The organism is Stenotrophomonas sp. K-6, assembly GCF_056861555.1.
This window is the reverse complement of record NZ_JBSPUC010000006.1, coordinates 1-114,699: the sequence shown is the minus strand read 5'-3', so window position 1 is coordinate 114,699 and position 114,699 is coordinate 1. Positions and strand designations below refer to the sequence as shown.

99 protein-coding genes and 2 pseudogenes (1 of these 101 only partly in view) are annotated in these 114,699 nt (G+C 66.2%); 49 read left to right on the top strand and 52 right to left on the bottom strand.

All coding sequences use genetic code 11. The features are described from left to right. The 3 genes in view from AC13F7_RS17465 to AC13F7_RS17455 are tightly spaced (each overlapping or abutting the next) and all read left to right on the top strand, a layout consistent with a single transcriptional unit that may run on beyond the window. Positions 1 to 162, top strand: the final stretch of a protein-coding gene (locus AC13F7_RS17465) for an HlyD family secretion protein (RefSeq protein ID WP_483002461.1). Its footprint begins 855 nt before the window's first position; only the last 162 of its 1,017 coding nucleotides appear in the window; its start codon lies off the left edge, out of view; its stop codon occupies positions 160 to 162. After that, complete coding sequence (locus AC13F7_RS17460) at positions 159 to 1,346, top strand: ABC transporter permease (protein WP_483002460.1); 1,188 nt, start codon at positions 159 to 161, stop codon at positions 1,344 to 1,346. The genes AC13F7_RS17465 and AC13F7_RS17460 overlap by 4 nt, the downstream gene beginning before the upstream one ends. After that, the gene (locus AC13F7_RS17455) at positions 1,343 to 2,455 is read left to right on the top strand and encodes an ABC transporter permease (protein WP_483002459.1); all 1,113 of its coding nucleotides are present in this window, start codon (positions 1,343 to 1,345) and stop codon (positions 2,453 to 2,455) included. Before AC13F7_RS17460 ends, AC13F7_RS17455 begins: the two co-directional genes overlap by 4 nt. A gap of 27 nt (positions 2,456 to 2,482) precedes the next feature. Here AC13F7_RS17455 and AC13F7_RS17450 read toward each other — a convergent pair whose 3' ends face one another. Further along, positions 2,483 to 2,839, bottom strand: coding sequence for a YkgJ family cysteine cluster protein (locus AC13F7_RS17450; protein ID WP_481467451.1), 357 nt, complete (start codon positions 2,837 to 2,839; stop codon positions 2,483 to 2,485). A 183-nt stretch (positions 2,840 to 3,022) separates the two neighbouring features. Between AC13F7_RS17450 and AC13F7_RS17445 the strand changes: the two genes are divergently transcribed. The 3 genes from AC13F7_RS17445 to AC13F7_RS17435 all read left to right on the top strand — a co-directional run bounded on the left by AC13F7_RS17445 (position 3,023) and on the right by AC13F7_RS17435 (position 6,184). After that, positions 3,023 to 3,493 (top strand): hypothetical protein, encoded by a 471-nt coding sequence (locus AC13F7_RS17445; protein ID WP_483002458.1) that lies wholly within the window; start codon positions 3,023 to 3,025, stop codon positions 3,491 to 3,493. A 176-nt stretch (positions 3,494 to 3,669) separates the two neighbouring features. Next, a complete protein-coding gene (locus AC13F7_RS17440; protein ID WP_483002457.1) occupies positions 3,670 to 4,905 on the top strand; it encodes an MFS transporter in 1,236 nt (411 codons plus the stop codon). A gap of 31 nt (positions 4,906 to 4,936) precedes the next feature. Beyond that, on the top strand, positions 4,937 to 6,184 hold the full coding sequence (locus tag AC13F7_RS17435) for an arsenic transporter (RefSeq protein WP_483002456.1): 1,248 nt from the start codon (positions 4,937 to 4,939) through the stop codon (positions 6,182 to 6,184). A 44-nt stretch (positions 6,185 to 6,228) separates the two neighbouring features. Here the strand turns inward: AC13F7_RS17435 and AC13F7_RS17430 are convergent, their stop codons facing one another. From AC13F7_RS17430 to AC13F7_RS17410, 5 genes are all read right to left on the bottom strand, one after another. Continuing rightward, a complete protein-coding gene (locus AC13F7_RS17430) occupies positions 6,229 to 6,519 on the bottom strand; it encodes a hypothetical protein (RefSeq protein ID WP_483002455.1) in 291 nt (96 codons plus the stop codon). Between the two features lie 82 nt (positions 6,520 to 6,601). Continuing rightward, positions 6,602 to 7,837 carry a carbohydrate porin gene (locus tag AC13F7_RS17425; RefSeq protein WP_483002454.1) on the bottom strand — a complete coding sequence of 412 codons (1,236 nt, stop codon included), beginning with the start codon at positions 7,835 to 7,837 and terminating at the stop codon, positions 6,602 to 6,604. Positions 7,838 to 7,869: 32 nt separating this feature from the next. Next, the gene (locus AC13F7_RS17420; protein ID WP_483002453.1) at positions 7,870 to 9,267 is read right to left on the bottom strand and encodes a c-type cytochrome; all 1,398 of its coding nucleotides are present in this window, start codon (positions 9,265 to 9,267) and stop codon (positions 7,870 to 7,872) included. Beyond that, on the bottom strand, positions 9,264 to 10,904 hold the full coding sequence (locus AC13F7_RS17415) for a GMC family oxidoreductase (protein ID WP_353085582.1): 1,641 nt from the start codon (positions 10,902 to 10,904) through the stop codon (positions 9,264 to 9,266). Before AC13F7_RS17415 ends, AC13F7_RS17420 begins: the two co-directional genes overlap by 4 nt. Positions 10,905 to 10,949: 45 nt before the next feature. Then, positions 10,950 to 11,498, bottom strand: a complete 549-nt coding sequence (locus AC13F7_RS17410) for a sugar dehydrogenase complex small subunit (protein WP_483002452.1) — start codon at positions 11,496 to 11,498, stop codon at positions 10,950 to 10,952. 180 nt (positions 11,499 to 11,678) lie between these two features. On the opposite strand from AC13F7_RS17410, the gene AC13F7_RS17405 reads away from it, so the two are divergent. The 4 genes from AC13F7_RS17405 to AC13F7_RS17390 all read left to right on the top strand — a co-directional run bounded on the left by AC13F7_RS17405 (position 11,679) and on the right by AC13F7_RS17390 (position 15,773). Continuing rightward, entirely contained in the window at positions 11,679 to 11,930 is a 252-nt protein-coding gene (locus AC13F7_RS17405; RefSeq protein WP_481467465.1) for a hypothetical protein, read from the top strand. A gap of 6 nt (positions 11,931 to 11,936) precedes the next feature. Further along, the gene (locus AC13F7_RS17400; RefSeq protein WP_481467467.1) at positions 11,937 to 12,128 is read left to right on the top strand and encodes a hypothetical protein; all 192 of its coding nucleotides are present in this window, start codon (positions 11,937 to 11,939) and stop codon (positions 12,126 to 12,128) included. 128 nt (positions 12,129 to 12,256) lie between these two features. After that, complete coding sequence (locus tag AC13F7_RS17395; protein WP_483002451.1) at positions 12,257 to 13,876, top strand: SDR family NAD(P)-dependent oxidoreductase; 1,620 nt, start codon at positions 12,257 to 12,259, stop codon at positions 13,874 to 13,876. Positions 13,877 to 14,000: 124 nt separating this feature from the next. Next, a complete protein-coding gene (locus tag AC13F7_RS17390; protein WP_483002450.1) occupies positions 14,001 to 15,773 on the top strand; it encodes an EAL domain-containing protein in 1,773 nt (590 codons plus the stop codon). A gap of 65 nt (positions 15,774 to 15,838) precedes the next feature. Here AC13F7_RS17390 and AC13F7_RS17385 read toward each other — a convergent pair whose 3' ends face one another. After that, entirely contained in the window at positions 15,839 to 16,513 is a 675-nt protein-coding gene (locus tag AC13F7_RS17385; protein WP_483002449.1) for a ChrR family anti-sigma-E factor, read from the bottom strand. Then, entirely contained in the window at positions 16,510 to 17,136 is a 627-nt protein-coding gene (locus tag AC13F7_RS17380) for a sigma-70 family RNA polymerase sigma factor (RefSeq protein WP_483002448.1), read from the bottom strand. Before AC13F7_RS17380 ends, AC13F7_RS17385 begins: the two co-directional genes overlap by 4 nt. 273 nt (positions 17,137 to 17,409) lie before the next feature. Here AC13F7_RS17380 and AC13F7_RS17375 point away from each other — a divergent pair, with 273 nt between their 5' ends. The 9 genes from AC13F7_RS17375 (at position 17,410) to AC13F7_RS17335 (ending at position 24,666) form a co-directional block, all read left to right on the top strand. Then, entirely contained in the window at positions 17,410 to 17,991 is a 582-nt protein-coding gene (locus AC13F7_RS17375; protein ID WP_483002447.1) for a TetR/AcrR family transcriptional regulator, read from the top strand. Positions 17,992 to 18,044: 53 nt separating this feature from the next. Beyond that, positions 18,045 to 19,148 carry an alkene reductase gene (locus tag AC13F7_RS17370; RefSeq protein ID WP_483002446.1) on the top strand — a complete coding sequence of 368 codons (1,104 nt, stop codon included), beginning with the start codon at positions 18,045 to 18,047 and terminating at the stop codon, positions 19,146 to 19,148. A 49-nt stretch (positions 19,149 to 19,197) separates the two neighbouring features. After that, a complete protein-coding gene (locus AC13F7_RS17365) occupies positions 19,198 to 19,581 on the top strand; it encodes a nuclear transport factor 2 family protein (protein WP_483002445.1) in 384 nt (127 codons plus the stop codon). Positions 19,582 to 19,711: 130 nt separating this feature from the next. Next, a complete protein-coding gene (locus AC13F7_RS17360; RefSeq protein ID WP_481467477.1) occupies positions 19,712 to 19,990 on the top strand; it encodes a hypothetical protein in 279 nt (92 codons plus the stop codon). Between the two features lie 125 nt (positions 19,991 to 20,115). After that, positions 20,116 to 21,255, top strand: a complete 1,140-nt coding sequence (locus AC13F7_RS17355) for an SPFH domain-containing protein (protein WP_483002444.1) — start codon at positions 20,116 to 20,118, stop codon at positions 21,253 to 21,255. A 21-nt stretch (positions 21,256 to 21,276) separates the two neighbouring features. Beyond that, complete coding sequence (locus AC13F7_RS17350) at positions 21,277 to 22,623, top strand: TFIIB-type zinc ribbon-containing protein (RefSeq protein WP_483002443.1); 1,347 nt, start codon at positions 21,277 to 21,279, stop codon at positions 22,621 to 22,623. Then, complete coding sequence (locus AC13F7_RS17345) at positions 22,620 to 22,886, top strand: hypothetical protein (protein ID WP_346467039.1); 267 nt, start codon at positions 22,620 to 22,622, stop codon at positions 22,884 to 22,886. Before AC13F7_RS17350 ends, AC13F7_RS17345 begins: the two co-directional genes overlap by 4 nt. Positions 22,887 to 22,956: 70 nt before the next feature. After that, positions 22,957 to 23,904 carry a prolyl aminopeptidase gene (gene pip, locus AC13F7_RS17340; protein ID WP_483002442.1) on the top strand — a complete coding sequence of 316 codons (948 nt, stop codon included), beginning with the start codon at positions 22,957 to 22,959 and terminating at the stop codon, positions 23,902 to 23,904. 9 nt (positions 23,905 to 23,913) lie between these two features. Beyond that, positions 23,914 to 24,666, top strand: coding sequence for a sulfite exporter TauE/SafE family protein (locus AC13F7_RS17335; protein ID WP_483002441.1), 753 nt, complete (start codon positions 23,914 to 23,916; stop codon positions 24,664 to 24,666). Here AC13F7_RS17335 and AC13F7_RS17330 read toward each other — a convergent pair. Then, on the bottom strand, positions 24,605 to 26,056 hold the full coding sequence (locus AC13F7_RS17330) for a serine hydrolase domain-containing protein (protein WP_483002440.1): 1,452 nt from the start codon (positions 26,054 to 26,056) through the stop codon (positions 24,605 to 24,607). The genes AC13F7_RS17335 and AC13F7_RS17330 overlap by 62 nt on opposite strands. 213 nt (positions 26,057 to 26,269) lie before the next feature. Beyond that, positions 26,270 to 29,665: an autotransporter family protein gene (locus tag AC13F7_RS17325; protein WP_483002439.1), complete on the bottom strand. Its 3,396-nt coding sequence runs from the start codon at positions 29,663 to 29,665 to the stop codon at positions 26,270 to 26,272. A 229-nt stretch (positions 29,666 to 29,894) separates the two neighbouring features. On the opposite strand from AC13F7_RS17325, the gene AC13F7_RS17320 reads away from it, so the two are divergent. Then, complete coding sequence (locus tag AC13F7_RS17320; RefSeq protein ID WP_481467489.1) at positions 29,895 to 31,118, top strand: MFS transporter; 1,224 nt, start codon at positions 29,895 to 29,897, stop codon at positions 31,116 to 31,118. A 10-nt stretch (positions 31,119 to 31,128) separates the two neighbouring features. Here the strand turns inward: AC13F7_RS17320 and AC13F7_RS17315 are convergent, their stop codons facing one another. After that, positions 31,129 to 31,926 carry an AraC family transcriptional regulator gene (locus AC13F7_RS17315; protein ID WP_481467490.1) on the bottom strand — a complete coding sequence of 266 codons (798 nt, stop codon included), beginning with the start codon at positions 31,924 to 31,926 and terminating at the stop codon, positions 31,129 to 31,131. A gap of 89 nt (positions 31,927 to 32,015) precedes the next feature. Continuing rightward, positions 32,016 to 32,807 (bottom strand): annotated as a pseudogene (xth, locus tag AC13F7_RS17310) (exodeoxyribonuclease III); the annotation flags it as partial. A gap of 179 nt (positions 32,808 to 32,986) precedes the next feature. Here xth and AC13F7_RS17305 point away from each other — a divergent pair. From AC13F7_RS17305 to AC13F7_RS17290, 4 genes are all read left to right on the top strand, one after another. After that, positions 32,987 to 33,607, top strand: a complete 621-nt coding sequence (locus tag AC13F7_RS17305; RefSeq protein WP_481467491.1) for a DNA-3-methyladenine glycosylase — start codon at positions 32,987 to 32,989, stop codon at positions 33,605 to 33,607. After that, on the top strand, positions 33,601 to 34,182 hold the full coding sequence (locus tag AC13F7_RS17300) for a M23 family metallopeptidase (RefSeq protein ID WP_483002539.1): 582 nt from the start codon (positions 33,601 to 33,603) through the stop codon (positions 34,180 to 34,182). The genes AC13F7_RS17305 and AC13F7_RS17300 overlap by 7 nt, the downstream gene beginning before the upstream one ends. 90 nt (positions 34,183 to 34,272) lie before the next feature. Beyond that, on the top strand, positions 34,273 to 34,770 hold the full coding sequence (locus AC13F7_RS17295; protein WP_265308037.1) for a YciE/YciF ferroxidase family protein: 498 nt from the start codon (positions 34,273 to 34,275) through the stop codon (positions 34,768 to 34,770). Between the two features lie 83 nt (positions 34,771 to 34,853). Next, positions 34,854 to 35,933, top strand: a complete 1,080-nt coding sequence (locus AC13F7_RS17290; RefSeq protein ID WP_483002438.1) for a catalase family protein — start codon at positions 34,854 to 34,856, stop codon at positions 35,931 to 35,933. Positions 35,934 to 35,966: 33 nt separating this feature from the next. Here the strand turns inward: AC13F7_RS17290 and AC13F7_RS17285 are convergent, their stop codons facing one another. From AC13F7_RS17285 to AC13F7_RS17275, 3 genes are all read right to left on the bottom strand, one after another. After that, the gene (locus AC13F7_RS17285) at positions 35,967 to 36,590 is read right to left on the bottom strand and encodes an ATPase (protein WP_483002437.1); all 624 of its coding nucleotides are present in this window, start codon (positions 36,588 to 36,590) and stop codon (positions 35,967 to 35,969) included. Positions 36,591 to 36,593: 3 nt separating this feature from the next. Further along, positions 36,594 to 36,935 carry a type II toxin-antitoxin system prevent-host-death family antitoxin gene (locus AC13F7_RS17280; protein ID WP_179458839.1) on the bottom strand — a complete coding sequence of 114 codons (342 nt, stop codon included), beginning with the start codon at positions 36,933 to 36,935 and terminating at the stop codon, positions 36,594 to 36,596. A gap of 93 nt (positions 36,936 to 37,028) precedes the next feature. Continuing rightward, positions 37,029 to 39,371 (bottom strand): GH92 family glycosyl hydrolase, encoded by a 2,343-nt coding sequence (locus AC13F7_RS17275; RefSeq protein ID WP_483002436.1) that lies wholly within the window; start codon positions 39,369 to 39,371, stop codon positions 37,029 to 37,031. 137 nt (positions 39,372 to 39,508) lie between these two features. Here AC13F7_RS17275 and AC13F7_RS17270 point away from each other — a divergent pair, with 137 nt between their 5' ends. Further along, positions 39,509 to 40,558 carry a Kelch repeat-containing protein gene (locus tag AC13F7_RS17270; RefSeq protein WP_483002435.1) on the top strand — a complete coding sequence of 350 codons (1,050 nt, stop codon included), beginning with the start codon at positions 39,509 to 39,511 and terminating at the stop codon, positions 40,556 to 40,558. A 32-nt stretch (positions 40,559 to 40,590) separates the two neighbouring features. On the opposite strand, the gene proP is transcribed toward AC13F7_RS17270, so the two are convergent. The 4 genes from proP to AC13F7_RS17250 form a co-directional block, all read right to left on the bottom strand. Further along, positions 40,591 to 42,078 (bottom strand): glycine betaine/L-proline transporter ProP, encoded by a 1,488-nt coding sequence (proP, locus tag AC13F7_RS17265; protein WP_123729357.1) that lies wholly within the window; start codon positions 42,076 to 42,078, stop codon positions 40,591 to 40,593. Between the two features lie 384 nt (positions 42,079 to 42,462). Further along, positions 42,463 to 42,792: a thioredoxin family protein gene (locus AC13F7_RS17260; protein WP_346467026.1), complete on the bottom strand. Its 330-nt coding sequence runs from the start codon at positions 42,790 to 42,792 to the stop codon at positions 42,463 to 42,465. Between the two features lie 9 nt (positions 42,793 to 42,801). Next, positions 42,802 to 43,215: a host attachment family protein gene (locus AC13F7_RS17255; RefSeq protein ID WP_123729359.1), complete on the bottom strand. Its 414-nt coding sequence runs from the start codon at positions 43,213 to 43,215 to the stop codon at positions 42,802 to 42,804. A 116-nt stretch (positions 43,216 to 43,331) separates the two neighbouring features. Further along, on the bottom strand, positions 43,332 to 44,444 hold the full coding sequence (locus AC13F7_RS17250) for an alpha/beta hydrolase fold domain-containing protein (protein WP_483002434.1): 1,113 nt from the start codon (positions 44,442 to 44,444) through the stop codon (positions 43,332 to 43,334). Positions 44,445 to 44,523: 79 nt separating this feature from the next. On the opposite strand from AC13F7_RS17250, the gene AC13F7_RS17245 reads away from it, so the two are divergent. The 5 genes from AC13F7_RS17245 to AC13F7_RS17225 all read left to right on the top strand — a co-directional run bounded on the left by AC13F7_RS17245 (position 44,524) and on the right by AC13F7_RS17225 (position 50,212). Beyond that, positions 44,524 to 45,804, top strand: a complete 1,281-nt coding sequence (locus AC13F7_RS17245) for a hypothetical protein (RefSeq protein ID WP_483002433.1) — start codon at positions 44,524 to 44,526, stop codon at positions 45,802 to 45,804. Between the two features lie 78 nt (positions 45,805 to 45,882). After that, positions 45,883 to 46,557, top strand: coding sequence for a DUF3348 domain-containing protein (locus AC13F7_RS17240; RefSeq protein ID WP_483002432.1), 675 nt, complete (start codon positions 45,883 to 45,885; stop codon positions 46,555 to 46,557). A 10-nt stretch (positions 46,558 to 46,567) separates the two neighbouring features. Further along, the gene (locus AC13F7_RS17235) at positions 46,568 to 48,973 is read left to right on the top strand and encodes a DUF802 domain-containing protein (protein WP_483002431.1); all 2,406 of its coding nucleotides are present in this window, start codon (positions 46,568 to 46,570) and stop codon (positions 48,971 to 48,973) included. Beyond that, positions 48,970 to 49,617, top strand: coding sequence for an OmpA family protein (locus tag AC13F7_RS17230; protein WP_483002430.1), 648 nt, complete (start codon positions 48,970 to 48,972; stop codon positions 49,615 to 49,617). Before AC13F7_RS17235 ends, AC13F7_RS17230 begins: the two co-directional genes overlap by 4 nt. Then, a complete protein-coding gene (locus AC13F7_RS17225; RefSeq protein ID WP_483002429.1) occupies positions 49,607 to 50,212 on the top strand; it encodes a DUF2894 domain-containing protein in 606 nt (201 codons plus the stop codon). The genes AC13F7_RS17230 and AC13F7_RS17225 overlap by 11 nt, the downstream gene beginning before the upstream one ends. A gap of 9 nt (positions 50,213 to 50,221) precedes the next feature. Here the strand turns inward: AC13F7_RS17225 and AC13F7_RS17220 are convergent, their stop codons facing one another. Together AC13F7_RS17220 and AC13F7_RS17215 are read right to left on the bottom strand one after the other, a co-directional pair. Then, on the bottom strand, positions 50,222 to 50,659 hold the full coding sequence (locus AC13F7_RS17220; RefSeq protein WP_481467516.1) for a hypothetical protein: 438 nt from the start codon (positions 50,657 to 50,659) through the stop codon (positions 50,222 to 50,224). A gap of 66 nt (positions 50,660 to 50,725) precedes the next feature. After that, entirely contained in the window at positions 50,726 to 51,121 is a 396-nt protein-coding gene (locus AC13F7_RS17215; protein ID WP_481467517.1) for a hypothetical protein, read from the bottom strand. 143 nt (positions 51,122 to 51,264) lie between these two features. Between AC13F7_RS17215 and mdcA the strand changes: the two genes are divergently transcribed. The 9 genes from mdcA (at position 51,265) to AC13F7_RS17170 (ending at position 59,473) form a co-directional block, all read left to right on the top strand. Next, positions 51,265 to 52,908, top strand: coding sequence for a malonate decarboxylase subunit alpha (gene mdcA, locus AC13F7_RS17210; protein ID WP_483002426.1), 1,644 nt, complete (start codon positions 51,265 to 51,267; stop codon positions 52,906 to 52,908). A gap of 10 nt (positions 52,909 to 52,918) precedes the next feature. Beyond that, the gene (gene mdcC / locus AC13F7_RS17205; protein ID WP_483002424.1) at positions 52,919 to 53,239 is read left to right on the top strand and encodes a malonate decarboxylase acyl carrier protein; all 321 of its coding nucleotides are present in this window, start codon (positions 52,919 to 52,921) and stop codon (positions 53,237 to 53,239) included. Next, positions 53,236 to 54,132, top strand: coding sequence for a biotin-independent malonate decarboxylase subunit beta (locus AC13F7_RS17200; protein WP_483002422.1), 897 nt, complete (start codon positions 53,236 to 53,238; stop codon positions 54,130 to 54,132). Before mdcC ends, AC13F7_RS17200 begins: the two co-directional genes overlap by 4 nt. Then, a complete protein-coding gene (gene mdcE, locus AC13F7_RS17195; protein ID WP_483002420.1) occupies positions 54,123 to 54,827 on the top strand; it encodes a biotin-independent malonate decarboxylase subunit gamma in 705 nt (234 codons plus the stop codon). Before AC13F7_RS17200 ends, mdcE begins: the two co-directional genes overlap by 10 nt. Before the next feature lie 3 nt (positions 54,828 to 54,830). Then, positions 54,831 to 55,469: a malonate decarboxylase holo-[acyl-carrier-protein] synthase gene (gene mdcG, locus AC13F7_RS17190; protein ID WP_483002418.1), complete on the top strand. Its 639-nt coding sequence runs from the start codon at positions 54,831 to 54,833 to the stop codon at positions 55,467 to 55,469. Continuing rightward, entirely contained in the window at positions 55,466 to 56,332 is an 867-nt protein-coding gene (gene mdcB, locus AC13F7_RS17185; protein ID WP_483002416.1) for a triphosphoribosyl-dephospho-CoA synthase MdcB, read from the top strand. Before mdcG ends, mdcB begins: the two co-directional genes overlap by 4 nt. After that, positions 56,329 to 57,246 carry a malonate decarboxylase subunit epsilon gene (gene mdcH, locus AC13F7_RS17180; RefSeq protein ID WP_483002414.1) on the top strand — a complete coding sequence of 306 codons (918 nt, stop codon included), beginning with the start codon at positions 56,329 to 56,331 and terminating at the stop codon, positions 57,244 to 57,246. Before mdcB ends, mdcH begins: the two co-directional genes overlap by 4 nt. An 88-nt stretch (positions 57,247 to 57,334) precedes the next feature. Continuing rightward, positions 57,335 to 58,678 (top strand): SLC13 family permease, encoded by a 1,344-nt coding sequence (locus tag AC13F7_RS17175; protein ID WP_265308056.1) that lies wholly within the window; start codon positions 57,335 to 57,337, stop codon positions 58,676 to 58,678. 75 nt (positions 58,679 to 58,753) lie between these two features. Next, positions 58,754 to 59,473, top strand: a complete 720-nt coding sequence (locus AC13F7_RS17170; RefSeq protein ID WP_265308057.1) for a GntR family transcriptional regulator — start codon at positions 58,754 to 58,756, stop codon at positions 59,471 to 59,473. A 21-nt stretch (positions 59,474 to 59,494) separates the two neighbouring features. Here AC13F7_RS17170 and AC13F7_RS17165 read toward each other — a convergent pair whose 3' ends face one another. Together AC13F7_RS17165 and AC13F7_RS17160 are read right to left on the bottom strand one after the other, a co-directional pair. Further along, entirely contained in the window at positions 59,495 to 59,740 is a 246-nt protein-coding gene (locus tag AC13F7_RS17165) for a hypothetical protein (RefSeq protein ID WP_265308058.1), read from the bottom strand. 103 nt (positions 59,741 to 59,843) lie between these two features. Then, complete coding sequence (locus AC13F7_RS17160) at positions 59,844 to 61,400, bottom strand: EAL domain-containing protein (protein WP_483002411.1); 1,557 nt, start codon at positions 61,398 to 61,400, stop codon at positions 59,844 to 59,846. 628 nt (positions 61,401 to 62,028) lie between these two features. On the opposite strand from AC13F7_RS17160, the gene AC13F7_RS17155 reads away from it, so the two are divergent. Next, positions 62,029 to 64,356: an ATP-binding protein gene (locus tag AC13F7_RS17155; RefSeq protein ID WP_483002409.1), complete on the top strand. Its 2,328-nt coding sequence runs from the start codon at positions 62,029 to 62,031 to the stop codon at positions 64,354 to 64,356. 126 nt (positions 64,357 to 64,482) lie between these two features. Here the strand turns inward: AC13F7_RS17155 and AC13F7_RS17150 are convergent, their stop codons facing one another. From AC13F7_RS17150 to AC13F7_RS17075, 16 genes are all read right to left on the bottom strand, one after another. Beyond that, positions 64,483 to 64,938, bottom strand: coding sequence for a hypothetical protein (locus AC13F7_RS17150; RefSeq protein WP_483002407.1), 456 nt, complete (start codon positions 64,936 to 64,938; stop codon positions 64,483 to 64,485). Positions 64,939 to 64,958: 20 nt separating this feature from the next. Then, entirely contained in the window at positions 64,959 to 65,258 is a 300-nt protein-coding gene (locus tag AC13F7_RS17145; protein ID WP_483002405.1) for a hypothetical protein, read from the bottom strand. 13 nt (positions 65,259 to 65,271) lie between these two features. Then, the gene (locus AC13F7_RS17140; protein WP_483002403.1) at positions 65,272 to 66,054 is read right to left on the bottom strand and encodes a hypothetical protein; all 783 of its coding nucleotides are present in this window, start codon (positions 66,052 to 66,054) and stop codon (positions 65,272 to 65,274) included. Positions 66,055 to 66,176: 122 nt separating this feature from the next. Beyond that, positions 66,177 to 70,886, bottom strand: coding sequence for an ESPR-type extended signal peptide-containing protein (locus AC13F7_RS17135; protein WP_483002401.1), 4,710 nt, complete (start codon positions 70,884 to 70,886; stop codon positions 66,177 to 66,179). A 135-nt stretch (positions 70,887 to 71,021) separates the two neighbouring features. Then, positions 71,022 to 71,735 carry a pilus assembly protein gene (locus tag AC13F7_RS17130; protein ID WP_483002399.1) on the bottom strand — a complete coding sequence of 238 codons (714 nt, stop codon included), beginning with the start codon at positions 71,733 to 71,735 and terminating at the stop codon, positions 71,022 to 71,024. A 22-nt stretch (positions 71,736 to 71,757) separates the two neighbouring features. Then, complete coding sequence (locus tag AC13F7_RS17125) at positions 71,758 to 72,894, bottom strand: CfaE/CblD family pilus tip adhesin (RefSeq protein WP_483002397.1); 1,137 nt, start codon at positions 72,892 to 72,894, stop codon at positions 71,758 to 71,760. After that, on the bottom strand, positions 72,891 to 75,611 hold the full coding sequence (locus AC13F7_RS17120; RefSeq protein WP_483002395.1) for a TcfC E-set like domain-containing protein: 2,721 nt from the start codon (positions 75,609 to 75,611) through the stop codon (positions 72,891 to 72,893). The genes AC13F7_RS17125 and AC13F7_RS17120 overlap by 4 nt, the downstream gene beginning before the upstream one ends. 58 nt (positions 75,612 to 75,669) lie before the next feature. Next, positions 75,670 to 76,188, bottom strand: coding sequence for a CS1 type fimbrial major subunit (locus AC13F7_RS17115; protein WP_483002393.1), 519 nt, complete (start codon positions 76,186 to 76,188; stop codon positions 75,670 to 75,672). Positions 76,189 to 76,354: 166 nt separating this feature from the next. Continuing rightward, positions 76,355 to 76,984 carry a response regulator gene (locus AC13F7_RS17110; protein WP_483002391.1) on the bottom strand — a complete coding sequence of 210 codons (630 nt, stop codon included), beginning with the start codon at positions 76,982 to 76,984 and terminating at the stop codon, positions 76,355 to 76,357. A 243-nt stretch (positions 76,985 to 77,227) separates the two neighbouring features. Next, the gene (locus AC13F7_RS17105) at positions 77,228 to 77,998 is read right to left on the bottom strand and encodes a 2,3-dihydro-2,3-dihydroxybenzoate dehydrogenase (protein ID WP_483002389.1); all 771 of its coding nucleotides are present in this window, start codon (positions 77,996 to 77,998) and stop codon (positions 77,228 to 77,230) included. Next, on the bottom strand, positions 77,995 to 81,909 hold the full coding sequence (locus AC13F7_RS17100) for an amino acid adenylation domain-containing protein (RefSeq protein WP_483002387.1): 3,915 nt from the start codon (positions 81,907 to 81,909) through the stop codon (positions 77,995 to 77,997). Before AC13F7_RS17100 ends, AC13F7_RS17105 begins: the two co-directional genes overlap by 4 nt. Then, positions 81,906 to 82,157, bottom strand: coding sequence for a phosphopantetheine-binding protein (locus tag AC13F7_RS17095; RefSeq protein ID WP_483002385.1), 252 nt, complete (start codon positions 82,155 to 82,157; stop codon positions 81,906 to 81,908). Before AC13F7_RS17095 ends, AC13F7_RS17100 begins: the two co-directional genes overlap by 4 nt. After that, a complete protein-coding gene (locus tag AC13F7_RS17090) occupies positions 82,154 to 82,789 on the bottom strand; it encodes an isochorismatase family protein (protein WP_483002383.1) in 636 nt (211 codons plus the stop codon). Before AC13F7_RS17090 ends, AC13F7_RS17095 begins: the two co-directional genes overlap by 4 nt. Continuing rightward, positions 82,789 to 84,441, bottom strand: coding sequence for a (2,3-dihydroxybenzoyl)adenylate synthase (locus AC13F7_RS17085; RefSeq protein WP_483002381.1), 1,653 nt, complete (start codon positions 84,439 to 84,441; stop codon positions 82,789 to 82,791). The genes AC13F7_RS17090 and AC13F7_RS17085 overlap by 1 nt, the downstream gene beginning before the upstream one ends. 16 nt (positions 84,442 to 84,457) lie before the next feature. Further along, a complete protein-coding gene (locus AC13F7_RS17080) occupies positions 84,458 to 85,636 on the bottom strand; it encodes an isochorismate synthase (RefSeq protein ID WP_483002379.1) in 1,179 nt (392 codons plus the stop codon). After that, complete coding sequence (locus tag AC13F7_RS17075) at positions 85,633 to 86,832, bottom strand: MFS transporter (RefSeq protein ID WP_483002377.1); 1,200 nt, start codon at positions 86,830 to 86,832, stop codon at positions 85,633 to 85,635. The genes AC13F7_RS17080 and AC13F7_RS17075 overlap by 4 nt, the downstream gene beginning before the upstream one ends. Positions 86,833 to 87,301: 469 nt before the next feature. Here AC13F7_RS17075 and AC13F7_RS17070 point away from each other — a divergent pair, with 469 nt between their 5' ends. The 4 genes from AC13F7_RS17070 to AC13F7_RS17055 all read left to right on the top strand — a co-directional run bounded on the left by AC13F7_RS17070 (position 87,302) and on the right by AC13F7_RS17055 (position 91,625). Continuing rightward, positions 87,302 to 89,683, top strand: coding sequence for a ribonucleoside-diphosphate reductase subunit alpha (locus AC13F7_RS17070; protein ID WP_483002375.1), 2,382 nt, complete (start codon positions 87,302 to 87,304; stop codon positions 89,681 to 89,683). 107 nt (positions 89,684 to 89,790) lie between these two features. Then, positions 89,791 to 90,831, top strand: coding sequence for a ribonucleotide-diphosphate reductase subunit beta (locus AC13F7_RS17065; protein WP_346492958.1), 1,041 nt, complete (start codon positions 89,791 to 89,793; stop codon positions 90,829 to 90,831). A 12-nt stretch (positions 90,832 to 90,843) separates the two neighbouring features. Continuing rightward, on the top strand, positions 90,844 to 91,308 hold the full coding sequence (locus AC13F7_RS17060; protein WP_483002373.1) for a flavodoxin: 465 nt from the start codon (positions 90,844 to 90,846) through the stop codon (positions 91,306 to 91,308). Next, entirely contained in the window at positions 91,302 to 91,625 is a 324-nt protein-coding gene (locus AC13F7_RS17055; RefSeq protein WP_483002371.1) for a thioredoxin family protein, read from the top strand. The genes AC13F7_RS17060 and AC13F7_RS17055 overlap by 7 nt, the downstream gene beginning before the upstream one ends. A gap of 51 nt (positions 91,626 to 91,676) precedes the next feature. Here AC13F7_RS17055 and AC13F7_RS17050 read toward each other — a convergent pair whose 3' ends face one another. Then, positions 91,677 to 92,006: a DUF3817 domain-containing protein gene (locus AC13F7_RS17050; RefSeq protein ID WP_483002369.1), complete on the bottom strand. Its 330-nt coding sequence runs from the start codon at positions 92,004 to 92,006 to the stop codon at positions 91,677 to 91,679. A gap of 111 nt (positions 92,007 to 92,117) precedes the next feature. Continuing rightward, on the bottom strand, positions 92,118 to 92,879 hold the full coding sequence (locus AC13F7_RS17045) for an SDR family NAD(P)-dependent oxidoreductase (protein ID WP_483002367.1): 762 nt from the start codon (positions 92,877 to 92,879) through the stop codon (positions 92,118 to 92,120). 104 nt (positions 92,880 to 92,983) lie between these two features. On the opposite strand from AC13F7_RS17045, the gene AC13F7_RS17040 reads away from it, so the two are divergent. Continuing rightward, on the top strand, positions 92,984 to 93,892 hold the full coding sequence (locus AC13F7_RS17040) for a LysR family transcriptional regulator (RefSeq protein ID WP_483002365.1): 909 nt from the start codon (positions 92,984 to 92,986) through the stop codon (positions 93,890 to 93,892). Positions 93,893 to 94,021: 129 nt separating this feature from the next. On the opposite strand, the pseudogene glgX reads toward AC13F7_RS17040, so the two are convergent. The 7 genes and pseudogenes from glgX to glgA all read right to left on the bottom strand — a co-directional run. Further along, a pseudogene (glgX, locus tag AC13F7_RS17035) lies at positions 94,022 to 96,076 on the bottom strand (glycogen debranching protein GlgX); the annotation flags it as partial. Further along, complete coding sequence (locus AC13F7_RS17030) at positions 96,073 to 96,237, bottom strand: DUF2934 domain-containing protein (protein WP_481467563.1); 165 nt, start codon at positions 96,235 to 96,237, stop codon at positions 96,073 to 96,075. The gene AC13F7_RS17030 and the pseudogene glgX, both read right to left, overlap by 4 nt. A 10-nt stretch (positions 96,238 to 96,247) precedes the next feature. Then, positions 96,248 to 98,794: a malto-oligosyltrehalose synthase gene (gene treY / locus AC13F7_RS17025; RefSeq protein WP_483002363.1), complete on the bottom strand. Its 2,547-nt coding sequence runs from the start codon at positions 98,792 to 98,794 to the stop codon at positions 96,248 to 96,250. A gap of 1 nt (position 98,795) precedes the next feature. After that, positions 98,796 to 100,685, bottom strand: a complete 1,890-nt coding sequence (locus AC13F7_RS17020; protein ID WP_483002361.1) for a 4-alpha-glucanotransferase — start codon at positions 100,683 to 100,685, stop codon at positions 98,796 to 98,798. Next, positions 100,682 to 102,418, bottom strand: coding sequence for a malto-oligosyltrehalose trehalohydrolase (gene treZ / locus AC13F7_RS17015; RefSeq protein WP_483002359.1), 1,737 nt, complete (start codon positions 102,416 to 102,418; stop codon positions 100,682 to 100,684). Before treZ ends, AC13F7_RS17020 begins: the two co-directional genes overlap by 4 nt. Further along, on the bottom strand, positions 102,415 to 104,655 hold the full coding sequence (gene glgB / locus AC13F7_RS17010) for a 1,4-alpha-glucan branching protein GlgB (RefSeq protein ID WP_483002357.1): 2,241 nt from the start codon (positions 104,653 to 104,655) through the stop codon (positions 102,415 to 102,417). The genes treZ and glgB overlap by 4 nt, the downstream gene beginning before the upstream one ends. Continuing rightward, complete coding sequence (gene glgA / locus AC13F7_RS17005; protein WP_483002355.1) at positions 104,652 to 106,211, bottom strand: glycogen synthase GlgA; 1,560 nt, start codon at positions 106,209 to 106,211, stop codon at positions 104,652 to 104,654. The genes glgB and glgA overlap by 4 nt, the downstream gene beginning before the upstream one ends. Positions 106,212 to 106,713: 502 nt before the next feature. Here glgA and AC13F7_RS17000 point away from each other — a divergent pair. Beyond that, positions 106,714 to 107,496 (top strand): DeoR/GlpR family DNA-binding transcription regulator, encoded by a 783-nt coding sequence (locus AC13F7_RS17000; protein WP_483002353.1) that lies wholly within the window; start codon positions 106,714 to 106,716, stop codon positions 107,494 to 107,496. 25 nt (positions 107,497 to 107,521) lie between these two features. Beyond that, positions 107,522 to 108,661 (top strand): MFS transporter, encoded by a 1,140-nt coding sequence (locus tag AC13F7_RS16995; RefSeq protein WP_483002351.1) that lies wholly within the window; start codon positions 107,522 to 107,524, stop codon positions 108,659 to 108,661. A 32-nt stretch (positions 108,662 to 108,693) separates the two neighbouring features. Here the strand turns inward: AC13F7_RS16995 and AC13F7_RS16990 are convergent, their stop codons facing one another. Next, on the bottom strand, positions 108,694 to 109,014 hold the full coding sequence (locus AC13F7_RS16990; protein WP_483002349.1) for a DMT family transporter: 321 nt from the start codon (positions 109,012 to 109,014) through the stop codon (positions 108,694 to 108,696). Beyond that, positions 109,011 to 109,382 carry a DMT family transporter gene (locus tag AC13F7_RS16985; protein WP_123729404.1) on the bottom strand — a complete coding sequence of 124 codons (372 nt, stop codon included), beginning with the start codon at positions 109,380 to 109,382 and terminating at the stop codon, positions 109,011 to 109,013. Before AC13F7_RS16985 ends, AC13F7_RS16990 begins: the two co-directional genes overlap by 4 nt. 109 nt (positions 109,383 to 109,491) lie before the next feature. Here AC13F7_RS16985 and AC13F7_RS16980 point away from each other — a divergent pair, with 109 nt between their 5' ends. Continuing rightward, positions 109,492 to 110,355, top strand: a complete 864-nt coding sequence (locus tag AC13F7_RS16980) for a LysR family transcriptional regulator (RefSeq protein ID WP_483002347.1) — start codon at positions 109,492 to 109,494, stop codon at positions 110,353 to 110,355. Positions 110,356 to 110,476: 121 nt separating this feature from the next. On the opposite strand, the gene AC13F7_RS16975 is transcribed toward AC13F7_RS16980, so the two are convergent. Next, a complete protein-coding gene (locus tag AC13F7_RS16975; RefSeq protein ID WP_483002345.1) occupies positions 110,477 to 112,450 on the bottom strand; it encodes an autotransporter family protein in 1,974 nt (657 codons plus the stop codon). Here AC13F7_RS16975 and AC13F7_RS16970 point away from each other — a divergent pair. Further along, positions 112,449 to 112,991, top strand: coding sequence for a hypothetical protein (locus AC13F7_RS16970; protein WP_483002343.1), 543 nt, complete (start codon positions 112,449 to 112,451; stop codon positions 112,989 to 112,991). The two genes, AC13F7_RS16975 and AC13F7_RS16970, sit on opposite strands and share 2 nt — an antisense overlap. A gap of 244 nt (positions 112,992 to 113,235) precedes the next feature. Here AC13F7_RS16970 and AC13F7_RS16965 read toward each other — a convergent pair. Further along, positions 113,236 to 114,699: autotransporter family protein (locus AC13F7_RS16965; RefSeq protein ID WP_483002341.1), on the bottom strand; the 1,464-nt coding region annotated here is incomplete at its 5' end.

Below are 114,699 nucleotides of genomic sequence, written 5' to 3'. Positions count from 1 at the left end.
GTGTATTTCATCAATCCCGCCGGTGACTACGCCACGTGGCGTGCCACCCGACAATCCTCCGGGTATGACGTGCGCAGCTTCGAGATCCGGCTGCGCCCGGTCGCCCCGATCGAAGGCTTCCGCCCCGGGATGAGCGTGCTGTTCGGGTGGCCGCAGGGATGAGCCGGCCGGTGTGGGCGAGCGCTACGGCCTCGTTCCAGCGCGAGGTTGAGCACCTGCGCCGCGATCGTGCCGATCTGCTGCTGATCACGCTGCTGCCGGCCGTTATGCTGGGGCTGATGGCATGGTTGTTTGCCGCCTCGGTGATGCGCGACATCCCCATCGCCATTGTCGATCTGGACCGCAGCGCCGAGAGCCGCCAACTGGCGCGCATGCTCGATGCCAGCCCCGGCGTGAACGTGGCCAGCCAGCCATCCAGCCTGGCCGAGGCACAATCGCAGCTGCGCCGGTTGGACGTCTTTGCGATCGTACTGGTGCCGCGTGATGCCACGCGGCAGGCACTGCGCGGCGAACAGGGCACGGTGTTCGCGTACTACAACGCCACCTACCTCACCACCGGCCAATCCGCCGTGCGCGATATCGTCGAAGCGGTCAGCGCCTGGAATGCGCGGCTGCTGGGCGAGCGCATCGGCAAGCAGGTGGGCCCGGCCACGCTGCGCGCGCCGCCGATCGCGGTGCAGTCGGACATCCTGCACAACCCCGCGCGCAGCTATGAGTTGTTTCTGCTGCCCTTGCTGTTCCCGGCGATCCTCTCACTGGGGCTGGCACTGGCGGTTGCGGCCAGCCTGGGCCGTGAGGTCCGCGATGGGCGGCTGCGCGACTGGCTGGGCGACACGCCGTGGTCGGCGATTGCCGGCAAGGTCGTGCCCTACGTCCTGCTGTTTACGATCTACGGTGCACTGGGGGTGCTCTACCTTGCCCTGCTGCGTGGCGATGGCGTCGCCGGCAGCATGCTGCTGCTGATGCTGGGGCAACCGGTGTTCTACCTGGCCTGTGCGGCGGTGGCGCTCCTGTTTGTGGGGCTCACCCGGGACATGGGCACGTCACTGTCGGCGATCGGCCTGAGCATCGGCACCGCGCTGGCATTTTCCGGCGCCACCTTCCCCGTGGTGGATGCGCCGTTGTTCACCCGGGTCTGGAATCTCCTGCTGCCACTGACCGCTTACGTGAAGCTGCAGACCCAGCAGCAGTTCGTGGGCGCGCCGTGGAGTGTCTCGTTGTGGCCGCTGGGCACGCTGCTGCTGATGGTGGTGGTGGCCGGTGGCATCGGTGGCTGGCGATTGATCGCTGCCGCGCGCAGCGCCGATCCGGCCGCGGCGTCGCCCACGAGCGGGAACGGCGCATGAGCCGTTTCGTCGACAGCCTCCGCCTGACCCTGCGCACGGTGCTCACCGACCGCTATGCCGTCGTGCTGATGGTCGGGGCGGTGGTGCTGTATTCGTTCTTCTACCCTGCCGCCTACCGCCATCAGGTCGCCAGCAACCTGCCCATCGTGGTGGTGGACCACGACCAGAGCGCGACCAGCCGTGAGCTGCTGCGGCGGGTGGATGCGCTGCACACGGTCCGCATCGTCGATCAGCCGGCCAGCATCGACCAGGCCCGCCAGGCGATGGAGGCCGGCAAGGCCGAGGGCATCCTGCTGATTCCTGCCAACCTTGAACGCGACATTCTGCGCGGCAGCAAGGGCTACCTGGTGTTGATGGGCAATGGCGCCTACCTCGGCCGCGCCAGCTGGGTATTGGGCGGCGTAGCGGAGGCGCTCACTGCGTTCGCGCGGGAAGCGGCGGTCTCGCAGGCGGCGTTCATGGGTGCCCCCCAAGCGCCGCCGATCACCCTGGTGCAGCGCCCGCTGTTCAATACCCAGGAAGGTTATGGCAGCGCCATCGTGCCCGGCGTGGCCGAGCTAATCGTGCATCAGACGCTGCTCATGGGCATCGGCGTGTTGCTCGGTGCGCGTCGGCTTGCCCTGGGTCGTCGCCTGCGATTCGATCTGCCAACGCTGGCGGGCATGGCCGCGGGCTTCGGCGCCATCGGTCTGCTCGGGCTGTTTTACTACGCAGGGTTCACTGCCTGGGTGCAGGACTACCCGCGTGGTGGCAATCCCCTCGGCCAGTTGCTGGGCGGCACGTTGTTCATCGCCGCCACGGTGGCGTTCGGGCTGTTCATCGGCAGCTTCTTCGCGACCCGCGAACGTGCCTTCCAGGTGGTCGTCGCCTGCTCGATCCCGCTGTTCTTCCTGGCCAATCTGTCCTGGCCGGCGGTCACTTCACCGCCTGCGCTGGTGGCCTTGGCCCACCTGCTGCCCACCACACCCGGGATCAATCTGATGGTGCGGCTCAATCAGATGGATGCCAGCCTGGCTGAGGTCAGCCACGAGCTCTGGACGCTGGTCGCGTTGCTGGCGCTGTACGGTGGTCTTGCGATATGGCGACTGGGTGCCCGCAGGTCGCACTGACTCAGGCTGCTGCGGATATCCCGCCCGCTAGATCAGCACCTGCCGCGTGCTGCGAAGAAATTGATGGATTTCCTTTTCGACCGACTCATCCAGCATGTAGACCGGCCGCTGGCCGTTGGGGCAGCGCAGGCTGGGGGTCGTCCCGAACATCCGGCAGATCAAGGGGCGTTCTTCGTAGACCTCACAGCCCTGCTTGCCCAGATACGGACAACTCAGGTCCGCCAGCGCCGCAGCGTGCTCGGCATCGCTCTTGACCGGCAGCCGCGCCACCTCCTCGCTGGAGGCGGTGACCGGGCCACAGCAGTCCGTGCATCCCACGATGCAGCGGAAGGTCGGGATCTGCTCGCGCAGACGCTCGATGGCGTCGCGGGTGGCGTAAGGCATTGCGATGGCCCTTGGAGCAGCGTCGTCGGAGGCCCATTTTACCGTGTTGGCACAGCCTTCACGCCGCAGCAATCGGTGGTCGGCTTGCGGCAGCCTGAACGCTGCGGCGGCGCAGGTTGAATCGCTGAGGCACAGCCGCATTGAACAAGGGCGCCCGCGGTTGGGCGCTCTCAGGAGAAATGCATGCCGCACCATGAAAAGGTCGCCCTCGCGGGCGTCATCGAGCACGTGTTTGCACATCGCTTCACCTTGGTCAGCAACGATCAGGCATATCTGGCCGACCTCGGCCCCAAGGGAGCAGAGGCGTTTCCACTCAAGGAAGGTGCTGCCATCCGGCTGGAAGGAGAACGACGCCCGTCGGAAATCAAAGTGGCCCGTATCGCCAGGAAGGGCGGCAGCTTTGTGGAGGTGGAGCACAAGAAGCCGCATCACGGCCCCAAGCATCATCATCCGGAGGGTCCGGCGGATCCTCGCGTCGCGTTGGCCGCAGTGAAGAAGGATGGCTGGACGCCACGCGGCGAACCCGAGCGCAAGCCCAAGCACTTCGAAGTACTTGCGCGCCGCAAGGGTGGCGAGTGGACCGAACTGCATGTGGACTTCTCGGGTGTGATCTACAAAGAGAAGCACGCAGATCCGGAGAAGTGGGCGCTGTAAAACCCGGTCGGTCTGAAGCACATGGTACCCAGAGCCCTGGACATTCCGGGGCTCTTCCATGTGTGACGCCACACAACCATCACAGGCGCACGCGCATAACATGCGCGCCCCACCGGCATCGGGGCTGACCCAGCGAGCATCGAGCCAAGCACGTGAGCCCACCTTCCCCTGCCCCCTTGTCCGTCCGCTCGGCGGAACGCGCGCTCGATGGCGTGAACTTCTTCCTGGCCGATGTGCGGGATGGGTTGGGGCCTTATCTCGCGATCTACCTGTTGGCCGTCCACAAATGGGAGCCGGCCAGCATCGGCGGGGTGATGACCGTCGCAGGGCTGGCTGCGCTGCTGGCGCAGACGCCGGCGGGCGCGCTGATGGACCGGGTCAACGCCAAGCGGGCCACGGTCGTCATCGCCGCCCTTCTGGTCACCGGCAGTTGCGTCGTGCTGCCGTGGATCACCTCGTTCACGCTCGTGGCCGCGACCCAGGCTGTCAGTGCCGTCGCGGGTACCGTCTTTGCCCCTGCGATCGCGGCCATCTCGCTGGGCATCGTCGGGCCACGGGCGTTCGCGCGGCGCATGGGTCGCAATGAGACGTTCAATCACGCAGGGAACGCCGTTGCGGCGATCCTGGCCGGGGGGCTGGCCTACATCGGGGGGCCGGTCGTGGTGTTCTATCTGATGGCCGCTCTGACCCTGGCCAGCGTGGCCGCGGTGCTGATGATCCCATCCACCGCCATCGACCATGCGCAGGCGCGCGGATCGCCGGCCACACCGGAGCGACAGCCGGGGCCATCCTCCTTTGGCATGCTCCTGCGCGACCGTACCCTGCTGCTGCTGGCAGCGAGCTGTGCGCTGTTCCACCTGGCCAACGCGGCGATGCTTCCGCTGGTCGGTCAGAAGCTCTCCCATACCAGCCCTGCGTTGGCCACCACCTTGACGGCGGCGTGCATCGTCGCGGCACAACTGGTCATGGTGCCGGCCGCGATGCTGGTCGGAACACGGGCCGATGTGTGGGGACGCAAGCCACTGCTGTTGGCCGGCTTTGTGATCCTGCCGATCCGTGGCGTGCTTTACCCACTGTCCGATGCGCCGGCATGGCTGCTGAGCGTGCAACTGCTGGATGGCATCGGTGCCGGTATCTTCGGGGCGCTGATTCCCGTCATGGTCAGTGATCTGACCCAGGGAACCGGCCGATTCAACGTCACGCTCGGTGCGGTTTCGACGGTCTTCGGGCTGGGCGCTGCGCTCAGTCCGGGCTTGGCCGGGGTGATCGTGCAGTTCGCTGGGTATGATGTCGCGTTCCTGACCCTGGCAGCGATTGCAGCCCTGGCCTTCGTGCTGGCAATGGCCATGCCGGAGACCCGACCTCACACGGGCCGCGCTTCCACGGTGGCAGCACCGACGGACGCGACCTGACGCCAGCCCCTGCGTTTTTCCTGAGCCATTCATGCACGTCCCCACAACCTCCCTGATCATCTGGATGGTGACCGCCGTTGCCACCAGCGGTGTCATCTTCCGTCCCTGGCGGATTCCCGAGTATGTCTGGGCACTGGGCGCTGCCGTGCTGCTGGTGGCGAGCGGCCTGGTGCCCGTCCCCACTGCCTTCGCGGCGGTTGCTGAAGGCGGCGATGTCTACCTGTTCCTGATCGGCATGATGGTGCTGGCCGAGCTGGCGCGTCACGAAGGTCTGTTCGACTGGCTGGCCATGTATGCCGTGCAGCATGCCAAGGGATCCGGGCGGCGACTGTTTGACCTGGTCTTCCTGGTCGGCACACTGGTGACCATTTTCCTGTCCAACGACGCCACCGCCGTGGTACTCACGCCGGCGGTTTACGCCGCCTGCAAAGCGGCCCGCGCCAATCCACTGCCCTACTTGTTCGTTTGCGCGTTCATTGCCAACGCGGCCAGCTTCGTGCTGCCCATTTCCAATCCCGCCAACCTGGTGGTGTTCGGCAGCCACATGCCCTCGCTGCCAGAGTGGCTGCGGCAGTTCACCCTGCCGTCGCTGGCCGCGATCGCAATGACGTATCTGGTGCTGCGCCTGGTTCAACGCCGTCAGATCGCACACCCGCTGGCAGAGCGGATCGAGCACCGCGCCCTGTCCGAGGGCGGTCGCCTGTGCGCCATCGGTGTCGGGCTCACCGGCGTCGTACTGCTGGTGACCTCGGCGATGAACGGCCCGCTCGGCGTGACGACCTTCTGCGCCGGTGCGCTCACGTTGGCGGCGGTTCGCCTGCGCCAGCGTCGCAGCCCGCTGCCGATACTGCGTCACGTCGCCTGGGGGGTGCTGCCCCTGGTGGCTGGCCTGTTCGTGCTTGTCGAAGCCGTTGCCCAGACCGGGGTGATCCGCACGGCGGCACACGCATTGGAAGTGCTGGCACGGACCTCGCCTTCGGAAGCCAGCTGGGTGGCAGGGATCGCGGCAGCGGTGGCGAGCAATCTGGCCAACAACCTGCCCATCGGGCTGGTGGCCGGCTCGCTGGGTCAGATGGCGGACCTGCCGGTGCACACCCGCGCGGCGCTGCTGATCGGCGTCGATCTGGGGCCGAACCTCTCGGTGACCGGCTCGCTGGCCACAATGCTGTGGCTGGTCGCGCTGCGTCGGGAGGGCGAGAACGTCAGTGCCCTGCAGTTCTTCAAGCTGGGACTACTGGTAATGCCGCCGGCATTGATCGCGGCGCTCTTGCTGCTCTGACGATCGCGCGTCACCCCGGCGCTGCCGTGACGCATGCCCTCGTCTCAGGCGGCCTTCGGCGTCCACTGGCGCAGCGCGGCGGCTTTCAGCGACTGCTGCCCGCAACCGGTCGGGCAACGCAGTACCCGCGCGGCCGAAGTGCTGACAAAGCCCGCGCCTTCCTGCGCCTTGAAGACCACCTCACAGGACAGGCAGCGCGCCACCATCGAATACAGGTGGACGATGCGGCCGCTGCAGGGATCCTGCAGCGCGTTCACATCCAGCAGGTCGAACTGGCAGCTGTCCGGCATCACGCGCCGGGGAAACGGAAGGGAAACGGTCGTCTGCAGGTTCACGCGTGCCAGCCTGGATGGAGTGGCACTTACTTTATTGACCCTGATGTGGAGCGTGCGTGCACTGGACGACCGTGTCGTGTGATCAGAGCGTGGCCTGCGCCTGCAGCGTGAACACCCAGCTGTCCGGGCGACTTTCATACGCCCCGGGCCGGGCCACATACTGCACCGCAGGCCGCAGGATCAGCCACGGAGTGACCTGCACGCCGTAGTTGAGTTCCACGAACTGCTCGTTGCTCTGCACGTCCTTGCCGGTGATGCGCTGGTACTGTGCAAGGCGGTCGGAGATGTCCAGCCGGGTCCACGCCAGGCTCAGCACATCATCCTCCCGTGAGGCCACCACACCGCGCCAACTCAGGCCGGCTTCCCACGAATACCGCATGAGTCCGGTCTTGGCATCCGCACGCGTGGCCACGCCGAATACCGACAGACCGCGCACGGTGTCGCCTTCGGGCTTCAGCACGCGCTGCGCCAGCTGGATGTACGAACCGCTGCGATGCGACGCGCGCGGTGCGGCCGGATTGCCGATGTCGTCCGCGTTTGAGGTATCCAGGTAATAGCCGACCTTGTAGGTGCCACCGTAATGCTGCCCGGTGTTGCCGTGGCTGTAGCCCACTTCCACGGGCAGGAACAGGCCGGTCTTGCCACGGTCGGACACGCGGAAGCCACTGCCCTCCTGCTTGCGCATCGGCACGACATCGTAAATGCCGGTCTGCGCGTACCAGCCGGAAGGATCGGCCCACTTTACCCGCAGGCCCCACTGGCCGGTCGGGTTGTCCAGCCACCCGGAGCTGTAGATCGGGCCCAGCGGATGGCCGCACTGGCCGTTGTTGTTGAAGTTGCAGGTATAGGGCAGACCGCCGAAGTCATTGCCCATTGAATAGAAACCACCCTTCAGGCTCAGCCGCTTGTCCAGCAGCCAACGCTCATAGGAGAGCTCGTTGAAGCGCAGGTTCTGGCCCTGCCCATAGAAGGCCTGGTTCTGCACGTACGAACCGGTCGAGCGGTCATTGACCGCATTGCCGAAGCGGTCGGAGAACACCACCCGCACCGTGCCGTCGAAGCCGAAGGCCTTGCCGGTATCGATCATGGCGCCGAAATCAACGTGCTCGGCCGTGGACCAGCCGGTGCCCTTGTAGCCGTCGCTGTTGACGCCGGTGGCGATCACGATGCGGGCGCTCGGGGTCACGCCACGGTCCAGCAGCCAGACGCGGGCCGCCCAGTCCGCGCTGAGTGGGGCCTGGGCAATCGTGTCCACCGGCTTGGGTTTGGCGGCCTCTGTGTCAGCCGCCCATGCCGGCAAACCGGTCGCGAGTGCCATCAGCCCGACGCATGCAACGAGGGAGGTGCGCCTCATGCCGAAGCCCTCCGCTGCTTCCGCCTTGTCCACGCGCGTCGCACCAACAGGATCACGACCACGAAAGCCGCAAGCCCCAGGATGAGCAGCGGTAGCCAAAGCCGCGCGATCTTGGCCAACAGCGGCTTCTCACCGCCGTCGCGGATCAATGCGACCTGCGCTTCGGTGACCTGGTCGCCCGGGCCGAAGGTGCTCCGCACGTAGCTGGCGACCGCGGCGATGTCGGCATCACTCAGCGCCTGCACGTACGAACCTTCCGAAAAGTGCGGCATCACCACGTGCTCACCGTCCACTTCGCGGTCGATGCCGCCGATGATGGTCGCCACCAGGTTCTGTGGCCGGACCATGCCGACGGTGCTGTTGTGCACCAGCGACGGGTAGTAACCGTCGTTGCTGCCCTCGCCTCGCGAGCCATGGCAGCTGGCGCAGAGGCCGGAGTACAGCACGGCACCGGAGGCGATGGGCGCGCCCGTGCCACGAATCGCGGGCTCGCCCGGTGCCGTGGCGGCGTCGCCCCAGGCGAATGCAGCACGGGTGGCACCTTTGTCGGCCACGGCCGGCACCGTCCGCAGGTAGGTCACGATCGCGCTGATGTCCTCATCGCGAAGCTTGGAGAGGCTGTTGCTCACCGCTTCGGCCATGCCGCCGCCGGCCTGGCCCTTGCCTTCAACGCGGCCGGTCTTCAGATACGTAGCCAGTTCGTCATCGGTCCAGCCGCCGATCCCGCTGATCGGATGCGACGTGATGTTGGGCGCGTACCAGTCGCCCAGCGAACCACCGGCGAACGCTTTGCCGCCCACTTCCTGCATCATCAGCCCGCGAGGACTGTGGCAGCTGGAGCAGTGGGCCAGCCCCTCGACAAGGTAAGCGCCGCGATTCCACTGCGCGCTTTTCGCTGGATCCGGCTTGAACGGCGCTTTGTCCAGGAACAGCAGGTTCCAGACGGCCATGGAGGAGCGCACGCTGAAGGGGAACGGCAGCTCGGTCGTATGCGCCTCCTCGTCAACCGGTGCTACGCCCTGCATGAAGTAGACATACAGCGCGTGGACGTCCTCGTCGGTCAGCTTGGCGTAGGAGGTGTACGGCATGGCCGGATACAGGTGGGCACCGTCCTTGCGCACGCCCTCGCGAACCGCCTTGGCGAAATCGGCTTCACTGTAGGTGCCAATGCCATGAGTCTTGGACGGGGTGATGTTGCTCGCCCAGATCTCGCCCAGCGGCGAGGCGATCGCGTAGCCACCGGCGTAGGGCTTGCCCTGTTTCGGATTGGTATGACACGCCACGCAGTCCGCCGCGACCGAGAGATAGCGCCCGCGTTCAAGCGTGTCGTCGGCGCGCGCGGTCTGCGTAGCGCCAGCCAGCAGGGCGACTGCGATGAGCAGGAGCGTCTTCATGCGGCACGCTCGATTGCATCGGCCGCGCGCAGGGCCAGTGCGGCCATGGTCAGGGTGCTGTTGACGACGCTGGCCGAGACCATCGCGCTGCCTCCCGGGAGCCACAGGTTCGGGTGGTCATGCGCGCGACAATCGCCATCGACCACGGAGTCGCGCGGATCCGCGCCCATGATGGTCGAGCCCATGATGTGGTTGTTGGCATTGAGCGCGGTGGTGATGACAAATTCTTCGGCGTTGAACAGTTTGCCGATGTGCCGCAGCTGCTCGCAGGACTTGTCGTAGCCCTTGCGCGCGTAGTCGCCCAGCGAGTAATGGATGTCCGGGCAGGCCAAACCATGGCCATCGACGCGGGTTTTGGACAGCGTCAGCCGGTTGGTCGGATCGGGCAGCGGCTCCAGGCTGATCGACAGGTCCACGCCGTAGATCGCGCGGCGTCGGATTTCCGCGTCCAGCGCCTCACCGGCCAGCCCCATCTTCAACGCCTGGTCGGTGGCGATCGCCACCCGGCTGATGTTGTTGAGGATGATCTTGGTCGCCGAATACTCGGAGCGGAAGGCGCCATCGCGTGGCCCGACCATGCAGCTGGATTGCGCCGGGCCACGCCCCAGCCAGATCGGCCGGTCCGCAATGAAGGAGCAATGGAAGCCGGAGTGGTCCAGCATGTTGCGCCCGACCTGATCGGACGAATTGGCAATGCCGTTGGGATTCTGTTCGTTGGCGGCAAGCAGCAGCAGACGCGGCGTTTCCAGCGCGTTGCAGGCGATCACGAAACTGCGCCCGGTGGCCTTGTGGCTGACCTTGTCGCTGTCATACCAGTGAATGGCGGTCACCCGGTTCTGCGCATCGGTGTCGATCTTGTAGGCCACCGACTCGGCCAGCACCTTGGCACCCAGCGCCTCGGCGGCCTGGACGGTATGGACGCCGTTGTACATGGCGCCGATCGGGCAGATTGGCTGGCAGTTGTTGTTGCCACAGCAGGCGGGACGATCATTCCAGGGCTTGATCATGCGTCCCTGCGGAATCGGCACCAGGTTGTAGCCGTGCGGATTGACGACGTCGGCGAATACCTTGTCGCCGTTGCCCCACGGAATCATGTCGGCCAGGTAAGGCTTGGACCGCTCTGATGGGCTCTGCTGCGCCGGGTCATTTGGCCCGGACACGCCCATGGCCTCCTCGGCGCGACAGTAGTAAGGCTCGATGTCCTCATAGCTGATCGGCCAATCGCGTCCTACCCCGTAGGCGGACTGCATCTTGAAGTCGACCGGCAGATGGCGCCAGCAGGAGGCCGCCCAGTGCCAGGTCGTGCCACCGACCGCCTTGATGAAGCCCTGGTGGAAGCTGCTGGCATCGGGGCCGGTCAGGCCGACATAATCGTTCGCCGGAAAGTACAGCGGTGCAGTGGCGAACTTCGATTGCGGGTACGGCCCCTGGAAGTCGCTGCCGATGCGCCGCTCGAAGCTGACGTTGCGCCAGTTTTCAACCACGTCGGAGCGATTCAGGCGCGGCCCGGCTTCGAGCACAAGCACGGATTTGCCAGCGCGCACCAACTGGTGGGCGATCAACGCACCGACGACGCCAGAACCGACGATCACGACGTCGGCATCGGCGTCGCCATCACGGAAAACCGGAGCTTTCATGAGAGGAATCCAGATCTAGAACAGAAGAGAGATGGCCGCGCGGCGTTAGGCGCGTGCTCGAATCGGGGCTGGAGGGGCCGCCGTCCACCAGGCAGGACCGCCTTGGGCATACGTCGGTGGGAAAAGGCCGTCGTCCACGCATCGCTGCATCAGCGCATCGCGATAGGAGACGGTCACGGCATGAACGCCTTTGCCCACGGTACCGGTGTACCACGCGGTGATGATCGCCAGGGCGGCCGGTTTTGCGTCGCCCGCCGCCGCGATCAGCGCCTGCGCGCCAGTCACCTGCCCTGCCAGTGTGACCAGGGTCGGGAACTGCGCATGCAGTTCGGGCTGAAGATGGGCGAACGCCTGCTCGATGCGCTCGGCCGTGGCCGGGTCCAGATCGTTCTTGCCGGTCAGGGCGTGGGAGAGGCCAAGGAACGCGGAATCGGCCTTGGCCGCCGGCGTCGCAACAGCAGCAGAAGTGGCCGCGGCAGGCGGCTTGTCACGGCACGCCGCGAGCAATGAAACCGAACCGACCGCAAGAAGAAAGCCTCTTCGTGTGAGGCCTTGCCGCTGCCGATTCTCTTCCACTCCCTCGGGAATACTCATGATCTCAACTCTGCTCCGTAACACGCCGGCTCCCCGCCCGCAGACCACGGAACGGCTAAGCATCGACGGCGGAAAGGGTACTCCCCTTTTGTGTCGTCACAGGGTGATAAATGAAGACTCACGTGCTACGAACGGCATCAGCGCTACAACGCTGGCCTGTCTCAGTTCCGGAGAGTCGCCATGCGAACCGTATTGTTCAGCGCCCTGGTGGCGATGGCGTTGTCGGCCTGCAATCAGCCCGAGCCTACCGATCAGGGCAAGCACGCCGATACCATCGAGCAGCCTGCACCCGCACCTGCACCGGCGGGCGACGCGTCCTCGCGCAACGTGCCCGGCGGTGGCAGTGGAACGGCGGCCTCCGAGGCGCAGGATTCCGGGCATGGCACAGAAACCCCGGCAGAGCCCACGCGCGACTCGCCACCGAAGCGGTAGGTCGTCATGACGCCACTCGATAAGCCGCTTCGCCGGGAAGTCCAGATCGGCGACGAGTGCTACACACTCACCCTCGATCCGGAGGGGCTGAAGCTGGTTCCCAAGGGCAAGCGGAACGGTGTGACCCTGAAATGGGCGGAGCTGGTCAACGGTGACGCGGCGCTGGCGACAGCGCTTCAGGCGTCACTCGGGCACTGAGTGACGGCGCTCCATTCAGGTTGGTGGCAACGGGAAAGCAAGCAGACGCAGGATCAGGGACAATAGCGGCCCACCGTAAGCCCCGGGCTGCTGGCGGATGCCCCGTCGGGGCCATCGCGCGGCGCCCCATGCCCGTTTTCCTGCTGCCTCCCGGATCCGAATTGAATACCACCGCCCTGCCCCTTGCCGATGACGACCTGCCCCTGACTGACCGCCTGCGCACCGCGCTGGACCTGCTGGAGGCCATCGAAGCCGACCGCAGCGTGCTCGATACGCTGCCCGAGGCTGATCGCGTCCGCCTGCACCAAGTGGTGGCCAAGGTGTATCACCCCGAGCCCAAGGCCCGCCGGGCGAAGCTGAAGCAGCAGGCCAAGGCCCGCCATCAGGAGAAAGTGGCCAAGGCCGAGGCGCTGCTGGAGCAGACCGGTATCCGTGCGCTGCGCCGCAAGCCAGTGTTCAGCACCCCGAACTACTTCCCCCCGCACGCCGCCGGCCTGCATGACGCTTCCAACGGAGAGAACGCGGAGGCCACCCCGGCGCCAGTGCACTCCCCCGAGCTGCGCCACTGCTACGTATGCAAGCAGAAGTTCACCCAGCTGCACCACTTCTATGACCAGATGTGCCCGGCCTGTGCCGAGCTGAACTTCTTCAAGCGCACCGAGACGGCCGACCTCACCGGTCGCGTCGCACTGCTCACCGGCGGCCGGGTCAAGATCGGCTACCAGGCGGGTCTGAAGCTGCTGCGCGCCGGTGCCGAGCTGATCGTGACCACGCGTTTCCCGCGTGACTCCGCGGCCCGCTACGCCGAAGAGCCCGATTTCGCGCAGTGGGGTCACCGCCTGCAGGTGTACGGTCTGGACCTGCGCCACACGCCCAGCGTCGAAGCGTTCTGCAACGAGCTTCTGGCCACCCGTTCGCGCCTGGATTTCATCATCAACAACGCCTGCCAGACGGTCCGCCGCCCGCCGCAGTTCTATGCGCACATGATGGCCGGCGAAACCGCCGCGCTGCATGAGGTGCCCGAGACGCTGCGCAAGCTGATCGGCGATTACGAGGGCCTGCGCAGTGCCGAACTGCTCGGCACCACTGCCTCGGCCGCGCTGCCGGTGGTCCAGGGGCGTGATTTCAACGCCGCCAACGGCCTGACCCGCGCCGCCGAGCTGTCACAGGTGCCGCTGCTGGACGACGAACTGGTGGCCCAGCAGCATCTGTTCCCGGATGGCCGGCTGGATCAGGACCTGCAGCAGGTGGATCTGCGCGGTCGCAACTCCTGGCGCATGCTGATGGCCGAAGTGCCGTCGGTGGAGCTGTTGGAAACCCAGCTGGTCAACGCCATCGCGCCGTTCATCATCAATGCGCGCCTGAAGCCGCTGATGCTGCGCACGCCTGAGCGTGACAAGCACATCGTGAACGTTTCGGCGATGGAGGGGCAGTTCTACCGCAACTTCAAGACCACCCGCCACCCGCATACCAACATGGCCAAGGCCGCGTTGAACATGATGACGCGCACCTCGGCGGCCGATTACCAGAACGACGGCATCCACATGAACAGTGTCGACACCGGCTGGGTGACCGACGAGGATCCGGCGGATATCGCGGCCAAGAAGGTGAAAGAAGAACGCTTCCATCCGCCGCTGGATATCGTCGACGGCGCCGCGCGCATCGTCGATCCGATCATCCACGGGTTCAACACCGGCGAACATGTCTGGGGCCAGTTCCTGAAGGACTACGCGCCGACCGACTGGTAAGCGCATCCAGGGGCGTGTTCCGTCCGTATAGCGTGGATGGAACGCCGCCGTTTCGAGGGGCAAGGGACAGGAGGCCCACTTTTCCGGCTTCGGCCATGGCTTCCCTTCCCCAAGTCGACCCACGATGAGTCCCCCCACCTCACAACGCGACGAACGCAGTGCAGTCCTCAGTGCCATGCAGGTCGATGGCCTGGCATCCTTGCCTGCGCTGGACCGGCTCACCGCACTGGCCGGGTACACCTTCGATGCCCCGGTGGCATTCGTCTCGATCCTCGGGGATGTGGAGCAGCGCTTCCTTTCCCGGATCGGCCTGCCCATGGCGCAGACCGACATCCGCGCCTCGATATGCGCCCACGCCGTCACTTCCGATGGCGTGCTGGTGGTGCCGGATCTCCAGCAGGACCCCCGCTTCCGTGAGAATCCGCTGGTCACCCACAGCCCATATCTGCGCTTCTACGCCGGCGCCCCCCTGGTGGCCAAGAACGGCGTACCCATCGGGGCCTTGTGCATCATGGACACGCGCCCGCGCACGTTCGACAAGGGGGATCAGGACCAACTGAGTACCTTGGCCGAACTGGTGGTCGCGCAGCTGGAGTTGCGGGCGATGTCCGGTCGGCTGGACCCGGTCAGCGGCCTGCCAAGCCGGCACCAGTTCCATGCGGATCTGCCCGGGATCATCGCGCGTTGCGCCGAAGGAACGGCGTATGCCGTTGCCGTGGACATCCTGGACATTCCGCGGGCCAACCAGGTGGGCCAGGTCCTGGGCCTGCGCCCACTGGAGACCCTGATCCGGCGCGCCGGTGTCCGCCTGCGCGCCGCGCTGGGGGGCATGGCAACGGTCTACCACGTGGGGGTGACGCGATTCGCCTTCGTGGTGGACCTGCCCACCGCGACACAGGTCGAGGCGCTGGTCCTGGAGTTGAGAACGCGCATGCTGCGTCCGCTGATGGCCGCCGCGGTCCCGATGTCCCCCCGTTTCCATGCTGGCATCTGTGCGATCGATCCGGATGAAGAAGACAGCCACGACCTGTTGCGGCGGCTGCTGGTGAGCATGCAGGGCGCGTTCGACGCGCGGCAGCCGCTCTGCTGGTACTCCGCACAGCGCGACGACACGATGCACCGCGCGTACCGCTTGGCCTCGGATGCCGAACGCGGCCTGCAGAACGGCGACTTCCATCTGGACTACCAGCCGCGCTTCACTCTCGACGGTCGGCGCCCGGTCTCGGCCGAAGCGTTGATCCGGTGGAGCCACCCCACTCTGGGGCCGATCAGCCCGGGTGAGTTCATTCCGGTCTTCGAGCGGACCGCACTGATGGATGAGGTGACCAACTGGGTGCTGGACACGGCGCTGGACCAGGTCCGGGCGTGGCGCGCCCAAGGGCAGGACATTCCGGTCTCGATCAACCTGTCCAGCAGTTATCTGTCCAACGCCTCGGCCTGGCAGGACATCCACAGCAAGCTTGAGCACAGGGCACTGCCGTTCTCGATGATCGAGCTGGAGATCACCGAAGGCGAATGGCTGCGTCCGGGGTCTCCGGCCATCGCCCACATTGCGGCGATGGCACAGGCCGGCATCACGGTGGCGATCGATGACTTCGGCAGTGGCTACAGCAATTTCAGCTACCTGTCCGACCTTCCCATCCACACGGTCAAGCTGGACAAGTCACTGATCGATGGCATCGCCAGCAGCTCGCGCGCCCGCGCCAAGGTCTCTGCCATCCACCACCTGGCCCACGAGCTCGGCTACCTCACCGTGGCCGAAGGGGTTGAGCAGGAAGCGCAGATGGGCGCGCTGGCAGACATGGGGATCGACGAAGTCCAGGGCTACCTGCTTGCCCGACCCATGGCGCCGGCGGCGGTCATGCAGCTTTTCCAGCAGGCCGCGACTAACGGGTAGCCGCAGACGGTGCGTTGATCAGCCGCCGGACTCCGATGCGGCCTGGCAGCGTGCGCCAGACACGGTCAGAGTTTGAACACCTGCTGCAGCTTGCGCGCGAACCATCCACTGAAGACCAGCGGCGCATCCAGCGCTGACACACAGATGCACGCGACACCGGGGGTGGTCACGGGCTGATGCTCGACGTCGCTGTCCAGATCGGCCACATCGCCGGGGGCAAAATGTCCCAGTGAATCGTCATAGGCGCCGCGCAGAATCTGGGTCAGCTCGCTGTTCCCATGGCTGTGCATGGGCAGGCATTTGCCGGGGGCGATCTTGAGCATGATCAACGACGGGTGCGCGGGTGCACGGATGCAGTGGACACCCGGCGCCATCCACCGCCATTTCAGCGAGCGGTAGGACGTCCCGAAATGCGGTGCCAGCGCGGCCGGGAGTTGATCCGGGTCGTGACCAGCGGCGCTGCGGGCCACTGTTTCGTCCTGCACGCCACCCGCAGGTACGTCAGTATCCAGCCGCTCCAGCATGGTCTGCCGCAGTGCGGCCTGGCGATCCTCCGCGGAAGGCGGCGACAATTGCTGCTCCAGCAGCAGTCCGCCCACCCGTTCGGCCGAGCGCAGGTGCTGCCGGCAGTGCGCGCAGGCTTCCAGGTGCGCAGCGGCGACCACAGACATTTCCGGGGCCAAGGTCCCGGTGGCAAAGCCCAGGACGGTGGCCGGATCCAGATGGTGACGAGGGTTCACTGCCGCTCTCCCATCAAGGACTGCAGCTGAAGAAACGCGCGTCGGATATGGGATTTCACGGTGCCCAGTGGCATATGCAGCTCGTTGGCGATCTCGGCGTGTGTCTTGGCTTCGAAGTAGGACATCCGGATCAATCGGGCCTGCGTTGCGGACAGTTCGTCCAGCCGCTGCTTGAGCCTGACGTGCTCGGTATGCCGTTCGGCCAGCGAGCCGCCGCCGTCCTCTTCCTCGGCCGCCTGCTCCACCACCTCGTGGGCATGCACCCAGATATGTTCGCGACGCACCCGGTCGATATGCAGATTGCGCGCCACCCGATAGAGCCACGTGCCCAGGCTGCTGCGCGCCGGGTCATAGAGGTCGGCCCGGTTCCACAGTTTCAGCAGCACTTCCTGGGCCAGATCCTCGGCCACACCATCGGGCGCCCCCAGCCCACTCAGGTAGCGGCACAGGCGCGGCATGAAGTGATCGTAGATGCGCATGAAGCACTCTCGATCGCGCGACGTGGCGACGCCGGCCATGTCGGCCGCCCAGGTTTTCAGCTCCGGGCCGGGTTGAGCGGGAACGGCAATCATCCGGGCTGCCTCGAAGGGCGTCATCCTGGCGGTGGACGGGTCAGTGTCCATCGTAGGCGAGTTCCGGCAGATCGGGGACATGGGCTTCATGGACGTGTGTACGGACGGCCACGCGGTTTGGATGCAACCCCTGCGTGCCGTGCGGGCGCCAGGTGTGGACGCGGTGGCTTCACGCGATCCCAAGGCCGGCTGGACAAGACTCGCTGCCAGTCATGATTGCGGACCTGCCGGATCCATGCGCGGCTGGAGCGGGCCTGAACGCTTGCCCGTCCAGGTCATTCACGAAACTAGACGACCGGTCAGATTGAGCGTATCGTCACGGCCATGAAGAAGCCCGCCCACGAAACGCGCCAGCACATTCTCGACGTCACCCGGGCGCTGATGACCCGAAAGGGGTATACGGCCGTGGGCCTGGCCGAGGTCGTCGCGGCTGCGGGGGTGCCGAAGGGCTCGTTCTACTATTACTTCAAATCCAAGGAAGAGTTCGGCCTGGCCCTGCTGGACGAGTACTTCTCCGCATACCTGGCCACGGTCGATCGGTTGTTGACCGCAGAGGGCGCCGGCGCTGAGCGCCTGGTAGCGTACTTCCAGTATTGGAAAGATACGCAGGGCTCGGATTTCCCCGACGACAAGTGTCTGGTGGTCAAACTCGGCCCGGAGATGTGCGATCTGTCCGAGGACATGCGCACGGTACTCAGAAGAGGCACCGACGCGATCATTCAGCGCATCACCCGTTGCGCCGCACGCGGTCAGACCGATGGCTCGATCTCCCCGGCCGTCCCGGCCCAGGAGCTCGCCGAATCGCTGTATCAGCTGTGGCTGGGCGCCTCGCTGCTGGCCAAGCTCAACGACTCCACGGCCCCGTTCGACACCGCACTGGCCGCGTCACGCACCCTGCTGTCGTGACCTGGTTTTACCCAATTACTAGACGACCGGTCACATATAAAAGGCTCATTCTGATGAAGGACACCACGTCCCGTACCGACCTCTTCGCACCCACGCACATGGGTGCACTCCAGCTGGCCAACCGTATCGTCATGGCGCCGATCACCCGCAGCCGCTACGGCGAAGACGGTGTTCCCAATGCGCTCCACGCCACGTATTACGCCCAGCGCGCCAGTGCCGGGTTGATCGTCGCCGAGGCGACCAACATCTCACCCCAGGGGCGCGGGTATGCCGCCACACCCGGCCTCTGGAGCGATGCGCAGGTAGCCGGCTGGAAACAGGTCACCGATGCGGTGCATGCCGCCGGCGGAAAGATCGTCAGCCAGCTCTGGCACGTCGGGCGGTTCTCCAGCGTGGCTTTGCAGCCCGATGGTCAGGCACCGGTCGCGCCGTCGGCGATCAAGGCCGAGGGCGACACCTACACCGCCGATGGCTTCGTGCCGGTTTCGATGCCGCGCGCGTTGGAGACCGATGAGATCCCCGGGATCGTTGCCCAGTTCGAGCTGGCTGCCCGCAATGCACAGCGCGCCGGCTTCGATGGTGTGGAAGTCCATGCGGCCAACAGCTATCTGCTGGACCAGTTCCTTCGTGATTCCACCAATCATCGTACCGATGGCTACGGTGGCTCGATCAAGAACCGCGCCAAGCTGACGCTGGAGGTGACCGAGGCGGTCGTGAACATCTGGGGCAGTGACCGCGTTGGCATCCGTCTGTCACCCGTCACCCCGGACGCGGGCAACACGCCGCCCGACAGCGACGTCATGGCGACTTACGGCTACCTCATCACGCAGTTGAACCGCTTCAACCTGGCCTATCTGCATTTTGTCGAGGGCGCGACCGCAACCACGCGCAGCGTTCCGGAGGGCGTCGACCTGGATGCCTTGAGTGCCACGTTCAACGGCGCCTTCATCGGCAACAACAACTACGACCTGGAGATGGCCATCTCGCGGCGTGCCGAGGGCCGCATCGATGCGGTCGCATTCGGTCGGCTGTTCATCTCGAACCCGGACCTCGTCGAACGCCTTCGCCGCGGTACGGAGCTGACCGTCGCACCGCGTGAGTCCTATTACGGCGGCGGCGCCAAGGGCTACACCGACTGGCCCACTGCCACCGAATGATGGCGCGCCCCCTCCCCCACGCCTCACCCCAACACCACGAGGATTCACCATGAGCAACCCGACTTACGTGCAGGACTACAACGCCATCGTCGACGTACTGAATCAGTACAACGAGGGCGGCAAACAGGCCCAGAGCAGCATCATGAAACCTGCCTTCAGCGAGCAGGCCACGATCTTCGGCGTTGATGCAGACAATGCACTCGTCGGCGGCCCCATCCAGGGTCTGTTCGACACGATCGACACGGTATTTCGTCCCTCGCCTGAGGCGCGGGCGGCGATCGCGCGCATCGACATCGTCGGCACGGCGGCAAGTGCCCGGGTCGATACCGACGACATCTCCGGCTTCCGCTTCACGGATTTCTTCAATCTGCTGAAAGTGGAGGGTCGCTGGACGGTCGTCAGCAAGATCTACCACACACACCCCAGCGCCTGAATCGGGCAGAGACACCGTGCAGGCCGTCGCGATGGCCTGCACATCCACCACGCGACATGGTCTTAACCCACGCTCTTTATGCTGACCCTCCCCGACCGGTCATGGGTCGCGATCATGGAAAGGAGTGCTGATGAAGACGCTGTGTGCCGCGATGTTCGCAAGCTGCCTGCTCGCCGCCAGTCCGGCGGCGTTTGCCGAAGTGGCCAACCTCACCAACAGCGCCGACGGTGCCAATCGCGATGCAGGTATCGCGGCGGTGAAGAAGAAACTGCAGGATGCCTGCACTGACCGCAAAGGCACGCCGGATATGGACTCGTTCGAAGTGGTCTTCGAGAAGACCAGCGAGAACCCGAATGTGCCCAAGCCGTACTACGTTGACGGCAAGCTGAGGTGCGACCTGCCCGGTTGATCGGCCCCGGGCGGCCGCACACGCTGCCTGGCCCGCCCTGGGTCACTACCGGCGCACTGGCTGCTGATATAGTGCGGTGAGCACGATGGGCACGGTGCCCGTCCACGAATCGCAGGGAGTGGGTCATGGGTCTTCGTCAGGCAGTGGCAGGGGCAGTCGGTGGTGTTCTGGCCGACCAGTGGAAGGATTTCTACACCGTGCCGACGGGCCTGCCCTCCACGGCAGCGCTGTTCGCGGCGGTGCCGCGTGGCACCAATGCGGGGCGCGGCTCCAACACCAGCGCCTCCTCCAACATCATCACCAACGGCTCGAAGATCGTCGTGCCCGAAGGGTACGGCCTGCTGCTGTTGCAGGACGGTGCCATCACCGGCTTCGTGGCCGAACCGGGCGGCTATGAATGGCGCTCGGATGATCTGAATTCGCAGTCGATCTTCGCAGGCGACGGGTTCGTCAGCCCGCTGATCAAGCAGAGCTGGGAACGCTTCAAGTTCGGTGGCCAGCCGGGGTCGCAGCAGGCGGCGTTCTTCGTCTCACTGAAGGAGCTGCCGGACAACCGCTTCGGCACGCAGTCCGAAATCTACTGGGACGATGGTTTCCTCGGCACGCAGGTCGGCGCGGTCACGCGTGGCTCGTACACGCTGAAGATCATCGATCCGATCCTGTTCGTGAAGAATTTTGTGCCGGCCAGCTACCTGCAGCCCGGCCAGGTGTTCGACTTCACCGATCTGGACAACGCGGCCGCCAGCCAGCTGTTCAATGAAGTGGTGGGCTCGCTCGCGCCAGCCTTCAGCCTGTATACGAACGACCCGGGCAAGGGCAACCGCATCACCAAGCTGCAGCAGGATTCGCTCGGCTTTGCGCAGAGCCTGTCCGCTGCCGTCGAGCAGGGTTACCAGTGGAAGTCCGACCGCGGCCTGGCCATCGTCAAGACCGCCATTGTCTCGATCGAGTACGACGCCAACACCCGCGAGCTGCTCAAGACCGTGCAGCGCGCCGATGCATTGGCCGGCTCACGTGGCAATTCCAACCTGCAGGCCAGTGTCGCCCAAGGCATCCAGTCGGCAGGCGAGAATGGCGGTGCTGCCGGCCTGGTCGGCGTGGGCATGGCCTCGGGCATGCTCGGGGTGGGCGGCATGCAGCAGCCGGTCGCGCCGGCGGCGGATGATCCGGTCGCGAAGCTGAAGAAGGCCAAGGAAATGCTGGACCTCGGTCTGATCACCCAGGACGACTACGACAAGCTCAAGGCCAAGGCGCTGGGGCTGTAAGACACCGAGCGCACCGACACCATGTCCGACCCCAAGATGCCTCCGCCGATCCCGGCGGTCCCGCCACCGTTGCCGCCCTCTCCGGCGGCGCCGGTCACCGGCCCGGGCTCGCCCCGGGATGTGCCACTACTGCCGGGCAGTTTCCCGGTCGATCCAGCCACCCTGCCCCAGCCCATCCGTGATGAGGTGCAGGCGCCGGACCCGGTCGGCCTGGACACCTCGGCGGCAGAGCTCAAGGATGGCCTCAACCGCTGCCCGAAATGCGGCTCCAGCGATATCCGGCTCAAGCTGGGTAGCGATCTGCTGATCTGCCAGTTCTGCCGTCACGAATGGCATGGCGACCGCGTTGAGGAGGCCTTCGGGTTTGGCGAAGGGATCGATCAGCTGCGCGGCACGGTCATTGCGTCCGGTGCACGCGACATCGAAGCCGATACCGCCAGCCTGATGAGCTTCAAGTGCACCGGTTGCGGCGCCGAAGTCACCATCAACACCGAAAGTGCGATGACCGCACGCTGCCACTGGTGCCGCCATGTGTTCGGGGTCAACGAGCAGATCTCCAACGGCGCGGTGCCCGATGCGGTACTGCCGTTCCATATCAGCAAGGACGATGCGGTCGCGCGGATCCGCCAGTTCGTGGACAAGCGCCGCCTGTTCGCGCTCAAGGCGTTCAAGGACCAGTTCACGCCGGAGAATGTCACCGGCGTCTATCTGCCTTACATGATCGTGGACAGCAATGTCAGCGCCAGCGTGTCCGGCAAAGGCGAGATCCAGACGCGGCAGTACACCCGCGGCACCGAGAAGAACAAGAAAACCTACTACGACGCCGATATCTACCAGGTGGACCGGCAGGTGGATTTCACCGTGGACGATCTCACCATGGAATCCTCGGCCGAGCGTGGCAACCTCGATACGCAGACCAACACCAACAACATCATCAACGCGATCCTGCCGTTCGACACCAAAAATGCGCTGAAGTGGAACGCCTCCTATCTGGCCGGTTTCACCTCGGAAAAGCGCAACGTGGACGTCGAGACGCTGCGCCCGCGCCTGGAAGATCAGCTGCTGTCGATCGCCCGCGCGCAGGTGGAAGGCTCGGTACGCCGGTACGACCGCGGTGTGCGCTGGGAGCGCGAGCGGGTGGATGTGCACGGCACCCGCTGGGTCTCCATGTACCTGCCGGTGTGGCTGTACTCGTATCACCAGCCGGGCCGCAACGGCGGCATGCTGCACTACATCGCGGTGAATGGCCGCACCGGTGAAACCATGGGCAGCGTGCCCGTGCAGCAGTGGAAGCTGCTGCTGGCCGCGCTCACCACCGGCACGATCATTGAAGCCCTCGTTCTCTTCTTCTTGGTAGCTGCCGCATGAGTGATGACAGTGGACTCTGGTTGCTTGCCGCCGGCCCCGCCGGTGCAACGGCGTTGTACTGGGCGTTGTACCGGTATTACCGGAATACCGACAAATCGCATGCCTTCGAGCACGAAACGACCATCGAAGCCAAACCGGTGACCGGTGCGGATCGCAAGGTCGACACCATCACTGGCACGCAGGAACGGCGGATCCGTGGCGACAATGTGCGTGCGTACCGGACACGCGTTCAGCGCGACAGGGAAAGCCCGCCGCCTTTGTGACACGTCACGGACGCGGCCCGACGAACCCGAGCGGTATCATGTGGCGTCAGTTTTCCGTAGGACGCCTACCATGCGCACGCTCTACCCGGCGATCACACCCTTCCGCACCCATCAGGTGGCGGTCGATGACCTGCACACGTTGTTTGTCGAGGAATGCGGCGCTCCTGACGGCATTCCGGTGGTGTTCCTGCATGGCGGGCCGGGTGCCGGCGTATCGCCCACCCACCGGCGCTTCTTTGACCCGTCACGTTATCGCATCGTCCTGATCGACCAGCGCGGCAGCGGCCGCTCCATGCCGTTCGGCGAACTGCGCGACAACACCACGCAGCACCTCGTCGCGGATGTCGAGACGATCCGCACCCTGCTCGGCATCGAGCGCTGGCTGGTGTTTGGCGGTTCCTGGGGCTCGACCCTGGCATTGGCGTACGCGCAGGCACATCCAGAACGCGCCACCGGCATCATCGTGCGCGGCGTCTATCTCGGCCGCGCCGAAGAGAACCGCTGGTTCGCCGAGGCCGACGGCGGTGCGCGCTGGGTGTTCCCGGAGCGCTGGGCCGCCTACGAGGCGCATATCCCTGTAGAGGAACGCGGCGACATGATCGCCGCATACTGGCGTCGCCTGGACAGCCCGGACGAAGCGACCCGCATCGCCGCCGCGCAGGCCTGGCTGGGGTGGGAAGATCACGCGGCCACGCTGGAACACGACGTCGACGCCGTGTCGGGTGATGATCCACTGCACACCCTGGCCAAGGCGCGCATCGAAGCGCATTACTTCCGCAACCATGCCTTCCTCGATCATGCGCAGCTGCTGCGCGATATCGACCGCATCCGGCATCTGCCGGGCGTGATCGTTCAGGGCCGCTACGACATCATCTGCCCGGCGCGCAGCGCGTGGGACCTGGCCTGTGCCTGGCCCGAAGCCTCGCTGCAGATGGTGGTGTCCGGTCACAGCGCAACGGAACCGGCGACCGCCGATGCTCTGGTGCGCGCGACGGATGCTTTCGCGGACGCGCAGTAAGGAGTCATCGTGGATTCGATCTACCTGGTGGTGGCGTTGGGCGCCATCGTGGCGGGCTTTGTGCAGGGACTGTCGGGCTTCGCGTTCGGGCTGGTGGCGCTGTCCTTCTGGGCCTGGGTGCTGGATCCGAAGCTTGCGGCCACGCTCTCGGTGTTTGGCGCCCTGACCGGCCAGCTGCTGGCGGCCTTCACCGTGCGCCGCGGCTTCAATCTGAAGACCCTGCTGCCCTTTGTCATGGGTGGGCTGGCTGGCATTCCGCTGGGTGTCTACCTGCTGCCCATGCTCGACATGAACTGGCTCAAGGCGATCCTGGGCACCTTGCTGGTGCTGTGGTGCCCGGCGATGCTGCTGTCACGTCAGCTGCCGCGTGTCACCGCGGGCGGGCGCGCAGCGGATGGCGTGGTCGGGTTTGCCGGCGGCATCATGGGTGGGCTGGGCGGCTTCACCGGCACCCTGCCGACGCTGTGGTGCACGCTGCGCGGTTACGAGCGTGACGTGCAGCGCTCGGTGGTCCAGAACTTCAACCTGTCCATGCTGCTGGTGACCATGGGCACCTATGTCGGCACCGGCATCGTGACCCGCGAGATGCTGCCGATGTTCGCCATCGTCGCGCCAGCCATGTTGATTCCAACCCTGCTCGGCACCCGCCTCTACATCGGCATCAGCGACCTGCGGTTCCGGCAGATCGTGCTCAGCCTGCTCACCGTGTCCGGGATCGCGTTGCTGGCCTCGTCGTTGCCGGCGCTGCTGGGCTGCCGCTGAGGCCGCGCTGCGACAGGGGCAGACGGTTGCCGACGAAGTTGACCACGTTCTCCATTGCATCGGGATCGACATTGCTCAGCCCGATCACCACGTAGCCGTTGCTCGGCAGCACGATGAGCGCGGCGTTCGCACCGGGCGCCCCACCCTCGTGGCCATACTGGTGCTGCTCTCCCTCGCCGCTGACCATGAAACCGTAGCCGTACCAGCCCTTGGTATTCTGCGGTGAGGTGGCCGCGTTCCATGCCGCGGCCGGGATCAGCCGGCCACTGCGCAACGCCTCGGCGAACCGGAGCAGATCCTGGGCGTTGCTGTAACCACCGCCCGCCGACGTACCGCGCAACGGCAGGCTCTTGGTCTCGCGCACCCACCGGCCATCGCTCAGCGTGTAGGGCACCGCGCGACCTGGCACCAGGGTCGCCTCGGGCGCCGATCCCGTGGAGGTCATGCCCGCCCGCGCAAAGATGTGCTGTTCCACGTAGGCGTCGTACGACTGTCCCGACGCCGCCTCGATGATCGAGCCAAGCAGAATGTAGCCGTAGTTGGAGTACTGGTCCTGGGTGCCGGGTTTGAAGGCCGGTGCCGCGGCGCCATAAACGGGCCAATAGTCGGCCAGCGTCTTGAGCGATGCCTTCCGCGCCTCGAACGCCTCGTCGAAGATCTCTCCCAAGCCACTGGTGTGGTTGAGCAGCTGCCGGATCGTGACACCGGTGGCGACGGCCGGATTGGGGTAGTGCTTCAGATGCTGGGCAATCCTATCGTCCAGTGTCAGCTTGCCAGCCTCGGCCAACTGCAGGATCGCCACCGCGGTGAACATCTTGTTCAACGAGGCGAGCCGGAACGTCGTGGTGCTATCGACCGGAATACCCTCCTCCCGGTTAGCCCGCCCGCCGTGCCACGCCATCAGTACCTTGCCGTCCTGCGCCAGCAGAAAGCTGCCGGAGAGCTTGTCCTGTGCCGCCAGCGTGTCCAGACGGGCACGGCTCTGCGCCATGAGCGCGGGCATCTCAAGCCGCGCGGGCCTGAAGGCGACGGGTATCTCCACGCCTTCCAGCTGCAAGGTCTTGAGCCGCGGTCTGTTGGCAGGATCGATGGCCACGGTGATCAGCACCCCGCGGTCGCTCGATGTGCCGCGCACGATGCTCGCGACGGTATCGGGTGTGTCCAGGGTGGTGGTCAGCACCTCGAACGGGCCGAAGGTCTCGCGGATGTCCAGGTACCGCTGCGCGGTGTGGTCGATTCCGTAGGTCGACAACACCGCCTGCAGCGCTTCGCCATTGCCGTCGTTGTAGGCGGCCAGCCAGCGGGTGAAGATCTGTTTGGCCGAAACCGGGGCCGCCGGTGTAGCGGCCCAGGCGGTGGCGCTGAAGAACAGCAGCGCAAAGGTGAGCATTCTGATCAACAACATCCTGTCCTCCCGCCCACTGAGCTGCCGCCCGTTAGTGGGGTGGATTATGCATGCGGGCGCCTCATCCGCGCTGCATGTGCATCCATCGGGCAAGCAACGGGTCCAACCGCACCGCGACGAGCATCCACCCGCCCAGCACGGCAGCCAGTCCGATCCAGACGCTGCTCATGATCCCTGACCTTGGCGTACTGCCGTTGCTTACCAGCTCGCTTTCAACCCCAGCTGTGCGCTCGCACTGCGGTAGCCGCCATCTCCACGCTGCAGGCCAAGATCGCCCCATGCCGACCAGCGCGTCCCAAGCTGCAGCATCGCGCCGCCACGCACTTCGTAACGGTTCTTCGCCACCGCGCCTTCGATCAGCGCATCGTCCATCCAGACGCGGTTGCCGCCGCTTTCGTGCAGCCAGTGCGCAGCAATGAACGGCTGCACGCGACGATCCTCGCTGCGTACGTCGCCGCTCAGGCGTATACCCATCCGCGAGGAAAGCCCACCTGCGGCAGCGGTGGACACCTGGGTGCCGTTGAGCTCGGTAAGATGGTCGGCGCGGTAGTCGGTATGGATGACCTGCAGTTGCGGCTGCACCATCAGTTGGGCCCCGCTTCGCGTGCGCAGTGCCCACGTGTAGCCCGTCTCAAGCGAGGCGGCCTGCGTCTGGGCATCCTGGTGCTCCTTCGCCAGCCCGATCCCCTGCACGGTGTTGCGGTAGCGGCCATGCTGGATCCAGCCATCGGCATAGGCCCCCGTTCCTTCGTCCGGACGCTGCAGCCACGTAGCGTAGATTCCCAACGCGGCGCCCTTTACCGTGCCCGTCGCGGTGTAACCACTCAGCTGCGACTGCACATCGCTCGAGGACTGCCCGGCGGCCAGCAATACACCGGCGCGGCCCTGGCTGGCTCCGCCCCAGTGCAATACATCCATACCTCCCATCAGTACCGACGCACGCCCCGTCAGCGCAAGCTGACCGGCGACATCCTGCCGCGTGTGGCTGCTGCTGACGCGCAGCCAACCGTCACCGCGTGCGCCGGCCATGGTGTCAGCGCCATCGCGGTCCTGCAGCCGGTGCTGGAACAGGGACACGGCGGCCGCCTGGTTGGCCAGGTAGGCACCAGCCTCAGGCCGCACGATCTGCGGCGGGCGTGGGCGATTGCAGTCGGCATCGCCTTCCGCGGCCTCGCAAGGATCGGGTGGAATGATGCCGCAGCCCGGACCCGCGGGATCGGTCTCGCAGGGCTCTGGTGCCGGTCCGATGCAGCCAGGGCCGGCCGGGTCGAGCTCACACGGCGCCGGCGGCGGCGGCGGCGGCGGCGGCTCGGCACAGCCGGGGCCGTTGGGGTCGAGATCGCACGGGTCCGGCGGGGTCGGCGACAGCGCAGAACGCAGGTACCAACCGCCATCGCCAGGCGCGGTGACACCGCCCTTGTGCAGGAAATAATCGTAGCTGCCCGCCACAGCGCGCCCACTCAGGGTGTAGACCGCATCGGACTGGCCATCGACCTGGATCAACTGGATGCCGTTGGTCGTCTGCGCGCCCAGACCATGCACATTGTTGACCTGGATGCCGGCGCTGCCACGGGTATCGCCGCGCACGTGCAGGAAGTCGATCCGGGAGCTGTCATCGCCCAGCGCCCCATTGAAAATCAGCAGCGCGTTGCTTGCATCAACGTCGCCGGACACAGTGAGTCGGTTGAATGTCGTGCTGCCCGCTGCCGACAAGGCCAGGGTGCTGTCGTGCAGGCTCAGCTGGCCTACGCTGGCGTCACCGGTCAGGGTCCAGCGGCTGTCGTCGGACAGTGCCACCTGGTTGACTACCGAGCTGGCACCCACCCAGTGCGAGCGGCCGTTGAGGCGCACGCGGATGTCGGCCACGACGGGGATGCCAGCGGCGATGTCCTCCGGGGTGATCACGATATCGCCCTGCGCATGGGCATCCTGATCCAGGCGGAGCTCGAACGGGCTGGCAAACGCCGCATCCACCGCCATCAGCGTGCCATTGCCGCCGATCAGCCGGGCGCCGTTGCGTACCGTCACCTCGCGTGCGGTGCGCACCCACAACGCGGCATGCCGCTCACTGATCAGCGAGCCGCCATCGATGTCGAGCCGGCCGTTGGCATTGACCACGCCGGCATATGCATCCATTCCCTGTGTGCGCACGTGGGTGTTGTGAAGTGTCAACTCTCCCGGGCCACCACTGAGCACGCCGTACCCCTTGGTGCCGGTGGTCAAGACGCTGCTGTCGCGCACGTGCACGGCACCACCAAGACGTGCGATAGCGCCGATGCTGCCGGCGCCGGTGGTGGTGACGTCGACGCGATCGGCTTCGAAGACCGGCCGCCGCCCGCCAGTGTCCTGGGATGCATAAAGACCGTGTGCCGAGGCGCCACCGGTGCGCATCGTCAGACCATCCAGCGTCGCAAGGCCTTCGCGGCTGTCGATGCCCACGCCCGCATCGCTGCGAGTGGTGATGCTGCCACCCTGCATAGTCAACGTGGATTCACTGGGCAACCAGATGCCCGTGCCGATGAAGCCGTCCGTGGTGATGTCCACGTCGCTCAGCCGTACATCGCTGCCATCGCCGTTGACGTTGATGCCGTCGGTGCCCGCGGTGATCGTCGTCCCGATGATGTCGACCTGGTTGTTGGCCCACAGGAATACGCCCGTGCTGCGCTCGTGGTCCGAGCGCAGTTTGCTGTTCTCGATTCGCAACGTGCCACCGCTGAGCACAACAGCGCGGGACTGGCTCCCGGAGACATGGATGTCGGAATCGATCAGCGTGACGGCACCGCCGCCAGCAACTCCCGCGGCGTCATCGCCTTGGGTGCGGATGCGGCTGTTGATCAGCGACAAGGCGGAGCCAACGTGAACCCGGGCCGCCGCGCTGCCATAGCCCTCGGCGCTGACGTCCAGATTGTCACCCTCTATGCGCCCACCATTGAGCGCATACAGACCATCGGATCTGAAGGAGCCAGTCTGGATCTGCGCATCGCGCAGTGTCACCACACCGTTGTCTGCCATCACCGCGTGTGACTCGCCCCCGGCGGTCTGGATGCGTCCACCGACCATGTCCACCTGCGCATTGCCGGTGGCCACCAGCCCGTGCGAGCCATCACCGGAGGTCTCCAGCGTCGCATTGCGCATCACCAGGGTGCCCGCATCGATCTGGGCTGCGGTGCTGCGCAGACCGCGGGTGGTTACTGTCGTGCCCTGCCCGGCGGCGTCGGCCTGCAGCTCGATGCGGCCGCCTGTGGCGACAGAAAGCCCAACCGCACTGGCCCCCGAGGTGGTGATGTCACCCGCAGCGAAGACGAGCGTGCCTGCACTTTCGGCGCGGGCCGCGGCCGTATTGGCACCGATGGCGTTGAGCGATACGGGCCCGCCGGAGCCGATGCTGCCCCCGTTGAGGGCGTGGAAGACATGTCCGGCAACGCCGTCATCGGTCGACGCATAGCTGCCGGCGATGACGTCGAGCTGGTGACCATCGGCGACCACCGGCCCCAGACTCTGCGCCAGGACGGGCGCGCTGCACGTACAGGCCACCGCGATGGCGAGCGAAAGGGGGCGCAGACGGTTCAGGGGGCGGGGGGCGCGAGAGGTCATGCAGGAATAGCCGGTCACTATGTAGCCGGCGACTTTAGGAGCGCTGCCTTGCTGCGGATATGCAATTAGTTGCAAATCCACAGCCGCATCGATGTCCTGAACGCGACGACGGATGCCCAATTCGCGAGAGACGGGACCCGGACTCGGGCCTACGCTACGCATCCTGCCTCCCCTCGCAGCTGCAGCGTAGCCAGCGCGCCTGGGCTCCCCCGTTCCTGATCGTGCCCTCATGCCACCTGAAACCGTTGCGCCGCCCGTGATTCCGGCCGAACCCCTCAGCCCCGCCCCGAACCAGGGCTTCGCGGTGCGCATCGTCGGCGCCGCGGCCTTCGCCCACCTGCTCAACGACATGATCCAGGCCGTGCTGCCGGCGGTCTATCCGATGTTCAAAAGCCAGTTCTCGCTCACTTTCGGCCAGATCGGCATCATCGGCCTGGTGTACCAGGTCACCGCCTCGCTGCTGCAGCCGTGGGTGGGCATGTACACCGACAAGCGGCCGCTGCCGTATCTGCTGCCCTCAGGGATGGTCGCTACCTTTATCGGCATCGCGCTGATGGCGCTGGCGACCCGCTACGAAACGCTGCTCATCGCCGCGGCCATCGTTGGCATCGGGTCGGCCACCTTCCACCCGGAAGCCTCACGCGTGGCACGGATGGCCTCGGGCGGTCGTTTCGGCACGGCGCAGTCCACCTTCCAGGTTGGCGGCAATACCGGCTCGGCGATCGGCCCGCTGCTGGCGGCGGCCATCGTGATCCCGCACGGGCAGCGCGCAATCGCGTGGTTCATGCTGGCGGCGGCGCTGGCGATCTGGGTGCTGTTCCGCCTCACCGGTTGGACCATCCACCACGGCCAGGCCAAGATGAAACGGTTGGCCACGGGCCATGGCGTCGGGCTGAGCCGCGGCAAGGTGATCCAGGCCATCGCCGTGATCGCGGTGCTGATGTTCGCCAAGTTCGTCTACATCGCCTCGTTCACCAACTACTTCACCTTCTATCTGATCGAGCGCTTCGGCCTGACCGTGCAGCAGAGCCAGATGTACCTCTTCATCTTCCTGGCCTCGGTCGCGCTGGGCACCTTCATCGGTGGACCGGTCGGCGACCGCATCGGGCGCAAGGCGGTGATCTGGATATCGTTCCTGGGCGTTGCACCCTTCGCGCTCGCCCTGCCCTACGCCAACCTGATGGGCACGGCGGTGCTGGCGGTGGTGATCGGACTGGTGATGTCCTCGGCGTTCGCTGCGCTGGTGGTGTACGCGCAGGAAGCAGTGCCGGGCCGTGTGGGCATGGTGTCGGGATTGATGTTCGGCCTGATGTTCGGTATCGGCGGTATCGGCGCGGCCGGGCTGGGCAACCTGGCGGACGTGCATGGGATCGTGTGGGTCTACCACTTCACCTCGTACCTGCCGCTGCTCGGGCTGGCGACGGCGTTCCTGCCGAAGACGAACATGCACTGAAGCCTCTGGCTCAGTGGAAGAACTGACTCGGCAGCTGTCCGAAGCGCTTCTTGAACATCGCGGTAAAGGCGCTCGGACTGGCATAGCCCAGCGCGAGCGCCACGTCGATCACCTTCTCACCGTGCGCCAACTGTTCCAATGCGCGCAGCAGCCGCGCCTGTTGCCGCCATTGCCCGAAGGTCATGCCCAGCTCGCGCGCGCACAGGCGCTGGATGGTTTTGACGTCCACGCCCAGACGCCGGGCCCAGTCCTGCAGCGTGGATGGGTCGTCAGGCGTGGACTCCAGCTGCTGACCGATGACCTGCAGACGTGGGTCGGTCGGCTGCGGCAGATGCAGCGGCAGTACCGGCAGCAGCTGCAGCTCATCCAGGATCAATTGCATCAGCCTGCCATCGCGCGAATCGGCCTGGTACGGTGCGGCGACATCCATCGCCGCGTGGATCAGGGCCGCCAGCAAAGGCGTGACCGAGACCGTCGACGCACTGGCCGGCGGCTGGGCAATCGCCTGCGGCAGGATGTACAGGCTGCGCATGCCGACCGCGCCGATGCAACTGACCTTGTGCCCCATGCCGGCCGGGATCCAGATCGCGCGCGTGCTCGGGACGACCCAGCGCCCCGCCCCGGCCTGGACCACCAGCACGCCGGTTTCGGCATAGACCAGCTGATGGCGGTCTGGATGATGATGCAGGGCGATGATCGTTCCGGCGGGATACTCACGCGCTCGGCAGAACACGGGGGTCTCTGGACCGGCAGGCAGCCGCTTGCCTTCGCCGACACCCGCGGCGATGTCTCTTTTCCGATATGGCATGGCAATACCCTCGCAAACGGCCTGCCGGACGACTCTACCGCGTCAGGGGTGTTTTCGATATCGGTCCGCTACGGCTATCGGGGCTTCGGCGGCGCCAGTACCTCGATCCAGGTCGGCGCGTGATCGCTGGGCTTTTCCAGCGCCCGCACCCAACTGTCAACGCCTGCGTCCTTGAGGAGAGGCGCAAGCACCGGATTGAGCAGCAGATGATCGATGCGTAGCCCGCGGCCGCGGGCGAAGTGTTCACGGAAGTAGTCCCAGAAGGTGAAGATCTGGGCATCGCCATGCACGGCGCGCAGGCTGTCGGTCCAGCCCTGGTCGAGCAGCGCCCGGTAGGCCTCGCGGACCTCGGGCTGCAGCAGCGCGTCCTTGCGCCACGATTTGGGGTCGTAGATATCCGCATCCGTGGGCACGACGTTGAAATCGCCGATCAACGCGACCGGGTGCGGCAGCGCGACCAGGCTTTTCGCGTGCCGATGCAGGCGTTGCATCCACGTCAGCTTGTAATCGAACTTGGGCCCCGGCCGCGGATTGCCGTTGGGTAGGTACAGACCGCCCACGATCACACCATGCGCTGCCGCTTCCAGATAACGACTCTGATCATCTTTGGGATCCCCGGGCAACCCGCGGCGGCTTTCGATCGGGTCCTGCCCACGGGCCAGCAGCGCAACGCCGTTCCACGAGCGCTGCCCCTGCCAGATGCAGCCGTATCCAGCGTCGCGGATGGCCGCTTCCGGAAAGGCTTCCTGCGTCGCCTTGAGTTCCTGCAACGCTACGATGTCCGGTTGTTCGCGCGCCAGCCATGCGAGCAGATGCGGCAGCCGGGTCAGCACGCCGTTGACGTTGAAGGTCACGATTTTCAGGCGCTTTCTGGTGGGCATGGCGCGCTTCATCGCGGCGGTCACAGACCTTGAGGATTGCCCTGCATCAATCAACCTGGCGCGAGTGCCGGGCGAGCATGGCGTGACGATGGCGGCGCGTTGATCGTGCATTGACCCTTGTCGCGTCACAGTAAGCCCTCGTTTCGGACCGGTAAGGTGCATCCATTGCGCGGAGGATCATGAAAACCTGGAAGGTGCTGCCGCGGCGCTTTTACCAGCGCCACCCCGCCGAGGTGGCGCCCGAGCTGCTCAACAAGCTGCTGGTGCGCGATGACGGTCGCGCAGGCCGCATCGTGGAGGTGGAAGCGTATGCAGGTGAGCAGGATCCGGCCGCGCATTCCTATCGTGGCATGACCCCGCGCACCGCCACGATGTTCGGTGAAGCCGGGCATCTGTACGTGTATTTCAGCTACGGCATGCATTGGGGCTCGAACGCAGTGTGTGGTGACGTCGGCCAGGGCTGGGGCGTACTGCTGCGCGCCCTGGAGCCGGTCGCCGGGCTGGAGCTGATCCGCGAGGCGCGCCCGGCAATCAAGCGTGAGCGTGACCTAGCCAGCGGGCCGGGGCGGTTGTCGCAGGCGATGGGCATCACCAAGGCCTTGGATGGCGCGGATCTGGTGCGCAATGACCGTGGCATCCGCCTCGTGTCCGATGGCATGGCGCCACCGGAGGCCCCGGTGGTCGGGCCACGGATCGGCATCACCAAGGCAATCGACTTTCCGTGGCGCTGGCACGTGCCGGCGCACCTGCATGTGTCGGGACGCACCGGGGCGAAGAAGACGGGCGGGACCCTATCGTGAAATCCCCGCTATCGGCCACCTCTCCGGCCCGCCGCGTACGACGCTGGCTCGTGCGCGTGTTCATTCTTGTCGTCTGCATCGTGGTGGCAGGCGTGCTGTGGAACAGCCCCATCGCCGAATCGCCCCGGGCGCTCTGGCGCCTGTCGCAGATGCCAGCACCGACCGCCCTGCCCGTTCCCGTGGCCGGGGTTTCGGCACGACAGGTGGCCGATACGTTCGGCGCTCCCCGTGGCCGTGACCGCACGCATGCCGGTGTCGACATCTTCGCCAAACGCGGCACCGAGGTGCGCAGCGCCACACCGGGCATCGTCACGGATATTCGCGAGGGTGGCCTGGGTGGGCGTCAGGTGTGGGTGATGGGCCCGGCGCGCGAGCGCTACTACTACGCCCACCTGGACGACTGGCGTGAAGGATTGGAACGAGGTCAGGTCATCGAGCAAGGCACGGTGCTGGGCTATGTCGGCGACACCGGCAATGCCAAGGGCACGCCGCCGCATCTGCATTGGGGTATCTACGGTACCGACGGCGCCTACGATCCGCTGCCACTCCTGAAGGCATGGCGGGATGCGCCCTGACGGCGTGCAGGCCCCCTTCACAACAACGCGCGCTGGACTAACACCGATGCGCCTAGCGTCGGTGGCTCACCACCTACCGGCAGTACCTCCATGGCGATCAAGACCGCAGAAGACCTGTTCATCCACGAGCTCTCGGATATCTACAGCGCAGAAAAGCAGCTTACCAAGGCGCTGCCGAAGCTCGCACGCGCCGCGTCCAATCCAGACCTCGCCGCCGCCTTCACCCTGCACCTGGAAGAAACCCAGGGTCAGATCGAGCGCATCGATCAGGTGGTCGAACTGCTGGGTATCCGGCTCAAGCGGATCAAATGTGCCGCGATGGAGGGCCTGGTCGAAGAAGGCAAGGAGGCCATCGACAGCATTGAGGAAGGCCCGGTGCGCGATGCCGCGCTGATCGGTGGTGCGCAGAAAGTGGAGCACTACGAAATCGCCTCCTACGGCACCATCGCCGCGATGGCCAAGCAACTGGGTTACAAGGCGGCTGTACCGTTGCTGCTGGAAACGTTGGAGGAAGAGAAGGCCACCGACGAAAAGCTCACCCTGCTGGCCCTGGCCGGTGGTGGCAATGCAAAGGCTGCTGCAGCCTGATGTCGATGGAAGTCGCTGCCGGGGAGCCGGACTCCCCGCGCAGCGCGTTGTTCGTTGTTGCCCTTGACCCCACAGGAGCCCTCATGTCGCTGCGCCCACCCGTTCTCTACCACGCCTCCCTCGAACATGCAGACGCGGAGGAAGCGACGCACATCCATGAGCTGGCCGAGGTATTCGCGCGGATGGCGCTGACCGTTGCCGAGCAGGAAGGTCATGCGCACCGCGCGGTGCATGCCAAAGGCCAGGGCCTGCTGAAGGGGCGGCTGCGGGTGTTGGATGGGTTGCCTGCAGAGCTGCGCCACGGTCTTTTTGCGCGGCCTGGCAGCTACGACGCGCTGGTTCGCCTGTCGTCGCCGCCGGCTGAGCAGCTTCCGGATTCGGTCTCCACCCCGCGGGCGATGGCGCTCAAAGTCATTGGCGTGGACGGGCCCCGCGCGGAAGGCGCCGAGGAAGAACACACGCAGGATTTCCTGATGGTCAATGGACCAGCGTTCAACACGCCGGGCGTGGCCGGCTTCCTGCGCTCAGCCAAGCTGCTGGCCGCCACCACCGAGCGGATGCCGCGCACCAAGCGGATGATTTCGGCCACGCTGCGTGGCGCCGAGGCGGCGCTGGAGGCAGTCGGCGGGCAAAGCGCCACATTGAAGGGCATGGGCGGCGAGCCGCAGCATCATCCATTGGGCGAGACCTTCTTCAGTCAGGTACCGTTCCTCTACGGCCCGTACATGGCCAAGTTCTCGCTGGCCCCGATCTCACCCGACCTGCTCGCGCTGACCGGGGACAAGATCGGCTCGGACGCCGACGCGCAGCGCGAGGCGGTGGTCACCTTCTTCACCGATCTTCCCAATCCAGTGGAATGGGAACTGCGCGTGCAGTTGTGCCGCGACGTGGAGCAGATGCCGATCGAGGACGCATCGGTAGTGTGGCCCGAGGCGGACAGCCCGTTCCTGCCGGTCGCACGCCTGAGCGTGGCGCAGCAGAAGGCGTGGCAGCCTGATACCTCTCCCGGCATCGAGGATGCACTGGCGTTCGCACCATGGCATGCGTTGGCCGAGCATCGTCCGCTCGGCGGGTTGAACCGCGCGCGCCGCGTGGTGATGGCTGCCTCACGTCAATTCCGCTCGCGGTTCAATGGGTGTCCGATCCACGAGCCGGTGGGCTGAGGCCGCCTTCAGGCGCAGCCGCGAGGTGTTGCCTCACCGGATGCCATGCAGCTCCATGGCGCGCATCACGATCGGCTTGGCCCAGTCAGGCGTCTGCAGCAGCTCGATCGCCGAGGCCGGATAGTGCAGTCCGGTGCGGTCCAATTGCAGCACCGGCAACGGCTCGGCGCCATCGGCGTCGGCCGGCGCACTGTTGTCGTAGACATGCAGCTCGGCCAGATGCGGCAACAGCGCCAAGAGGTTCTCACGGGAGGAATCGTAGCGGGCGCGGATCTTGTCGGCGGAAATGTCATGTCCGCCGCGGCTGACCCGTGCCGCGACACGTTCCATATGAAGTTCCACGCTCTGCAGGCCGCAGAACCAGATCGCCACGTCGTGCCGGTCGCAGGCTTCGCGTAGCAGGCGCGGAATCGTATTGCCGCCCAAGGTGGTTTCAAACGCGAAGTCGGTGCCCTCGTCCATCGCCTGCCGCAGCCGACGCGCGCCCTCGTTCCAGGCCGCAGCATTGGCCTCGCCCAGCGACCAGCCAGTCTCCACCAGGCGCCGGGTGAACGTATCCGGGTTGAACCAGGTCAGGCCTTCTTCTTCCAGCCACATGCCCAGCAGCGAACTCTTGCCGGCACCATTGACGCCGGCCAGGACCAGAATGCGCCCCATCGGTCAGAGGGGGCTGCCGAGGGCGACCTTGCGGCCACGGCGGATCGGCTGACCCAGCACCTTGCCCAGCCCGCCATCGCGGCCCAGGCTGGCCAGCGTGGTATCGAACGCGGCACGCAGCCGTTCCAGCTCGCCCAGACGCTCATCGGCGTCGCCACCAGCGGCCTTGGCCAGCAGCTCCTGGTAGGTCTTGATGTCCACGATCACCGCTTCGGGGTGATTGTGGTTGGTGATCACCAAGGCCTGTTTCTCCCGAACGGTCCGCATCAGGCTGGGCCAGCCGCGGGTTTTCACCGACGACGCCGTGGCCTTTTCAAGGCCGGGCAGATCCAGTGGCAGGGTCATGGCACGCTCCAGTACGGGATGGCCCTACTATACCCCTTCTGGCCAAATTGGACATAAATCCCATTTTGGCCAGAAGGGCGCCGCAGCAGCCGATCAGCGGGACATCGAGTACGGCTGTTCCGCGCCCTGCCCCGGCCAAGCCTTGTTCGGCTCGGCCTGGAGGGTGAAGCGCAGCTCGCCACCGGCCAGGATTTCCTCGTGGCGCAGGAAGGTACGCTGCAGCGGCTGGCCATTGAGGGTCACCGAACCGACATAGTCGTGGCCCTTGCCCAGCCCGTCGGTGACGATGGTGAAGGTCCTGCCGTTGGGCAGATGCAGTGCTGCCTTGGGCAGGAACGGGCGGCCGATGATGTACTCGCCGCTGCCCGGCGCCACGGGGTAGAAGCCCAGCGCGGTGAACACGTACCAGGCCGACATCTGGCCAAGGTCGTCATTGCCGGCCAGGCCATCGGGACGGTCGGCATACTGGGTGTCCATGATCTGCTTCAGGCGTGCCTGGGTGCGCCACGGCTGCCCGGCATGGGCATACAGGTAGGCCACGTGGTGGCTGGGCTCGTTGCCGTGCGCGTACCAGCCGATCAGACCGGTGATGTCTTCCATGTGTTCGAAGATCGAGGGGTCGACCTTGGCCTCGAACACCTCGTCCAGCCGGGCCAGCAGTCTGTCGCTGCCCCCGTGCGCGGCGGCCAGGCCCGCCACATCGTGCGGCACATACCACGAGTACTGCCAGGCGTTGCCTTCGGTGTAATCCGTGCCGTAGCCGCTGGCGCTCGGATCGAACGGCGTGCGGAAGCTGCCATCGCGCTTGCGCGCCCGCATGAAACCCGTGTCCTTGTCGTACGCGTTGCGCCAGTTGGTGGCGCGCTTCTCGAACTCACCGGCGACCTTCGTGTTGCCCATGGCCTTGGCCATGCGCGCGATGGTCCAGTCGTCGAAGGCGTATTCCAGCGTCTTGCTGGCCGCTTCGCCTTCCTCATCGATCGGCACCCAGCCCAGCTCGCGGTACTGCGCGATGCCGTCGTACGGTCCGTAATTGGCGGTGGCCACCATGGCGGCCAATGCCTTGTTCTCATCGAAACCGCGGATGCCCTTGAGGTAGGCATCGGCGATCACCGGCACGGCGTGGTAGCCGATCATGCACCAGGTTTCCTGGCCGTGGAACGCCCATACCGGCAGCATCCCGTAGGCGCTGTTGTGCTGGTGCGCGAGCAGCGAATTGATGAAATCGCTGTTACGTTTCTCCGGTTGCACCAGGGTGAGCAGTGGATGCAGGGCTCGGTAGGTGTCCCACAGCGAGAACGTTGAATAGTTGGTGTAGCCCTCGGCACGATGCACCGCGTTGTCCGAGCCGCGGTACTGGCCATCGCTGTCCATGAAGACCGTCGGCCCCAGCAGGCTGTGGTACAGCGCGGTGTAGGCGCTGCGCCGGTCATGCTCGGGCGCGTCGATGTCCAGCACCGACAGCGCCTGCGTCCATTGCGCTCTCGCCCCGGCTCGGACGCGATCGAAATCGAAGCCCGGCACTTCACTCTCCAGGTTGGCGATCGCACCTGCCTCGCTGACCGAGGAGATCGCCACCGTCAGCACCAGCGGTTTATCGAGCTTGCCGAAATCAAACGTCCCCACCAGTTGGCGCCCTTCAATCTGTGCACGCTGGGCCGGGCTCTGGTGCCCCGGCGGCGGGAAACCCTTGTAGGCGATGTCGGTCTCGGTATTGTGGAACGCATGACCGGTCAGCGGGCGGGAGAAGCGCATCGCGAAATACAGCTGGCGACCTGGCGCCCATCCGCGGGTCTCGCGGAATCCGGTGATGGTGCCGTCCTCGCGGGCACGCAGACGCGACCATAGGATCTTGCCCGGATAGTCGTAGAGGCTGGTGCGCAGGTCCAGCAGCACGCGCGCCGGCTGGTTGGCCGGATAGGTGTAACGGTGCACACCCACGCGGGTGCTGGCGGTGAGTTCCGCGCGCACCTTGGGGTCATCCAGAGTGACCGCGTAGTAGCCCGGCTCGGCGCGCTCGTCATCGTGGCGGAAGCGCGACGTGTAACCGCTGCCAGGTTTGTCCGGGTCGCCACGCTCCAGGCTGGCATCGGTGCGCACCGGCATCAGCAGCACATCGCCCAGATCGGAATGGCCGCTGCCCGAGAAATGCGTGTGCGAGAAGCCAACGATGCTGGTGTCGTCGTGCCGGTAGCCTGCCGCCCACCCATAGGCCCTCTCGCGCGGCTGGATGCGGGTGTCCGGGCTGAGCTGGACCATGCCGAACGGGACCGTGGCGCCGGGATAGGTGTGACCCTCGCCTGCAGTGCCGATGAACGGATCAACCGCCGCGTAGGCACGCTCGCCGACCTTCGCCGGTGCCGCCGTGGCCGTGCCGGCCACCAACATCGCCCCTACTGCGAGCCCCAACCAGCGCACCGTCCCCGTTTTTGTCATGGCGTTGAATTTAGATCGATTCAGGTAAGAGTGATCCTAGCACCGCCCCAGCAGACCGGCATGTTGCGGTGCGGTTGAGGACGCGGGGGGACGCGGCTTGCTACGCTGGCGCCTGGCTCGTTTCCGGGAAGACCTGCATGGTGTTACGCCGCCGCACCTGCCTCATGGCAACCTCCCTCATCGCTGCTGCCCTGCTCGCCGCGTGTGCGGGGCGAACCGCTCACAACGGTGGTGCTGCATCCACCGGGGCCTCTGGACCATCAGCGGCAGCGCTGACATGGACAGCGCACCAAAGCGGACATCCACCCACCGCGCGACACGAAAGTGCCTTGGTCGCGCTTGATGGCAAACTCTATCTGCTGGGGGGACGTGGTGAACGCCCCCTGGAGGTCTTCGATCCCGCCAGCGGAGGCTGGACCTCCGGCGCACGACCTCCACTGGAACAGCTTCACCACACTCAGGCACTCGCCTACGACGGCCGTATCTGGGTGATGGGGGCCTTGACCGGCGACTTCCCAGCCGAGCCCGCCGTTCCTGCGCTGTGGATCTACGACCCGACGGCGGATGCGTGGCAACAGGGGCCATCGCTGCCGGCAGGCCGCGCTCGCGGTGCCAGTGGCGTTGCGTTGCACGCGGGCCAGTTCTATCTGGTCGGTGGTGTAACGCGTGGGCACACCGGTGGCGTGGTGCCATGGCTGGATGTCTTCGATCCCGCGACGGGGCAGTGGACAGCGCTGCCGGATGCACCGCATGCGCGCGACCACTTCCACGCGGCGGTATTGGACGGCGCGCTCTACGCCGCCGGTGGCCGGGTCAGCGCCCATGGCAGCAATGCGTCGGGGATGCAGTCGGTGGCAGCCGTGGACGTCTTCGATATCGCATCGGGCCGCTGGTCCACCCTTCCCTCGCCCCTGCCGACCCCACGCTCAGGCACGGCCACGGTTGCCTGGAATGACAGGATCGTTGTGATCGGCGGCGAAAGCGATGCGCACACGGCCGCGCATGCAGAGGTGGAGGCCTGGAGCCCCGCCCTTCAGCGCTGGGAGCGGCTGCCGCCGCTGCCGGTCGGGCGACACGGCATGCAGGCGGCGGTGCTGAACGGTGCGCTGCACGTCGTCGCGGGCAGCGCTGATCGTGGCGGCGGACCAGAACTCGACGACCATTACCGCTTGGCCGCCCGTCCGTAGTCCATCGCCAGGCGGGCGCATGCCGTCCCGGCTTACGCCGGCCGTGCCGAGTCCGGTACCGCCGCCTCGGGCAGCATGGGCTGGGTCGCGTCCACCGTGACCGGCTCATCACTGCGCATCAACGCGCGCGCTTCGGCTTCGCTCGCCACCGCCGGCGGGGAGCCGCGCAGCGGCATGCCGGCGGTCTCGCGCACGAACAGCATGGTGATCACGCCGATCACCGCCGCGCCCATCAGGTAGTAAGCGGGCACCAGCGGATCACCGGTGCGCTCCACCAGCCAGGCAGTCACCAGCGGCGTGGTACCCCCGAACAGCGAGACCGATACGTTGAAGGCGATCGACAGCGCGCTGTAGCGCACCGGCGTGTAGAACAGCGCCGGCAGCGTGGACGGCATCGAGCTGGTGAAGCACACCAACGCCAGCCCGAGCAGCATCAGCCCCAGAAAGATCAGCCAGTCATTGCCGCTGCCCACCAGTTTCAGGCACGGGATCGCCAGCAGGAACAGCGCGATGCAGGCACCGATGATCATCGGGCGACGACCCAGGCGATCACTGAACAATCCACCCACCACATTGAGCGGCATCATCACCAGCATCACGATGATGATCAGCAGCAGGCCTTTGCTTTCGGCATAGCCCATGGTGACGCTGAGGTAGCTGGGCATGTAGGTCAGCAGCATGTAATCGGTGACGTTGAACACCAGCACCAGGCCGACGCAGATCAGCAGCTGTGCCCAATGCACGCGGAACAGCGCGCCCAGGCCCGGGCGCTCGTGATCGCGCTTCTCGGCCTCTTCGGCGTACGCGCGGAAGGCCGGCGTCTCTTCCAGCTTCATGCGCATGTACAGGCCAAGCAGACCCAGCGGGCCGGCCACCAGGAACGGAATGCGCCAGCCCCAGTCCAACATCTGGGTGCTGCTCAGGGCCATGTGCAGTGCGGTGACTGTGCCGGCACCGGCGATGTAGCCGCCCAGCGTACCGAACTCCAGCCAGCTGCCCATCAGGCCGCGATTTCGGTCAGTCGAATACTCGGCGATGAACGTTGCCGCGCCGCCGTACTCACCGCCGGTGGAGAATCCCTGCACGATGCGGGCAAGCAGCAACAGCGCCGGTGCCCAGATGCCGATGCGGTCGTACGAGGGAATCAGGCCGATGCTGAAGGTGCCTGCAGCCATCAGGATCATGGTGGCCGCGAGCACCTTCTGCCGCCCGTACTTGTCACCCAGCGGGCCGAACACCAGCCCGCCCAAGGGGCGCACCAGGAAGGCGACGGTGAAGGTGGCGAAGGTGGCGATCAGCTGCGCGGTCGGGCTGCTGTCGGGGAAGAACACGTGGCCGAGGGTCACGGCCAGGTAGCCGTAGACACCGAAATCGAACCACTCCATCGCGTTGCCGAGCGCGGCAGCGCCAACGGCCTTCTTCAACATCGGACGATCAACGACCGTGACTTCGTCGACATGCATCTGGCGGCGGCGTTTGAACCAGCCAAAATGAGCGTGTGCGGCAGGTAGGTCCTGCATCTGCTTTCTCCTGGAAGCAGGCCATCGCGGCGCCCGAGGTCCCGCGCACGGCACAGGAAATACCGCCTCTGATGACACAGCGCGATGCGCGAAGAGGGGTTGCAACAGACGATCCCGGACGGCCGCGTGGACTCAGCGACGCTGCGGGATGGATGACCAGGAAGCGGGCAATGGCCCGGGGGTGATCAAGCGGGCCATCTTACTACATTTGGCGAGCGCGAGGCCCGTACTGCTCCGGTCGGCAGCGTGGAACAGCATGTTTCAAGCTGTTTTGACTACTTTTCACGCGATGCATACACGCGTCGGCAGCGCTGGGAATGCGGCGAATGTGTTGTGCTGACACTCATCTCGCAGGGCGAATGTCGCTCGAGAGCGGGATGCTCGTTACTGCCCGCGCTCCAATGCGTCGATCAATGGCGCGAGATCGTCGCGCTCGTGCGGCCGCACTGCACGCGCGATTTCGCGGCCATCGCGCAACAGAATCACCGTCGGCCACAGCTTCACAGCAAAGGAGCGGCCCAACGGCCGCCCCTTCCCATCTTCGACCTTCAGGTGCGTAGCGTCGTAGCCGCCGAGAAACTTCTGCAGCAGGGGCTGGGCGGCACTGCAATGGCCGCACCAACCGGTGCCGAACTCCAGCATCACCCATCCGCTGCCGGCATCGATGTCGGCACGGGTGATGTCGGAGGGGCTGTACTCACGAACGAAGGCCATAAGCGGTTCTCAGGACAGTGCGCGCTGGATGTCCTCCAGCGGTGCGTTGGTGTAATCCTTCGCCAAATCCTTGATCAGCCGCTCCTGGGTTTCTTTGTGCAGCAACGGGCGGATGCGGCCCAGCGTCTGCGGGTCGGCGATCAGGATCAGGTGCGCGTAGCGGTTCTTCAGCGCATCTTCGTTCAACTGCGCGGCGACCTGCTTGGCAAACGTGGCTTCATTGAGCTGGGAGATCGTCATGTCCTGTGGCACCGAGCCGGAGGGGCCCTGCCCCGAGGCGCCGGTTTCGCTGACGGCCTGCAGCTGAAGTTCCCCCTCCTGCTTGAGTTGAAGCTTGTGCGCGGTGCCAACGTTGGTGAACACGCGGGCCGAGCCGCCGTCGGCGACAACAACGAGGGTACCTTCGGGAATCTGCTGGCTCATCATCTACTCCTTATGGGAAAAACCGAGCGCGGGTGCACTCGGGTTCCACCGTAGGCAACCCCATGTAAGCACCGTGCATACGGATGTATGCATTCCGTATGCAACGCCTGTGCGCCCTACTCCACAGGCGCTGGCGGTAGCGGCATGTCCAGGTGGCGGGTGAAGAACCGGGCCATCACCCGGTAAGCCTGCTGGCTCTCGGGCAGGCGGGCATCCAGATGAAACGCGTGGCCCAGCCCGTCCCAGACGTGCAGATCCGACTCGCGGCCCAGGTCCACCAGCCGGGAATGCGTATAGGACACGTTGCTCAGCTCCGCCGCACGGGTGGCGGTGATGAACAGGGTCGGTGGGAACTGCGCGAGGACTGCATCGGAGAACACCGGCGACACGAGTGGATCACGGAAATCCACCTTCCCGTAGTACAGGTCCTCCATGATCGGCAACGTGCCGTCAGCATGCGGCAGCAGTGCATCGGTGACGGCCGCCGCCACATAGCGGGAGTCGCCGCCGTAGCGTGCATCGCCGCCGGCGCAGAACAGGCCGGCCGCGGCCGGCATCGGCAGCTTCTCCTTGGCGAACCACGCCAGCGATTCGCCCGTGAGCACGCCGCCGGCCGAGCAGCCGAACAGACCGATGTGCCGTGCCGGCATCTTCTCCAGCGCCGCCCGGTAGACCGCGGCCACATCCTCACTCGCGGCCGGAAACTGATGCTCCGGGCCTTGCCGGTACTCCACCGCCACGACCGTGGCCCCGGTCATGGCCGCGACCGGAATCGCCTCCAGCAGGCCGAGGCTGTCAGCGCGGCCGAACACGAACGCGCCGCCATGCAGTTCGATCAACAGGCGCCGCTGCGCCGAATCGGCTGGCGCACTGCGTGGCTCGACACGTACCACCGGTACGCCATTCCAGGTTTCGTGGTGCAGCTCCACCGGATAGCGCTGGCGCAGCGCCTTGATCTCGCCATACGCCCAGTCATCGGCACCCTTGCGGATAGTCGCCAGTTCCTTGAGCACGGTGGCGTTGTCCATCTTCGCGACCGGGTCGCCGTGGGCGACGGCGCTGCGCATCGCGGCCTGTGCTTCCGGGCTCAGATACGGCGACAGCGGCAAAGCGAACCGGGGCACGTTGCGGACGCCGTCCTCAAGCGACGCAGCGGGCGTAGCCGCGATAACCGTTCCGCTGGCCGCCACCAACAGCGCCAGCAACCCGAAGGTGCGGGTCGATCCCATCTGCTGTACTCCCTATGCGAAATCGGGCCACAGCATAGCCGCTGCCTCGCCGTCACGGCACGCCGAAGCATCCGGATCCGTGCTCGCCGGCGCCCTGACTACAACTTTCGGCACCCGCATTCTGCCCTGCAGCCTGCCACTCTGCTCCCCACAACGTGTATCACATGGAGGCTGGATGATCAGGATGTGGATCGTGGGGATGCTGCTGGGGATGCTGTCGCTGCCTGCAAAGAGCAGCGTGCCTGAACCTGCCACGCAGGTGATCGTGCTGGGCGTGGATCATGCGGCGCAACTGGTGGCGCGCGAAGATCGGCCGGCGGTGCTGGCTGCGTTCCTGGATCGCGCTGACCCGGATGCGATCTGCATCGAGCGCTCGCCGGAAGCATTTGCACGCAACGATTTCTATGAATTCACCTACGAAGTGCAGGACGTGGTGGTGCCCTTCGCGCGCGAGCGCAACATCGCCCTGTGCCCCTTCGATTGGCACCCTTCGAGCGAAGACGCGCAACTGGGCTTCGGCATGGATCTCGAGGCGGTCCCCGAAATCCGGCCCACGCGCGGTTTCCAGCAGTTCCTGACCTTCCCCGAGCCGGCGCAGCTCAAACGTACCCTCTTCCATGCCGATGTTGCCGCGAATGTGGCGCGCTCCACGCAATGGAGTCTCACTCCAGCGGCACGCACCGCACAGGATCTGCCACGTCGCCTGTTCCTGTATCGCACGTTCCTGCAGGCCAAGCGCATTGCGGCCGCCGCGCGTGCGCATCCCGGCGGCACCGTGGTCGTGGTGGTCGGTGAGTTCCACAAGCGCGACATCGATGAGGTACTGGCCGATGAACCCGGCATCGTGCTGGTGCAGCCGTCGCGCCTGGGTGCCCCAACCGACGCAGAGGTAGAACCTTTTGAGCGACGCGAATATCGCGTAGCGGTGGCCACGTTCAACCTCCTCGGCATGCAGGCAAGCACCGCCAATCGGGACGACGCATTCCTGCGTGACACGGTCGATGCGCTCATCGGCAGCGGCGCTACCCCTGACGTGCAGTTGCTGGCTGCGCGATTGGACCTGCTGCAGGGGCGCATCAGCCGCGCCGAGGCAACCCGGCGCTATCGGCAGATCGCGGCCACCGCGGGTGATGCCCGGTTTACCTGGACGGGCGTGAAGGATAGCCGCCGCCTGGATTCCTGGTTCGACCCCTTCGGAAACCTCAGCGTGCGGCAGCGCGCCCTGCTGGAACTTGCGCGCGAGTCGACGCTGGCCGGGCGAGCCGGCGAGGCCGAGCGGCGTCGAGTTGCACTGCGTCGAGAGCTGACTGCCCGCCAGCAGAGGCAGCTGGACGGCTACTGGCCCCTGCTCGCCAAGTGAGCGCCTGCCCAGCCTGAACCTCCCGGCCCGGCGGGCTGCAGTCATTACGGTGTAAAATTCGCCGTTTTAACCGGAACAATGGCCAAAACCGCGCAACGGACGCCTGTCCCGGGCCCGGCCTTCATCTGGCTGCTGGCCCGCCTTGCCGAGAGCAACCTGTCCTCGGCGGGCCCTGCCCTGTCAGACCGGCTCAGCGAGTGGGTGGACTGGACGCGGGCGGTCACCTTGTCCAAGGCGCTCGATGGCCGGCTTCCACCTGCCGTGGACGGCCCGGATTTCGATGCCGACGAGGACGCCGAGTGTCGGCGGCTCCGCGCTGCGTTGGAGGCGACCATCGTTCAGGAACCTGAGGGTGCCAAACAGCCTTCCCAGGTGGCGGCCGACGGTACGGACGGCACTGTTGAGTACACCGCGTTCCGCGAGCGCTATCTGGCGTTGCAGCGGGCCATGCTCCGGGACACCAGCCGCCTGCGCGGTCGGCTTCGCGACATGTTGACCCGCACCTCGCCTGAGATGGCCAGGCTCGCCGAAGTCGACGCGCTGATGGAGCAGACCCTGAGCGCGCGGGAGTACAGCCTGCTGGCCAAGGTACCGGTGCTGCTCGGCGTGCATTTCGAGCGCCTGCGCGATGCCGGCAGCGATGATGCGTGGCTCGAGGTGTTCCGCCGTGACATGCAGAGCCTGCTGCTGGCCGAGCTGGATGTTCGTTTTCAACCGATAGAAGGGCTGCTTGCAGCGCTTCGCACCCACTAACCGGGACGTCATGTTCAGAACCAGTCTTCACTACGTTGTTTTCCTGCTTGGCCTTGTTGCGGTGTGCTGGATCGGGGCAGGCTACGCCAGCACCAATCCGGTCGGTTTCGCTGTCGCCCTGCTGATCGCCGTCTGCTACCTCGCCGGTGGCCTCGAGCTGTATCGCTACCGGCAGGTGACCGCCTCGCTCACGGCGGCCACGGTCAGCGCAGGCACCGCCAGCGCCGGGCTCGCCACCTGGCTGGGCCAGCTGCATCCCAGCCTTCGCAATGCCGTGCGTCTGCGCGTGGAAGGCGAGCGCGTTGCCCTGCCCGGTCCCGTCCTGACCCCGTACCTGGTCGGGCTGCTGGTGCTGCTGGGCATGCTCGGCACCCTGCTCGGCATGATGGCGACGTTGCGCGGGACCGGACTGGCGCTGGAAAGCGCGACCGACCTGCAGGCGATCCGCGGCTCACTGGGTGCACCGGTGGAAGGCCTTGCGGTCGCGTTCGGCACCTCGATCGCCGGTGTCGCCACCTCCGCGATGCTGGGCCTCCTCTCGGCCCTGTGCCGGCGTGAGCGCCTGGAAGCGGTGCAGCGACTGGACGTGGAGATCGCGACCACCCTGCACACGCACTCGCAGTCCTGGCAGCGCAATGAAGCCTTCCGGTTGCTGCAGCAGCAGGCCGAACGGATGCCGGCGCTGGTGGAACGGCTGCAGGCCATGACCACCGCGATCGAGCAGCAGAGCAACGTCTCGGGCGAGCGGTTGCTGGCGAACCAGCAAAGCTTCCATGCCAAGGCCGACGAGGAATATGCCCGCCTGACCGCCGCCATCGAACAGTCGCTCAAGGACAGCGTCGCCGAAAGCGCACGCGCGGTCGGTGCGGCCTTGCAGCCGGTGATGGACACCACCCTGGCCGGCATCGCCCGTGCCAACGCCGCCATGCATGAGACGGTGACCCAAGCGGTGCAGCGCCAGCTGACCGGGTTGACCGAGGGCTTCGACGCCAGCCGTGTCGCCACCGCCGCATCCTGGCAGGCCGCGCTGGAGAGCCAGCAACAGACCAACGCGGCACTGACCACGGACCTGCGCGCCACGCTGGAGGGGTTCGCCGCGCAGCACGATCAACGCGCGCTTGGCCTGCTCGATGCCGTTTCCACGAAGCTGGTCAGCACCGCTGATGGTTGGCAGGCGGCCCAGTCCGCACAGCAGCAGACCAACAACGCCATGGCGACCGAGCTGCGCAGTGCACTGACCCAGTTCGCCGAGCAACATGGCGAGCGCTCCAGCGCGTTGCTTGAGGCCGTCTCGACCGAGCTCAACGCGACCGCGCAGCGCTGGCAGGAGGCTCAGGCTGCGCAGCAGCAGACCCATGCTGCGCTCACCGGCGACCTGCGCACGGCCCTGGCCAGCTTCACCGAAACACATGACGCCCGGGCTGCCGGCCTGATCGACGCGGTCGGCAGCCGCATGGAGGCCACCACCGCGCAGATCGCCGAGGCATGGCAGCAGGCGCTCGCCCGCCAGGATGCCGCCGCGACTGCAGTGAGCGAGCGTCACCAGCACGCGCTCGATGCCGCCGCCGCGACGCTGCAGGCGCAGGCGGTGTCGCTCGGCGAGACGATGCAGCAGTCCCATGTACAGCTCCAGGACGCGTTGGAAGTGCGCGATCAGCAGCGCCTCAGCGTCTGGACCGATGCCTTCACCGGCATGAGCGCCAGCCTCGGCGAACGCTGGGAGCAGACCGGCGCCAGCGTCGCCAGCCGTCAGCAGGAGATCTGCGACACCCTCGCCCGCACCGCCAACGACATCACCCAGCAGGCCCAGGCGCACGCCAACGAGACGATCAGCGAGATCTCGCGCCTCGTCCAGGCCGCCTCGGAAGCGCCCAAGGCCGCGGCCGATGTCGTCGCCGAACTGCGCAGCAAACTCTCCGACAGCCTGGTCCGCGATACCGCCACGCTGGAAGAACGCAGCCGCCTGCTGGCCACCGTGGAGACCCTGCTGGATGCGGTCAACCACGCTGCCAACGAGCAGCGCGTCGCCGTCGATGCACTGGTATCGACCTCGGCCGAGCTGCTGGACCGGGTGGGCACACGCTTCACCGATCACATCGAAGCCGAGACCGGCAAGCTCGGCAGCGTGGCCGCGCAGGTCACCGGCAGTGCGGTGGAAGTGGCGAGCCTGGCCGACGCGCTCGGCAGCGCCGTGCAGTCCTTCGGGACGGCCAGCGACGGTCTCAACGAGCGCCTGGCCCAGATCGCCGCCTCGCTGGACGGCTCGCTGGCACGCAGTGACGAGCAGCTTGCCTACTACGTGGCCCAGGCGCGTGAGGTCATCGACCTCAGCGTGCTCTCGCAGAAGCAGATCATCGATGAGCTGCAGCAGCTGGCCGGTCGCCGCAGCACCAAGGCCGGAGCCGCCTCGGCATGAGCGACGAGATCGAAGTCGAGGCCGACGGAGGTGCGCCGATCTGGGCCGCCTTCGGCGACCTGATGTCGGTGCTGCTCGGCGCGTTCGTCCTGATTCTGGTCGGCGTGGTTGCGCTGCAGCTGGAGCTGACCAACCGACTGGATGAAGAGGTCAAGCAGCGCCAGGCCGAAGTGCAGCGCCGCCAGACGCTGGAGCAGGCATTGGCCGGCCCGCTCGCGGCCGGGCGCGTGACGCTGGTGGATGGCCGCATCGGCATCCGCGGGAATGTGCTGTTTGCCTTGAACTCGGACACGCTGCAGCCGGAGGGTGTTGAGGTTCTCAAGAGCCTGGCCGGGCCGTTGAAGGGTTATCTGGCCTCGCGGGAGGAGATCCTCATGGTCAGCGGCTTCACCGACGACCAGCAGGTGCGCGATGGCAACTGGCGCTTCGCCGACAACTGGGAACTCTCCGCCGAGCGTGCGTTGACCGTGACCCGCACCTTGATTGCCGAGGGCGTACCGTCGGATGCGGTGTTTGCCGCGGCGTTTGGCTCGGAGCAGCCGGTGAGTTCCAACGCCGACGAAGAAGGCCGCGCGAAGAATCGCCGTGTGGAGATTGCGCCGATTCCCAAGCCCAAGACCAGCAAGGCACCGGATGCCCAGTAGTTCTGTCGCAACGGCTGAGATCCTCCAGAACTGGCGGGCGGACAAGCTCGACCAGCTCGACCGCACGCGCTTTACCGTGATCGAGGCGCTGCATGCCCGCGCGCAGGCGCATGACGGCCAGGTGCGGGTGCTGCTGCAGGCGAAGCTGGATGCGTTGATGGCGAGCTACGGCGAGCAGATTGCCCAGGCATCCGTAGTGGCGTCGTCCGCGCCCGTCGCGTCAGCCGGACGCATTGACCTGCAGGCACTGATCACGGAATTGAGCGGCCAGCACAACGCGACCTACCCAGAGCTGCCCGTGCTCGCTGAGGTCCGTGCGACGTGGGCCAGGCTGCGCAATGCAAGCCAGCTCAAGGAATCACTGGCCCAGATGCCCACCAATGGTGGGCCGCTGAACTCCGGCGTGCTGGTCCATCGCGCCCTGACGCTGATGAAAGAGACCTCGCCGGGTTATTTGACGCACTTCATGGCGTACCTGGATGCGCTGTCCGGCATGGAGCATCTGCATCAGTGGGGTGTACTGGTCGCGACGCCGAAGGTCGTGCCGCGGGGGGCGAAGCCGCGGCGGCCGCGTGCGGGCAAGGCAGCAAACTGAGGCCTCTCATTAACCTGTGAGCGAAGAATCCAGGGATGAGGGATCAAAACCAGCGCCGATCAAGTGCAGGCACACGTCATAAGGCGACGAGGGACTGAAGAACTCTCTCGCAAGGAGTGACTCGCCCGACTGCGCGCCCTCCAGCCACACCTCAATATGGTCGGCGAGACTCATCAGCTCGCTCAGGGGGCCTGCGATCCAATGGCTATCGATGACTGGTGACGTCCATGTACCAATCTCAAGATAGTCATACGGACCCAGAGTGCAGTGGCATGAAATCCAATCATTGCCTGGATCGGAAGCATAGAGGCGAACAGCGGCAACAAAGGCCTCCAGCCCGCCCACTTCCCCAGTGATTGTCCACTGCTTGGCGGCATGGTCGACCTCATAGTAGAAGCCGAGCTTTCTCCATTCGGACCGAAACCACTCATCCGAAAAATGGTCCATCAGACTTCACTCCTTGGGTTCATGATCGCGGCGCAGGCTTAGGAGCGGGCACTGCCCCGTCAAATGTCATGGTTCAGAATGGACCTCGGCTTCGGCGCGCCGTGGCCCGCTTCGAACAAACACGCCAACGCATGCACCCGCCATGCCACTCAGGACGGACACCACGACGTTCGGCGCATTGATGCGGAAGATTGGCAGGAAGCCTGCCTGGGTTCCCGCGTTGACGAAGTAAGTCGCCATTCCCCAGAGACAGACGTACAGCACGCCGACGATGATCGCGAACCGGTACTGCCTTGCGATAAGCCCGCCAAACAGCGCGAACCACATGCCGGCAGCCGAGGACAGCACGTCGCTTGTGTCGAATGCAAAATTACTTCGAGCCACTATTGAGATGCCCAGGAAGTACGCAGCCCCGAATACCAATGCCAGCAACAGAAGAAACGCCCCAAGTTGTCGCCACATGGATTGAAACTCCCCTTCACTCCGTTCTAGGGCCACTCTACCTGAATGCGCTTCCCCAGCCCTTCCCCCCCTCCGCCCCCCTTGCCCCCACCAAATCCCGGTGGTAGCTTTGTAATTACAGCGTAATTATGAAGAGGCGCCAGATGGCTCGAGACTGGAACACGCTTGCGGATCGCCGCCAGGCAAGGCTGCAGCGGGCCACCGACGCCGGCTTTGGGCGCCTGGTGCCCCACGCCGGGATCATTCAGCTCCTGCACACCGTGCTCGAACCGGGCGACCGGGTCTGCCTGGAGGGCAACAACCAGAAGCAGGCTGATTTCCTCGCTGAGTGCCTGGCCCAGCTCGATCCCGCGCAGGTCCACGGCCTGCACATGGTGCAGTCCGTGCTGTCCCTGCCCTCGCACCTGGATGTCTTCGAGCGCGGCATCGCCCAGCGCCTGGACTTCTCCTTCTCCGGCCCGCAGAGCGGCCGCCTCGCCAATCTGGTCGCCGAAGGCCGGATCGACATCGGGGCGATCCACACCTATCTGGAACTGTTCGGCCGCTACTTCATTGATCTGACTCCACAGGTCGCGCTGATCGCGGCGCAGGCCGCCGACCGCCACGGCAATCTCTATACCGGCCCGAATACCGAAGACACCCCCGTGATCGTCGAAGCCACCGCGTTCCGGGGCGGCATCGTGATCGCGCAGGTCAACGAAATCGTCGACACCCTCCCCCGCGTCGATATCCCGGCCGATTGGGTCAACTTCGTCACCGAGGCGCCGCGCCCCAATTACATCGAGCCGCTGTTCACCCGCGACCCGGCGCAGATCTCCGAAATCCAGGTGCTGATGGCGATGATGGCCATCAAGGGCATCTACGCCGAGTACGGCGTGCAGCGCCTCAACCACGGCATCGGTTTCGATACCGCCGCGATCGAGCTGCTGCTGCCCACCTATGCCGAATCGCTGGGTCTGAAGGGCAAGATCGGGACGCACTGGGCGCTCAATCCGCACCCGGCGCTGATCCCGGCGATCGAATCGGGCTTCGTGCAGTCCGTGCATTCGTTCGGCTCCGAGCTGGGCATGGAGCGCTACATCGAGGCGCGCTCGGATGTGTTCTTCACCGGCAGCGACGGCAGCATGCGCTCCAACCGCGCGTTCTCGCAGACCGCCGGTCTGTATGCCTGCGATATGTTCATCGGCTCCACCCTGCAGATCGATCTGCAGGGCAACAGTTCCACGGCCACCCGCGATCGCATCGCCGGCTTCGGTGGCGCGCCCAACATGGGCTCGGATGCCCGCGGCCGCCGTCATGCCAGCCCGGCCTGGCTCAAGGCCGGCCAGGAAGCTGCGCTGCCCGGGCAGATGCCACGCGGACGCAAGCTGGTCGTGCAGATGGTGGAGACCTTCCGCGAGCACATGGCGCCGGCCTTCGTCGATCGCCTGGATGCCTGGGAGCTGGCCGAGCGCGCGAAGATGCCGCTGCCGCCGGTGATGATCTATGGCGATGACGTCACCCACGTGCTGACCGAGGAAGGCATCGCCAACCTGCTGCTGTGCCGCAGCCCGGAGGAACGCGAACAGGCGATCCGCGGCGTCGCCGGCTACACCGCGGTGGGTCTGGGCCGCGACCGCGCGATGGTCGAGAACCTGCGCGATCGCGGCATCATCCGCCGCGCCGAAGACCTCGGCATCCGCACCCGCGATGCCAGCCGAGATCTGCTTGCCGCGCGCTCGGTCAAGGATCTCGTGCGTTGGTCAGGTGGGTTGTACAACCCACCCAAACGCTTCCGCAACTGGTAAGGGGCACGCCATGGAAACCCTGCGTTATCGCTTCCCCGGGCAGCACGACCTCACCGAACGCGATCATCACGCGCTGGTCGGCGTGGTCGCCTCGGGCAATCTGGAAGTACTGATCGAACCTACCCCGCTGGACGGTGCGATGGAGATCGAGGTGATCACCTCGGCCACCGGCTTTGACACCGTCTGGCAGGCGGTGCTGGCCGACTTCGCCGCGCGCCACCCGCTGCGCAACGTGCGTTTGTCGATCAACGACGCCGGCGCGACACCGGCGGTGGTCAGCCTGCGCCTGCAGCAGGCGCTGGAAACCCTGCAGGAAGGAGGCGCCCCGTGAGCAGTCACAGTTTCTACGAGGCCGATGCCCGCGAGCGTATCCACGGCCTGCTCGATGCCGGCAGCTTCAAGGAATTTGTCGGCCCGGCCCGCCGCATCATCAGCCCACATCTGGCCCAGCTGGATCAGCCGGGTGCGTTCGATGACGGCATCGTGGTCGGTGCGGGCAGCTTGGACGGCCGCCCTGTCCTGATCGCCGCGCAGCAAGGCCAGTTCATGGGCGGCGGCGTGGGCGAAGTGCACGGCGCCAAGCTCACCGGCCTGCTGGAGCGTGCTGTTGAGGTGCGCCCCGATGCGGTGCTGCTGCTGCTCGACAGTGGCGGCGTGCGCCTGCATGAAGCCAACGCGGGCTTGATCGCCATTTCCGAAATCATGCGTGCGGTACTGGCCACACGCGCCGCCGGCATTCCGGTGTTTGCGCTGATCGGCAGCGGCAACGGTGCGTTCGGTGGCATGGGCATCGTCGCCCGCTGCTGCACGGCCGTGGTGATGTCCGAAGAGGGTCGTCTGTCGCTGTCCGGTCCGGAAGTGATCGAGACCGTGCGCGGCGTGGAGGAGTTCGACTCGCGCGACCGGGCCCTGGTCTGGCGCGTGACCGGGGGCAAACACCGCTACCTGATCGGCGATGCCGTGCAGCTGGTGCCCGACAGCATCGAGGCATTCGGGGATGCCGCAACGGCGCTGATAGCCGCACATGCCGAGCCGCAGGATCCGCTGGACGCGATTGATCAGGCGCACGCGCGGCTTGCCTCGCGAATCACCGCCTACGGCGGCTGCCGTGATGGCCTGGAGGTCTGGCGCCTGCAGGGCATTGCCGATCCCGAGCAGCTGCCATTGCTGGACACCGCTGACTTCCTTGACGCCGTCAAGGACCGGAGCCTGCCATGGAACTGACGCCCCTGCTCGATGCCCTGTTCCCGCTCGGCCATGCGGTCACCCGCGAGGACGATGTGCTGGGCGGTACCGCCACCACCGCCATCGGCGATGTCACCATCATCGGCACCGCCAACAAGCTGGAGGTGGGGGTCGATCACGCATTGGCGCTGGCCGACACCGTGCTCGCCAGCACCCGCGCACATCCGCGGCGGCCGATCGTGATGCTGGTCGATACCGCCGGCCAGCGCCTGGCGCGCCGCGATGAAATGCTCGGCATCAACAGTTACTTCGCGCACCTGGCGCGCACGCTGGATCTGGCCCGTCGCCGCGGCGCGCCACTGGTCAGCCTGGTCTATGGCGAGTCGGTGAGCGGCGGCTTCCTGTCGTTCGGGCTGATGGCCGACCGCATCTTCGCCTTGCCCGAAGCACAGGTGCGGGTGATGGATCTGCGCGCGATGGCCCGCGTGACCAAACAACCGCTGGAGAAACTGCAGGCACTGAGCCAAAGCTCGCCGGTGTTCGCGCCGGGCGTGGAGAACTACGTCCGCATGGGCGCCGTGGAGGCCGTCTGGGAGGGCGACCTCGCGCAGGCGCTGGTGGATGCGCTCACCGCCCCCATCACCGGCGATCAACGCCGCGACCGTGGCGCCGAGCGCGGTGGCCGCCCGTTGGCACGCGATGTCGCCGCTGCCGTGGCCGCGGGCGAGGCCTGAACCATGCGCCGCCACGACCTGGTCTGGATCGATCCGCAGGCACCGTGGCAGGTGCTGACCCCGGGCGCGGACGCGCGCCTGAGGGCGTGGGCCGAAGCACGCCTACCCTTCGTCGTGGCGCGACGCGATCCGGCCAGTGATGGCGATCAGCTGCGGCTGGGCGTGCCACTGCCTTTGGCCGAGCAACGCCGGCGGCTGTCGCTGCGCATCGAAGCGCGGCATGTGCTGCGCACGACGCCGCCGCCGGCCTTGGCCGAGGTCGCCGAAGGGCTCGCTGCGCCCTGGCGCGACGAGGTACGCCTGCTCTTGGCCGATACCCGCGATCTGGACGTGCCCCCGCGCGTGTTCGGCAGTTTCGCCTGGCAACACCTGACCGGCCTTCTCTATCTGCGGGCCAGCTCGGATCTGGACCTGCTCTGGGAGGTGGAGGATCACGCTCACGCGGATCGACAGGCCGCCCGCATGCAGCGCTGGGAGCGTGAGCATCGCCTGCGCATCGACGGCGAACTGCGCTTTCCGGGCGAGCGTGCCGTCAGCTGGCGGGAATACGCCAGCGGCGCCGCGCGTGTCATGGTCAAAACCGGGGATGCCTGCTGGCTGTCACCGCGCGACGCACTGCTGTCGCTGCAGGCCGTCGCATGAATGCTGCCCTGCACCCGGTTCCGGCGCCACCGCCCTCCCCCACGGCGGCGGCGCATCATCTGGGCCGGCTGGCGATAGCGAGCCTGCACGCCGAGCTGGCCTGCGCCCCCAAACCGGGCCTGGTGACGCCATGGAGCCGGGGCAGCCACCAGGACATGGACGCCGGCACCTTCCTGCGCAGCCTGTTCGCCCTGCGCGGCTACTTCGTGGCTGTCGCCACGGCAGGCGCGCAGGAGACGCCTTTCGAACAGTTGCGCTCGTACGGCATGGCTGCCGAAGCGGCCATGCTGCGCGCCACCGGCGGCGTCAATACGCACCGCGGTGCCATTTTCAGTCTGGGGCTGCTGGTCGCAGCGTCCGCGCGGCTTCGTCACGCCGGAGGAGCGCGCCGCCGAGGCATCGAGGTATGCCAGGCCGTACGCGATTACTGGGCGCCCGCGCTGCTCACTGCACCGTTGAACAGCGACAGCCCCGGCCAGCGTGCCCGGCAGCGCCATGGCGTTGCCGGTGTCCGCGAGCAGGCCGCGCAGGGCTTTCCGCTGCTACATGAGGTCGCCCTGCCCACTTTGCAGGCCGCGCTGCATGCGACGGATGATCGGCAGGCCGCCATGATTCAGACCCTGATGTCACTCATCGCGGTCACCACCGATCTCAATCTGCTCCATCGCGGTGGCGAGCGCGGGTTGGCCTTCGCACAGCAGCAGGCACGCCGCTTTCTCGCCGAGGGTGGCGCTCTGCAGTCCGGCTGGCGGGCACGGCTCGGGCCGGTATGCGACGCCTTCGAGGCCAAGCGCCTGAGCCCGGGTGGCAGCGCCGATCTGCTGGCCTGCGCGTGGTTCCTGCACCAGCAGGAGGGTGCATGAGCCTGGTCCTGCTCTGCCCCGGCCAAGGCGGCCAGCACCCGGCCATGTTCGAACGGGTGCGCGGTAATCCGCTGGCCCAGCCAGTAATGGACCTGGCCGGTGAATTACTCGGCACGCCGGTGGAAGAGATCGCTGCCGACACGACGCGTTTCCGCAATGCATTGGCACAACCGTTGGTCTGCACCGCCGCGCTCGCGCACTGGGCTGCGCTGCGCAACGCGCTGCCCACCATCACTGCGGTCGCCGGCTACAGCGCGGGCGAACTGGCCGCGCACGCGGTGGCCGGCAGTGTCGATACCGCCACCTGCCTGCAGCTGGCACGCAAGCGTGCGCGGCTGATGGATGCGGCAACCCCGGACGATGCAGGGCTCTTGGCGGTGATCGGGCTGGACGATGTCCGCATCGCACGCCTGTGCGCGGCGCACGGCATTTTCCTGGCCATCGTCAACGGTCCGGACCATGTGGTCCTGGGCGGCGAACGCAGCGCACTCGAGGCCGCCTCGGCGGAGGCCTCGGCAAGTGGTGCGCGGGTGGTATCGCTGCCGGTCTGCGTGCCGGCGCACACCCCGCTGCTGACGGTTGCCGCGCAGGGATTCGAAGATGCGCTGCACTCGGTCACGCTGCGCCCGCCCGGGCTGCGGCTGCTGGCGGGCATCGATGGTCGTGTGGTCGGCGATGTCGATCGGGTGGTGGCGACCCTGTCGGCGCAGATTTCCCAGCCGCTGCAATGGCAGACCGTGCTGCAGCAGGCGGTCGAGCGCGGTGGCCGGGTATTTCTGGAACTAGGGCCGGGCGCGGCGTTGAGTCGTCGCGCACGGGAGCTGCATCCGCAGCTCGAGGCTCGTTCCGTGGAGGATTTCCAGACGCTGGAGGGCGTACTGGAGTGGGTGGACCGCGCATGCGCACGCGCATGACGGGTCGCCGGTAAGGGTTGGATCACGTAAACCCCAGGTGGCGGGTCGCCATCATGCTGCACGCGTATCAAGTGTCTCGGGAGGGCGCATGAGTCCGCAAATCGCAACGATCATCGGCTTGGTGATCATGTTCATCGTGGCCACTGCGCTACCCATCAACATGGGTGCAGTCGCCTTCGCGCTGGCCTTCATCATCGGCGGCCTGTTCGTCGGCATGGAGGGCAAGGAGGTCTTGGCCGGGTTCCCGGGCGACCTGTTCCTGACCCTGGTCGGCATCACCTATCTGTTCGCCATCGCGCAGAAGAACGGCACCATCGACCTGCTCGTGCATTGGGCGGTCAAGGCCGTGCGCGGACACATCGTGGCCATTCCGTGGGTGATGTTCGTGGTGACTGCAGTGCTGACCGCCTTCGGTGCGCTCGGCCCGGCCGCAGTGGCCATCATCGGTCCGGTCGCACTGCGGTTTGCCAAGCAATACAGGATCAACCCGCTGATGATGGGCCTGCTGGTGATCCATGGCGCGCAGGCGGGTGGCTTCTCGCCAATCAGCGTGTATGGCGGCATCACCAACCAGGTGGTGCAGAAGGCCGGCCTGGAAGTCACGGAAATGGCCGTGTTCCTGACCAGCCTGGGCTTCAACCTGCTGATGGGCATCATCTGTTTCTTCGCCTTCGGCGGCGTGGCGTTGATGCGTCGTGCGCCGACCGCGACCGAGCCGCTGGTGGCCGGCAGCCAGGCCTCCTCGCGCCAGTTCGCGATCGAAGGTCACGGCGCCCTGGTCTCGGCCGGTGGCGGCACGCTCTCCAACGATCCGGGTGCGCTGGATGACGTGCGCATCAACCGCGAGCGTGTGTTCACCCTGATCGGCCTGCTCGGCCTGGGGATCGCCGCACTGGTCTACAACCTCAACGTCGGCCTGGTCTCGATCACCGTCGCGGTGGTGCTGGCCCTGCTCTCGCCCAACTCGCAGAAGGGCGCGGTGGATGGCATCAGCTGGTCGACCGTGCTGCTGATCAGCGGCGTGGTCACCTACGTGGCCGTGCTGCAGCAGGCCGGCGCGGTGGATTACATCGGCCACGGCGTGGGTGCGATCGGCATTCCGCTGCTCGGCGCGCTGCTGGTCTGCTATGTCGGTGGCATCGTGTCGGCGTTCGCTTCCTCGGCCGCCGTGCTGGGCGCCACGATTCCGCTGGCAGTGCCGTTCCTGATGCAGGGACATCTGAGCGCTGCGGGTGTGATCTGCGCCCTGGCGATCTCCTCCACCGTGGTGGACGTGAGTCCGTTCTCGACCAACGGTGCGCTGGTCGTGGCCTCGGCGGCGAAGGAGGAGCGCGAAGCCCTGTTCCGCCGCTTCCTGGTCTACAGCGGTCTGGTCGTTGCCTTCGGTCCGCTGCTGGCCTGGCTGCTGTTCGTGGTGCCTGGCTGGATGTGAACCCACGGCGGGCCTGCGCAGGCAGGCCCGCCGTGACCCGTTAGAATGCTGCACACCTGCACAAGAACTCCTGCCATGCCGCTGGCTCCTGGTCCCCGTCTGTCGAAGAAACGCGTGCCGCTGTATGAAGAAGTGGCCGAACGCCTGCGCCAGAAGATCTATGACTATGAGCTGCCGCCGGGTGAATGGATCGATGAGCCGATGCTCGCCGAAGAACTCGGCATCAGCCGGACGCCACTGCGCGAGAGCCTGAAGCTGCTGGCGGCCGAAGGCCTGGTGCAGCTGGATGCAGGCCGCGGCAGCCGCGTCACCCGGCTCACGCTGGAAGATCTCAACCAGCTGTTCCCGGTGATGGCCATGCTGGAAGGTCGCTGCGTGCATGAAGCGGTCAAGCGCGTCGACGATGAAGGGGTGGTGCAGCTGCAGGCCCTGCATGACGCGATGGAAGTTGCCGCGGCGGCCGGCGATCTGGCCGAGTATTACCGCAACAATTATCTGATCCACGAAAGCCTGCAGACGCATGCCGGTAATCCGTGGTTGATCCGGGTCACGCATGATCTACATCGCATCCTGAAGATGCATCGCGGGCGTCAGCTGTTGACCCCCGGGCGCATGGCGCAGTCCCTGGCCGAGCATCGCGCGCTGATGGAGTGCATCCGCAACCGCGATGCCGAAGCCGCCGAGCAGATGATGAATCGTCACCTGCTCAGTCAGGGTGAAGCGCTGGCTGCGTATGTTGCGGCTGGCGGGCAGTTGAACGTGCCCGCGCCGTTGCCCAGGCAGGGCGGTATCTAAGCGCGCGAAAGCACGCTGCGCCTAGACCAACTCCACCGTCAACCGCGTCAGCGATTGCCCCAGCAGGTGCAGGCGAAGCTGGTCCAGGCTGGTGAAATAGCAAACCGTCTCCGTGCCGGCCAGGCGGTAGATGCCGCGCTTGCCACCAAGCAGTACAAATTTGTCCTGGTCCACCAGGTATTGAGCGACCGGTGGCACGCCCTGTGCCTTCAGCCCATCAATGTCGATGGGTTCAAGCGCGTCGAGATCATGCAGTGCAGTAGTCATGGTCGCGGGAACATCGTGTTGGGGAGACTCGAGCTTAGGTTCTCGCCAGGCAGCGCTGCGTGGAATCATCGTGACGATGGCGAGAGCGCCATACCGCTGTCCGTCACGCCACCGGCAGCGCGTCCGCCGCCACTGGGCGGCCTAGCAGCCAGCCCTGCGCCACCGCGGAGGGCATCAGCTCCAGCATCGCCCGCGCCTGTTCTTCGGTTTCCACCCCTTCCACCACCAGGCCGATCTCCAGCGTACGCGTCATCGCGCAGATCGCTTCGATGATCTGGCTGATGGCAGACCCTGTACCGATCGCACGGGTGAAGCGCTGATCCATCTTGATCGCATCCAGCGGCAGCTCGGCCAGGTAGGCGAAGTTGGAGTAGCCGGTACCGAAGTCGTCGATGTAGAACGGATAGCCGTCCTCGCGAAGCCGCGCCATGCCATTGGCCAGATCGCTATGCCGCGTTGTCGAGCGCTCGGTGATCTCCAGTACCACCTGTTCACGCGCCACCCGGTTCTGCGCCGTGGCAGCGTTCAAGTAGGCCCGGAACCCCGCATCGACCACATCGGTCGCCGAAACGTTGAAGCTGACATAGAACGCAGGGTCCGCGCGCAGCCGGTCGCCCAGCTCGGCCAGCGCCTTGCGCACCACCTGGCGCGCCAGTGCACCACCCAGCCGCTGGTGTTCGGCCATCGGCACGAACGTATCCGGCGGCACCTGCTCGCCCTGCTCATTGCGCCAGCGCGACAGCGTTTCCACGCCGACCAGCCGCCGGTCTGCCAGTGCCCGAAGCGGCTGATACACCAGCGTCAGGCCGTCGCCCAGAATCGCCCGCTCCAACTGCTTGGGCAATGAGCGGCGGTGACGCTGGTAAGCGCTGATCAGCAGCCCAAGTCCACTGCCGGCGAACCCGCCCAGCAGGCACAGGCCGATCAGTATCCACGGCGACTCGGAGAACAGGCTCGACTGCTGCGCCCGCGCTGCCACACAGATATCGAACGTGTGGCTGCAACGGCGCGAATGCCGTGTACTGCCAAGATCGACCCAGCTTTCCTCGCGGAATGGATCCAGCGCGGTCACATCGCCGAAGCGCTGGAAGATATGCCGCGCGTCACGGGTAAGCACCAAGGCGCCCATGCCCGGCCCCACCTGGTCCACACGATCGAACGCACTCGGCGACGTGGTGACGATGACATCGCCCTTGGCTGACATATCGGCGGCCACCCGCGCATCGACAATGCCCGAGACGCCGCCCCACAGCCGGTAACCGCGGACGCGGCGGTCCGGTTCGGGCATCTGCGCCGGAGCGGCCAGGATTCCCCATGCCGCCGAGCAGATCAGCCGATCCTCATGCAGCCGGCCCACATCACGCACATAGCGCGACTTGAAGGCCAGCAACCGCAGTTCGGACAGATCCTCCCGCGTGCACGGTGCGGTCGTCAGCGCGGCCGCCTGCTCCAACGTCAGTGAGGAGGCGGCCGCCACGGATTCGGCCTGGAGCAGGAGGCGGTCGGCGTACGCATCCAGCAACGCGCGGTCGCGCTGCACCAGCATCGCCTGTGCGCTCAGCAGGGTAACGCCCAGCACCGCGATCGCCGTCAGGGTGACGAAGGGCGCTCGTCCTTCCAGCGCAATGCGGTAGCGGTGGGCAATCGAGGGTCGTGGCAACGTCGAGCTCCAGCAGGAACGGTGTCAATGGGAGGCGCTGGGACGGGCGCAGGCGTGCGCGCAGACCCGGGGGACCACAGCATTCGACCTACCGGTGTCAAACCGATGAAAACACCTGAAACGCCCCTCCATACCCTGCCCCCGCTCTACGCGCTCACGCGCGATGGCCGGCTCCTGCCTCGCTGCTGTCACCACATCTCTCTCCGGCATCTTCCCTATCCAGCTGATGGAGGCAGTCACGCATCGTTGCGGCGTTTCACCGGCACGGTGCCCTCGTCCTATCCGACTTTATCCATAGGCGGCCTCTATTGTATAGGCGAGCCAGTCGGTGTGGCCCGTCGTTTTGGCGGCCACGGCGCGTGCATCTCCCGCTGCCACAGCGTCCAAAGCTGCTCCATGCCTCAGTTCTCGAGGTCCGCCGGCGCTTTCGTATTTGTTGCATACCGCCGCAGCGTTGGCGCGTGTATCTCTATCGAGCATGTTTTCTTCAAACATCTGAAATGTGCCGAGGCGCGGCCCGCGCGTGGCGGCGAGGCGACTCACCCGCCGCTGCGGCGGCAGCCACGGGCCTACTTGAGACACCCATGTGAACACCGTTGCATCCCGTACTACCCTCGGCAGAGTCCTGTTGCTTGTCGGTATCGTCGTCACCGTGGCCTGCCTGGTCCTGCTGACACTGGTGTCCCCGCCGCAGCGGCATGCCACGTTCCGGCTCGCCATCGGGCCGCAGATGGCGATCTCGCAGGGCCTGGGCGGCTCGGCCGCGCAAGGTGGCCCCCGCGCGTACATGGAAGCACTGGAGGCCATCGCCGGGGTGCGCCTGGAGCTGCGGCGATCCTCTTCGATCGAGAGCGCCATCGCGCTGCTGAGTTCGGGCGCCGTGGATGGCGTGGCCTTCTCGCTGCCGTCGACCCGCCCCATGCTGCCTGGCTCGGCGGTCGTCTCGGCGCCCTTCTACACAGGCAGCTCGGTCCTCGTCAGCCGCCGCACATCGGCCTACCGCTCGCTGGCATCCCTGGCCGGCCGGCGGGTGGCAGTGATCGACAATGGCGAATATCGCGCGTATCTGGCGCGGCACTTTCCGGATATCAACGTCCTTCCCCTCGCCTCGCCCGCCGACATGCTGGCCGCACTGGACAGCGGCGCCGCCGATGCGGCACTCGGTGCCGATGGCATTCTGGTACCGCTGGCACGGCGGGATCACAACGCCATCCTGGAGGTGCATGCCGCGCACGATGGTCCCCCGGTGGAGCTGCGCGTTGCCTCCGTGCCAGAGCGGGCGGTCGAGGTCAGCATGGCGCATCAGGCGTTGCTGGCGCTGCCGTTGGACATCCACAAGGACATCCTCGAGCACACCCTCAATGCGGTGTATCGCGCCCCGCCGACGGTCCGCGCGGTGGCCACTTACTACCGCATCCCGATCATCCTGCTCTGCCTGGTGATGCTGGCCTTCCTGCTGGGCATCTCGCGCGCGTACCGCAAGGCCCGGCGCGCCGCGGCCCGCCAGGCGGCCGCCGCACGCGTGTTGACGCTGGTCAATCATGAGGTTCGCAACAGTGCCTCTTCTGTCATTTCGGCGATCGATCTGGCGGAGGGCGAGCCGGACATGGCCCAGCGCGAGCAGCACGTGGCATCTGCACGCTCGGCGGCCGACGCCCTGCGGCATACGCTGACCAATGCCCTGGAGTTCATGTTCCACGAGGCTTCGCAGCGCAGTTGCGCGCGCGCCAGCCACAGTGCACAGGCGGTACTGGAAGAATGCCTCTCCGGGATGCGGCCACTGGCCTTGTCCAAAGGGCTTGCCCTGAGCCTTGCGCTGGAGGGCCCCGACGCAGCCCTGGCGCACTGCGATGCCCGTGCACTCCACCACATCGCCAGCAACCTGGTTTCCAATGCGATCAAGTTCTCCGACGCTGGCGCCGTCGGCGTCCGGCTGGGTTTCCAGGCCGGGGTGGGCGAGCTGGGGCGGGTGACCCTACGGGTAAGCGATACCGGCCCAGGCATCGAGGCAGAGGATATCGAACGTATCTTCGAGGCGTTCAGCAGCACGGCCGAGGGGCGCCGCCGGCTCGGTGCGGGTATCGGGTTGAGCCTGTGCCGCAGGATTGCCATCAGCCAGGGCGGCGACATTACGGTGGAGACCCGCATGGGCGTCGGGTCGACCTTTCTGGCGACGCTGCGTGGCCGCCGGGAGATACCCTCAGTGGCCGGCGAGGCAATCGTTTCGGATCCGGCCGATACACCGGCTGCGCGTGCGCTGGTGGTGGAAGACCAGCCCACTGTCGCCGCATTGATCCGGCGGCGGCTGGAAGCGCAGCACTTCCGGGTTACGGTTGCCCACACGGGATCGGATGCCCTCCTTTTGACCGACCAGGAGGGGCCGTTTGCCTTGATTACCCTGGATGGCGATCTGCTGGATGCACGGGGCAGCGATGTGGCCCTTGCAATCCGGGAGATCGAGGATCGACACGGCTGGCCCGCGGCGCGTCTGCTGTCCCTTTCCGGCGCCGGGGAAACCCGGGATGTGAACGCGTATGCCCGCGCCGGGGTGGAGGCCTTTCTCACCAAACCGGTGGAGTGGCCCGTGTTCGACGTAGCAATCCAGCCCGCCCAACGCAGCCCCGCTGTGCCTCGCGAGCAGGCGCCAGGTGGGCCAGGGCAACGGGTCATGGCCATCTATGCCGCCCAGATGCAGGTGGACATCGCCGACCTGGAAGCGGTGATCGATGCACAGAACTGGCGGCGCGCCCTGGCGATGGCGCATCGCATCCAGGGCGCCGCCTCGATGGTCGGTGATACCGCCACCGTCGTCGCGATCTGCGCCCTGCAGACCTGCCTGAAGGGTCACGCCATCAATGGCGATCCTGCCGCCCAGGAGGTGTGGGAACTGGTGACGCTGCTCAGGCGGTTGCGTGACGCTGCCGGCGCCGGTTCGCCGCCGGTGCCACCGGCCTGAGGGCGTCGCGCCATGCGCCCAGCGCGCTGTCGTCCAGGCCCTCTTCGGCCGCCACGCCCACGGACAACAGCAATTGGCTGTCATCTACCTGGAATGGCCGAACGCCCCTCTGCAGAAGGGATGCCCTCAGGCGTCGGTATAGACCCAGCACGCTTGACCGTTCCAATCAAACGACGCAACCGCACGCATCCCCAGCCGCTCATGCGCACGACGCGATGTGACGTTGTCATCCGTGATGAACAGCACCGCCGCCCTACCGGGCAGCTGCCGCTGCAACGCCGCATAGAGCTGCGGCAGCACGCCCCTGCCACGGGCGCTTTGTGCGATGCAGACCGGACCATAGAGGTAGTCATCTTCCCGCCCCGGCCACGCCGCACGCATCGCCGCCAGCACCGGTACGTGAGCGGCAGTGGAGGCAGGCGCGGTGAACAGCACGCCCTGCAACTCCTCGCCCTCCCAGGCACTGATCACCGGCGAATCCTGCTGCAGCATCTGCGTCACCTTTTCGCTCGGAAAGTCGCCGGTGAGTGCGCCTCCGCTACTCGCTTGATTGGCCTGGAGCAACGCGGCCACCGCAGCCACGTTCTCAGCAGTGGGAGGTGTCAGTCCGACGGAATGCTTTTCCATAATGGCCCTCTGAACTGGCTCGCGCCTATTTGGATGTGCTCACTGCGGAGTGTGCCGCACAGGTCCGACGCATGCGAGCGCCATGTCGTGTCCAGCCAGCCTTGGCGTGCGGATGCGTGACGGCTATCGCAGTGCCCATCTCCCACCTCAAACTGGAGGTTCGCTTGCATCCTCATCACGTTATGCAGGTCGGCCCATTCCATGTCATGGGTGCTGGGCAGCATCTGATAACGCACGATGGGCGGCAGCGCGGCGTCTGCGGTCTTGCAGGCCATGATGCTGGCCCGGTCATGACAGGCGGCCCAGCAGCAGGTGCAGAAACGCCACAAAACGATGCCGGCGCTGATACTCCGCCGTGAGATCGGCATGGAGATCCACGATCTCCCAGAGCGCGCCCTGGTAAACGATCACGTCGTCGAAGCCCGCGTTGTCGGTGCGGCGTGCCAGCAGGCTTGCGTCATTCATGGTGTCCAGCACCAAGGTGTGCAGGGCGAGAACGCTGTCCGGGTTGTCGAAGGAGACCGCGCCGGGCCGTGCCAGGTCGTAGCTGCGGGTCATCACGCCATCCAGGCGGTGCAGCGCCCCGATGCTGCTGACGCGCGCGTTGGTCAGCGCGTGCACGCGTTCTGTCACGTCCTCGCAGAGATGCGGGCTGCAGCTCTCCATGGCACGCGTCAGTTCGGCGATGTCACGCAGCAGATCGGCCTGCAGCCGGATGGCCGCCCGCTCCAGCAGCACCACACGGACCTGCTTGACCTGGTCGGCGGCGTGATTGAGGTTGGCCAGGTACACGGAATCGACCGTTTTCTGCCCGAAATCGATGTTGATCGCGGCACGCTCATCGGAGCGTACGGCCGTGTCGATGCGTTGGGTGATGCGTGCGTCCAGCGCGGACATCCACGTCTGGGCAGCATCGGGGGTGACCCGCAGGATCGGCGCGGTGAACAGCGCCCACGCAAGCAACGCGACAATCACGATGACCGCAAACCAGAGCAGCAGCGTCCATCGGGACGGGCGCGAGGGCGACGTGGCGCCGGCCGGCGCGGGGGCGCCGGGTGTGGGGTGAGACATGGGTGCTTCCTCCAAAAAAGCACGGCGCCAGCAATGGGGCCGTGCGGGTCAAAACCCCTCGCCTGCCGCCCGGTCAAACCGATCCGGGCGACAGACGGGAGCCGCGGCCTTCCCTGGCCGGCTTACCAGCCGATACCCACACCCACGCCGACGGTCTTCTCACCGCTGTTGGTGAACGCACCATTGAGGCTGAAGGTGGCCGAGCCACGCTCGTTCATCACCCGCTGGTAGCCCACCGCCAAGGCCGACTCGCCATCGGAATGGCCCACACCCGCACCGAGACGATTGTAGGTGTTCAGGCCGGCCGTGTTCATGGCCATCGCGCTCTGCGCACTGCTCATCGCCGCCATGCGGTTGAAGCGCTTGTCCATGCCATCGAGGCGCTTGTTCAGGCCTTCCACGGCCTGATCGGTGTACTCGTTGGAGCGCACCAGCACATCGTTGAGCTGGGCCACGTTGACCGCATCGGTATCCGCGGTGCCCTTGGCCACATGCTTCACGCTGCGCTCCTTGCCCTCACTGCCCACGACCACGGCGGTATCGCCCTCGGCCTTCACCACTGGCTCCGGAGAGCTCGCTTCGCTGGCGACTGGGGTGGGAGTGGGAGTGGGAGTGGGCGTCGGCGTCGACGCCGGGGCATCGGCATTGGCAACGGCATCACCGCTGCCCTCGGCCGACATCGGGGCCGGTGCAGCCATCCGGCCACTGACTGCCACGCGCTTCTCACCGTCGACGAGGCTGTCGATCTGGCCCTGCAGGTCCTTGCGGACCTCGTACAGCTGCCCGCCGTTGACCGCGTCGCGGCTACCGGCTGAGACCATGCCGTTGGCCACGTTGCCGAGGATCATGCCGTTGGCACCGCCCAGGCTGAGGCGACCAAGACCGTCGGTACGGGCGGTGGCTTCTTCCTGGAACAGGCGGTTGAGACGCCTGTCAACGGAGTTCACATGTTCACTTGTCGATACTGCCGTCCTGTCCAGAGCCGCCAGAGCGTCGCCTACGTTAGAATAGTCAGCAGTCTGAATCTTGTAAGTAGGCTTCACGACAATGCCATTGCTATCAATGGCTGCCCCGCCTCCGAGACCAGCGAGTGTGTCATTAAGCTGTGCAACAGTCGTCGCATCGCCGTCCGTTTTACCCGGAGCGACATTTACTACTCGACGCTTGTACGTCGCGTGGCCGACGGAAATTGTATCCGCTTCGTCTGCTATCGATGCATAGCCGAGAGCAACCGAGTTACTCGCAGCCGACCTGACGATGCTGCCAGCACCGACAGCCATCCCATTGGATACTTCTACCTGCGACGCAGCGCCGAGCGCAAACCCTTGGGAGGCCCCCTCTTGAACATGTGCAGCGCGACCCAAAGCGACTGAATTCCTCCCCTTTGCCTTAGCGAAGCTGCCTACGGCCGTCGCACCTTCAGTTGTCAACGATGCTTCAGCAGAATCACCAATAGCAACAGCTACGAGGCCGGCCCGGGCGGTCTCACTATACTCATCGGATCCCACGACAAAATAGCGACGCTGTTCCTCAAGGCCGCTGATTCGACTGTTCGACGCAAACAGCTGCCCCCCAGTCACTGCATCCCTGCTCCCCAAGCTGACATCGCCATCCTGTACACCAGAGATTCGGGCACCCTCGATATCCACGCGAGTACGATCCTCGTTGAACATCACCACGCCCTCCAGCTCAGGCGCGTATGCATCAAAATCGCTGCGCAGTTTGGCGATGGCCTCACCGTTTACACCGATGCTGCCTCGGTTTCCTGCGATCTCAGCCTGGTTGTTGCTGATGTTGGTTTGATTGGTGGCGATGCTGCCCAGGTTGGTGTTGATCCGCCGGTCATTGGCATCTACTTTCAGCTGCTGCGAATACAGCTGCCCGCCGTTGACAGCATCCGTGCTGGTGGCGTTGACCGCGCCAGCGGCGAGCCCGCGGATCACGCGGCCCTTATCAGCCTTGTTACGGATGTCCAGTACGGTGCCGGTGTTGTCAGCGCCCAGCCGGACGTCTCCCGCCGCAGCCGCCTGACTCAGCAGGCCACCCAGCACATTCGCCTTGTTCAGCGCATTGGTCGCGTTGCCGTCGGCCTTGTCTGCGGTCGTCTTTGCTGTATTGGCCGTAGTGGTGGTGGTTCTCAGCGTGCCCTCCGCCGTATCCAGCCGCTGCGTCGCGGCGAACAGCTGCCTGCCAGTGACAGCATCGGTGCTGGATGCCGACAGGGTGCCATCGGCGACGTTGACGATCCTGCGCTTCAGCCCGCTGCTGCCCACCGAAACCGTCTCCTTGATCGTTGCCACCGACCCTGCACCCAGCGCAATGGCGTCACTCGCACTCGCATTGACCTTGGCATTCGCACCTAGGGCGATGCCGCCGCTCGCCGCAGGATCCACCCCGGCGCGATTGCCGACGGCAACGGCCGAGCTGGAGGCGCCCGCTGCCAGCGTACCCACGGCAATCGCGTTCGCGCCAGCACTGCTGGCGGCGTTGCCGATGGCATTGCTGTGAGAGCCTGACGCCGCCGCATCGTTGCCCAATGCGCTGGCATTCGTGCCGGCAGTAGCACGCTGGCCCAGGCGGGTGCTCGCACTGTCCAGGCGCAGTGCGGCGGCATCCGCGACGGCTTTGGCGGTACTGGCCGCAGTTGCTGCGCTCGTGGCGGCTGTCGCGGCGTCTGCCGCCGTGCGGGCTGCTGCAGTGGCTTTTCCATCCACCGCCGTGACGGATTGCTGCGTACGGTGCAGCTGTGCGCCGGTGATGGCCTCGTTGCTGGTGGCGGCTTCGCTGCCCTCGGCCAGGTTGACGATCCTGCGCTTCACTGCGCTGCTCCCCACTGACACCACGTGCTTCTCAGTGGCCACGGAGCCGTAGCCCAATGCAACGGACTCGGTCGCGCCGGCGCGAACGCCGGCAGAGTAGCCCAGCGCAACACCACGCTCGGCGGCGCTGTTGACCTCGGCGCGATCGCCCATCGCCACCGAATGCGTGCCAGTGGACTTGGCCAGGGACCCGATGGCGACCGAACTGCTACCCGAGGCATCGGCCATGTAACCGATGGCATTGGTCCAGGCGCCGCTGGCCTTTGCCTCGTGCCCGAAGGCCGTGGTGTAGTTGCCGCTCGCGCTCGCGTCCATCCCCAGGGCCATGGCGCTCTGGCCATCCGCGCTGGCTCGCAGGCCGGCGGCAATGGATTGTTGGCCCTTGGCGAACGATGCATAGCCCAGTGCCAGTGCACTGGGGCCGGAAGCGCGTGCCTGCTGCCCTACCGCGACCGATGCGGTCGCCTCGGCCCTGGCACGATCACCCATGGCGATGGATTGACCGGCGCTTGCCGTCGCCCCGCTGCCGATGTGCACGCTGGTGCCGTTCAACTGCTGCTGCGCGACGTTGGCGGTGGCTTGGGTCGCGCGAAGCGTCTCGTTGGTCTGAAACAGCTGCTTGCCGGTGACCGCGTCGTTGCTGCTCGAGGAGAGATTGCCTGCTGCAACATTGACGATCCGTCTTTGCAGGCTGCTGCTGCCCACCGATACGGTATGGCTTTCGTTTGCGATGGATGCAGTACCCAGTGCGATGGACCGGGTTGCGGTCGCTTCAGCGTTGTGGCCCAGCGACACGCCGTCGAAGGTCGAGCGGGCGCCGCCGCCCACCGCAATGCCGCCGGAGTAACCCGGACTTCCTGCGCTAGCGCCGTGCCCCAGCGCTACGCCACCGACACCGCCGTGGGTTGTCACCGAGGAGCCAGCGCCAATCGCGACCCCATAGCCCCCGTTGACTGCGGCCTTGTCACCCATGGTCACGGTGGCACCGGAGAACTGTTTGTTCATCGCGTTGAACAGCTGGCCGCCGTTGACTACCTCCGTGCTTTTGTCAGCAACCACGCCGTCGGCAACGTTGATGATCTTGCGCTTGACCGATGCATTGCCCACCGACACCACATCCGGCTGATCAGCGACCGAATCGTGTCCCAGCGCCACCGCGCCCGATGCCCCCGCACCAAGCGCCGCCCCTCGGCCGATCGCCACACCGTTAGCCGCAGTATTGGCAACGTTGGTGCCGTCACCGATGGCAACGGAATACTCGCCGACGGCCTGCGAGGAGCTGCCGATCGCCACCGAACTGTGGCCCGCGGCCCGGGATGAGGCGCCCAGCGCCATGCCGTAATCGGCTGTCGCTCGGGCCGAGCCGCCCACGGCAAGCGCGTAGCGGCCGCTGGCCTGCGACCATGCGCCGATCGCGGACGCCCAGTCGCCGGTCGCGCGGGTGGAAAAGCCGATGGCCACGGCATCATTGCCAGTGGCCGCCGACTCACGCGCCAGCGCCAGCGCGTTGGTATTGGTTGCCGTCGCACCCGTGCCAAACGCGGTAGCGCCAGCACCACGTGCAACCGCCAACGTGCCAACGGCTGTCGCTTGGTGCCCGTCAACGGTCACGCGATTGCCCAACCCGACGGCGTAGTTGCCGGTCACTGCAGAGCGGGAGCCCAACACCATGGAGTAGTCACCACTGAGCGTCGAGTTCTCGTAATAGGAATCGGTCACCAGCGCGCTCTGCCAATGGAGGGACCTGTCCTCGAATGCATCGAACAGCGACGCCCGTGGCAGCGCAAACGGATCACGCACACTCTGCGGCAGGACGGGCTGGCTGTCCGAGTCAGCTTCGCCGCCTGCGTCCGGCGGTTCATCGGCATACACTGGTGTCGACAGCGCAAGTGCGCCAGCCAGCGTTGCCGCGCCAACGGTTCTGGCCCGCTTGCTGCGTCCTTTGGTGTGCTCACTTGCCACCATCCAGCAGCTGAGGGCGGTGTTCCATATCAAGCGATAGATACGATTCATGCCAGGGTTTCTCCAGGAGGTAAGTGGGGGAAAAGGCAAACAGCGCCCGCCGCCGCTGGCGGGCCGCGCCGTGGCGCGTGTAGAGATGTGCCGCCGCGTCGTGCGGAACGATCGCGCTAAGGTGTGCGGGTCAACTCAGGGCGCCAGCACGCGCTCGTGATTGCGGTAGCCCGCGTAACTGAGACGGTAGGTGACGGTGAGGCGCTTGGCCGCGGGGTCAAAGGGCAATACCACGCGGCTCCCCGGATAGATGCTCTGCTCCAGCGCATGCTCAGTGCATTCATTGCGCGAATCACAGGCTTTGATCTGTGTCACACCCAAACGCACATTGCCGGTGTTATGCAGGCTCTGCCCCTCGATACGCATATCCGGCACCGGCTGCGGCGGAATCAAGTGGACCAGCGCGCCCCAAACCAGGCTGACGCCAATGTTGGCGGAGGCTTCCTCCGCGTCCGCCTCGGTGGTGGTCTCTGAGGGTGGGCGCACGCCCTCGAAATACACGCGATAAGCGGTTTCCTCCGTCACGCCAGCCAGTGGAATCAAGCGCACCAGGCGATTGCCACCGCCACCCAGCACGAATTTGCCCGGTGTGACCGCGATGCCCTCCAACGCGCCGGGCGCCATGTCCACCTGCTGCTCCTCCGGTGTGGCCGGGTTGAGTACCTTCTGGATGCGAACCTGCACATACTGCACCCGGGGCGTCTGCGAGTAGACGCGAATCTGGCCGGCGCGCTTGTCCTGCACGGCCAGGCGCATGGGATTCACGCTCAGATTGGCATGTGCTGGCATGGCGATGACGCCAAGCACCAGAAGGGTCAGCGCCCCGAAACGGGCTGCGATGGTATTCATTGCGGAATCTCGTTTTGAATGATCAGGGCGTGGAGGAAGGCACAATCATTTCGATGATCATGCGGCCCTCGTAGTAACCGGCGAGTTTGCTTGAAGCGAGCACGCGCGGAACATCCAGCGTCAATGGGGCCGGCACGCAGTACACCGGTTGCGACATGCCCGGCAGCACCACCAGGCGCAACAACGTCGTATCAATGCCCAGCAGCTGCCGGGTGACGTTGTTGTCCATCGGCAACGGAGTACCGGCGTAATTGAGCGAGATGCGATAGTCCAGGCGCGACTCCGGCCCGCTTCCACCTGCGTGGTGCCACACCGAATGCATGCCGGGAGCACGGTCCGACGCTTCCCTGCCGTCATCACGTATTTTTACTTCCAGGTAGGGAACCTGGGACCCGAGACCGTCGTAGAGGCACATGTCCAACACCGTTCCCCCATAGATGTGCGGAGGTGAGGGAACGGGGTAGTAACCAACGTTGAGATTGACAAGTGGCGTGACATTGTCCGAGGCGGGGAAGTAAATGTTGGCCCTGTCGTAGTCCGTGATGGTCAGATCGAAGACAAATTTGTAGGTCGCCAGAGCACCCCCATCTGGGTAGCTACGAAGATCCATCTCAAGCGTGGCATCCCAGCGTCCAGCTACCAGCTTCGCGAGCTCGCTACTTTCGAGTATCAACGCCCCACCTGTACCTGCAGAGCCATATCCGGTACAGACTGCCTCCGTGGAAGTCCAGAGCGGCGTTGTAACATCACTCCAGAAGTCCCGTGAACAGTCCCAAGTCTTATAGATTCGCAGCAAGTGTCCCTTCACATTAAGCTCTGTACGAAGCCCGCTTCGTCTCTCGACAAAGCGAAGATTTACAGAGCTTTCATTGCCCGACGGTTCGCCGGTGTCGGCAGTCGGGCAGCGCCCCAAAGCGCTGTCATCGTTCGATTTACAGGTTAGGTATACGCGCCCATAGTTGTCTCGTTCGTCATAGCTGTGGGCAAAGATTGTCCTTGCGAGGAGTAACTGCTCATCGCCCGGCACAGCTGATCGGTCGTAGAAGAGCTGGACACGTTCATTTCTAGACGATGGGGCGACCTCTGGTGGCCGTTGCGCCCAGCACGTGCCAATGGCAAGCAGTAGATGCAAACCAAGAATCCAACGTATAAAGATCATCGCCCCGCCCCCGCCACAGAAGGAATCTGTTCCACAAACGCCTGCTCGTGCAGCAACCGCTGTACCCGCGCCTGCTGCTGGATCTTCGCTGGCAGGCGTTCCACGGCCAGCCGCTGGCAGCGCACCGGGCCGACGAGGAACACTACGCTGCGCTGCTCCCGGACCTGCAGCGGGCATTCCAGAAGGCGGTTGGACTGCAGCAGATAGAGCGTCTTTTCGCGCTGGGGAAAATCGGCGACGAAGCCGCCGTCACGCCCCAATGAGGGCAACGGTGCGTTGAGGATGCGCGCGCCTTCCAGCGCACGTCCATCGCCATCGTGGGCACTGCCGATGAAGGTGTAGGTGAGGTCCAGCGCGATCGGCATCATCATCAGCCGGCCCGGGGGCAGGAACAGTGCAGTGCCGTTGCCCTGCCCCTCCACGCGCACCGTCGCGGCCACGTCGTGGGCGCTGACGTCCTGCACTTCGGCGCGGGTCATGGTATAGCTGCTGATCGGCAGCAGGCGGCGCTCACCGAAGCGCAGCAGCTGGCGCCGCGCACCACTGAGCCGCACCTCGGCTGCCTGGCCATGCAGGCCAATATCGTCGGGGCTCTCTACTTTGATGGCCAGCCCTGCGCCACCGCCCATGTCCGGGCCCCAGAAGATACCCGAGCGGCTCCACGCGAACGAAGAGCTGTGCGAGGCACTGTAGGAGGTGTCGGAGCGGCCGCTGCTGCGGTATTGGGAAAGAGTGACGTTGCCGTTGCCATAGGTATCCTGCTGCCGCCCGCTCAGCACAATCCCGTTGCGGTGATCACTGCGTCCGGTGAACTCGCCCCCCAGCTCGCGGTAGCCGGTACCGGTTTCCCAACGCCGCGTCTGGCCGATGCGGTAACCCAGCTCGGCCTGGTCTTGCCGGCCTCGCTGCAGGTCCATGGCCACACGGTCCTGACGCGCCACGGCGGGCGAACGCACAACGCGCGATACCGCGATGTTCAAAGTGGCTCCGTGGTTACGGCTGTAGCTCTGCTGGGAATGGTTGGTCTGGCCGAACAATCCAACGCGCGTTGTGATGTTCAGGCTGCGCCACAGGTGGCTGCGGCTGTAGCTGGCCTGCAGGGTCCGGGTGATCTGTGGTTCCCGCTCCCGGACCGGCGCAACCGGCTCAGGGAACCAGTTGTCGTCCAGCCAGGGCAGGTCCTGCTGTGCGCCGCGGCGCGGGGTGTAGGTGGTGCGGCGGGTGTAGCCGAGGTACAGGCTCCCTTTCGCCGCCGGGATCGATATAGAGCCGCTGAGCGAATCCTGGCAACCGAGCGATTCCGCATTGAGATAGCGCCCCACGCAGGAGCCACCGCGCATCCGCTGGTGGTACACCGTGCCCGAGACGCGGCTATGGCGATAGCCGGCCTGCTGCTGCAGTCCCCGGCTGCCATCGGCGCCGTGCAGCACGGCACTGCTCCCGCTGAATTCATGTTTGCCGAGTGTCTGATGGCCGTCCAGACGGACCTCGCCATAGGCGATGTTGTCGACCGTCGCCGCACCCAGGGTAAGCGCGAGGTTGCGGCGCAGCGGCATGCGCATGCCGGCCTGCACGGCGGAGTCATGGTGCATGTCACCGTGCGAAATGAGCCGGCCGCCCTGCACGAACCATTGCAGACTCTGGTCTGCCCAGTTGGTGCCGAACTTGGTGAAGGGCGCCTCTTCGCTGCGCACGAATACGCCATCTTCAAAGATGCGCAGGGTCACCACGTAGCTCCCGTTGGGGAAACGGGTGGTGTCGAGATCGTTGACACCGGTATCGAGATAGAACGTCTGCAACAGTCGCTCACCATCGTACGCGTCGACGCGTGCGTTGCGGCTGAGCAGCAGCGTGAGCGGGCTGCCCTGGCCCACCGCCACCTGGTCCACATAGGCCTGGGTGGTGCCGAAGCGGACACCTTCGAACCGATCCAGCGGCATCATGCTGAAAGCGAAGTTGCCACCGAGGGTGCTGGAGAGATTGCGTCGGTCCATGCGACCTGCCTGTACATAATATTGGCGCGCCAGGTCATGGCGCAGGTAGGCATCGCTGAGGGTGAAGTCCTGATACCCGTAGCCTCCGCTGCTGCGTTGGCGGTTGTAGTTCCAGTCCACGCCCAGGTGCGTATTGGTGAAGACGCCGAGCCGTCCGCTACCCTGCGCTGAAACACTCTGGTAGCGGCGCCCGCCGCTGAGATTGATGCTCTGCTGATGCAGCCACGCGTTCTCGGCACGTTCGGTGGGCCGATGGAAGCGCTCGCGCAATGGGCTGTTATCGGGCAGCCATTGGCGCGCCACGAAGAGGTTCAATGCACTTTCGCTCTCGTCGTAGATCACGCGGGCATCGGTGGGTTGTTCTGGCGCGGGCAGGTGGCCGCAGCCGGGATTGACGTCGCCGTAGCGGCACGCCAAGTGGCTGTTACGTGGCAGCGTGGTGGACAGCACCGGCAGCAGGGATGCCCGCGCCGGCTCGCTGAGATCCAGTGCAGCCAGCACTTGCGCCGGTTGCTGAAGGAGCACGCCATCTGGCGTGACGAACACCGGCCAAACGCCTGCGGATTGGCCCATCAACCTTATGTCCAGCTGCTCGGTCTGGCCTGCCGCCAGATCCTCGAAGCCGGCCGGCGCGGGCGCCGGCGCTGCGCCTGCGGGAACACTGATCAGCGCAGCTGCTAGCGCAACCGCAAGGCGGGAGAGAGAGAAGGAGTCGCTGCGCATGAGATATCCCCGCCGCGCGGCCGCTGCATCGCGCAGCGACCGCCCGACTTGAGGCTGGTTACAGCTTCTGCTCGAGGATGACGCTCACGATGCCAACGTACTTGCCCGCAGCGGTGATGGCTTCCTGAGTGGTCTGACGGATGGTCAGCGGCATCTCGATAGATGCACCCGGCAGGCCACCGGCATAGATTTCCGCCTTGGTGAACGGTGTGGCAGCAACCTTCAGATCGACACCCTTCAGGCTGACCGTCAGCGGGACGTCCTTGGCACCGGCACTGGCGATTTCCGGCGACAGCACCGGCAGCGAGGCAACGCGCACGTTCACATCCTTGTCGGTGTCGTTGGAGAAGATGCGCACCATTTCGGTCCACGGGGTCAGGCCAGCCGAGCTACCGGTGGCCGCGCCAGCGCGATAGGACATTTCCACCATGTCATCCAGGGCGCTGCCGTCGGCCTTGAGCAGCGAGAGCGTCGGATCGACGTCCGCCCACACCTTGATGTGGGCTTCGACAGCGTGAGCCGAGACAGATGCAGAGCCCAGTGCGGCGGCAACGAGGAGCTTCTTGATCAGATTCATTTCGTTCTTTCCTTGCGTGAAGATGCGGGGTGGTCTGCCCACAAGGCGTGGGACACCGCATCGCGGCGCTCGTGGACAGGGCGCCACAGTAGAGAGGCAAGCTGCACCGCACCATGCAACAACTTGATAAAACCGAAATGCGTGGTGTACGTCTCTTCTGCAACGATCAGCTGCCGCTGGGGGAGAGCCCGACGGACTTGGCGTAGTCCATGAGTTCGTAGTCCGAACGAAGACCAAGGCGACGCATGGCAGCGCCTTTCTGGCGGCTGATGGTGCTGACCGTTCTGCGATGGATGTCTGCGATCTGCTTGACGCCCAGGCCATGGGCCAGAAGACGGACCACCTCGCTCTCCCGCGCGGTGAGGCCGCCGCGATGCGCGCTGTTTCTCAAGCGGTGCGTGAGTGCTGGGGAAACATAACCTGCGCCATCCAGGATCTGCTCCACGGCATGAAGCAGTGCGGGAAGATCGCTTCTTTTTTCAAGAATTCCCGACACGCCAAGTTTGTCGACAGCGCGCAGCACCTGGAGGTTGGTGAAGGTCGTGACGACGAGGACAGGCAGTTCGGGATAGTCACGACGGATGCCCGCCAGCATGCGTACGCCGTCCGGGCGGCGACTCAACGGCATGGACAAATCAGTGATGAGCAGCTCGCATGGAGTCTCGGCCAGCAACCACTCCAACTGCTCGGGATCGCCAGCCTCACCTACGACCTTCCATGCCGGTCGTTGCGCGAGAAGACAGTGGATGCCAATCCGAACGACGGGATGATCATCCGCAATCAGAATGCGTTTCATAGGGCCTCGTGCGCGGTAGTGTCACGCACACGAGGCATAGCGCCGCCGCACCTCGCGATGACGAATGCACTTCATACGACTAGGCAGACCGGTCAGGCGTCTGGTGATGAGCAGCGCTGGCTTGGACAGAACATTAGGTGACGATCGACGTCAACGACTATGAACCAACTTGCATAAAACAGATTCTGCGGAATACGTCCCAGTTGTTCACCCTGGCCTTTTCTGGCTGATGGCTGCGCCTGCTCAGCCGCGCTGGGTGGCGCCGCCGTCCACGTAGAGATCGCTCATCGCGATGTGACTGGCCTGGTCTGAAAGCAGGAACATCACAGCGTGCACAATGTCATCCGGGCAAGCGAGTTTCTGTAGGGGAATTCCGGCTTTGTAGGTTTCCAGACTTCCCTGGATGACACGCGCCGCCCCTTGTTCGTCTGCCCACATGGCAGTCTGCATGGGCGTCACTGTCGACCCAGGTGCAACGATGTTGCAGCGGATGCCCAGCGGCGCCAGCTCCAGGCCAAGGCACCGGGTGAACATCGTGGCGGCCGCCTTGGAGGCAGCATAGGCGGCCATGCCGTGGCGCGGGACACCGGCTGCGTTGGAGCTGACCGTCACAATGGCTCCCGTCCGGCGCGGTGACATCACCCGTGCCAGCGCACGGGACACATGGAACACGCCGTCGGCATTCACCGCGAACACCCTGCGCCATTGCGCATCCTCCGTCTCCGAGACGGTACCCGTCTGCAGTACGCCGGCGACGTTGATGCCGAAGCCGATCGGGCCAACCTCGGCTTCAACCCACGCCACGAGTGCATCCACGGCGGTCGGGTCGGTCACATCGAGCGCCCTGGCGTGGGCCGGCGTCTGCCCTGCCCCGTCAACGATGGCCGGTGCCGCCACGTCGGTGGCGATCACGGTGCAGCCACTCTCGCGCAATTGCGTGACCAAGGCTGCACCTATGCCCCCGCCGGCGCCGGTGACCAAGGCGATGGTGTTGCTGAAGCCAGTGAGTTTCATGCGCGGGTCCCGAGGTGACGGTCCCATTGCTGGAGCCGTGTGTTGAGGTGAGGGATGAGCTGGGCGACGGCGTCGCGGCCGGTCAGTTCGGCATGCAGGAACGGCAGCTCAAGCGTGTCCACCTGAGCGGCATGGGGCTGCCAGAGCAGGGATTGGAGCTGCGGGCGCGCGGCGTGATCGCGACCAGCGCGGACGTGCAGCAGTAGGCCCTCGTAACGGCGATGATGATGGGCACGGATCAACCGGTTGGTGCCGGTGACCGCGCGGACCACACCATCGAGCACCGCGTCGGGCAGATTGCCCAGTGCGCTGTCGCCACGCCGCAGGAAGGCGAGGATGCGCTCGCGGGTGTCCAGCGCCGGGTGCGCATCGGGATCGTGCCCGGCGATGGCGAGCAGTGCCCGCAGCGCTGCGATCGGGTCCGGCTCGGGCTCGGCCCGCCAGCATTCACTGGGGTAGGCATCCAGCAGGGCCAGCAAACCGACGTCATGGCCGAGCTCGCGCAGGCGCACTGCCATGGCCTGCGCCAGAATGCCACCGACCGACCAGCCCAGCAGATGCACCGGCCCCGGGGTATTCAGGGCCAGGATCCGCGCCACGTGGTGGGCGGCCAACGCATCAATCGTCGCTGGCATGGGCTGCTCCGCGTCCAGCGCCGGCGATTGCAGCCCATGCACGTCGCGGGCGGGTGCCAGCGCACGGGCCAGGTCGCGATAGTTCCAGGCGATGCCGCCAGCAGGATGGATCACGAACAGCGGCGGCAGCCTGGCGTCACCGGTGGCGAGCTGGATCAATGGCCCCAGACCGTGATCGGTCGCTGCTGGTGGCGCGTCGATGCGCGCCGCCAGACCGGCGACGGTCGGTGCAGCAAACACCGCACCCAGGCCGAGGTCGCACCGCCAGCGCTGCTGGATCGCCAGCAGCAGGTGCACCGCGCTCAGCGAATCGCCCCCAAGCGTGAAGAAGTCCGCCTCGATGCCGATGGGGCCCTGGATGCCGAGCGTCTGCGCAAACAAGGCAGCAAGGTCATGCTCGGTGTCGGTCCGGGCGGCTATCCCCGCACTGTTCGTCTGCGCAGGCGCCGGCAGGGCGTTACGGTCCAGCTTGCCGTTGGCGGTGACCGGCCAGTGATCGATGGCCACGAACGCGGACGGCACCATGTAATCCGGCAGCATTCTGGCAAGGTGCGCGCGCAGCACCCCTGCATCGGGCGCTCCGTGCGATACATAGGCCACCAGCCGGCGCTCGCCGGGGCGGTCTTCGCGCATCAGCACCTCGCCGCGGGTGACGCCCGGCGCGGTGCGCAACGCGGCATCGATGTCGCCCAGCTCGATGCGCAGGCCACGCAATTTGATCTGGTGATCGCTGCGGCCCAGATACTCCACCGCGCCATCGTCGCGCCACCGGGCGACATCGCCGGTGCGGTACAGGCGTCCGCCGGTGACGAACGGATCGGGAAGAAAACGCTCGGCGGTGAGATCGTCGCGCCCCAGGTAGCCGCGCGCGAGCTGCACGCCGCCCAGATAGAGGTCACCGGCCACGCCCGGCGGCAACGGCTGCATGCCCGCATCAAGGATATACAAGCGCGTATTCCAGACCGGGTAGCCGATCGGGACCGGCCGAGATGCGTCCTCGGCGCTGGCTGGCCAGAAACTGACATCCACGGCGGCTTCGGTGGGGCCATACAGGTTGTGCAACTCGGCGTGGACGGTCGCGTGGAAGCGGTCGCGCAGATCGGCATCCAGCGCTTCGCCACTGGTGAACACGCGGCGCAACTGCAGGCCATGGCAGGCCGGTGCTGCGAGGAAGGCCTCCAGCATGGACGGCACGAAATGCAGGGTGGTTACGCCATGCGCGCGGATCAGCCCGGCCAGCGCCAGTGGGTCGCGATGTGCCTCCGGCGGCGCCACCACCACGGTGGCACCGCTGATCAGCGGCAGGAAGAACTCCCAGACGGAGACATCGAAGGTGGCCGGCGTCTTCTGCAGGATACGATCGTCCGGTTGGATGCCGTAGTGCACCCGCATCCATTCCAACCGGTTGACGATGGCGCGGTGCTCGATCAGCACGCCCTTGGGTTCGCCGGTGGAGCCGGAGGTGTAGATCACATAGGCCGCGTCCGCTGGCTGCGGCAGAGTATCCAGCGTTGCCTCGGTCGCCGGCACCCATTCCGAGGGAGTCAGGACGGGGACTGGAGCGAAACGCTGGCGGTCTTCCGGCAGCGCCAGTACGCAGGCTGGCTGCGCCGAGTGCAGGATGCGGGCGATGCGCGCATCGGGGTGCGCCAGATCCACCGGCAGGTAGGCACCGCCAGCACGCTGGATGGCGACCAGGGCGACGATGAGCGCCAGCGACCTGGGCAACGCGACGACCACGCGCGACTCCCGGCCCACGCCCTGCGCCCGCAGTTGCACTGCCAGCGCACGGCTGCGGCGTTCGAGCTGGGCAAAGGTGAGCGATTCCGCGCCGAACACCGCGGCAATGGCGTGCGGCCTCTGCGCCATGCGCGCGGTGATCAGCTCGACCAGGGTGACGTCCGGGACCGGATGATCGGTAGCGTTGACGTCATGGAGATAATGCTGCTGCTCGGCCGGGGTGGCCAGTGGCACGGTGGCGAGCATGGCGCCAGCGGCCTGTGCCTCCAGCGCGGCCGCGATGAAGTGCAGCAGGCGCGTGGCGTGCGCCTCGATCCGGGCCTGCGTGTACAGCGTGGGGTTGGCGTCGATCTCCAGATCCAGCACGGTTGTGCCATCGCCCCGGAAGCCAAGCGTCACATCGTCTACCGGACCGGTGCACAGCACCTCCAGCGTGGCCTCCACACCTTCCAGCTGCAGCGGCCGGTAGAACGGCTGCACATTGACCAGCGGGCCGTGCAGGCGCCGGTGACCGCCGATCAGGCCGAGGTCACGGCGCAGCTGCTCGCCTCGGTAGCGGCCATGGCGGCGGCTGCGCATCAAGCCTAGTCCCACGTCACGAACCCGATCATCGACACTGCCCTGTGGGGGCCCCATACGCAGCGGCAGCACGTTCATCACCATTGCGGGCACCCGGGCGGAGACGCTGCCCAGGCGGCCCATGAAGGGCACGCCGATGATGGCCTCGGCTTCGCCACTGATGCGGCGGCAGTACTCGGCGGACAAGGCGGTCAACACGTCCGGCCATGGCTGGCCGATGCGTGTGGCCGCCTCAAGGATGCGCTGGCGCAGGGCGGGTCCGATGGACTGCACGACACGCAGTGCCTGCGCTGCCGGTGGTGCGATGCCCGCGCCGAGGCCGGCGGCCGCCGGTGCCTCCGCCATGGTTGCAAGCCAGTACGCGGCGTCGCGCACCCGGCGCTCGCCGTCACGATACTGCGCGTCCTCCTCCAGCACCGGCAGCAGCGGTGCCAGCGCGGCATCGTCGTGCTGCGCGGCATACAGCGCGCAGACCCGTTCGGAGAACAGCGCCATGCCATAGCCATCGGCGGCAAGGTGATGCACGCGCAGGTACCAGACGTAGTGCGAAGGGCCGAGCACGAACAGCCGCTGCTGGCTCAGTCGATCACGTGAGGGGTCGACCGGCGTGAGGTGGTCGCGCCGCATCGCGGTCTGCGCCGCCTGCCTGGGGTCTTCATGCGCGGACAGGTCGACCACGTCCAGCAGCGGACGGTGCTGCGGGTCGATCCACTGCACCGGCGTACCCTGCCCATCCTCGGCAATGCGCAGCGACAGCGCGTGCGCCTCCAGCGCAGCCCGGTCAGCCGCGCGCCCGAAGGCGGCGACATCCAGCATCCCTTCGATCCAGACCGCATGAGCGGTATTGAAGGCCGGATTGTCCGGCGCAAGCCGCTGCGCATACCACAGCCCTGCCTGAGCCTCGGTCAGGCCGCGCGCCTGCGGCCACGTCGCGTCGGGCAGCGCAGCGGCATTCATGCGCCGGCAGCGCCCCGGTTCTGCAGGCGCTGCACCACACTCCACCATCCGCCGAGGGTGGCGTGCTCGGCCAGATGGCCGAACTCCAGCGGGATGCCGGTGTTGCCCCAGGCCAGCACCAGGCCGAGCACCCGCATCGAATCCAACCCGAGGTCCATCAGGTTCTCATCGTTGCTGATGTCCTCCGGTGCTTCGCCGAGCATCTCGGCGACATCGGCGCGCATGCGCTCCAGGGTCAGTGCGGTCATGCGAGGGTCTCCAGCAGGTGATCGGTGGTCATTGGTACGCCGCAGGTGCGCGCGATCCAATGCAGGGCGAGGTCGTGGTCGGCACGCGAGAAATCGGCGACGGCATCGGCGGCGATGAAACTCTCGATGTCACGCTGGAAGCCCTCGGCAACGGTGGCGGTGCAGCCGATGTGTGCGTACACGCCGGTGACCAGCAGCTGGTCGCGGCCACGGGCGCGCATCATCGTCTCCAGATTGCTGCGCTGGAAGGCGCTGTAGCGGTGCTTGACCAGCACATGGTCGCCCTCCGCCGGGGCCACGGCCTCGAGGATGGCCTCGTGTTCGTCGGTGGCCGACATGCCCGGACCCCACAGATCGGCCTGCAGGCCCCGATCGCGGCGGTCCTGGTTGCCCCGCTGGGCGGTATAGAACACCGGAATGCCACGCGCGCGGCAATGCGTGAGCAGGCGTGCGATGTTGGCTACGGCCGGTGCCAGCGGCGCGGCATCCGGCGCGAAGGCGGCCAGGAAGTAGCGCTGCATGTCATGCACCAGCAGCGCCAGGCGCTCGGTCTGCGGCTGCCAGGCGCCGCGCGGGGTGGGCAGATCGGCCTGGGTGGGCAGCGGATACGGTTGAATCTTGGGCAGCGCCATCAGCGCGTTTCTCCTGTCTGTTGCATGAAACGTTCGCGCAGCTGGGCACGCAGTTCGCGGCGGCTGATCTTGCCGACCGCGGTGGTGCCAAAGGCATCGACGAACACGATCTGGTCCGGCACTTTGAACGCGGCCAGGCCGCGGCTACGCACCCAGGCCTTCAGGCTGGCGGCCTTGGTCGGCTCACCTTGGGCAATGATGAAGGCGCAGCTGCGCTCGCCAAGGTAGGGATCGGGAATGGAGACCACGGCCGCATCAAACACGCTCGGGTGCGCGAGCAGATGGTCTTCGATCTCTTCGGCGGAGATTTTCTCGCCGGCACGGTTGATGTGGTCGGTGGCCCTGCCCTGCACCACCAGATAGCCACCGGGCAGACGCTGCACTCTGTCGCCGGTACGGTAGAAACCGTCCTCGGTGAACGCGCGCGCGTTGGCGGCGGGATCATTGTGATAGCAGCGGATGGTGTACGGGCCGCGGGTGAGCAGATGCCCGGTCTCGCCTTCTGCGACGGGGTTGCCGTGGTCATCGACCACCAGCACCTCGTCGTCTTCGCTGATCGGACGGCCCTGGGTGGAGACGATGGTGTCTTCGCTGTCGTGCAGGCGCGTGTAGTTGACCAGGCCCTCGGCCATGCCGAACACCTGCTGCAGGGTGCAGCCCAGCCCGGCGATCACACGGCGCGCCGCTTCCGGCACCAGCTTGGCGCCGCCGACCTGCACCACCTTCAGACTGGAGAGATCGTGCGGTGTCGTCGCGGCCGCCTGCGCCCACAGCAGCGCCAGCGGTGGCACCAGGCCGACACAGGTGACCCGCTCGCGCGCGATCAGGCCGAACGCGGTCTCCGGGCCCGCGCCCGGGCTCAGCACCACACGGCCGCCGGCGTACAGCGTGCCGAAGAACCCCGGCGAGCTCATCGGGAAGTTATGCGCGGCGGGCAGTGCCACCAGGTACACGCTGTCCTGGGTGATGCCGCAGATCGCGTTGCTGGCGCGGAACGAATACAGGTAGTCGTCATGCGTGCGGGGGATGAGCTTGGACAGGCCAGTGCTGCCCCCGGAGATCTGCAGGAACGCGACCGACTGCGGATCCGGGTCGGGTGGCAACTGTTCAAGACCCCCGGCCAGCGACGCCAGCGCGGTGAACTCCGCGGCGTCACCGGCGATGATGATGTGCTGCATATCGGGCAGCTGCGCCTGCAGCTCGCGGGCCAAGGTGCGGTAATCGAACCCCTCGTAGCTGGAGGCAGCGACATAGGCGCTGGCTTCGGCCTTGCGGGCGAAATGCACGACCTCGGTGATGCGGTGCGCGGGCAAGGCATAGACCGGAATCAGCCCGGCGCGGAACAATCCGCACACCACGGTCACGAACTCCGGCACGTTACCGAGCTGGACCACCACCCGGTCACCCGGCATCAGGCCCTGCGTGAGCAGGCCAGCGCCGATGCGGCCGGCTTCCTGCCACAGCTGGGCATAGGTCAGGCGCGTATCGCCGCCGACCACCGCGATATCGCCGGCGAAGCGCTCAGCGCGCTCACGCAGGAAGCCCGGGAACGTCTCGCCGCGCCAATGGCCCGCAGCGCGGTAACGCGCAACCAGGGCCGGCGGCCAGACCTGGCGCAGCGGCACCCGGGAGGAAGAAAAGGATGCGTTCATGGACAGCTCCCGCACATCAGAAAGGACGAACGTCATGGACGCCGAGCGCGGTCAGCAGGGCCATGAACTTGGCAGCCGTTTCGGCCACCTCGAGTTCGGGTTGGGACTCGGCGACGACGCCGGCCCCGGCATACAGGCGCACTTCGGTGCCCTGCACGCGTGCGCAGCGGATCGCCACATACCAGTCGCCATCGCCTTGCGCATCGGTCCAGCCAACGGCGCCGGCATAGAAGCCCCGTGCGACCGGCTCGGCCTGACGGATCAGCGCCAGCGCGGGCTGGCGCGGTGTGCCGCAGACCGCCGGGGTGGGATGCAGCAGCGCGACCAGAGCGGCCACGGACACCGAGGCGTCTTTCAGCGTACCGTGGATGCGGGTACCGAGATGCCACATGGTGGCGGTGGCGTGCAGTGTCGGGCGCGGCTGTGCTTCAACGTGGTGGCACAGCGGTGCCAGCGCCGCCACGATGGCCTCGACCACATGCCGATGCTCGTCGTGGTCCTTGGCCGAGGCCAGCAGAGCCTCAGCGGCGCGTGCATCTTCGGCGGGGTCGGCAGAACGACGGGCTGAACCTGCCAAGGGATGGGACAGCACGCGGTCGCCCCGTCTGGAGACCAGCAGCTCGGGGGTGGCACCCACCAGCCAGGCCGGATCGGTCGGATCGGCCGTGGGCACAGGGACGACATAGGTGGCCACACTCGGGTCTTTGCCAAGGCGCGCAGCCAGCACACGCGGATGCAGCGGTTGCGCGGTGGTGACGCGCAGGCTGCGTGCCAATACGACTTTTTCGAGCGGGCTGTCGGTGCGCTGCAGTTCCGTGACTGCGGCGGCTACGGCCTGTGCGTACGCATCCGCGGGCGGTTCGGCACAGACATCACCGACCAGTGTCGGCGTTTCCACACGAACCACGGTGGGCTGGCCGGAGACCTGATTCGGCTGATAGAGCGCATCGCTCTGCTCGGGATCGAACGGCACCGCGCCGACCAGCAGGCGCGGTCCGGAGCGCGGCGCAGCAAAGAACGCGGCCACGCGCTCGGCCAGCGTGGCGGTGGCTCCTGAAGGCAGCCGCGCGCGTACACCCTGCGCCTCCATCGCCTGCTGGGGGCTGCGCAGCAGGAAATAGGGCGCGTCGGCCGCATCGACCGCGGTGGTGTCGGTCATCTCGTCGGCCACGCGGGTAGCGAGCACGTCGTTCATGCGGCACTCCGCTGGCGATGCAGGGCGGCGCACATCGACAGGATCAGCAACACCACGCCGACCAGCAGGTACGGCGCGTTCGGCGACCATCGATACAGCAACGTGCCGATCATCGGCCCGACCACCATGCCCATGCCCTGCACCGAAGCCACTGTGCCCGCGGCAGCGCCCTGTTCGTGTGCCGCCACCGAATCGGCGGCCAGCGCCTGGAAGTTGGGGAACACGAAGCCCATGCCGAACGCGGCAATCGCATAGCTGGCCAGCAGCTGCCACGGCGCGCTGACCAGTGCGACCGAAGCGAAGCCGAGCCCGGAAATCAGTGCGCCCACAAGGATCCAGCGGGTCGGGCGGATGTCCTTGAGCTTCATCACCAGCCCCTGCGCGAAGATCAGACCGACACCGACGGCGGTCAGGGCCAGCCCGGCCATGCGTGCGCCGTCTGCCGGGGAGAGCTGCAGGCGATCAATCGCGAAGAAGCCGACCGTCACCTGCGCGATGGTCACCGAGATCATCGCAGCGAACACCGCCAGCAGCGGCAGGCGCAGGCGTGCATCGCCCAGGCCGAGTGTCGGCTTGGGGCCGGTGTGCGTGGGTGCGACGGGCGGCGTGTTCGGCAAGCGCCGCCAGATCATCAGCAGCGACAGCAGCGGCAACAACGCGGCCACATACAGGGTGAGCGAGAGATTCTGGTAGGCGATCCAACCGGCGGCGGCCGGCCCCATCACCATGCCCAGCGCGTTGGCGGTGCCGAGCTTGGCCATCACGCTGCCGCGCTGCCCCGGGGCGGCCTGGTCGGCAATGATGGCCGCGGCGGTCGGCGGCACGGCGGCGTAGAACAGCCCGACCAGGGCGCGCGTGCCGACCAGGACCAGCACGGAGATCCAGATCGCCGGCGGTGAGGTCAGCGCGACATCGACGAACACCGCCAGCGCCACGTAGATCACGGCGTAGGCCGCCAGTGCGATCAGCAGCACGCGCTTGCGGCCAATGCGATCGCTGAGCGCGCCCCAGCGGCGGGCCGACAGCATCCACAACACGCCCGCCGCGGTGACCGACAGGCCGGCGTGCCATTCGGCCAGGCCCAACACCCGCACCACCGGCCCGATCACGGACACGAACGCCATCATCGCCATGGTGCCGAGCAACGCGGCGGAAACGAGGGCGGGCAAACCGGAGACGACAGGACGTGAAGACATGGACACCACAGCCAATAAGAAGTTGAACCACGCGGTGCGCGAACGCGCGCGCGGCTCTGCCATCCGGTTGCGAACGCATCACCGCCCTGTGATCTACCAAATGATAACGGCTCGCATTTGCGTTTGATAGTGCAGGCTGTACGGGATGTTCATATACTTGCTGCCCTCCCCTGCGACAAAAAATCACTACATCTTCGGTTGACGCGCCAGTCGCACCCCACTATGTTGTGCCCATCGGCTCCCCGCTTCCGCCAGGCCCGGTGCACCGTCGCCACGCCGCGTTGGTCTTCAACGCCCCGTTGCGCCCACCCGACCGGCGCCTGGAAGCACGGCCCGTCGCCACCGATGTGAGCCAGCGGCGACGTATTCCTGCACACGCAGGGCCTGCCCACCAATCACGCCTTCTGTCCGGCTGCCGCACGGCTCTGCCGCGCTGCCTGCTGGTCTCTGCGCCCTGCATGGAGAACGCATGAACACCGACGACACCGTCGCTTCGACCATCACCCCGCCCATCGACACCGCCTTTGAGGCGGCCACCGGCACTGAAACGCTCTGGATCACCAAGGAAGGCGGCAATCGACGCATGCCCTTCGACCAGACGCGGCTGGAGCGCACGGTGCACAGCGTGCATGCCGAGTTCCCGCAGTTGGATGTGGCGGACTACCTGCGCAGCGTGCTGGGGCAGATCGCCAGGCGGCAGCAGCTCAGCGCTGATGAGATGGTGGACCTGCTGATCCGCGAAGCGGAATCGCGCATCGATCTGATCGCGCCGGACTGGGAGCACTTCGCCGCCCGCCTTTACCTGAGGCGCCTGTACAAGCGCGCCAGCAAGAACCGGTTCTACGATGCCACGCTGAAGTACGGCTCCTATGTGGGCCTGCAGGAGAGCTTGGCGGACCGCAACGTGTATTCGATCGACATCCTCAAGGCCTATTCCAAGGACGAACTGGAGGAAGCCGGGCAGATGATCGAGCCCGAGCGCGACACCTTGTTCGCCTACAACGGGCTGTACCTGCTGGCCACCCGCTACCTCGCTACCGATCAGTCGCGTGCGGTGTACGAACTGCCGCAGGAGCGCTGGCTGACGATCGCGCTGTACCTGATGCAGCACGAACACGAGCACGGCGAGCGCTCGCGACGCCGTCGCATGCTGCTGGTACGTGAGGCGTACTGGGCGCTGTCCAACCTGTACATGACGGTGGCGACGCCGACACTTGCCAATGCCGGCAAGGTCGGCGGCCAGCTGTCCTCGTGCTTCATCGACACGGTCGACGACAGCCTGCAGGGCATCTACGACTCCAACACCGACGTGGCGCGGGTCTCCAAGCACGGCGGCGGCGTGGGCGCCTATCTCGGCTATGTCCGCTCGGCCGGTTCCTCGATCCGCGGCGTGGCCAATTCTTCCGGCGGCGTGGTGCCGTGGATCAAGCAGCTCAACAACACGGCCGTCAGCGTAGATCAGCTGGGCCAGCGCAAGGGTGCGATCGCGGTGTATCTGGATGTCTGGCACCGCGACATCGAGGCCTTCCTCGACCTGCGCCTGAACAACGGTGACCAGCGCCTGCGCGCGCACGATGTGTTCACCTCGGTGTGCCTGCCGGACCTGTTCATGGAAGCGGTGGAACGGCGCGGCGACTGGTATCTGTTCGACCCGTATGAGGTGAAGCGGATCAAGGGCTGGTACCTGCAGGACTTCCACGATGAGCAGCGTGGACAGGGCAGCTTCCGCGAGAGGTACGAGGAGGTCGTGGCCGACGAGCGCATCAGCCGGCGCACCATCAAGGCCATCGAGCTGTTCAAGCGGATCATGGTCAGCCAGCTGGAAACCGGCAATCCTTTCATGTTCTACCGGGACGAAGTAAACCGGATGAACCCGAACAAGCATGCCGGCAGCATCTACTCCAGCAACCTGTGCACGGAGATCCTGCAGAACATGAGCCCCACCCGCATGATCCAGGAGATGATCAGCGGCGACCAGATCGTGACGACTAGGCAGGCCGGCGATTTCGTGGTCTGCAATCTGTCCTCGATCAACCTGGGGCGCGCTGTGACGGCCGCCCCGGACCTGCTGACCAGCGACGTGCTGGAGCGGCTGGTGCCGATCCAGGTGCGGATGCTGGACAACGTGATCGACCTCAACCAGTTGCCGGTGCCGCAGGCGACCATCACCAACCGCAAGTACCGCGCGATCGGGCTGGGTACGTTCGGCTGGCATCACCTGCTGGCCCTGCAGCAGATCGAGTGGAATTCCACCCAGGCCGAGGACTATGCCGACAGCCTCTACGAGCGCATAAACTACCTGACCATCCAGGCCAGCATGTCCCTGGCCAAGGAAAAGGGCCGCTACAGCGCCTTCGTGGGCAGCGACTGGCAGAACGGCGAGTACTTCCGCGCCCGTGGCTATGACAGCCCGGCCTGGCGCGAGTTGGCCGCGCAGGTCGGCGTCAACGGGCTACGCAATGGCTGGCTGATGGCGGTCGCCCCGAACATGAGCACCGCGCAGATCGCCGGCTCCACCGCCTCGATCGACCCGGTCTACGGCGCGTTCTACTACGAAGAGAAGAAGGATTTCCGCCGCCCGGTTGCCGCGCCGGGGCTCTCGCTGGAGACCTACCCGTACTACGAGAAAGGCGCCTACCGGGTGGACCAGTTCGCCAGCATCCGCCAGAACGCCCGCCGCCAGCGCCACGTGGACCAGTCGATCAGCTTCAACCTGTACGTGCCCAGCACCATCCGCGCCAGCACCCTGCTCGCGCTGCACATGAGTGCCTGGCGCGAAGGATTGAAAACCACCTACTACGTCCGTTCCAACGACATCGACATTGCCGAATGCGACTGGTGCAGCAGCTGACCACCAGTACGGCAGCTGACGACCGTCGCTCGTCAGCCCATTGACCGGTAGTGCCGGCCGCTGGCCGGCAACTCGCACTGCCCGAAGAGAATTAAGGACACACGCCGATGGCCATCCCCCTCGAACGCATCAAGATCCTCGAACCGCGCCACCCCAACCGCTCCACCGGCATCATCAACGGCCGCACCAGCGGCATCCTCAACTGGAACGACATCCCCTACCCGTCTTTCTACCGGGCGTACAAGGAGCTCTCGACCAACTTCTGGATCCCCGACGAAGTCGACATGAAGGGCGACGCACGCCAGTACGGCGAGCTCAATGCCCGTGAGAAGAACGCCTATGACTCCATCATCGGCCTGCTCGCCACGCTGGATTCGCCGCAGACGCGCTTCATTTACAACGTCGCCGAGTACATCACCGACCCCGCCGCGCACGCCAATGCGGCAATCATCGGCCAGCAGGAAGTGATCCACAACGAAAGCTACAGCTACGTGCTCGCCTCGATCGCCGGCCTGGCCGACCAGAACCGCGTGTTCGAGATCGCCCGCACCCACCCGACCATCCTGGCCCGCAATGCGCCGATCATGCAGTCCTACGACGACTTCATGCGCGAGAAGACCGCCGAGACGCTGATCCGTTCGCTGATCCAATCCTCTATTCTGGAAGGGATAAACTTTTACTCCGGCTTCGCGTTCTTCTACAACCTGGTCCGCCAGAACCGGATGACCGGCACCGGCAAGATCATCAGCTTCATCAACCGCGACGAGCTGGCCCACACCAAGTTCATCAGCGAGCTCATCCGCGCCATCATCGGCGAGAATCCGGCCCTGCAGGGCGAGCAGTTGACCGCGTATGTGCATGAGGCCTTCGAGCACGCCATCCAGCTGGAAACGCGCTGGACCGGCGAAGTGCTCGATGGCATCGACGGCATCGACGTGGACGAGATGATCCGCTACGTGAAGTACCGCGCCAACAAGATGGCCGGGATGCTCGGCATCGAGAAGCTCTACAGCGAGACCAACGTCAACGTGATGCCGTGGATCAAGGCTTACGCGGACAACTTCACTGAGACCAAGACCGACTTCTTCGAGATGCGCAACGCCAGCTACAAGAAGACCAATTCGGACAATGGGTTTGACGATCTGTAAGGAGGCATGGTGATGCACATTCTGCTGGCCTTTGCCTCGCTGAGCGGCAACACCCGCGAGGTGGCTTCGCTGATCCGGGCGCGCTGCGAAGCGATGGGGCATGGCGTGGACTGGCTCGACGTCGATGCCGATGACGTGGCCGCCGTACTGGCGGACGCAGCGCCCACCCTATGCCTGCTCGGTTCCTGGACCGACAACGCCGGCCGCACCCCAACGGAAATGAAGGACTGCGTGGCCGCGCTGCGTGATCGCTTCGGGCTGCCACTGCCGTTCCCGGTGGCGGTATTCGGTACCGGCGAGACCCAATGGGGTGAAGAGTATTACTGCGGCGCCGCCCATCGGCTGGCGCGGTTCTTCGGCTCCCCGTACCCGGTGCTGGAGATCGAGCAGATGCCGCACGGCGCCAACGACACCCACACCATTCACCACTGGACCGACACGGTGTTGGCCCTTACCGAGATCCCGACACCATGCTGACCTTGCACGCCCAGACCGCTGAGGACTACCACGCCGCCCTGCGCGAACACCCAGCGCTTCTAGTGGACTTCCACAAAGACGACTGCCCGGGGTGCCGGATGCTGGAGATGTCGTTGGCCAGTGTCGCTGGCGCCGTCTCGGACGCGGGGATGACGGTGTTGAAGGTCAAACTGGAGACGGTCGGTGAGGAATTGTTCCGGAAGCTGGGATTGCGACAGACCCCCACATTGCTGGTGGTCCGGGACGGTCACGAAACCGCGCGCCTGGCCGGGTTTCAGTCGCCAAAGCAGATTCTGGCGGTGTTGGGGGTTGGTTGATGCTTGGAGCAGGGAGGCCCCTGCAATGGCGGAGACCTCACTGCGCGTGCATTACCGCACTGGCGCAGACAACAACCCACGGCGCTTGAACCACCACTCCAGCGGCAGCGTGACCAGCGGCGGTACCGCTGCGGCCAGCGCCAGCAGTGCTGCCCACCACGGCCAACGCAGACGGATCGCCGCCAAGACGGAGACGACCACGTAGACCATGAAGGCCACGCCGTGCACCGGCCCGAAGATCTTGACGCCAACCGGCGTCGGGTCTGCCGCCTGGTACTTGAAGTACATGCCGATCAACAGGCCGGCCCACGTCAGGGCTTCGACGAAGGCGACCGTGGCGAACACGCGGCCCATGGGGCTGATCGGCGAAGCAGTCTTCAAGGTGGGCTCGAGGTCGTAACGGAAAAGGAGCCGCATCATAGCCAGTGATGCGCCTTGATGCGAACCATTCTCAGCCGAACGTGTTCGGCCGAACATCCGCCCACGCTGGCCTCAGACAAACATGCCGCCCGACGCTTCTACCCGCTGCGCGTTGACCCATACGGTCTGCGGCGACAGCAGCGCCACGGCCACCGGACCGATGTCGTCCGGCTTGCCCGGCCGGCCCATCGCGGTGACCGAGGCCACCATCGCGTTGACCTGCGCATCGTCGCGCACACGGCCGCCGCCGAAGTCGGTTTCGATCGCGCCCGGCGCCAGGGTGTTGGCAGTGATCCCGCGTGCCCCCAGCTCTTTGGCGAGGTAGCGGGTGAACACTTCGATGCCGCCCTTCATCATCGCGTACGCCGAACTGCCCGGCAGCGAGAAACGCGCCAGCCCACTGGACACATTGAGAATGCGGCCGCCATCGGCGATGAGCGGCAACAACGCCTGGGTCAGGAAATACGGGCCCTTCAGATGCACCGCGACCAGTGCATCGAACTGATCGACGGTGGTGTCGGCGATCATGGCGTGCAGGCCTTCGCCGGCATTGTTGAGCAGGCCCTGCAACTGCGTTGCGCCCCATCCGTCCAATACCATGCGGACGTGGGCAGCAAAGTCGGCAAAGCCACTGCTGTCGGCCACGTCCAGCGGAATCGCCTCAGCACGGCGACCGAGCGCCCTGATCTGAGCGACCACGGCCTGGGCGGCCTCGGCCTGGCTGCGGTAGGTCAGCACGATGTCGGCGCCGTCGGCCGCCAGCGCGAGGGCGGCGTTGCGGCCGAGGCCACGGCTGCCGCCGGTGATCAGGACGGCTCGGGTTGCGTTGCTCATGTCAGTGCACCTGCGCTTGGGGAATGGTTGCCAGCCTATTGGTGTTGCGCGGCCGGATAAATCGGCGGATGCTGATTTGACTATCCACAAATCGCGAACAATCCATGGATCGCCTCGATCATCTGCGGTGCTTTCTTCGGGTCGCCGAACTCGGCTCGTTCACCGGCGCGGCCGACAGCCTTGGCCTGCCCAAGGCCAACGTGTCGCTGGCCGTGCAGCGCCTGGAAGCAGACGTAGGTGTGCAGTTGCTGCACCGGACCACGCGCCGGGTGCAGCTGACCGCTGACGGCGCCCAGTTCCAGGCGCGGGCGCATGACCTGCTGCATGACATGGACGACCTCCAGGGCATGTTCCGCATCGATACCGCCCAGCTCAAGGGGCGCCTGCGTGTGGACATGTCCAGCGGACTGGCCCGGCAACTGGTGATTCCGCAGTTGCCCGCCTTCCTGGCCCAGCATCCGGGGCTGGAGATGGAAGTGAGCGGTACCGATCGCCGGGTCGATCTGATCCGCGAGGGCTTCGACTGCGTGCTGCGGGTCGGGCCGCTGGATGACAACACGCTGGTGGCCCGCCCGCTCGGACAGCTGCCGATCGTCAACTGCGCCAGCCCTGCCTATCTCGCCGCTCGTGGCACACCGACCATGCTGGGCGATCTGGCCGGCCACGCGCTGGTCCACTACGTCGGCACCCTGGGCCAGCGTTCACCGGGGTTCGAGTACTTCGATGGACAGCGCTATCAAAGCATGCCGATGGGCGGTGCGGTGACGGTCAACAGCGGTGAGGGTTATACCGCGGCGGCGCTGGCGGGGCTGGGCATCATCCAGGTCCCGCTGCTGGGCGTTCGGCAGGCACTGGCCTCGGGCACGTTGGTCGAAATTCTGGCCAACGTGAAAGCCGAACCGATGCCGGTCACCCTGCTCTACGCCCAACGCCGCCACCTGCCGAGACGGGTGGCGGCATTCATGGACTGGGTGGCCGGCGTGGTCCGGCGCGAGCTGGACCACGACCGGTAACGCACGCCCGCCCGGCGCAGTGACGTGCCGGGCGCGCACGCCGGTGGATCACGCGTCGGTATCCGAATGCCGGTTACGGCGGCTGCTGAGCACCACGATCGCGCGGTCCGGCAATTGCCAGTGGCCTTCCGCATCCGCCTGCAGCGGCGCACCATCGATGGTGCTGATCAACAGGCGCCAATGCTCGTCGTCGATCAACGGCGGCACGAAGGCCTGCGGCTGGTGCGAGGCGTTGAACATCAGCAGCAGGTGCGCATGTTCCGGGCCGCGTGGCGTATCGTCCTGGCGTGCAGCCCCCAGGTGCAGCGCCAGGCTGCGGGCTTCGCCATCGTGCCAGTCGCCATCTTCCATCGGCTGGCCATCCGCACGCAGCCAACGCACGTCGTAGCCTTCGCCCTGCTCGTCGCGGGCGTCCAGGAAGCGGCCACGGCGCAGCTGCGGATAGCGACGACGCAATGACAGCAACCGACGCACGAACAGCGATTGCTGGCGCCCTGCCGGGCTGGCGGCCTTCTGCCAGTCGATCCAGGTCAATGGATTGTCCTGGCAATAGGCGTTGTTGTTGCCGCCCTGGCTGCGCGCGAACTCATCGCCGGCCAGCAGCATGGGTGTGCCCTGCGCCAGCAGCAGGCTGGCGAGCATGTTGCGCATCTGCCGCGCGCGGACAGTGTTGATGCCCTCGTCGTCGGTGGGCCCTTCAGCGCCATGGTTGAAGGCGATGTTGTGGTCGCTGCCGTCGCGCCCGTCCTCGCCGTTGGCCTCGTTGTGCTTGTCGTTGTAGCTGACCAGGTCATTGAGGGTGAAGCCATCGTGCGCGGTGACGAAATTCACCGAGGCCGCCGGGCGTCGTCCCTTGTGGTTGAACAGATCCGCCGAGCCCATCAGGCGTGTGGCGAACTCGGCCAGCTGACCACCATCCCCGCGCCACAGCGCCCGCACGTTGTCACGGAACCGGTCGTTCCATTCGGCCCAGCCCGGCGCGAACTGCCCCAGCTGGTAGCCACCGGGCCCGATATCCCACGGCTCGGCGATCAACTTGACCTGGCTCAGCACCGGGTCCTGCCGCACCGCATCCATGAAACTGCCGGACGGATCGAAGCCGGCACGTTCGCGCCCGAGGATGGTGGCCAGATCGAAGCGGAAGCCATCCACGTGCATGTCCTGCACCCAGTAACGCAGCGAGTCCATCACCATCCGCAGCGCGCCGGCATTGGTCAGATCGAACGTATTGCCGGTGCCGGTATCGTTGATGTAATAACGCGGATCATCGGCGAGGCGATAGTAGCTGGCGTTGTCGATGCCCTTGAACGACAGCGTGGGACCAAGCTCGTTGCCTTCGGCGGTGTGGTTGTAGACCACGTCCAGGATCACTTCCAGGCCGGCGTCGTGCACGCAGGCCACCATCTGCTTGAACTCGGCGATAGTGGAGGTGGACATGAAGCGCGGCTCGGGCGCGAAGAAGGCGAGCGTGTTGTAGCCCCAGTAATTGCGCAGGCCCCGCTCGAGCAGATGCTGGTCATCCACATGCGCGTGGATCGGCAGCAGCTCCAGCGCCGTCACGCCGAGCTGGCGCAGATGATCCAGCAGCGCGTCCTGCTTCAGCGCCGAGAACGAGCCGCGCGCCTGTTCGGGCACCTGGGGGTGCAGCATCGACAGACCACGTAGATGCGCTTCGTAGATGACCGTGTCCTCCCACGGCGTGGCTGGCGCGGTGTCGCGCCCCCAGGTGAACGCTGGATCCACCACGGCGCAGCGCGGCATGTACGGTGCGCTGTCACGCTTGTCGAAGCTGAGGTCTTTGTCTTTGTGCCCGATCGTGTACCCGAACAATGCCGGCGCCCACTTCAACTGGCCGACGAGCTGCTTGGCGTACGGATCCAGCAGCAGCTTGTTGGGGTTGAATCGGTGACCGGCTTCCGGCGCGTATGGACCATGCACGCGGTAGCCGTACCGCTGCCCCGGCCGTGCGTCCGGCAGGTAGCCATGCCAGATTTCATCGGTGTACTCGGGCAGCACGATGCGCTCGATCTCACGGCCGCGCTCGTTGAACAGGCACAGCTCAACCTTGGTCGCGTGGCGGCTGTACAGCGCGAAGTTGACGCCCAGGCCATCCCAGGTAGCGCCCAGCGGGAACGGCCGCCCCCCGCGCAGGCGCGAGGATTGTGCAAACTGGCGGGCGCTCATCGGCGCATCTCTTCGGTGGTGTCGGCCGCTTGAAGCTCGGCCTCAACCAGGCGCTCGGCCATCAGCCAATGGCGCTGGTCCTGGCCATCCGGCCGACCTTCTGCTTCCCATATCTGCCGGGCCAGTGCCCCGATTCGCTCGCGTCGTTCTTTATCGTCCATTGCTCTGGCTTCACTCATTGATCAGCAGGGTCACGGGGCTGCCATCGGACAGCGCCCGCAGGGAAATAGCGGTGTCGTTGATTTCTACCGTCGCGTCGGTGAGCAGATTGCGATAACGCCCCTGCGGGATCGTCACGTGCCCGTTGATCCAGAAACGTGCCGGCACGGCCGCCGATGCGTGCTGCACCGGACGCAGCGTGGGAGCGATCGCGGCGATGACGACCAGGCGTTGCTGTCCGTGCGCTCTGGCAAAGGCCAGCACCTGATCGGGCTGACTGGTCGGCAGCGGCAGGTAGCTGCCGTGGGCGAACAGGTCCGGGGCACTGCGGCGGGCATGGAGCAAGGTGCGTACAAGACGCGCCTTCAGCTGGCCGTCACCCCACCCCTGCAGCAGTGCCGACCAGGACCGGCCGTCGCCGAGCCAGCGCTGGCGCAGTGCGTAATCCACCGGACGGCGATTGTCCGGATCCACCAGCGACAGGTCCCAGCCCTCGGTACCCTGGTACAGGTCCGGCACGCCCGGCACGGTCATCCGCAGCGCCGCCTGGGCCAGGCTCAGACGTGCGCCCGCCGGTGCAACCAGGGCCACGATGTCCTGCAGCGCGATCCGGAACGGCCGCCCCACATCAGCGTCGAGCAGCGCTTCAACCACGGCGGCGGCCTGCGCTTCGTAAGTCTCGTCTGGATGACCCCAACTACTCCGCAGCCCCCCTTCACGCAGCGCCTTGCCTTGCCACTGGACCACGCGCGCGCCGAACTCCGCGTCCACCTCGGCGTCGGCCGGCCAGGACGCGACCAGTGTCTGCCAGAGCATGTCGCGGTCAGCGGGATGCAGCGCAGCCGCACCGAGGGGGGCAGCGAGCCGTTCGACCCGGCGCAACTGGCGCATCCACCACTCAGGCCAGGCGGACAGCACGGCGATGCGCATGCGTGCGTCCTCGCCACGCTTGTGGTCATGCGTGGCCGTAGCGAGCAGGCTGCGCGGGTGCTGGTCGTGCCGGGCGCGCGCGAGACCGTGGAACCGCGGCGCCGACAGGCTCTGGACCGTGGGGTGGCTGCCGACTTCGTTGCGGGACAGGACCGGCGCGTAACGATAGAAGCTGCTGTCCTCCACTGCCTTGGCATTGAGCGGCGCGCTGAGCAGTTGGAAGCGCTGCCGCACAGACCGGCAGCAGCGGCGCAGCCTCGGGGAAGCATCCTCTGCGGGCGGCGCCAGCACCCACGCTGCAATCTGATGGATCGCGGCGACCAGATCCGGCGCAGCGCCTGCGGTTCCCGCATCGATCGCCTGTCGCCACAGACGGAGGTCCTCCGCGGTGGCCGGTGCATCGGTGAGATAGCTGCGGTAGGCGGGAAAATGGCTCAGCAACGCCAGTGCGGCGCGAGCGAGCAGCGGCCTGCCAAACTCGGCAGCCGTGCCACCGGCCAGACGCGCGAGGCGGACAAGCCGAAGGACGAAGGCGTCGAACTCCGCGCGCAGGCCATGCTCGAGGACATCGCGCCGGGCCTCCAGCTCGACCTCGCCGAAGCTGCGTGGGTCGCCGCTGATCCGTTGCCAGTGCCGTGTCAGGGCCTTGCTACCCTCGCCGGCGTGCAGCAGCGCGCCCACCTGGTCCATGAAGTCGTAACCGGTGCTGCCATCGCACGGCCACTGTGCGCGAAGCACTTCGTCCGGGGCGAGGATCTTCTCGACCCACAGGCCCAGCGACCCGGGAGCAAGACCGCGCGTGGCGCCCGCCGCGTCCAGTGCGGCGCGCAGCCGCTGCAGGTAGCCCGCCGGATCACGCAGCCCATCCACATGGTCCACACGCAGGCCATCCACGCGTCCTTCCGCAACCAGACGCAGCGGCAGGGCATGAACCGTCTCGAAGACATCGTCGCGATGCATCTGCAGCGCGGCCAGCGAGGCAATGGTGAAGAACCGGCGGTAGTTGATCCGGTCATCGCCGCTGCGCCACCACGCCAGACGATACGGCTGCGCGGCCAACAGATCGGCCAGCGCCTGGGCGGGCAGCGCTGTTGACCCCGCAGGCAAGCTCGACGGCGCCAGCGGATACACCGCATCGTGATGCGCAATGCCCGCCACGCCCTCGCCATCCCGACGCACGGCCAGCATGCCGTCGGCAATCGCGGTGGACAGCGGACGATCCAGTACCGGCAACCACAGCTTGCCGTCGCGCCCAGGGGCGCGCCAGGCGATGTCGAACCATGTGGCATGGCGGCTCTCGCGTCCGTGCGCGAGCACATCGGCCCAATAGGGGTTCAGCGGGTGCGCCGCCATATGGTTCGGCACGATATCCAGGATCAGGCCCATGCCCTGTGCGCGCACCGCATCGGACAGGCGCTGCAGCCCCGCCTCGCCGCCCAGCTCGGGATTGACCGTGGTCGGGTCGATCACATCGTAGCCGTGCATTGAGCCAGGCACTGCGCTGGCAATGGGCGAGAGGTACAGGTGACTGACGCCCAACGCGGCGTAGTAATCCACCTGTGCACAGGCCGCGTCGAAATCGAACCCGGCATGCAACTGCAGACGTGCGGTGGCGCGGAACGGCACCATCTCAATACTCCTGGGCGCGGCGTGCCGCGGCGAACTGCTGCAGCGAACGATCCAGCGTCCGCAGCGGTAATGGCGATGGCAGGCGCTGGCGCCAGTTCGGATGGACAGCGACGGTACCGGGCAGGTTCACCTGCCCGCGCAGGCCAAGGGCGTCTTCGACCGGCAGCAGTGCCAGCGGTGCCGGAGCGGCAGCCACATGCCGCAGCGCTGCCAGCCGCAGCGCGGCCGGGCTGGCACCATCGCTGCCTACGGCCCGCGCGAGCCGCGCGACATCGGCATGACGCTCTGCCATTGCCTGTGCCTGATCGGCAGCAGGCTGCGCCTCCAGCCGTGCGCGCCAGCCCAGATCGTCACCGTGCTGCCAGCCTTCCAGGGTCGGTAGATCGTGCGTGCCGGTCATGGCGACTGCGGTGTGCCGCCACTGCGGGGGCGTCAGGAATTCCCCGGCCGGGGAACGGGTGAACGCGAGCACGTCCATGCCGAGCACACCGCGTGCGGCCAGCGTGTCCCGAATGCCAGGCGGTACCACGCCGAGGTCCTCACCGATAACGATGCAGCGGTGGCGCCACGACTCCAATGCCAGCAGGTTGAGCAGGTCGGTGAGTGGATAGCGCAGGTACACGCCCTGCCCCGAGTCCGCACCGTGCGGCACCACCCACAGCCGCTGCAGGCCGAGAATGTGGTCGATGCGCACGCCGCCCCGGTGGCGCATTACCGCACGCAGCAGGGCAATGAAGGGCGCAAAGCCGGTGCGCCGCAATCCATCGGGCGAATAGCTGCTCACGCCCCATACCTGCCCACCCGGCGCGAAGGCATCCGGCGGCGCGCCCAGTACCAGGCCCTGCAATGCGGTGTTCCCGGCGGCGGCCGCTTCGGCACCGTCCGGTGTAAAGCCCACGGCGAGATCGGCAATCAGGCCCAGCGACATGCCGGCGTCGCCGGCGCGCTCCTGCACCTGCGCCCAGCTGCGCGCAGTGCGCCATTGCGCGTAGATCTGAAACGCGGGATCGCGCTGCCCCGACGCGCTGGCGTTGAAACGCGCAAAGGCCGCCAACGCCGTGCCGCCGTCCTGCTCAAAGCGCCGCAGCTCCTCCTGCTGTCCCGCGGGTGCCTGGCCGAACTGTTGAAAGGACTGCCGCAGCGTTTGCCATTTCACCGCCGCTGCACCTGGCCAGTCGATCAGGCCGTCTGCGGGCGTGGGATCGGCCTCCAGCGCACGGCCCGTCTCCAGACCGTCGAGCGCACCGGCGTAGACCGGTTCCAGGAAGCGTCGATCACTCGGAGAGTAAGGGCTGAACGCTGCATCGATATGCCCGGCCGCGTGCAACGGGCTCAACGCGAGGGCATCGCCGCCCGCTGCCGCAACCCGCTCGCACCACGCCTGCGCGCCAGCGCTGTCGCCGATACCGCCATCGCCCGGACTGCGCGCGGCATACACCTGCAGCATGGCCCCCCACCTGCGCGGCAGCGCCGTGCCGGTGGCGTCGGCCACGCCGAAACACCGTGCAGGTGCCACCGCAACGGAGTGTTCGGTCTGCCCGATCCGCAGTCGCCAGTAGCCTGGCTGCGCCGGTACTTCCCAGGCGCCAGGCCGAATCTGCCTGGCGGGCCGCGCCAGACCCTGCTCATCACTCCACTCGCCGGCACCGTCCGCCGCCAAAGCCAGCAACTCGCCCACCTGCACGGTGCGCAACGCGGGTTGCGCGCGCTGATGCAGACAGCGCTTCAGGCTGTCCTCCCGTTGACCCGGCGTCGCCGCTGGCCAACCCAACGCTGCCAGCACACTCTGCAGGGTGTTGTGGCCCACCGTACGCGGTGTGCCGTGGACGTCTTCCCAGTCGATCAGCAGCCCGGCAGCCTCCGCCAGCGCCGCCAGCGAACCCGCACTCATGCCTGCACCCGGCGGACCAGCAGCGCGGCCGGCGCCAGCAACTGGCCATGCCCTACTTCCCCCAGTTGCAGCACAGTCTCGCCGTAGGGAAGATCGGCCAGCACCTCGGTATCCCCCAGGTTGAAGGCCAGCCACCACTGGCCCTCACCCAACTGCCAGCCTGCGCGGATGGCGCCGTTGCCGATGACCTCCGCGCCTAGACTGCGGGCGTGCCGCAGCTGTGGCACCAGATACTTCCAGCGCAGCGCAAGGACACTGCGGAATGCGGCCAACCAGGTGTTCTGTTGCCGTGCCTCGGGTGACGGCAGCGGTGACTGCGACGCCTGGAAGGTGGTGACGGCGTTGGGATCAGGAATTGTGGCCTGCGCTGCGGGATCAGCGAACGCCTTGAACTGGCCAAACTCCGCGCGCCGGCCTTCGCGCACCGCCTGATCCAGTGGCGCATCGAAATCGGTGAAGAACTGGAACGGCTCGCGCGCGCCCCACGGCTCGCCCATGAAGAACAGTGGAATCATGGGAGTGAGCGCGGTCAACGCCAGCGCGAGCTGGAGCCGCTCCGGTGCCACCAGCGTCTGCAGCCGATCACCAAAAGCGCGGTTGCCGATCTGGTCGTGGTTCTGCGCGAAAATCACGAACTGCGCGGGCGACAGCGCCGCACTCGGTTCACCCCGACGGTGGCCCAGCCGGTTGGTTTCACCCTGCCACGCAAACCCTTCGCCGAGTACTCGCGCCAGCTGCACGTCGGGCGTTGCCGCGAAATCGGCGTAGTAACCCTCGGTCTCACCGGTCAGCAGTACATGCAGCGCATTGTGGAAGTCGTCGTTCCACTGTGCGGTGTAGCCCTGCGCCAGCAGCGAGGCCGCATTGTTTTCGTTCTCCAGCACCAGGTGCGCGCGGTGCGGCGGCCCTTCGGTGTGGATCGCCTCACGCAGCTGGGTCAGAAAGGCCTGTGGCTGGATGGCGTGTACCGCATCAAGCCGCAGCCCATCGAACCGGTACTCGGCCAGCCACATCAGCGCGTTGTCGATGAAGAAGCGCTGCACGTGCGGCTGGCGGAAGTCGATCGCCGCGCCCCACGGCGTCGCCACGTCGTCACGGAAAAACGTCGGGGCGTACTGCGGCAGGTAATTCCCTTCCGGCCCGAAGTGGTTGTAGACCACATCCAGCAGGACCATCAGGCCCAGCGCATGCGCGTGGTCGATCAGTGCCTTCAGTTCCTCGGGAGTGCCATAGACCGCGGCGGGCGCATAGGGAAGCGCACCGTCATAACCCCAGTTGCGGGTGCCCGGAAACGTCGCCAACGGCATCAGCTCGATCGCAGTGATGCCCATCGCCGCGAGCGCCGGCAGCTGATCCTGCACCGCAGCGTAGCCACCCACCGCGCCCACGTGGAGCTCATAGATGACCGCTTCTTCCCACGGCCGCCCTGCCCACCCCGTGGTCTGCCAGGCGTACGCGTCGGCATCGTGCACCGCACTGGCCCCGTTGAGGCCTTCCGGCTGCCATCGCGAGGCCGGGTCAGGCACGCTCAGCGTGCCGTCAATCCGAAAGCGATAGCGCGTTCCCGCCGCGCACGCAACCCGCGTGGCATGGCAGCCGTCGCCTTCTGCCTGCATCGGCAACGCCTCGCCGTCCAGCAGCAGCTCCACGCGCTGTGCCGCCGGCGCCCAGAGCCGGAAGCGGTAGTCACCCTCAGGCTGTCGCCAGGCACCGAGCCGTTCGCCCGCCGTCACCCCTCCACCTGCAGGAACACCGTGGACAGGGGCGGCAGCGTCAAGGCTACTGACTGGGCATGCCCGTGCATCGAGATCGGCAGGGTATCGACCTGGCCGTGGTTGCCGATGTCGCTGCCACCGTAGAAGCGGCTGTCGCTGTTGAAGACCTCGTGCCAGCGCCCTGCATGCGGCACGCCGACACGGTAGCCATGGCGCACCATCGGGGTGAAGTTGCTCACCGCCAGCAATGGGCCGGCCTTGCCACGCGGGTCATGGCGGATGAAGGCAAGCACGCTGTTGACGTGATCATCGCCGACACTCCATTCAAACCCGTGCTCGGTGCGGTTGCCGTGCTGCAGTGCCGGCAGCTCGCGCAGCAGCCGGTTGAGATCGCCGACCATCCGCGCCACGCCGGCGTGGGCGGGCTGTGCAGCCTGCGCCCAGTCCAGCTCGGCGTCATGGTTCCATTCCGTGCATTGGCCGAACTCGCCGCCCATGAACAGCAGTTTGCTGCCCGGGTGCGCCCACATGAAACCGAGGTAGGCGCGCAGGTTGGCCAGCTGCTGCCACCGGTCGCCAGGCATCTTGCCCAGCAGCGATCCTTTGCCGTGCACCACTTCATCATGCGAAAGCGGCAGCACGAACTGCTCGGAGAACGCATACATCGCGCTGAAGGTCATCTGGCTGTGATGGTGCGAGCGGTGGATCGGGTCGCGTCCCAGATAACTGAGCGTGTCGTGCATCCAGCCCATGTTCCATTTATGAGTGAAGCCCAGGCCGCCCTCGCCGGCCGGTGCGGTCACACCGGGCCATGCCGTGGATTCCTCGGCGATCACCAGTACACCGCATGCCTGCCGCGCAATGGCGTCGTTGAGGTCGCGCAGGAAGGCGATCGCCTCCAGGTTCTCGCGGCCGCCGTGCGCGTTGGGGATCCACTGACCATCCTCGCGGCTGTAGTCGCGGTAGAGCATCGAGGCGACAGCATCCACGCGCAGGCCATCGATATGAAACCGCTCAATCCACTCCAGCGCGCTGCCGATCAGAAAGCCGGTCACTTCACTGCGGCCGAAGTTGTAGATGAGCGTGTCCCAATCCGGGTGCAGGCCCTGTCGCGGATCCTCGTGCTCATACAGTGCGGTGCCGTCGAAGCGCTGCATGCCGTGGGCATCGGAGGGGAAATGGGCGCCGACCCAATCCACGATGACCCCCAGCCCGGCCTGGTGACAGCGGTCAACGAACCGCGCGAAGCGGTCTGGTTCCCCGTGACGGGCGGTCGGTGCATACAGGCCCAGCGGCTGGTAGCCCCACGAGCCACCAAACGGATGCTCGCTGACCGGCAACAGCTCGATATGGGTGAAGCCAAGCGCCGTCACGTAAGGGATGAGACGGTCGCCCAGCTGGTCCCAGTCGAGCACGGCCGCGTTGTCGCCGCGCCGCCAGGAGCCGGCGTGCACTTCATAGATGGAGATCGCGCGGTCATCCATCGAAGCACGGGCGGACATCCAGGCCTGATCCTGCCACGTGCGCGCCGTGCCATCGGCAACCACGGAAGCCGTGCCCGGCAGCAACTCGGACTGGCGCGCCATCGGGTCGGCCTTGTGTGTCAGACGCGTCCCATCGGCGGCGGTGATCTCGAACTTGTAGCGGGCACCCGCGTCGACGCGCGGCAGGAATATCTCCCAAACGCCGGCACCATGCCGCAGCCGCATCGGGTGACGCCGACCGTCCCAGCCATTGAAGTCACCCACTACCGAGACGCGCCGCGCATTCGGGGCCCAGACCGCAAAACGCACGCCGTCCACCCCCTGCTGCTGCAGCGGATGCGCACCGAGAGCGGCGCGGATGCTGCCGGGATCACCCGCGGCGATGCCGGCCAGCGCGTCGTCGTCCAACAAAGGACCAAACGCGTAGACGTCTTCGATCTCCTGCTGCACTGTGCCCCAGTCGACCCGCAGCACACTCACCGACGGACCATCGATGGGGGCCTCGAAAATGCCCTCGCCCATCGGAGCCATTGGCTGCCAACGACCGCCCGCGTCCCGGCGCAGTACGGTCAGCGCTGCCGGAAACAGCACGGACAGGCGCCAGCCGTGCGCAGGGTGGCGGTGCGGCCCAAGCAGGGCGAACGCATCACCGGGCGCGCCAGCGGCGAGCGCTGCAAGCTCCGGCGAGAGGCCGGCCTCTGTCAACGATGGCGCGGACACGCTCTCACTGCCGGGCTCGATACCGGCGTCCAGTTCCCATTGCGTGCTCATGCGCGTGCTTCCGTGGTGCGTTGATAGAGATCGAGGTAGTGCGTGCCGGCGATGTCCCAGCCACTCGGGCGCAGCATCGCCGCGCGCCGCATGGCCGCCATCAGGCTGGATTGGCGGAAGGTGCGGAAGGCGCGCTGCACGCAGCGGCGCAGCGCATCGGCTTCGGCCGCGTTGAACAGGAACCCGGTAACGCCATCGTCCACGGTGTCGATCAGGCCCCCGGTGGCATGTGCGATCGGCAGGCAGCCAAAGCGCTGGGCGTACATCTGGCTCAGGCCGCACGGTTCGAAGCGCGACGGCATCAGCAGGAAGTCGGCGCCGGCGAACATGCAGCGCGCCAGGGTTTCATCGAAGCCGATATAGGCCGAGACGCTGCCGGGATAGCGGCGCGCCAGCTCGCGCACCTGTGCTTCGATCTGCGGCTCGCCGCCGCCAATGATGACCAGCTGGCCGCCCGCAGCCACGATCTGCGGTGCCACATCGCAGGTCAGGTCCAGGCCCTTCTGATGGACCAGGCGCGAGACCACGGCGAACAGCGGGCCACGGCTCTCGGGCAGGCCGAACGCACGGCGCACATGCCGCGCGTTGTGATCGCGGCCTTCGCAGGACTGCACGCTGAAGTGCACCGGCAGGTGATGGTCGGTACGGGGGTCCCAGCTGCTGTCGATACCGTTGACGATGCCACTGAGGTGACCCAGTGCGGCGCGGCGCGAGAGCAGCCGGTCCAGCCCGCAGCCCTCGGCAGGCGCGGTGATCTGCGCCGCGTAGCTCACACTGACGGTGTTGACCTGGTCGGCGTGCACGATGCCCCCGCGCAGGAACGACAGCTGCCCGTGGAAATCCAATGCTTCCCGCTGCGCCTCGCCGATGCCCAGGTCCGCCGCGAGGCTGGCCGGGAACAGGCCTTGGTAAGCCAGATTGTGGATGGTGAGCAGGCACGAGGCCTTGCTGCCAGACCAGCGCACGTAGGCCGCGGCCAGCGCACACGGCCAGTCATTGAGATGCAGCAGGCCCGGTGTCCAGTCCATGCCTGCCTCGCCCGCCGCGATGACGGCAGCGGCACGCGACAGCGTGGCAAAGCGCACCGCGTTGTCGGCCCACGGCTCCCCGTCCGCGTCGACATAGGGCGAGCCTTCGCGCTCGTACAGCTCCGGGCAGATCAGCACATAGACCGGCAAGCCATCGTCCAGCACCGTGTGTGCGATCACGCAGGCAGGGAGTGCGGCGTGTGCGGGCGTCTGTCCGATCACCTGGATCGGCCCGGTACGCTCCAGTACTTCGCGATAGCCGGGAATCAGCACCCGCATGTCCGCACGGTCACGCAGCGCACGTGGCAGCGACGCGGCGACATCACCTAGCCCGCCGGCCTTGATGTAGTCGGCCATCTCCGAGACGACAAACAGCACGCGATGATCGCGGCCGCTGGCTCGTTCGATGTGATCGCCAGGCACGACGGTCTGCGTGATGCGGCGGCGACGCGCACGCAGGGCATCGGTTTTGACCAGGGCCTCGGCCTTGGCGGCGGAGACCTCACGGGTGCGAGTGCGAGCAGACATGGGGGAGAACTCAACGGGGGGAGACAGGGCACAACCGCTCCTCCCCTCGCGCGGTGGATGCGCAAGGCGGAGGACGCGCTGATTGAGACGATGTGGTCGGAGAAACAACCTCGACCTGTGATTCGAATCTACACCCCGCCTGAATCAATACGCCGTGAATCCGCTGCGACGATTTGTTGACCGACCGCGATATCGCGGCGCGAAGAATGTCCGGTACGCCACGCGCAGCAAGACGCGGCGTGGATGATGAATCTTTCAGATTCAAGAAAAGATGTTGCGTTCCGCGCACTACCAGCGCCTTTTGCGGGCGTGGTTGAGGAAGACATGCCGGATGACGACTCCAGATGCCATGTCACGATTTCATATCGTCATGCGCTTCGGTTCGGGCCGAGACTCGAAGCGCTACCCGCCTGCCATCCGCCCGCAGACAGCCGTTGCACGTTTTTGCACGTTTAAGTAGAGTTGGCAGCATCACGCAATCTTGCGGCCTTCGCGCCTTCCCATGATCGACTCCCCGGACACTCTCCCCAGCGAGCGCCAGCAGCGCATCCTGTCTCTCCTTCAACAGCACGGTCGGGTACTGTCGGCGCAGCTGGCGCTGGACATGCAGATCTCCGAAGACTCGATCCGCCGCGATCTGCGCGAACTCGCCCAGCAGGGTCTGTGCCGAAAAGTGTATGGCGGTGCGCTGCCTGCCACGCCGGCGTTCCCACCTCTGAGCGAGCGGCAAACCGTGCAGACACGGCAAAAACAGGCACTGGCCCGCCATGCCGCCGAGCAGGTCCGCGCCGGCGACAGCATTCTGCTCGATGCCGGCTCCACCAACAGCGCCATCGCCGCCTGTCTGCCGGAACATCAGAACCTCCGCGTCATCACCAACGCCCCGGACATCGCGTTGACCTTGATGGGGCGTGCCGGCATCGACGTCACCCTGCTCGGCGGCCGGCTCGACCCGCGTATCGGGGCCAGCGTTGGCGCACAGGCGCTGGAGGCCGTCAACGGATTGCGCGTTGATCTCTTCTTCGTGGGCACCTGCGCGGTGGATGCGCAGCACGGCCTGTGGGCGGTCGATGGCGAAGAAGCCGCGCTGAAACGGGCGATGCTTGCCGCGAGCAGCCGCTGCATCGTGGTCGCCACCCGCGACAAGCTCGGCGCACAGGCCAACCATCGCATCGGCGCGGTGGAGGACATCGACGTGCTGGTGCTCGAGGCCGATACCCCTCAGCCGCAGATCGACGCGTTCGCCCAGCGCGGCATCGATATCCAGCTCGCCCCGCGACGCTGACCTTTTCCTTCAACCTCCGCGACCCATGACCTCTATTCCGACGCGCATCGCGCGCGCGCAGCAGTACGCCACGCGCGCGGCGTTCTTTCTGCCGGGCTTTGCCACCGCTGCCTGGGCACCGCTGGTCCCCTTCGCCAAACTCCGCACGGCCCTGGATGAGGGCTCGCTCGGTCTGGTCCTGCTGTGCCTGGGTGCAGGTTCCCTGCTGGCGATGCCGATTGCCGGGATGCTCGCCGCACGCCACGGCTGTCGCGCCGTCATGGTCGCCACGCTGATGATGGTGATCGCCAGCCTGCCCTTGTTGGCCATCGCCCCCTCGCCTTGGACGCTGGGGTTGACCTTGTTCGTGTTCGGCGCCGGCGTGGGTGCGTGCGACTGTGTGATGAACATGCAGGCGATCATGGTCGAGCGCGACAGCGGCCGACCGATGATGTCCGGGTTCCACGCGTTCTACAGTATCGGCGGCGCAGTCGGTGCCGGCGCGATGACCGCACTGTTGGCCCTTCACTTGTCACCGTGGGTGGTGTGCCTGCTCGCCTCGGCGGTGATGGCGGCCCTGCTCGCCATCTCGCTGCCGCACTGGCGTACCGACAAGGCGCCCAGTGATGCGCCGCTGTTCGCGGTGCCGCACGGGGTGGTGCTGGCGATCGGCGTGCTGTGTTTCGTGGCGTTCCTGGCCGAAGGCTCGGTGCTGGACTGGAGTGCGGTGTTCCTGCATGAAGTGCAGCAGGTGGATCCTTCCCGCGCCGGGCTGGGCTATCTGGCCTTCGCCATCGCGATGACCCTGACCCGCCTGGTCGGCGATGGCGTGGTGGCCAGGCTGGGCCGACACCGTTCGATCCTGATCGGCAGCCTGATCGCCGCCGGCGGGTTCGCGCTGGCCACCTTCGCCTCCTGGCTGCCCTTGGCGTTGAGCGGCTATGCGCTGGTGGGCCTGGGCTGCGCGAACATTGTGCCCGCGCTGTTCTCGATGGCGGGCAACCAGAAGGTCATGCCCGAGAGTCTGGCCATCCCGGCCATCACCACGCTCGGGTATGCCGGCGTCCTGGCCGGCCCGGCATTGATCGGCTTCGTCGCGCAGGCGAGCAGCCTGGTGTTCGCCTTCAGTGCGGTGGCCGTGACGCTGGTCTGCATCGGCCTGGCGGCGCGCTGGGTGCGGGCCTGAGGCAGCGAACGTTACCTGCACAGTCTCGGGAATCAGTGGCTCGACAGCACCACCACCGCACCGGTGACCAGCGCGATCCCCACCCAGCCGATCGGGCGCAGGCGGTTGCCGAACAGCACCCGCCCGCAGAGGGCCGTACCGATCACGCCGATGGCACCCCACATCGCATAGGCCGTGGCCAGATCCATCGTCTTGACCGCCTGGCCGAGCAGCGCGAAGGCGATCCAGACCAGCACGATCGCGGCGAAACTCCACGCTGGCTTACGGAAGCCGTCGGATTTGGCCACCATCATGTTGGCGGCGATGTCGATCAGTGCCGAACACAGCACAAACAGGAAGGCGGTGAGGTTCATGACGTGTGCGCCTCGCCGAGGGTGACGCAGACGATGCCGACCGCCGCCATCACCAGCCCGATCATCTGCTGCACGGACAAGCTGTCCTTGAACACGAACATGCCGACCAGCGTCAGCAGGGTCAGGCCCAGGCCTTCCCACACGGCATAAGCCACGCCCACCGCGATGCCGCGCACCGACAACGCCAGGAAGTAATAGGAAATGGCCAACGCCACGGCCATGACGACATAGCCGGCATAGCCCCCATGACGGGCGGCATCGGCCATGAACGAGGTGCCGACCACTTCAGCGACGATCGCGACGGTCAGGCAGGCCCAGGCGATCAGACCGCCACGGGCACGGGGTTGCGAATGCACCTGTGTGTGCATGGAAAGCTCCTTGATTGCGGCCGCAGCATGACGCCCCAGCGGCGCGCCCATTATCATCGCCTTTTCCATCAGACCGAAGATGGAACCCATCGGCAAAGGCGATACATCCATGCGTTACAGCCCCGAATCCCTGCACGCGTTCGTGGAAGCGGCTGCACTTGGCTCGTTCTCCGCCGCCGCGCGCCGCCTGAAAAAGACCCAGTCGACCATCAGCACCGCCGTCGCCACCCTGGAGGCGGACCTGGGCTTGACCCTGTTCGACCGTAGCAGCCGCTACCCGGTCCTCACCGAGGACGGGCGCAAGGTGCTCGGCCATGCGCAGGAAATCCTGGCCGCGGCCGACCGTCTCGAACAGCTCAGCATCCGCCTGGCCGACGACGTAGAGCCACGCCTGAGCCTGGTGTTTTCAGACATCTATCAGCTCAATCCGGACCAGCATCTGCTGCGCCGGTTCGAGCAGCGTTTTCCGGATATCGAACTGGAGTGGCTCGACGCCGAAGGCAGTGACGTGCTGGAGGTGGTGCAGCGTGGACGGGCCCATCTCGGGCTGATGCCGCATCAGCCGGCCTACCCGACCGAACTGGCGGTGCGCGCCCTGCCCGTGCGCGCGGAGATGGCGGTATTTGTTGCCGCCGGTCATCCGCTGGCCGCACTGCACGCGCCGGAAGAATCCCACCTGGCCACCCATCGCCAGATCTGCCTGAGTGGCGATGCGGCGCGCGAGGGCCACGCGCGCGGGCGCATGTGGTCGGCCTCGGATTATCTGATGGTGCTGGAGATGGCCGAGGATGGCTTCGGATGGGCCGAACTACCGCGTGCGCTGGTGGCGCGATACGGCAGGGGCATGCTGGTCGAACTGCCCCTGCCCGGCTGGCCGCGACTGGTCTCTACCGATGCGGTGTGGCGCAAGGACGCGCCGCTGGGGCCAGCGGCGCTGTGGTTGCTGGATCAGTTTCAACTGCCGGCACCTTGATACCGGTCAGAACAGCACATGCCATGCAGCCTGCACGACACCCCGCATGAGCGCACCGCCTGCAGACACGCGCTGATCGGGCCAGCAGGGGACCAACCGTGCCCTGCCCGCCCTGCATCGATTACCAGGCGCGACGCAGACCGATCTGGCCTGCAACTTCCTTGTAGCCGCCGTCGCCACGCTGCACGCGCATGTCGCCCCACGCCGACCACTTCAGGCCCAACTTCAGCTGGGCACCGGCCTGTGCTTCATAGCGGTTGGTCGGCAGGGTCGCACTGATCCGCTCGCCATCGAACAGCAGCGAGTTGCCATGGTCGCCGCGCAGCCAGTTCACCGCGAAGAACGGCTGCACCCGGTTGCCCGTGGCGCTGTCGTGCCCGAACAGGCGTACGCCGACGCGTGATTCAAGCCCACCCGCACGGCCGTCCTGGACGATCGTGCCGTTGGCTTCCTGCAGGGTGTCACCCTTGTAGTCGGTGTAGGTCAGCTGCACCTGCGGCTGGATGAACCACGCGCTGCGCTCGCGGTTGACCAGCGTCCAGCTGTAGCCGGCTTCCAGCGACGCAGCACGGGTGGTGGCGTCGTACTTCTCCTTCGCCAGTGCCTCGCCCTGCACTTCGCTGTCGAAGCGCGCGTATTGCAGCCAACCGTCCACATAGGCACCGGTGCTTTCGCTGGCGCGCTGCACCCAGGTGCCATAGACACCCACGGCATCGCCCTTCACCTTGCCGCGCGTGCTGTAGCCGGTCACGTTGGAAACCGCCTGCGTATCCGCGCGGCCACTGGCCAACATCACACCGATCTGGCCACTGCTGGTGGTGCCCCAACGGGCTAGATCGCTGCCGATCTGCAGCACGTTGCTCTGGCTGCGCGCATCGATCTGGCCGCGTACATCGCCATGGACCTGATCACGGCCCACCCGCACCCAGGCACCGGCACGCTCGCCATCGAAGGCCCGCTCGCCGCGGTCATGGGCGCGCTGCTGGAACATGCGTGTGGCGATCGCCTGATTGGCGAGGTACGCGCCGGGTTCTGGGCGCAGCACTGGTACCGGGTCGACCGGACCCGGACCGGGGTCCGGATTGGGGTCCGGATTAGGGTCCGGATTCGGATCAGGGCCCGGACCAGGCCCAGGACCCGGATCGACCGGCGTGCAGGCAGGCAGCGTCGGATCGAGATCGCAAGGATCTCCGGTGTAGGAGGATCGCAGGTACCAGCCACCGTCACCCGGTGTGCTCACACCGCCCTTGTAGAGGAAGTACTCGTAGGCGCCCCCCACCGCACGGCCAGACAGGGCAAACGCTGCATCCGACGTACCGGCAACCGAAATCAACTGGATGCCTTCCACCGTCTGTGCGCCAGCTCCCCCGATGTTGTTGACCACGATGTTGCCGCTGCCCGAGGTGTTGCCGCCTACCAAAAGCTTGTCCGACGGCGATGTGTCATCACCCAGCGGGCTGTTGAAGATGAGCGTGCCGCCATTGACGGCAAAGTCGCCTGCGACAGTGACTGTCTTGTAGCCCGGCGACGGTGCGGCAAAGGCCAGCGTGCCCGAGCCGATATCCAGCGTGCCGACGGTGGAATCGCCGGTGACATCCCAGCGGGAGGTATCGGCGAGTGCCATGGAGTTCACGTTGGTCAGTGCACCGGCGAGGCTGGCGTTGTTCTGGAAGCTGAGGTTGGCCGTATCGGTGACACCCGCAATGACATTGCCGACCAGCGCAGAATCGTCCACCCGCACATTTGCGGTCTGGCCCCCGGAGACTTCCAGCAGATTGCCATTGCCCCCCACCAGCGACGAACGGTTGCGCACGTCGATATTGGCGATCCAACTAGCCGGGAGGGTGCCTAGCGCCATCACGATGGCGGCGCCGTTCTGACCAATGATGCTGGAGCGATCAATCAACAACGCGACGTCCGCAGGCCGACCGGCCGTGTTGAACGTCATGATGCGCACGCCGCTGTTGATGCCGGTCACCGTGGTGCCGTTCAACAGATTTGCGGTGCCGCTGAGATGCACCAGTCCGTGGCCACCGGTCAGTGGATTGGTGCCTATCGACTGCACCGCGTTGAGTTGGCTGTTATCGAGTGTCATGGTGCTACCCGAAGCGACGCTGGCACCTAACCCGACGCCGGTTAACGTGCTGTCAGCGATGCTCACCGCAGCACCTTCGGAAGCGGCGAGCGCCCTGCTTACTGACGAGGTGATTGTGGAACTGGTAATCGCAAGCGTGGTCTGGTTTGCCGTGACGGCTATTGTGCTACCGGCATTGACGTTGACTGTGCTGTTGCCAAGAGTGGCATCGGATGCCATGAAGCGCACAGCACCGACAATGGTCGAGCCCTCTATTCGCGTTGTCGTAAGTTGCGCGCTGATCGTCGGGCCTGGGGGGGACGAGCTGGCGATCAAAGCCCCATTGATATCCAGCCGTGCGTTCTGCGCCGCGATCCAGTCGGACTGTCCGCCGGGGTTGATGGTCAGCAGTGCATTGGACCGCAAGGTCCACGTTTCCGGCACATCGCCCGGGTTGACCGTCGCGCTGCCGCCGTTGAGGGTGCCTGCGAATGCCACAGGTGTCCCGGCCAGCAACGCCAGCGCCACGGCGCCGGCGAGCCCGTTGGTCATACGGGAGTGAGCGCGATTGCGATGCAACATGGTGAAGCCCTCAAGAGACAGTGGGGCCCATCTTTTGACAGGCTGATTGCGGGATCATTGCTGTTTCGACATAGCCGATACGTCCATTCAAGGCGGCGGCGAGACCCCCACGCCTCTTACCAAAGGCCCGTGGAGCGCTCACTACGTACGTCTGATGCACTGGCAGCCAACGAAAAGGACAGGACGCCCACAGGCGCCTTTTCACGCAAGACACGTGGCACTGGTTACCAGGCGCGACGCAGACCAATCTGGCCCGCCACTTCCTTGTAGCCACCATCGCCGCGCTGCACGCGCATGTCGCCCCACGCCGACCACCTCAGACCCAACTTCAGCTGGGCACCGGCCTGTGCTTCATAGCGGTTGGTCGGCAGGGTCGCACTGATCCGCTCGCCATCGAACAGCAGCGAGTTGCCATGGTCGCCGCGCAGCCAGTTCACCGCGAAGAACGGCTGCACCCGGTTGCCCGTGGCGCTGTCGTGCCCGAACAGGCGTACGCCGACGCGTGATTCAAGCCCACCCGCACGGCCGTCCTGGACGATCGTGCCGTTGGCTTCCTGCAGGGTGTCACCCTTGTAGTCGGTGTAGGTCAGCTGCACCTGCGGCTGGATGAACCACGCGCTGCGCTCGCGGTTGACCAGCGTCCAGCTGTAGCCGGCTTCCAGCGACGCAGCACGGGTGGTGGCGTCGTACTTCTCCTTCGCCAGTGCCTCGCCCTGCACTTCGCTGTCGAAGCGCGCGTATTGCAGCCAACCGTCCACATAGGCACCGGTGCTTTCGCTGGCGCGCTGCACCCAGGTGCCATAGACACCCACGGCATCGCCCTTCACCTTGCCGCGCGTGCTGTAGCCGGTCACGTTGGAAACCGCCTGCGTATCCGCGCGGCCACTGGCCAACATCACACCGATCTGGCCACTGCTGGTGGTGCCCCAACGGGCTAGATCGCTGCCGATCTGCAGCACGTTGCTCTGGCTGCGCGCATCGATCTGGCCGCGTACATCGCCATGGACCTGATCACGGCCCACCCGCACCCAGGCACCGGCACGCTCGCCATCGAAGGCCCGCTCGCCGCGGTCATGGGCGCGCTGCTGGAACATGCGTGTGGCGATCGCCTGATTGGCGAGGTACGCGCCGGGTTCTGGGCGCAGCACTGGTACCGGGTCGACCGGACCCGGACCGGGGTCCGGATTGGGGTCCGGATTAGGGTCCGGATTCGGATCAGGGCCCGGACCAGGCCCAGGACCCGGATCGACCGGCGTGCAGGCAGGCAGCGTCGGATCGAGATCGCAAGGATCTCCGGTGTAGGAGGATCGCAGGTACCAGCCACCGTCACCCGGTGTGCTCACACCGCCCTTGTAGAGGAAGTACTCGTAGGCGCCCCCCACCGCACGGCCAGACAGGGCAAACGCTGCATCCGACGTACCGGCAACCGAAATCAACTGGATGCCTTCCACCGTCTGTGCGCCAGCTCCCCCGATGTTGTTGACCACGATGTTGCCGCTGCCCGAGGTGTTGCCGCCTACCAAAAGCTTGTCCGACGGCGATGTGTCATCACCCAGCGGGCTGTTGAAGATGAGCGTGCCGCCATTGACGGCAAAGTCGCCTGCGACAGTGACTGTCTTGTAGCCCGGCGACGGTGCGGCAAAGGCCAGCGTGCCCGAGCCGATATCCAGCGTGCCGACGGTGGAATC

Bases quoted from the DNA above. Each gene is read 5' to 3' on its own strand.
- AC13F7_RS17460 (WP_483002460.1), top strand. From the start codon at position 159: ATGAGCCGGCCGGTGTGGGCGAGCGCTACGGCCTCGTTCCAGCGCGAG.
- AC13F7_RS17455 (WP_483002459.1), top strand. From the start codon at position 1,343: ATGAGCCGTTTCGTCGACAGCCTCCGCCTGACCCTGCGCACGGTGCTC.
- AC13F7_RS17450 (WP_481467451.1), bottom strand. From the start codon at position 2,839: ATGCCTTACGCCACCCGCGACGCCATCGAGCGTCTGCGCGAGCAGATC.
- AC13F7_RS17445 (WP_483002458.1), top strand. From the start codon at position 3,023: ATGCCGCACCATGAAAAGGTCGCCCTCGCGGGCGTCATCGAGCACGTG.
- AC13F7_RS17435 (WP_483002456.1), top strand. From the start codon at position 4,937: ATGCACGTCCCCACAACCTCCCTGATCATCTGGATGGTGACCGCCGTT.
- AC13F7_RS17425 (WP_483002454.1), bottom strand. From the start codon at position 7,837: ATGGCACTCGCGACCGGTTTGCCGGCATGGGCGGCTGACACAGAGGCC.
- AC13F7_RS17420 (WP_483002453.1), bottom strand. From the start codon at position 9,267: ATGAAGACGCTCCTGCTCATCGCAGTCGCCCTGCTGGCTGGCGCTACG.
- AC13F7_RS17415 (WP_353085582.1), bottom strand. From the start codon at position 10,904: ATGAAAGCTCCGGTTTTCCGTGATGGCGACGCCGATGCCGACGTCGTG.
- AC13F7_RS17410 (WP_483002452.1), bottom strand. From the start codon at position 11,498: ATGAGTATTCCCGAGGGAGTGGAAGAGAATCGGCAGCGGCAAGGCCTC.
- AC13F7_RS17405 (WP_481467465.1), top strand. From the start codon at position 11,679: ATGCGAACCGTATTGTTCAGCGCCCTGGTGGCGATGGCGTTGTCGGCC.
- AC13F7_RS17400 (WP_481467467.1), top strand. From the start codon at position 11,937: ATGACGCCACTCGATAAGCCGCTTCGCCGGGAAGTCCAGATCGGCGAC.
- AC13F7_RS17395 (WP_483002451.1), top strand. From the start codon at position 12,257: ATGCCCGTTTTCCTGCTGCCTCCCGGATCCGAATTGAATACCACCGCC.
- AC13F7_RS17390 (WP_483002450.1), top strand. From the start codon at position 14,001: ATGAGTCCCCCCACCTCACAACGCGACGAACGCAGTGCAGTCCTCAGT.
- AC13F7_RS17380 (WP_483002448.1), bottom strand. From the start codon at position 17,136: ATGGACACTGACCCGTCCACCGCCAGGATGACGCCCTTCGAGGCAGCC.
- AC13F7_RS17375 (WP_483002447.1), top strand. From the start codon at position 17,410: ATGAAGAAGCCCGCCCACGAAACGCGCCAGCACATTCTCGACGTCACC.
- AC13F7_RS17370 (WP_483002446.1), top strand. From the start codon at position 18,045: ATGAAGGACACCACGTCCCGTACCGACCTCTTCGCACCCACGCACATG.
- AC13F7_RS17365 (WP_483002445.1), top strand. From the start codon at position 19,198: ATGAGCAACCCGACTTACGTGCAGGACTACAACGCCATCGTCGACGTA.
- AC13F7_RS17360 (WP_481467477.1), top strand. From the start codon at position 19,712: ATGAAGACGCTGTGTGCCGCGATGTTCGCAAGCTGCCTGCTCGCCGCC.
- AC13F7_RS17355 (WP_483002444.1), top strand. From the start codon at position 20,116: ATGGGTCTTCGTCAGGCAGTGGCAGGGGCAGTCGGTGGTGTTCTGGCC.
- AC13F7_RS17350 (WP_483002443.1), top strand. From the start codon at position 21,277: ATGTCCGACCCCAAGATGCCTCCGCCGATCCCGGCGGTCCCGCCACCG.
- AC13F7_RS17345 (WP_346467039.1), top strand. From the start codon at position 22,620: ATGAGTGATGACAGTGGACTCTGGTTGCTTGCCGCCGGCCCCGCCGGT.
- pip (WP_483002442.1), top strand. From the start codon at position 22,957: ATGCGCACGCTCTACCCGGCGATCACACCCTTCCGCACCCATCAGGTG.
- AC13F7_RS17330 (WP_483002440.1), bottom strand. From the start codon at position 26,056: ATGCTCACCTTTGCGCTGCTGTTCTTCAGCGCCACCGCCTGGGCCGCT.
- AC13F7_RS17325 (WP_483002439.1), bottom strand. From the start codon at position 29,665: ATGACCTCTCGCGCCCCCCGCCCCCTGAACCGTCTGCGCCCCCTTTCG.
- AC13F7_RS17320 (WP_481467489.1), top strand. From the start codon at position 29,895: ATGCCACCTGAAACCGTTGCGCCGCCCGTGATTCCGGCCGAACCCCTC.
- AC13F7_RS17315 (WP_481467490.1), bottom strand. From the start codon at position 31,926: ATGCCATATCGGAAAAGAGACATCGCCGCGGGTGTCGGCGAAGGCAAG.
- AC13F7_RS17305 (WP_481467491.1), top strand. From the start codon at position 32,987: ATGAAAACCTGGAAGGTGCTGCCGCGGCGCTTTTACCAGCGCCACCCC.
- AC13F7_RS17295 (WP_265308037.1), top strand. From the start codon at position 34,273: ATGGCGATCAAGACCGCAGAAGACCTGTTCATCCACGAGCTCTCGGAT.
- AC13F7_RS17290 (WP_483002438.1), top strand. From the start codon at position 34,854: ATGTCGCTGCGCCCACCCGTTCTCTACCACGCCTCCCTCGAACATGCA.
- AC13F7_RS17285 (WP_483002437.1), bottom strand. From the start codon at position 36,590: ATGGGGCGCATTCTGGTCCTGGCCGGCGTCAATGGTGCCGGCAAGAGT.
- AC13F7_RS17280 (WP_179458839.1), bottom strand. From the start codon at position 36,935: ATGACCCTGCCACTGGATCTGCCCGGCCTTGAAAAGGCCACGGCGTCG.
- AC13F7_RS17275 (WP_483002436.1), bottom strand. From the start codon at position 39,371: ATGACAAAAACGGGGACGGTGCGCTGGTTGGGGCTCGCAGTAGGGGCG.
- AC13F7_RS17270 (WP_483002435.1), top strand. From the start codon at position 39,509: ATGGTGTTACGCCGCCGCACCTGCCTCATGGCAACCTCCCTCATCGCT.
- proP (WP_123729357.1), bottom strand. From the start codon at position 42,078: ATGCAGGACCTACCTGCCGCACACGCTCATTTTGGCTGGTTCAAACGC.
- AC13F7_RS17260 (WP_346467026.1), bottom strand. From the start codon at position 42,792: ATGGCCTTCGTTCGTGAGTACAGCCCCTCCGACATCACCCGTGCCGAC.
- AC13F7_RS17255 (WP_123729359.1), bottom strand. From the start codon at position 43,215: ATGAGCCAGCAGATTCCCGAAGGTACCCTCGTTGTTGTCGCCGACGGC.
- AC13F7_RS17250 (WP_483002434.1), bottom strand. From the start codon at position 44,444: ATGGGATCGACCCGCACCTTCGGGTTGCTGGCGCTGTTGGTGGCGGCC.
- AC13F7_RS17240 (WP_483002432.1), top strand. From the start codon at position 45,883: ATGGCCAAAACCGCGCAACGGACGCCTGTCCCGGGCCCGGCCTTCATC.
- AC13F7_RS17235 (WP_483002431.1), top strand. From the start codon at position 46,568: ATGTTCAGAACCAGTCTTCACTACGTTGTTTTCCTGCTTGGCCTTGTT.
- AC13F7_RS17230 (WP_483002430.1), top strand. From the start codon at position 48,970: ATGAGCGACGAGATCGAAGTCGAGGCCGACGGAGGTGCGCCGATCTGG.
- AC13F7_RS17225 (WP_483002429.1), top strand. From the start codon at position 49,607: ATGCCCAGTAGTTCTGTCGCAACGGCTGAGATCCTCCAGAACTGGCGG.
- AC13F7_RS17220 (WP_481467516.1), bottom strand. From the start codon at position 50,659: ATGGACCATTTTTCGGATGAGTGGTTTCGGTCCGAATGGAGAAAGCTC.
- AC13F7_RS17215 (WP_481467517.1), bottom strand. From the start codon at position 51,121: ATGTGGCGACAACTTGGGGCGTTTCTTCTGTTGCTGGCATTGGTATTC.
- mdcA (WP_483002426.1), top strand. From the start codon at position 51,265: ATGGCTCGAGACTGGAACACGCTTGCGGATCGCCGCCAGGCAAGGCTG.
- mdcC (WP_483002424.1), top strand. From the start codon at position 52,919: ATGGAAACCCTGCGTTATCGCTTCCCCGGGCAGCACGACCTCACCGAA.
- mdcE (WP_483002420.1), top strand. From the start codon at position 54,123: ATGGAACTGACGCCCCTGCTCGATGCCCTGTTCCCGCTCGGCCATGCG.
- mdcG (WP_483002418.1), top strand. From the start codon at position 54,831: ATGCGCCGCCACGACCTGGTCTGGATCGATCCGCAGGCACCGTGGCAG.
- mdcB (WP_483002416.1), top strand. From the start codon at position 55,466: ATGAATGCTGCCCTGCACCCGGTTCCGGCGCCACCGCCCTCCCCCACG.
- mdcH (WP_483002414.1), top strand. From the start codon at position 56,329: ATGAGCCTGGTCCTGCTCTGCCCCGGCCAAGGCGGCCAGCACCCGGCC.
- AC13F7_RS17175 (WP_265308056.1), top strand. From the start codon at position 57,335: ATGAGTCCGCAAATCGCAACGATCATCGGCTTGGTGATCATGTTCATC.
- AC13F7_RS17170 (WP_265308057.1), top strand. From the start codon at position 58,754: ATGCCGCTGGCTCCTGGTCCCCGTCTGTCGAAGAAACGCGTGCCGCTG.
- AC13F7_RS17165 (WP_265308058.1), bottom strand. From the start codon at position 59,740: ATGACTACTGCACTGCATGATCTCGACGCGCTTGAACCCATCGACATT.
- AC13F7_RS17145 (WP_483002405.1), bottom strand. From the start codon at position 65,258: ATGGCCTGCAAGACCGCAGACGCCGCGCTGCCGCCCATCGTGCGTTAT.
- AC13F7_RS17140 (WP_483002403.1), bottom strand. From the start codon at position 66,054: ATGTCTCACCCCACACCCGGCGCCCCCGCGCCGGCCGGCGCCACGTCG.
- AC13F7_RS17135 (WP_483002401.1), bottom strand. From the start codon at position 70,886: ATGAATCGTATCTATCGCTTGATATGGAACACCGCCCTCAGCTGCTGG.
- AC13F7_RS17130 (WP_483002399.1), bottom strand. From the start codon at position 71,735: ATGAATACCATCGCAGCCCGTTTCGGGGCGCTGACCCTTCTGGTGCTT.
- AC13F7_RS17125 (WP_483002397.1), bottom strand. From the start codon at position 72,894: ATGATCTTTATACGTTGGATTCTTGGTTTGCATCTACTGCTTGCCATT.
- AC13F7_RS17120 (WP_483002395.1), bottom strand. From the start codon at position 75,611: ATGCGCAGCGACTCCTTCTCTCTCTCCCGCCTTGCGGTTGCGCTAGCA.
- AC13F7_RS17115 (WP_483002393.1), bottom strand. From the start codon at position 76,188: ATGAATCTGATCAAGAAGCTCCTCGTTGCCGCCGCACTGGGCTCTGCA.
- AC13F7_RS17110 (WP_483002391.1), bottom strand. From the start codon at position 76,984: ATGAAACGCATTCTGATTGCGGATGATCATCCCGTCGTTCGGATTGGC.
- AC13F7_RS17105 (WP_483002389.1), bottom strand. From the start codon at position 77,998: ATGAAACTCACTGGCTTCAGCAACACCATCGCCTTGGTCACCGGCGCC.
- AC13F7_RS17100 (WP_483002387.1), bottom strand. From the start codon at position 81,909: ATGAATGCCGCTGCGCTGCCCGACGCGACGTGGCCGCAGGCGCGCGGC.
- AC13F7_RS17095 (WP_483002385.1), bottom strand. From the start codon at position 82,157: ATGACCGCACTGACCCTGGAGCGCATGCGCGCCGATGTCGCCGAGATG.
- AC13F7_RS17090 (WP_483002383.1), bottom strand. From the start codon at position 82,789: ATGGCGCTGCCCAAGATTCAACCGTATCCGCTGCCCACCCAGGCCGAT.
- AC13F7_RS17085 (WP_483002381.1), bottom strand. From the start codon at position 84,441: ATGAACGCATCCTTTTCTTCCTCCCGGGTGCCGCTGCGCCAGGTCTGG.
- AC13F7_RS17080 (WP_483002379.1), bottom strand. From the start codon at position 85,636: ATGAACGACGTGCTCGCTACCCGCGTGGCCGACGAGATGACCGACACC.
- AC13F7_RS17075 (WP_483002377.1), bottom strand. From the start codon at position 86,832: ATGTCTTCACGTCCTGTCGTCTCCGGTTTGCCCGCCCTCGTTTCCGCC.
- AC13F7_RS17070 (WP_483002375.1), top strand. From the start codon at position 87,302: ATGAACACCGACGACACCGTCGCTTCGACCATCACCCCGCCCATCGAC.
- AC13F7_RS17065 (WP_346492958.1), top strand. From the start codon at position 89,791: ATGGCCATCCCCCTCGAACGCATCAAGATCCTCGAACCGCGCCACCCC.
- AC13F7_RS17060 (WP_483002373.1), top strand. From the start codon at position 90,844: ATGCACATTCTGCTGGCCTTTGCCTCGCTGAGCGGCAACACCCGCGAG.
- AC13F7_RS17055 (WP_483002371.1), top strand. From the start codon at position 91,302: ATGCTGACCTTGCACGCCCAGACCGCTGAGGACTACCACGCCGCCCTG.
- AC13F7_RS17045 (WP_483002367.1), bottom strand. From the start codon at position 92,879: ATGAGCAACGCAACCCGAGCCGTCCTGATCACCGGCGGCAGCCGTGGC.
- AC13F7_RS17040 (WP_483002365.1), top strand. From the start codon at position 92,984: ATGGATCGCCTCGATCATCTGCGGTGCTTTCTTCGGGTCGCCGAACTC.
- AC13F7_RS17030 (WP_481467563.1), bottom strand. From the start codon at position 96,237: ATGGACGATAAAGAACGACGCGAGCGAATCGGGGCACTGGCCCGGCAG.
- treY (WP_483002363.1), bottom strand. From the start codon at position 98,794: ATGGTGCCGTTCCGCGCCACCGCACGTCTGCAGTTGCATGCCGGGTTC.
- AC13F7_RS17020 (WP_483002361.1), bottom strand. From the start codon at position 100,685: ATGAGTGCGGGTTCGCTGGCGGCGCTGGCGGAGGCTGCCGGGCTGCTG.
- glgB (WP_483002357.1), bottom strand. From the start codon at position 104,655: ATGAGCACGCAATGGGAACTGGACGCCGGTATCGAGCCCGGCAGTGAG.
- glgA (WP_483002355.1), bottom strand. From the start codon at position 106,211: ATGTCTGCTCGCACTCGCACCCGTGAGGTCTCCGCCGCCAAGGCCGAG.
- AC13F7_RS17000 (WP_483002353.1), top strand. From the start codon at position 106,714: ATGATCGACTCCCCGGACACTCTCCCCAGCGAGCGCCAGCAGCGCATC.
- AC13F7_RS16995 (WP_483002351.1), top strand. From the start codon at position 107,522: ATGACCTCTATTCCGACGCGCATCGCGCGCGCGCAGCAGTACGCCACG.
- AC13F7_RS16990 (WP_483002349.1), bottom strand. From the start codon at position 109,014: ATGAACCTCACCGCCTTCCTGTTTGTGCTGTGTTCGGCACTGATCGAC.
- AC13F7_RS16985 (WP_123729404.1), bottom strand. From the start codon at position 109,382: ATGCACACACAGGTGCATTCGCAACCCCGTGCCCGTGGCGGTCTGATC.
- AC13F7_RS16980 (WP_483002347.1), top strand. From the start codon at position 109,492: ATGCGTTACAGCCCCGAATCCCTGCACGCGTTCGTGGAAGCGGCTGCA.
- AC13F7_RS16970 (WP_483002343.1), top strand. From the start codon at position 112,449: ATGGTGCTACCCGAAGCGACGCTGGCACCTAACCCGACGCCGGTTAAC.
- AC13F7_RS16975 (WP_483002345.1), bottom strand. From the start codon at position 112,450: ATGACACTCGATAACAGCCAACTCAACGCGGTGCAGTCGATAGGCACC.